The sequence below is a fragment of the Mesorhizobium sp. LMG 17147 genome (assembly GCF_024297145.1).
Taxonomy (GTDB): Bacteria; Pseudomonadota; Alphaproteobacteria; order Rhizobiales; family Rhizobiaceae; genus Mesorhizobium.
This window is the reverse complement of sequence record NZ_JANCTC010000004.1, coordinates 224,723-336,228: the sequence shown is the minus strand read 5'-3', so window position 1 is coordinate 336,228 and position 111,506 is coordinate 224,723. Positions and strand designations below refer to the sequence as shown.

At 62.4% G+C, this 111,506-nt stretch carries 113 protein-coding genes, 2 tRNA genes and 2 pseudogenes (2 of these 117 running past the window's edge); 61 read left to right on the top strand and 56 right to left on the bottom strand.

What is annotated here, in order from left to right:
• The 6 genes from NMG46_RS11140 to NMG46_RS11115 form a co-directional block, all read left to right on the top strand.
• Positions 1-112, top strand: the end of a protein-coding gene (locus tag NMG46_RS11140; RefSeq protein WP_352467305.1) for a DUF982 domain-containing protein. It extends 182 nt beyond the left edge of the window; only the last 112 of its 294 coding nucleotides appear in the window; its start codon lies off the left edge, out of view; it ends in the stop codon at positions 110-112.
• A 28-nt stretch (positions 113-140) separates the two neighbouring features.
• Positions 141-380 carry a DUF2188 domain-containing protein gene (locus NMG46_RS11135; RefSeq protein WP_254817690.1) on the top strand — a complete coding sequence of 80 codons (240 nt, stop codon included), beginning with the start codon at positions 141-143 and terminating at the stop codon, positions 378-380.
• A 166-nt stretch (positions 381-546) separates the two neighbouring features.
• Entirely contained in the window at positions 547-1,632 is a 1,086-nt protein-coding gene (locus NMG46_RS11130; RefSeq protein WP_254817689.1) for an ABC transporter ATP-binding protein, read from the top strand.
• 33 nt (positions 1,633-1,665) lie between these two features.
• Entirely contained in the window at positions 1,666-2,991 is a 1,326-nt protein-coding gene (locus tag NMG46_RS11125) for an ABC transporter substrate-binding protein (protein ID WP_254817688.1), read from the top strand.
• A gap of 86 nt (positions 2,992-3,077) precedes the next feature.
• Entirely contained in the window at positions 3,078-4,028 is a 951-nt protein-coding gene (locus tag NMG46_RS11120; protein WP_254817687.1) for a carbohydrate ABC transporter permease, read from the top strand.
• Position 4,029: 1 nt separating this feature from the next.
• Positions 4,030-4,923, top strand: coding sequence for a carbohydrate ABC transporter permease (locus NMG46_RS11115; RefSeq protein WP_023674766.1), 894 nt, complete (start codon positions 4,030-4,032; stop codon positions 4,921-4,923).
• Positions 4,924-5,012: 89 nt separating this feature from the next.
• Here the strand turns inward: NMG46_RS11115 and NMG46_RS11110 are convergent, their stop codons facing one another.
• On the bottom strand, positions 5,013-5,999 hold the full coding sequence (locus NMG46_RS11110) for an alpha/beta fold hydrolase (protein ID WP_254817686.1): 987 nt from the start codon (positions 5,997-5,999) through the stop codon (positions 5,013-5,015).
• A gap of 149 nt (positions 6,000-6,148) precedes the next feature.
• On the opposite strand from NMG46_RS11110, the gene NMG46_RS11105 reads away from it, so the two are divergent.
• The 5 genes from NMG46_RS11105 to NMG46_RS11085 all read left to right on the top strand — a co-directional run bounded on the left by NMG46_RS11105 (position 6,149) and on the right by NMG46_RS11085 (position 13,532).
• Positions 6,149-6,898, top strand: coding sequence for a competence/damage-inducible protein A (locus NMG46_RS11105; protein ID WP_254817685.1), 750 nt, complete (start codon positions 6,149-6,151; stop codon positions 6,896-6,898).
• Positions 6,899-6,972: 74 nt separating this feature from the next.
• Complete coding sequence (locus NMG46_RS11100; protein ID WP_254817684.1) at positions 6,973-7,806, top strand: universal stress protein; 834 nt, start codon at positions 6,973-6,975, stop codon at positions 7,804-7,806.
• Positions 7,807-7,917: 111 nt separating this feature from the next.
• Positions 7,918-8,418, top strand: coding sequence for a xanthine phosphoribosyltransferase (gpt, locus tag NMG46_RS11095; RefSeq protein ID WP_254817683.1), 501 nt, complete (start codon positions 7,918-7,920; stop codon positions 8,416-8,418).
• 221 nt (positions 8,419-8,639) lie between these two features.
• Positions 8,640-9,128 carry an NUDIX hydrolase gene (locus NMG46_RS11090; RefSeq protein ID WP_254817682.1) on the top strand — a complete coding sequence of 163 codons (489 nt, stop codon included), beginning with the start codon at positions 8,640-8,642 and terminating at the stop codon, positions 9,126-9,128.
• A gap of 645 nt (positions 9,129-9,773) precedes the next feature.
• A complete protein-coding gene (locus tag NMG46_RS11085; protein ID WP_254817681.1) occupies positions 9,774-13,532 on the top strand; it encodes a vitamin B12-dependent ribonucleotide reductase in 3,759 nt (1,252 codons plus the stop codon).
• A gap of 127 nt (positions 13,533-13,659) precedes the next feature.
• Here NMG46_RS11085 and NMG46_RS11080 read toward each other — a convergent pair whose 3' ends face one another.
• Positions 13,660-14,670: an MBL fold metallo-hydrolase gene (locus NMG46_RS11080; protein WP_254817680.1), complete on the bottom strand. Its 1,011-nt coding sequence runs from the start codon at positions 14,668-14,670 to the stop codon at positions 13,660-13,662.
• Between the two features lie 355 nt (positions 14,671-15,025).
• Between NMG46_RS11080 and NMG46_RS11075 the strand changes: the two genes are divergently transcribed.
• The gene (locus NMG46_RS11075) at positions 15,026-15,226 is read left to right on the top strand and encodes a type II toxin-antitoxin system HicB family antitoxin (RefSeq protein WP_352477395.1); all 201 of its coding nucleotides are present in this window, start codon (positions 15,026-15,028) and stop codon (positions 15,224-15,226) included.
• A 174-nt stretch (positions 15,227-15,400) separates the two neighbouring features.
• Here the strand turns inward: NMG46_RS11075 and NMG46_RS11070 are convergent, their stop codons facing one another.
• Positions 15,401-16,420 (bottom strand): GH25 family lysozyme, encoded by a 1,020-nt coding sequence (locus NMG46_RS11070; protein WP_254817679.1) that lies wholly within the window; start codon positions 16,418-16,420, stop codon positions 15,401-15,403.
• A gap of 258 nt (positions 16,421-16,678) precedes the next feature.
• On the opposite strand from NMG46_RS11070, the gene NMG46_RS11065 reads away from it, so the two are divergent.
• The gene (locus NMG46_RS11065; RefSeq protein WP_254817678.1) at positions 16,679-17,593 is read left to right on the top strand and encodes a hypothetical protein; all 915 of its coding nucleotides are present in this window, start codon (positions 16,679-16,681) and stop codon (positions 17,591-17,593) included.
• 13 nt (positions 17,594-17,606) lie between these two features.
• Here NMG46_RS11065 and NMG46_RS11060 read toward each other — a convergent pair whose 3' ends face one another.
• From NMG46_RS11060 to NMG46_RS11040, 5 genes are all read right to left on the bottom strand, one after another.
• Positions 17,607-17,819 carry a hypothetical protein gene (locus NMG46_RS11060; RefSeq protein WP_023717422.1) on the bottom strand — a complete coding sequence of 71 codons (213 nt, stop codon included), beginning with the start codon at positions 17,817-17,819 and terminating at the stop codon, positions 17,607-17,609.
• Positions 17,820-17,937: 118 nt separating this feature from the next.
• Positions 17,938-18,336 (bottom strand): GFA family protein, encoded by a 399-nt coding sequence (locus tag NMG46_RS11055; protein WP_254817677.1) that lies wholly within the window; start codon positions 18,334-18,336, stop codon positions 17,938-17,940.
• Positions 18,337-18,531: 195 nt separating this feature from the next.
• Positions 18,532-19,488 carry an alpha/beta fold hydrolase gene (locus NMG46_RS11050; protein ID WP_254817676.1) on the bottom strand — a complete coding sequence of 319 codons (957 nt, stop codon included), beginning with the start codon at positions 19,486-19,488 and terminating at the stop codon, positions 18,532-18,534.
• A gap of 41 nt (positions 19,489-19,529) precedes the next feature.
• Entirely contained in the window at positions 19,530-20,015 is a 486-nt protein-coding gene (locus NMG46_RS11045; protein WP_254817675.1) for an SRPBCC family protein, read from the bottom strand.
• Positions 20,016-20,134: 119 nt separating this feature from the next.
• Positions 20,135-20,383: a ParB N-terminal domain-containing protein gene (locus NMG46_RS11040; protein ID WP_254817674.1), complete on the bottom strand. Its 249-nt coding sequence runs from the start codon at positions 20,381-20,383 to the stop codon at positions 20,135-20,137.
• A 156-nt stretch (positions 20,384-20,539) separates the two neighbouring features.
• Here NMG46_RS11040 and NMG46_RS11035 point away from each other — a divergent pair, with 156 nt between their 5' ends.
• Genes NMG46_RS11035 through NMG46_RS11015 form a run of 5 tightly spaced genes read left to right on the top strand, consistent with a single transcriptional unit; the run spans position 20,540 to position 26,039 of the window.
• On the top strand, positions 20,540-22,180 hold the full coding sequence (locus NMG46_RS11035; protein WP_254817673.1) for a ThuA domain-containing protein: 1,641 nt from the start codon (positions 20,540-20,542) through the stop codon (positions 22,178-22,180).
• A gap of 1 nt (position 22,181) precedes the next feature.
• Positions 22,182-23,549: an aspartate aminotransferase family protein gene (locus tag NMG46_RS11030; RefSeq protein ID WP_254817672.1), complete on the top strand. Its 1,368-nt coding sequence runs from the start codon at positions 22,182-22,184 to the stop codon at positions 23,547-23,549.
• A gap of 10 nt (positions 23,550-23,559) precedes the next feature.
• Entirely contained in the window at positions 23,560-24,489 is a 930-nt protein-coding gene (locus NMG46_RS11025; RefSeq protein ID WP_254817671.1) for a 3-keto-5-aminohexanoate cleavage protein, read from the top strand.
• A gap of 9 nt (positions 24,490-24,498) precedes the next feature.
• Positions 24,499-25,011, top strand: coding sequence for a GNAT family N-acetyltransferase (locus tag NMG46_RS11020; protein WP_254817670.1), 513 nt, complete (start codon positions 24,499-24,501; stop codon positions 25,009-25,011).
• The gene (locus NMG46_RS11015) at positions 25,008-26,039 is read left to right on the top strand and encodes a histone deacetylase family protein (RefSeq protein ID WP_254817669.1); all 1,032 of its coding nucleotides are present in this window, start codon (positions 25,008-25,010) and stop codon (positions 26,037-26,039) included. Before NMG46_RS11020 ends, NMG46_RS11015 begins: the two co-directional genes overlap by 4 nt.
• 18 nt (positions 26,040-26,057) lie before the next feature.
• Here NMG46_RS11015 and NMG46_RS11010 read toward each other — a convergent pair whose 3' ends face one another.
• Together NMG46_RS11010 and NMG46_RS11005 are read right to left on the bottom strand one after the other, a co-directional pair.
• Entirely contained in the window at positions 26,058-27,323 is a 1,266-nt protein-coding gene (locus NMG46_RS11010) for a cysteine desulfurase-like protein (RefSeq protein ID WP_254817668.1), read from the bottom strand.
• Positions 27,324-27,370: 47 nt separating this feature from the next.
• Complete coding sequence (locus NMG46_RS11005; protein WP_254817667.1) at positions 27,371-28,438, bottom strand: aldo/keto reductase; 1,068 nt, start codon at positions 28,436-28,438, stop codon at positions 27,371-27,373.
• 329 nt (positions 28,439-28,767) lie between these two features.
• Between NMG46_RS11005 and NMG46_RS11000 the strand changes: the two genes are divergently transcribed.
• A complete protein-coding gene (locus NMG46_RS11000) occupies positions 28,768-28,932 on the top strand; it encodes a hypothetical protein (protein ID WP_023674744.1) in 165 nt (54 codons plus the stop codon).
• Between the two features lie 51 nt (positions 28,933-28,983).
• On the opposite strand, the gene NMG46_RS10995 is transcribed toward NMG46_RS11000, so the two are convergent.
• Positions 28,984-29,490, bottom strand: a complete 507-nt coding sequence (locus tag NMG46_RS10995) for a DUF1993 family protein (protein ID WP_254817666.1) — start codon at positions 29,488-29,490, stop codon at positions 28,984-28,986.
• Positions 29,491-29,613: 123 nt separating this feature from the next.
• Here NMG46_RS10995 and NMG46_RS10990 point away from each other — a divergent pair, with 123 nt between their 5' ends.
• Positions 29,614-30,651 carry a DUF1176 domain-containing protein gene (locus NMG46_RS10990; protein ID WP_254817665.1) on the top strand — a complete coding sequence of 346 codons (1,038 nt, stop codon included), beginning with the start codon at positions 29,614-29,616 and terminating at the stop codon, positions 30,649-30,651.
• Here the strand turns inward: NMG46_RS10990 and NMG46_RS10985 are convergent.
• From NMG46_RS10985 to NMG46_RS10965, 5 genes are all read right to left on the bottom strand, one after another.
• Positions 30,648-31,505: a S9 family peptidase gene (locus NMG46_RS10985; RefSeq protein ID WP_254817664.1), complete on the bottom strand. Its 858-nt coding sequence runs from the start codon at positions 31,503-31,505 to the stop codon at positions 30,648-30,650. The genes NMG46_RS10990 and NMG46_RS10985 overlap by 4 nt on opposite strands.
• A 92-nt stretch (positions 31,506-31,597) precedes the next feature.
• Positions 31,598-33,208, bottom strand: a complete 1,611-nt coding sequence (locus NMG46_RS10980; protein WP_254817663.1) for a molybdopterin-binding/glycosyltransferase family 2 protein — start codon at positions 33,206-33,208, stop codon at positions 31,598-31,600.
• Positions 33,205-33,909 carry an XdhC family protein gene (locus NMG46_RS10975; RefSeq protein ID WP_254817662.1) on the bottom strand — a complete coding sequence of 235 codons (705 nt, stop codon included), beginning with the start codon at positions 33,907-33,909 and terminating at the stop codon, positions 33,205-33,207. The genes NMG46_RS10980 and NMG46_RS10975 overlap by 4 nt, the downstream gene beginning before the upstream one ends.
• Before the next feature lie 6 nt (positions 33,910-33,915).
• On the bottom strand, positions 33,916-34,254 hold the full coding sequence (locus NMG46_RS10970; RefSeq protein WP_254817661.1) for an XdhC family protein: 339 nt from the start codon (positions 34,252-34,254) through the stop codon (positions 33,916-33,918).
• Positions 34,255-34,478: 224 nt separating this feature from the next.
• A complete protein-coding gene (locus NMG46_RS10965; protein WP_254817660.1) occupies positions 34,479-34,973 on the bottom strand; it encodes a flavin reductase in 495 nt (164 codons plus the stop codon).
• Between the two features lie 180 nt (positions 34,974-35,153).
• Here NMG46_RS10965 and NMG46_RS10960 point away from each other — a divergent pair, with 180 nt between their 5' ends.
• Complete coding sequence (locus NMG46_RS10960; protein ID WP_254817659.1) at positions 35,154-36,227, top strand: branched-chain amino acid ABC transporter substrate-binding protein; 1,074 nt, start codon at positions 35,154-35,156, stop codon at positions 36,225-36,227.
• Between the two features lie 14 nt (positions 36,228-36,241).
• Positions 36,242-37,261, top strand: coding sequence for a P1 family peptidase (locus tag NMG46_RS10955; RefSeq protein ID WP_254817735.1), 1,020 nt, complete (start codon positions 36,242-36,244; stop codon positions 37,259-37,261).
• 45 nt (positions 37,262-37,306) lie between these two features.
• On the opposite strand, the gene NMG46_RS10950 is transcribed toward NMG46_RS10955, so the two are convergent.
• Complete coding sequence (locus NMG46_RS10950; protein ID WP_254817658.1) at positions 37,307-37,561, bottom strand: DUF2171 domain-containing protein; 255 nt, start codon at positions 37,559-37,561, stop codon at positions 37,307-37,309.
• A 245-nt stretch (positions 37,562-37,806) separates the two neighbouring features.
• Between NMG46_RS10950 and NMG46_RS10945 the strand changes: the two genes are divergently transcribed.
• From NMG46_RS10945 to NMG46_RS10930, 4 genes are read left to right on the top strand one after another with little or no spacing between them, the layout of a single operon-like run.
• Positions 37,807-38,532: a DUF2259 domain-containing protein gene (locus NMG46_RS10945; protein WP_254817657.1), complete on the top strand. Its 726-nt coding sequence runs from the start codon at positions 37,807-37,809 to the stop codon at positions 38,530-38,532.
• Between the two features lie 11 nt (positions 38,533-38,543).
• Positions 38,544-39,044, top strand: coding sequence for a hypothetical protein (locus tag NMG46_RS10940; RefSeq protein ID WP_254817656.1), 501 nt, complete (start codon positions 38,544-38,546; stop codon positions 39,042-39,044).
• A 59-nt stretch (positions 39,045-39,103) separates the two neighbouring features.
• Positions 39,104-40,411, top strand: coding sequence for an adenylosuccinate lyase (gene purB / locus NMG46_RS10935; protein WP_254817655.1), 1,308 nt, complete (start codon positions 39,104-39,106; stop codon positions 40,409-40,411).
• Positions 40,411-40,983: an alpha/beta hydrolase gene (locus NMG46_RS10930; RefSeq protein WP_254817654.1), complete on the top strand. Its 573-nt coding sequence runs from the start codon at positions 40,411-40,413 to the stop codon at positions 40,981-40,983. Before purB ends, NMG46_RS10930 begins: the two co-directional genes overlap by 1 nt.
• A 10-nt stretch (positions 40,984-40,993) precedes the next feature.
• Here NMG46_RS10930 and NMG46_RS10925 read toward each other — a convergent pair whose 3' ends face one another.
• On the bottom strand, positions 40,994-41,806 hold the full coding sequence (locus tag NMG46_RS10925; protein ID WP_254817653.1) for a VOC family protein: 813 nt from the start codon (positions 41,804-41,806) through the stop codon (positions 40,994-40,996).
• A gap of 271 nt (positions 41,807-42,077) precedes the next feature.
• Between NMG46_RS10925 and NMG46_RS10920 the strand changes: the two genes are divergently transcribed.
• Positions 42,078-42,626 (top strand): alpha/beta hydrolase, encoded by a 549-nt coding sequence (locus tag NMG46_RS10920; protein WP_254817734.1) that lies wholly within the window; start codon positions 42,078-42,080, stop codon positions 42,624-42,626.
• On the opposite strand, the gene NMG46_RS10915 is transcribed toward NMG46_RS10920, so the two are convergent.
• Positions 42,623-43,396, bottom strand: a complete 774-nt coding sequence (locus tag NMG46_RS10915) for an HpcH/HpaI aldolase/citrate lyase family protein (RefSeq protein WP_254817652.1) — start codon at positions 43,394-43,396, stop codon at positions 42,623-42,625. The two genes, NMG46_RS10920 and NMG46_RS10915, sit on opposite strands and share 4 nt — an antisense overlap.
• Positions 43,397-43,514: 118 nt before the next feature.
• On the bottom strand, positions 43,515-43,835 hold the full coding sequence (locus NMG46_RS10910) for a DUF1476 domain-containing protein (RefSeq protein ID WP_254817651.1): 321 nt from the start codon (positions 43,833-43,835) through the stop codon (positions 43,515-43,517).
• A gap of 269 nt (positions 43,836-44,104) precedes the next feature.
• On the opposite strand from NMG46_RS10910, the gene purC reads away from it, so the two are divergent.
• From purC to NMG46_RS10880, 6 genes are read left to right on the top strand one after another with little or no spacing between them, the layout of a single operon-like run.
• The gene (purC, locus tag NMG46_RS10905; protein ID WP_023674725.1) at positions 44,105-44,899 is read left to right on the top strand and encodes a phosphoribosylaminoimidazolesuccinocarboxamide synthase; all 795 of its coding nucleotides are present in this window, start codon (positions 44,105-44,107) and stop codon (positions 44,897-44,899) included.
• A gap of 40 nt (positions 44,900-44,939) precedes the next feature.
• Entirely contained in the window at positions 44,940-45,182 is a 243-nt protein-coding gene (purS, locus tag NMG46_RS10900; RefSeq protein WP_254817733.1) for a phosphoribosylformylglycinamidine synthase subunit PurS, read from the top strand.
• Between the two features lies 1 nt (position 45,183).
• Positions 45,184-45,852 (top strand): phosphoribosylformylglycinamidine synthase subunit PurQ, encoded by a 669-nt coding sequence (gene purQ, locus NMG46_RS10895; RefSeq protein ID WP_023674723.1) that lies wholly within the window; start codon positions 45,184-45,186, stop codon positions 45,850-45,852.
• A gap of 31 nt (positions 45,853-45,883) precedes the next feature.
• Positions 45,884-46,549 carry a glutathione S-transferase family protein gene (locus NMG46_RS10890; protein WP_254817650.1) on the top strand — a complete coding sequence of 222 codons (666 nt, stop codon included), beginning with the start codon at positions 45,884-45,886 and terminating at the stop codon, positions 46,547-46,549.
• 2 nt (positions 46,550-46,551) lie between these two features.
• A complete protein-coding gene (locus tag NMG46_RS10885; protein ID WP_254817649.1) occupies positions 46,552-46,962 on the top strand; it encodes a hypothetical protein in 411 nt (136 codons plus the stop codon).
• A 4-nt stretch (positions 46,963-46,966) separates the two neighbouring features.
• The gene (locus NMG46_RS10880; protein WP_254817648.1) at positions 46,967-47,608 is read left to right on the top strand and encodes a Pr6Pr family membrane protein; all 642 of its coding nucleotides are present in this window, start codon (positions 46,967-46,969) and stop codon (positions 47,606-47,608) included.
• Between the two features lie 14 nt (positions 47,609-47,622).
• Here the strand turns inward: NMG46_RS10880 and NMG46_RS10875 are convergent, their stop codons facing one another.
• Positions 47,623-47,868, bottom strand: a complete 246-nt coding sequence (locus NMG46_RS10875) for a DUF1127 domain-containing protein (RefSeq protein ID WP_254817647.1) — start codon at positions 47,866-47,868, stop codon at positions 47,623-47,625.
• A gap of 92 nt (positions 47,869-47,960) precedes the next feature.
• Here NMG46_RS10875 and NMG46_RS10870 point away from each other — a divergent pair, with 92 nt between their 5' ends.
• The 3 genes from NMG46_RS10870 (at position 47,961) to NMG46_RS10860 (ending at position 52,077) form a co-directional block, all read left to right on the top strand.
• Positions 47,961-49,373: a PLP-dependent aminotransferase family protein gene (locus NMG46_RS10870; protein ID WP_254817646.1), complete on the top strand. Its 1,413-nt coding sequence runs from the start codon at positions 47,961-47,963 to the stop codon at positions 49,371-49,373.
• Positions 49,374-49,521: 148 nt separating this feature from the next.
• A complete protein-coding gene (gene purL, locus NMG46_RS10865) occupies positions 49,522-51,759 on the top strand; it encodes a phosphoribosylformylglycinamidine synthase subunit PurL (RefSeq protein ID WP_254817645.1) in 2,238 nt (745 codons plus the stop codon).
• An 84-nt stretch (positions 51,760-51,843) separates the two neighbouring features.
• The gene (locus NMG46_RS10860) at positions 51,844-52,077 is read left to right on the top strand and encodes a BolA/IbaG family iron-sulfur metabolism protein (protein WP_023674714.1); all 234 of its coding nucleotides are present in this window, start codon (positions 51,844-51,846) and stop codon (positions 52,075-52,077) included.
• A 12-nt stretch (positions 52,078-52,089) separates the two neighbouring features.
• On the opposite strand, the gene NMG46_RS10855 is transcribed toward NMG46_RS10860, so the two are convergent.
• Positions 52,090-52,896, bottom strand: coding sequence for a phosphodiester glycosidase family protein (locus tag NMG46_RS10855; RefSeq protein WP_254817644.1), 807 nt, complete (start codon positions 52,894-52,896; stop codon positions 52,090-52,092).
• 162 nt (positions 52,897-53,058) lie between these two features.
• Here NMG46_RS10855 and grxD point away from each other — a divergent pair, with 162 nt between their 5' ends.
• Positions 53,059-53,394 carry a Grx4 family monothiol glutaredoxin gene (gene grxD, locus NMG46_RS10850; protein WP_023674712.1) on the top strand — a complete coding sequence of 112 codons (336 nt, stop codon included), beginning with the start codon at positions 53,059-53,061 and terminating at the stop codon, positions 53,392-53,394.
• Positions 53,395-53,601: 207 nt separating this feature from the next.
• On the top strand, positions 53,602-54,801 hold the full coding sequence (locus tag NMG46_RS10845) for a multidrug effflux MFS transporter (RefSeq protein ID WP_254817732.1): 1,200 nt from the start codon (positions 53,602-53,604) through the stop codon (positions 54,799-54,801).
• Positions 54,802-54,819: 18 nt separating this feature from the next.
• Here the strand turns inward: NMG46_RS10845 and NMG46_RS10840 are convergent, their stop codons facing one another.
• The 4 genes from NMG46_RS10840 to rpsD all read right to left on the bottom strand — a co-directional run bounded on the left by NMG46_RS10840 (position 54,820) and on the right by rpsD (position 57,751).
• A complete protein-coding gene (locus NMG46_RS10840; protein WP_254817643.1) occupies positions 54,820-55,227 on the bottom strand; it encodes a TonB C-terminal domain-containing protein in 408 nt (135 codons plus the stop codon).
• A 49-nt stretch (positions 55,228-55,276) separates the two neighbouring features.
• The gene (locus tag NMG46_RS10835) at positions 55,277-56,104 is read right to left on the bottom strand and encodes an inositol monophosphatase family protein (protein ID WP_254817642.1); all 828 of its coding nucleotides are present in this window, start codon (positions 56,102-56,104) and stop codon (positions 55,277-55,279) included.
• Entirely contained in the window at positions 56,094-56,981 is an 888-nt protein-coding gene (gene ttcA / locus NMG46_RS10830) for a tRNA 2-thiocytidine(32) synthetase TtcA (RefSeq protein WP_254817641.1), read from the bottom strand. Before ttcA ends, NMG46_RS10835 begins: the two co-directional genes overlap by 11 nt.
• 152 nt (positions 56,982-57,133) lie before the next feature.
• On the bottom strand, positions 57,134-57,751 hold the full coding sequence (gene rpsD / locus NMG46_RS10825; RefSeq protein ID WP_254817640.1) for a 30S ribosomal protein S4: 618 nt from the start codon (positions 57,749-57,751) through the stop codon (positions 57,134-57,136).
• 380 nt (positions 57,752-58,131) lie between these two features.
• Here rpsD and NMG46_RS10820 point away from each other — a divergent pair, with 380 nt between their 5' ends.
• Positions 58,132-58,344 carry a hypothetical protein gene (locus NMG46_RS10820; RefSeq protein WP_023674706.1) on the top strand — a complete coding sequence of 71 codons (213 nt, stop codon included), beginning with the start codon at positions 58,132-58,134 and terminating at the stop codon, positions 58,342-58,344.
• A gap of 89 nt (positions 58,345-58,433) precedes the next feature.
• Here the strand turns inward: NMG46_RS10820 and NMG46_RS10815 are convergent, their stop codons facing one another.
• The 4 genes from NMG46_RS10815 to NMG46_RS10800 form a co-directional block, all read right to left on the bottom strand.
• Positions 58,434-58,622: a DUF3008 family protein gene (locus tag NMG46_RS10815; protein WP_023674705.1), complete on the bottom strand. Its 189-nt coding sequence runs from the start codon at positions 58,620-58,622 to the stop codon at positions 58,434-58,436.
• A 76-nt stretch (positions 58,623-58,698) separates the two neighbouring features.
• Positions 58,699-59,511 carry a glutamate racemase gene (gene murI, locus NMG46_RS10810; protein ID WP_254817731.1) on the bottom strand — a complete coding sequence of 271 codons (813 nt, stop codon included), beginning with the start codon at positions 59,509-59,511 and terminating at the stop codon, positions 58,699-58,701.
• A gap of 133 nt (positions 59,512-59,644) precedes the next feature.
• Complete coding sequence (locus NMG46_RS10805; protein ID WP_254817639.1) at positions 59,645-60,316, bottom strand: hypothetical protein; 672 nt, start codon at positions 60,314-60,316, stop codon at positions 59,645-59,647.
• 78 nt (positions 60,317-60,394) lie between these two features.
• Positions 60,395-61,261, bottom strand: a complete 867-nt coding sequence (locus tag NMG46_RS10800; protein WP_254817638.1) for an RNA methyltransferase — start codon at positions 61,259-61,261, stop codon at positions 60,395-60,397.
• Between the two features lie 206 nt (positions 61,262-61,467).
• Between NMG46_RS10800 and NMG46_RS10795 the strand changes: the two genes are divergently transcribed.
• Both NMG46_RS10795 and NMG46_RS10790 read left to right on the top strand, forming a co-directional pair.
• The gene (locus NMG46_RS10795; RefSeq protein WP_254817637.1) at positions 61,468-62,679 is read left to right on the top strand and encodes an NADP-dependent isocitrate dehydrogenase; all 1,212 of its coding nucleotides are present in this window, start codon (positions 61,468-61,470) and stop codon (positions 62,677-62,679) included.
• Positions 62,680-62,688: 9 nt separating this feature from the next.
• Entirely contained in the window at positions 62,689-63,315 is a 627-nt protein-coding gene (locus NMG46_RS10790) for a glutathione S-transferase family protein (protein WP_254817636.1), read from the top strand.
• Between the two features lie 277 nt (positions 63,316-63,592).
• On the opposite strand, the gene NMG46_RS10785 is transcribed toward NMG46_RS10790, so the two are convergent.
• The 3 genes from NMG46_RS10785 to recA form a co-directional block, all read right to left on the bottom strand.
• On the bottom strand, positions 63,593-64,372 hold the full coding sequence (locus tag NMG46_RS10785; RefSeq protein ID WP_254817635.1) for a PhzF family phenazine biosynthesis protein: 780 nt from the start codon (positions 64,370-64,372) through the stop codon (positions 63,593-63,595).
• Positions 64,373-64,430: 58 nt separating this feature from the next.
• Positions 64,431-67,097 carry an alanine--tRNA ligase gene (alaS, locus tag NMG46_RS10780; protein WP_254817634.1) on the bottom strand — a complete coding sequence of 889 codons (2,667 nt, stop codon included), beginning with the start codon at positions 67,095-67,097 and terminating at the stop codon, positions 64,431-64,433.
• Positions 67,098-67,358: 261 nt separating this feature from the next.
• A complete protein-coding gene (gene recA / locus NMG46_RS10775; protein WP_023674696.1) occupies positions 67,359-68,456 on the bottom strand; it encodes a recombinase RecA in 1,098 nt (365 codons plus the stop codon).
• Between the two features lie 277 nt (positions 68,457-68,733).
• On the opposite strand from recA, the gene NMG46_RS10770 reads away from it, so the two are divergent.
• The gene (locus NMG46_RS10770; RefSeq protein WP_254817633.1) at positions 68,734-69,666 is read left to right on the top strand and encodes a carbohydrate kinase family protein; all 933 of its coding nucleotides are present in this window, start codon (positions 68,734-68,736) and stop codon (positions 69,664-69,666) included.
• Positions 69,667-69,700: 34 nt separating this feature from the next.
• Here NMG46_RS10770 and NMG46_RS10765 read toward each other — a convergent pair whose 3' ends face one another.
• Positions 69,701-70,024, bottom strand: coding sequence for a TfoX/Sxy family protein (locus NMG46_RS10765; protein WP_254817632.1), 324 nt, complete (start codon positions 70,022-70,024; stop codon positions 69,701-69,703).
• A gap of 89 nt (positions 70,025-70,113) precedes the next feature.
• Here NMG46_RS10765 and NMG46_RS10760 point away from each other — a divergent pair, with 89 nt between their 5' ends.
• Positions 70,114-70,611 (top strand): GFA family protein, encoded by a 498-nt coding sequence (locus NMG46_RS10760; protein WP_254817631.1) that lies wholly within the window; start codon positions 70,114-70,116, stop codon positions 70,609-70,611.
• A 35-nt stretch (positions 70,612-70,646) separates the two neighbouring features.
• On the opposite strand, the gene sufA is transcribed toward NMG46_RS10760, so the two are convergent.
• The 8 genes from sufA to NMG46_RS10720 form a co-directional block, all read right to left on the bottom strand.
• Positions 70,647-71,027: a Fe-S cluster assembly scaffold SufA gene (sufA, locus tag NMG46_RS10755; protein WP_013895897.1), complete on the bottom strand. Its 381-nt coding sequence runs from the start codon at positions 71,025-71,027 to the stop codon at positions 70,647-70,649.
• Between the two features lie 110 nt (positions 71,028-71,137).
• Positions 71,138-71,533 (bottom strand): SUF system Fe-S cluster assembly protein, encoded by a 396-nt coding sequence (locus tag NMG46_RS10750; RefSeq protein ID WP_254817630.1) that lies wholly within the window; start codon positions 71,531-71,533, stop codon positions 71,138-71,140.
• 5 nt (positions 71,534-71,538) lie between these two features.
• On the bottom strand, positions 71,539-72,780 hold the full coding sequence (locus NMG46_RS10745) for a cysteine desulfurase (protein WP_254817730.1): 1,242 nt from the start codon (positions 72,778-72,780) through the stop codon (positions 71,539-71,541).
• A gap of 124 nt (positions 72,781-72,904) precedes the next feature.
• Positions 72,905-74,173 (bottom strand): Fe-S cluster assembly protein SufD, encoded by a 1,269-nt coding sequence (gene sufD, locus NMG46_RS10740; protein ID WP_254817629.1) that lies wholly within the window; start codon positions 74,171-74,173, stop codon positions 72,905-72,907.
• Between the two features lie 43 nt (positions 74,174-74,216).
• On the bottom strand, positions 74,217-74,972 hold the full coding sequence (sufC, locus tag NMG46_RS10735) for a Fe-S cluster assembly ATPase SufC (protein WP_254817628.1): 756 nt from the start codon (positions 74,970-74,972) through the stop codon (positions 74,217-74,219).
• A 55-nt stretch (positions 74,973-75,027) separates the two neighbouring features.
• Positions 75,028-75,414, bottom strand: coding sequence for a GIY-YIG nuclease family protein (locus tag NMG46_RS10730; protein WP_254817627.1), 387 nt, complete (start codon positions 75,412-75,414; stop codon positions 75,028-75,030).
• A 295-nt stretch (positions 75,415-75,709) separates the two neighbouring features.
• Positions 75,710-77,227: a Fe-S cluster assembly protein SufB gene (gene sufB, locus NMG46_RS10725; RefSeq protein ID WP_254817626.1), complete on the bottom strand. Its 1,518-nt coding sequence runs from the start codon at positions 77,225-77,227 to the stop codon at positions 75,710-75,712.
• A 187-nt stretch (positions 77,228-77,414) separates the two neighbouring features.
• Positions 77,415-78,590 carry a cysteine desulfurase family protein gene (locus NMG46_RS10720; protein WP_254817625.1) on the bottom strand — a complete coding sequence of 392 codons (1,176 nt, stop codon included), beginning with the start codon at positions 78,588-78,590 and terminating at the stop codon, positions 77,415-77,417.
• Between the two features lie 254 nt (positions 78,591-78,844).
• Here NMG46_RS10720 and NMG46_RS10715 point away from each other — a divergent pair, with 254 nt between their 5' ends.
• Together NMG46_RS10715 and NMG46_RS10710 are read left to right on the top strand one after the other, a co-directional pair.
• Positions 78,845-79,519 carry an alpha/beta hydrolase gene (locus NMG46_RS10715; RefSeq protein WP_023674683.1) on the top strand — a complete coding sequence of 225 codons (675 nt, stop codon included), beginning with the start codon at positions 78,845-78,847 and terminating at the stop codon, positions 79,517-79,519.
• A gap of 6 nt (positions 79,520-79,525) precedes the next feature.
• Positions 79,526-80,194, top strand: coding sequence for an FMN-binding negative transcriptional regulator (locus tag NMG46_RS10710; protein WP_254817624.1), 669 nt, complete (start codon positions 79,526-79,528; stop codon positions 80,192-80,194).
• A gap of 39 nt (positions 80,195-80,233) precedes the next feature.
• Here the strand turns inward: NMG46_RS10710 and NMG46_RS10705 are convergent, their stop codons facing one another.
• Both NMG46_RS10705 and NMG46_RS10700 read right to left on the bottom strand, forming a co-directional pair.
• On the bottom strand, positions 80,234-80,566 hold the full coding sequence (locus NMG46_RS10705; protein WP_254817623.1) for a lipid-A-disaccharide synthase N-terminal domain-containing protein: 333 nt from the start codon (positions 80,564-80,566) through the stop codon (positions 80,234-80,236).
• On the bottom strand, positions 80,559-81,287 hold the full coding sequence (locus NMG46_RS10700) for a glycosyltransferase family 2 protein (RefSeq protein ID WP_254817622.1): 729 nt from the start codon (positions 81,285-81,287) through the stop codon (positions 80,559-80,561). The genes NMG46_RS10705 and NMG46_RS10700 overlap by 8 nt, the downstream gene beginning before the upstream one ends.
• Positions 81,288-81,517: 230 nt before the next feature.
• Between NMG46_RS10700 and tyrS the strand changes: the two genes are divergently transcribed.
• A complete protein-coding gene (gene tyrS, locus NMG46_RS10695) occupies positions 81,518-82,771 on the top strand; it encodes a tyrosine--tRNA ligase (protein WP_254817621.1) in 1,254 nt (417 codons plus the stop codon).
• Between the two features lie 419 nt (positions 82,772-83,190).
• Here the strand turns inward: tyrS and NMG46_RS10690 are convergent, their stop codons facing one another.
• The gene (locus tag NMG46_RS10690; protein WP_254817620.1) at positions 83,191-83,898 is read right to left on the bottom strand and encodes an FMN-dependent NADH-azoreductase; all 708 of its coding nucleotides are present in this window, start codon (positions 83,896-83,898) and stop codon (positions 83,191-83,193) included.
• Positions 83,899-83,996: 98 nt separating this feature from the next.
• On the opposite strand from NMG46_RS10690, the gene NMG46_RS10685 reads away from it, so the two are divergent.
• Positions 83,997-84,860, top strand: coding sequence for a LysR family transcriptional regulator (locus NMG46_RS10685; RefSeq protein ID WP_254817619.1), 864 nt, complete (start codon positions 83,997-83,999; stop codon positions 84,858-84,860).
• Between the two features lie 263 nt (positions 84,861-85,123).
• Here the strand turns inward: NMG46_RS10685 and NMG46_RS10680 are convergent, their stop codons facing one another.
• Positions 85,124-88,501, bottom strand: coding sequence for a DUF3971 domain-containing protein (locus NMG46_RS10680; protein ID WP_254817618.1), 3,378 nt, complete (start codon positions 88,499-88,501; stop codon positions 85,124-85,126).
• Between the two features lie 96 nt (positions 88,502-88,597).
• On the opposite strand from NMG46_RS10680, the gene NMG46_RS10675 reads away from it, so the two are divergent.
• From NMG46_RS10675 to NMG46_RS10635, 9 genes and pseudogenes are all read left to right on the top strand, one after another.
• Complete coding sequence (locus NMG46_RS10675; RefSeq protein WP_254817617.1) at positions 88,598-89,065, top strand: peroxiredoxin; 468 nt, start codon at positions 88,598-88,600, stop codon at positions 89,063-89,065.
• A 138-nt stretch (positions 89,066-89,203) separates the two neighbouring features.
• Positions 89,204-90,496, top strand: a complete 1,293-nt coding sequence (locus NMG46_RS10670) for a M23 family metallopeptidase (protein ID WP_254817616.1) — start codon at positions 89,204-89,206, stop codon at positions 90,494-90,496.
• A gap of 17 nt (positions 90,497-90,513) precedes the next feature.
• Positions 90,514-90,915: pseudogene (locus NMG46_RS10665) on the top strand (ABC transporter permease); the annotation flags it as partial.
• A 121-nt stretch (positions 90,916-91,036) separates the two neighbouring features.
• Positions 91,037-92,203, top strand: a complete 1,167-nt coding sequence (locus NMG46_RS10660; protein WP_254817615.1) for an ROK family transcriptional regulator — start codon at positions 91,037-91,039, stop codon at positions 92,201-92,203.
• Entirely contained in the window at positions 92,200-92,964 is a 765-nt protein-coding gene (locus NMG46_RS10655) for an ATP-binding cassette domain-containing protein (protein WP_254817614.1), read from the top strand. Before NMG46_RS10660 ends, NMG46_RS10655 begins: the two co-directional genes overlap by 4 nt.
• Before the next feature lie 39 nt (positions 92,965-93,003).
• On the top strand, positions 93,004-94,044 hold the full coding sequence (locus NMG46_RS10650) for a sugar ABC transporter substrate-binding protein (RefSeq protein WP_254817613.1): 1,041 nt from the start codon (positions 93,004-93,006) through the stop codon (positions 94,042-94,044).
• Between the two features lie 161 nt (positions 94,045-94,205).
• Positions 94,206-95,201 carry an ABC transporter permease gene (locus NMG46_RS10645; RefSeq protein ID WP_254817612.1) on the top strand — a complete coding sequence of 332 codons (996 nt, stop codon included), beginning with the start codon at positions 94,206-94,208 and terminating at the stop codon, positions 95,199-95,201.
• Positions 95,198-95,968 (top strand): SDR family oxidoreductase, encoded by a 771-nt coding sequence (locus tag NMG46_RS10640; protein ID WP_254817611.1) that lies wholly within the window; start codon positions 95,198-95,200, stop codon positions 95,966-95,968. The genes NMG46_RS10645 and NMG46_RS10640 overlap by 4 nt, the downstream gene beginning before the upstream one ends.
• The gene (locus NMG46_RS10635) at positions 95,965-96,618 is read left to right on the top strand and encodes an N-acetyltransferase (protein ID WP_254817610.1); all 654 of its coding nucleotides are present in this window, start codon (positions 95,965-95,967) and stop codon (positions 96,616-96,618) included. Before NMG46_RS10640 ends, NMG46_RS10635 begins: the two co-directional genes overlap by 4 nt.
• A gap of 137 nt (positions 96,619-96,755) precedes the next feature.
• Here NMG46_RS10635 and NMG46_RS10630 read toward each other — a convergent pair whose 3' ends face one another.
• Together NMG46_RS10630 and NMG46_RS10625 are read right to left on the bottom strand one after the other, a co-directional pair.
• On the bottom strand, positions 96,756-97,082 hold the full coding sequence (locus tag NMG46_RS10630) for a hypothetical protein (protein ID WP_254817609.1): 327 nt from the start codon (positions 97,080-97,082) through the stop codon (positions 96,756-96,758).
• Positions 97,083-97,822: 740 nt separating this feature from the next.
• Positions 97,823-97,898: transfer RNA gene (locus NMG46_RS10625), tRNA-Val, on the bottom strand.
• Positions 97,899-98,115: 217 nt separating this feature from the next.
• On the opposite strand from NMG46_RS10625, the gene NMG46_RS10620 reads away from it, so the two are divergent.
• Positions 98,116-98,192: transfer RNA gene (locus tag NMG46_RS10620), tRNA-Asp, on the top strand.
• A gap of 233 nt (positions 98,193-98,425) precedes the next feature.
• On the opposite strand, the gene rbsK is transcribed toward NMG46_RS10620, so the two are convergent.
• From rbsK to NMG46_RS10605, 3 genes are read right to left on the bottom strand one after another with little or no spacing between them, the layout of a single operon-like run.
• Entirely contained in the window at positions 98,426-99,367 is a 942-nt protein-coding gene (gene rbsK, locus NMG46_RS10615; RefSeq protein WP_254817608.1) for a ribokinase, read from the bottom strand.
• Positions 99,368-99,371: 4 nt separating this feature from the next.
• The gene (locus NMG46_RS10610) at positions 99,372-99,824 is read right to left on the bottom strand and encodes an RbsD/FucU family protein (protein WP_254817607.1); all 453 of its coding nucleotides are present in this window, start codon (positions 99,822-99,824) and stop codon (positions 99,372-99,374) included.
• A gap of 31 nt (positions 99,825-99,855) precedes the next feature.
• Entirely contained in the window at positions 99,856-100,914 is a 1,059-nt protein-coding gene (locus NMG46_RS10605; RefSeq protein ID WP_254817606.1) for an ABC transporter ATP-binding protein, read from the bottom strand.
• A 294-nt stretch (positions 100,915-101,208) separates the two neighbouring features.
• On the opposite strand from NMG46_RS10605, the gene NMG46_RS10600 reads away from it, so the two are divergent.
• The 3 genes from NMG46_RS10600 (at position 101,209) to NMG46_RS10590 (ending at position 105,054) form a co-directional block, all read left to right on the top strand.
• Positions 101,209-102,873, top strand: coding sequence for an ABC transporter substrate-binding protein (locus NMG46_RS10600; RefSeq protein ID WP_254817605.1), 1,665 nt, complete (start codon positions 101,209-101,211; stop codon positions 102,871-102,873).
• 128 nt (positions 102,874-103,001) lie between these two features.
• On the top strand, positions 103,002-104,123 hold the full coding sequence (locus tag NMG46_RS10595; RefSeq protein WP_254817729.1) for a carbohydrate ABC transporter permease: 1,122 nt from the start codon (positions 103,002-103,004) through the stop codon (positions 104,121-104,123).
• Positions 104,124-104,136: 13 nt separating this feature from the next.
• Complete coding sequence (locus tag NMG46_RS10590) at positions 104,137-105,054, top strand: carbohydrate ABC transporter permease (protein WP_254817604.1); 918 nt, start codon at positions 104,137-104,139, stop codon at positions 105,052-105,054.
• Between the two features lie 71 nt (positions 105,055-105,125).
• Here the strand turns inward: NMG46_RS10590 and NMG46_RS10585 are convergent, their stop codons facing one another.
• Both NMG46_RS10585 and NMG46_RS10580 read right to left on the bottom strand, forming a co-directional pair.
• Complete coding sequence (locus tag NMG46_RS10585) at positions 105,126-105,869, bottom strand: creatininase family protein (protein ID WP_254817603.1); 744 nt, start codon at positions 105,867-105,869, stop codon at positions 105,126-105,128.
• A 5-nt stretch (positions 105,870-105,874) separates the two neighbouring features.
• Positions 105,875-106,439: pseudogene (locus tag NMG46_RS10580) on the bottom strand (SIS domain-containing protein).
• 183 nt (positions 106,440-106,622) lie between these two features.
• On the opposite strand from NMG46_RS10580, the gene NMG46_RS10575 reads away from it, so the two are divergent.
• Positions 106,623-107,645, top strand: a complete 1,023-nt coding sequence (locus tag NMG46_RS10575) for an aldo/keto reductase (RefSeq protein WP_254817602.1) — start codon at positions 106,623-106,625, stop codon at positions 107,643-107,645.
• Between the two features lie 73 nt (positions 107,646-107,718).
• On the opposite strand, the gene NMG46_RS10570 is transcribed toward NMG46_RS10575, so the two are convergent.
• The 3 genes from NMG46_RS10570 to clpX form a co-directional block, all read right to left on the bottom strand.
• Positions 107,719-107,991 carry an HU family DNA-binding protein gene (locus NMG46_RS10570; RefSeq protein WP_006201846.1) on the bottom strand — a complete coding sequence of 91 codons (273 nt, stop codon included), beginning with the start codon at positions 107,989-107,991 and terminating at the stop codon, positions 107,719-107,721.
• A 196-nt stretch (positions 107,992-108,187) separates the two neighbouring features.
• Positions 108,188-110,599: an endopeptidase La gene (gene lon / locus NMG46_RS10565; RefSeq protein WP_254817728.1), complete on the bottom strand. Its 2,412-nt coding sequence runs from the start codon at positions 110,597-110,599 to the stop codon at positions 108,188-108,190.
• Between the two features lie 281 nt (positions 110,600-110,880).
• On the bottom strand, positions 110,881-111,506 hold the 3' portion of the coding sequence (gene clpX / locus NMG46_RS10560) for an ATP-dependent Clp protease ATP-binding subunit ClpX (protein WP_006332719.1). Its footprint extends 649 nt past the window's final position; the window shows 626 of its 1,275 coding nt (coding positions 650-1,275); the start codon falls outside the window, past its right edge; it ends in the stop codon at positions 110,881-110,883.

The window sequence follows — 111,506 nt, the reverse complement described above, 5'->3', positions numbered from 1 at the left end:
TTCGACGGCGGATGCGCGCCGGGCACTGATCGAAGCCGCCAGGGAATCGGACGTGCTGGTCGCAGACGACAGGCTGCCAGACGACAGGCTGGCCGACGACAGGCTGCATTGAGGCAACGGGCTTTCAACCGGAGGGTTTCATGGCGAAACTGACCTACAAGATCGTCGAGCATGACGGAGGCTGGGCCTACAAGGTCGGCTCGACATTCTCCGAAACGTTCCCCACCCATCAGGATGCCTTGCGCGCCGCCGAGATCGCTTCGGCCGAACAGCAGGTCGCCGGCAACACCGACGGCATCCAGTACGAGGACGCCGACGGCAACTGGCACGACGAGCTCGCCGACGGCCGCGACCGGCCGCAGACCGAGGTTTCGGATTAGGGTGTGTCGATATCCCGGTGATGCCGGCGTGCTTTACAGGTCGGTTTGGTAGCGCTACCGTCTCACATCGCGCGCGTGACCGGGGAGGAGCCTGGGCGTCGCCGCGGGCCGGGCAGGAAAGCGGTTTCCTTCGAAGTCGTTGCAGGAATCAGTCGGGAGGAGATCGATGGCGTCTGTCGCAATCGGCGATGTCTACAAATCATTTGGGACCGTCGAGGTCCTGCACGGGGTCAGCGTCGATATAAACGACGGCGAGTTCGTCACGCTGGTCGGTCCTTCGGGTTGCGGAAAGTCGACCCTTCTCAGAATGATCGCCGGCCTGGAAAAGATCTCGCGCGGCCAGATCGCGATCGGCAAACGTGTCGTCAACAACGTTGCGCCAAAGGAGCGCGACGTCGCCATGGTCTTCCAGAACTATGCGCTCTACCCGCATATGACGGTTGCCGAGAACATGGCGTTCTCGCTGATGCTCAAGGGCGTTCCCAAGACGGAGAGCGATGCCGGCGTCCGGCGTGCGGCCGAGATCCTGGGGCTGGTGCCGCTGCTCGACCGTTATCCCCGCCAGCTTTCCGGCGGCCAGCGCCAACGCGTCGCCATGGGCCGGGCGATCGTGCGTGACCCGCAGGTTTTCCTGTTCGACGAGCCGCTGTCCAATCTCGATGCCAAGCTCCGGGTGCAGATGCGCGCCGAGATCAAGGAACTGCACCAGCGCCTGAAGACGACGACGGTCTACGTCACCCACGACCAGATCGAAGCGATGACCATGGCCGACAAGATCGTCGTCATGCATGACGGCATCGTCGAACAGATCGGGCCACCACTCGAGCTCTATGACCGGCCGAACAACCTCTTTGTCGCCAGCTTCATCGGGTCGCCCGCCATGAACATGCTCAGGGGCGAGATCGTAAGCGACGGCTCGCCGTCGTTTCGCGGCGCCGGAGGGATTTCGGTCCCGTTGGCCTCAGCACTTTCCATCGGCAATGGTGAGCCGGTCGTGCTGGGGATACGGCCCGAGCATTTACGGCTGTCCGACAATCAGGGCATTCCGGTCACCGTCGCGGTGGTCGAGCCGACAGGGTCCGAAGTGCAGCTCATCGGCCGAACCGCCGGCGGCGAGGAGATCGTCGCCAATTTCCGGGAACGGCATTCCTTCACGCCGGGCGAAACCATCAGGCTTACGGCCGAGCCTGGCCTCATCCATCTCTTTCACGGCAAAACCGGACAGCGGTTCGAAACACCCATCGGGCAGTAGGACGGCAAGGACAATAAGCAGGAGGAAGCGAACATGAAATTCACCAGACGTGACGTGATCCGCACCACCGCCGGCGCGGCGGCGGGAGCCTTGGGAAGCCGGTTCATCGGCTCTCCCGCGTTTGCTCAGGAGGGGTTGAAATACAAGCCCGAGGACGGCGCCAAGCTCAGGCTGCTGCGCTGGTCGCCTTTCGTGCAGGGCGACGAGGATCAATGGCTGGCCAATACCAAGCGCTTCACCGAAGCGACCGGCGTCGAGGTCCGCGTCGACAAGGAAAGCTGGGAGGACATTCGCCCCAAGGCGGCGGTCGCCGCCAATGTCGGCTCCGGCCCGGACCTGATGTTCGTCTGGTTCGACGACCCGCACCAATATCCCGACAAGCTGCACGATGTGACGGAACTAGGCGAATATCTCGGCTCGAAATATGGCGGCTGGCACGATGGACCGCACCAATATGCGACACGGCAAGGCAAGTTCCTCGGCCTGCCGCTGGCGACCATCGGCAATGCCATCGTCTATCGCGAAAGCTGGGTGAAGGAGGCCGGCTTCTCAGAATTTCCAAAGGACACGGCAGGCCTGCTCGAGCTCTGCAAGGCATTGCAGGCGAAGGGGCACCCGGCCGGCTTCACGCACGGCCACGGCGTCGGCGACGGCAACAACTACGCCCACTGGCTGCTGTGGAGCCATGGCGGCCAGATGGTCGACGAGAACAGCAAGGTGACGATCAACAGCCCCGAGACGCTGAAGGCGATCGAATACGCGCAGCAACTCTACAAGACCTTCATTCCGGGCACCGAAAGCTGGCTCGACGTCAACAACAACCGCGCCTTCCTGGCCGGCGAATTGAGTGTCATCGCCAACGGCATTTCGGCATACAACACGGCCAAGATCAACAAGGACAAGGATCCGAAGCTGGCTGAAATAGCCAAGGACATCCGCACCACCAACCTGCCGATCGGCCCGGTCGGAAAATCCGTCGAGCTGTTCCAGGTGACCACGGCCGTGATCTTCGACTACACGCCCTACCCCAACGCGGCCAAGGCCTACCTGCAGTTCATGTTCGAGGATCCGCAAATGTCGCAGTGGATCACGTCGTCGGCAGGCTATTGCTGCCAGACGCTCAAAGCCTTTGACAACAACCCGGTTTGGACGGCCGATCCGAACAATGCCGCTTACGCCAAGGCCTCGGCGACGCTGCGGCCCAACGGCTATGCCGGCCCGCTCGGTTATGCCTCGGCGGCGACCATGGCCGACTATGTGCTGGTCGACATGTTCGCCAAGGCGGTGACCGGCCAGGCGACGCCGCAAGAGGCGATGGAGGAGGCCGAAAAGCGCGCCAACCGCTACTATCGCGTTTGAGCCGGCTCGGCCGGGCAGCCATGCTGCCCGGCTTCGAATCGCGCATGGCCGCCCGGCCGTTTACGAAACCTTAGAGGAGCCGACCCATGGCCGTGACCTCCGCCGCCGTTCAGCCGCGTCCCTCGATCTTGTCTCGCATCCTGGCGACCTTGGCCGATAGCCGAAACGCGCTTGGCTTCGGCTTCATGCTGCCGGCGGCGGCACTGCTGCTGGTCTTCCTGACCTATCCGCTCGGGCTCGGCGTCTGGCTCGGCTTCACCGATGCCCGCATCGGCCGCCCCGGCATCTTCATCGGCATCGAGAATTACGAATATCTGTGGGACGACGCCGTCTTCTGGCTCTCCGTTTTCAACACCTTGCTTTATACGATCAGCGCCTCGATCCTGAAGTTCGTGCTCGGCCTCTGGCTGGCGCTTATCCTCAACCAGAACCTGCCGTTCAAGTCGTTCTTCCGCGCCATCGTCCTGCTGCCCTGGGTGGTGCCGACGGTGCTGTCGGCGATCGCCTTCTGGTGGATCTACGATTCGCAGTTCTCGATCCTGTCCTGGGCGCTGATGGAAATGGGCCTGATCGACCATCGCATCAATTTCCTCGGCGATCCCGAGAATGCGCGGGCTTCGGTCATCGCCGCCAATGTCTGGCGCGGCATTCCTTTCGTGGCGATAACGCTGCTTGCCGGCCTGCAGACGATTCCGCAGTCGCTCTACGAGGCCGCCACGCTCGACGGCGCCAGCCGCTGGCAATTGTTCCGTTACGTGACGCTGCCGCTGCTGACGCCGATCATCGCCATCACCATGACGTTTTCGGTGCTGTTCACCTTCACCGATTTCCAGCTGATCTACGTGCTGACGCGCGGCGGGCCGGTGAACGCCACGCATCTGATGGCGACGTTGTCGTTCCAGCGCGGCATTTCCGGAGGCCAGCTTGGCGAAGGCGCCGCGATCGCAGTCGCCATGATCCCGTTCCTGCTGGCGGCGATCCTGTTCAGCTATTTTGGCCTGCAGCGCCGCAAATGGCAGCAGGGCGGCGGAGATTGACATGACCGCGATCGAAACGAGCAAACGCCCGGAACTCGACGAAGGCGGCATGGGCTACCTGCAGAGTTTGCCGCGCCGGGTGGTGACGGTCTACCTGCCGCTGCTGATCTTCGTCATCGTGCTGCTGTTTCCGTTCTACTGGATGACGATCACGGCGGTTAAGCCCAATCTCGAGATGACCGACTACGCCAATTTCAATCCGTTCTGGGTGGTGCATCCGACGCTCGAGCATATCCGCTACCTGCTCTTCGAGACATCCTATCCGGGCTGGCTGCTCAACACGATCATCATCTCGACCGCCGCCACGTTCCTGTCGCTGCTGGCTGCGGTGTTCGCTGCCTATGCGATCGAACGCTTGCGGTTCTCCGGGGCGCGGCAGGTCGGCCTCGCGGTGTTCCTGGCCTATCTCGTACCGCCTTCGATCCTGTTCATTCCGCTGTCGGTGATGGTGTTCAACCTTGGGCTTTACGACACGCCCTTCGCTCTCATCCTCACCTATCCGACCTTCCTGATCCCGTTCTGCACATGGCTGTTGATGGGTTATTTCCGCTCGATCCCGTTCGAGCTGGAAGAATGCGCGCTGATCGACGGGGCGAGCCGCTGGCAGATCCTCACCAAGATCGTGCTGCCGCTGTCGGTGCCGGGCCTGATTTCCGCCGGCATCTTCGCATTCACCCTGTCATGGAACGAGTTCATCTATGCCCTGACCTTCATCCAGTCGTCCGAAAACAAGACCGTGCCGGTCGGCGTGCTCACCGAGCTGGTGCGCTCGGACGTCTATGAATGGGGGGCGCTGATGGCGGGAGCGCTGATCGGTTCATTGCCGGTCGTGGTGCTCTATTCGTTCTTTGTCGAGCACTATGTTTCCTCGATGACCGGAGCCGTGAAGGAATAGCCGATATCCTGATTAGGTTCGGAGGTATTCCCGGCGGCCGGGATGCTCGGGGCGGCACCCTGCCGGCCGATACCGCGTCCGGGAGGGTGTCAGCTGCCGGTGTCGGACTTCGGCGCAAATGCGCGGTCGGCAATGCGTTCGATGAAAGCGACGACCCGTTTCGGCTCGACGAATTGCGGCATGTGGCCAAGCCCCTCGACCGGCTCGAAATCGAGCCCGCTGATCTTTTCCATCACCGGCCAGCCGTGGATACCGATGCCCAGCACGCGGTCGGAAGCACCAAACAGAATGCCGACCGGCATGGTGATCTCACCATAGCGTTTCTCGATGCGGCCAAGGTCATGCGCGATCGCCACGACATCGGTCGATGTTGCGTAGAAATGGCTTGGCCTCAGCCCGCACCAGCCGCCGCCCTCGACCATATAGTCGGCCGGCGCCGTCTGTGGCGCGAAGATGAAGGCCAGCGTGCGTTCTGCATATTTGAGAGCCGCCGGGATCGCCATCGTATGAGCCATGATCCGGCGCCGCAGCGGCGAGTTGATGTATAGCGGGCCGAACTTCTCGCGCGCGTCCGGCTCCATATGGGTCAGCGGCGCCAGCAAGGCGATGCCGGAAATCGCCTCGGGATGCTCGACAGCCAGCGTCAGTGCGATGGCGCCGCCCAGCGAATGGCCGACGACCAGAGGCTTCTCCAGCCCAAGCGCCTCGATAAAGCGCCGCACGATCTCGGCCTGCTCGGGCAGCCGCCCGCTGGCGCCCCTGGCCCGCACCGAATAACCGGAACCCGGACGGTCGAACGCGATCAGCCGATAGTTCGGGCCGAAAATTCCGAACAGCGTGTGGCGGAAATGATGAAGCTGCGCGCCGAGGCCGTGCAGGAAGACGATCGGCCGCCCCTCGCCCGTCTCGACATAATGAATGCGGTTGCCGTCGATCTCGATGAATTTCCCGCTGGCCGGCACCAGCCTTTCGGCTTTCGCCGCGATCCGCCGTGTCGCCAGCAGAGGATAGGCTGCCACGACGAGCGCCAGCAGAACCAGCGCGCCGGGCAGCCATGGAAGAATCGGTACCGGCATGTCTTGCTCAAGGCTCCAAACCCGCACGCAGCATCACCCGCCGAAGGGTCCACTGCAAGGGAGGTGGCACAGGTGGATCCGTCGTTTGGCGGCATTGCCGCCGGCCGCCCGCCGCGCTATCTCAGGCGACCCGTTTGCCGGAGCCTGCCATGACCGAAATCGTCACCGCCGCCATGCTCGTCATCGGCGACGAGATTCTGTCCGGCCGCACCAAGGACAAGAACATCGGCCACCTCGCCGATATCATGACGGCGACCGGCATCGATCTGAAGGAAGTGCGCATCGTTCCGGACGAGGAAGACGAGATCGTCGCTGCGGTGAATGCGCTGCGCACCCGCTACACCTATGTCTTCACGACCGGCGGCATCGGCCCGACGCATGACGACATCACCGCCGATTCGGTTGCCAAGGCCTTTGGTGTGCCATGCGAATACGACGCCAGGGCCTACGCCCTGCTGGAGGCAAGCTATGCCGCCCGCGGCATCGAATACACGGAAGCGCGCAAGCGCATGGCGCGGATGCCGCGCGGGGCAGACCACATCGACAACCCAGTGTCGGTTGCGCCGGGCTTTCGCATCGGCAATGTCCATGTCATGGCCGGCGTGCCGGCGATTTTCCAGGCGATGCTCGACAATGTCGTGCCGACGTTGCGGGCCGGCACCAAAATGCTGTCGGCCACCGTGGAATGTCCGTTCGGCGAAGGCCTGATCGGGGGGCCGCTGGGCGACATCCAGAAGGCGCATCCGGACACGATCATCGGCTCCTATCCGAAATATGGCGACGGCAAATTCTGGACGGAACTGGTGGTGCGCGCCCGCAGCCAGCAGGCGCTGGACTCCGCACGCGCCGACGTAGAGGCTATGGTGGCGGGTTTAATCAAGGCAAACAAGGCGGGCTGATCGGCGTGACGGAACCAAGCATCGCGCAGTGACGTTTGTCACGATGGGATCGCCGTAAGGAGTGAGGGACTGCCATGCGATTCAAGACCATCGTCGCCATACTGCAGAACGAACAGGACGCCGAGCGCGTGCTCGACTGCGCGATCCCGCTGGCCAGCCGGTTCCAGAGCCATCTGATCGGCATCCATGCCGAGGCGCTGCCCGTGCCCTACACCTCGGCCACCGGCTTTCCGGACACCGAATTCCTGCAGGTTTCGGCCGACATGAACCGGGAGCGCGCCGAGAAGTTGCAGGCCGCCTTTTACAAGCGCATCGAGAATTCCGGCCTGTCGTTCGAATGGCGCAGCCTCGAGAGTTTTTCCGGCGACAGCGCGCTGACCGGCATCTCGACCGTTCGCACCGCGGACCTGATCATCGCCGCGCAGCGCGAATCGGGCAGCGACCCGAGCGCCGACGTCGACACGCTGGTCTACGATGCCGGCCGGCCGGTGCTGGTGGTGCCGCATTCGGGTCCGCTGGTGACCAGCTTCAAGCATGTGCTGCTCGCCTGGAACGGCAGCAAGGAAGCCGCGCGTGCGGCCTTCGATGCCCTGCCCTTCGTCATCGAGGCTGAGAAGACGGACATCGTCGTCATCGACCCGCCGGATACGCTCGACGAGGCGCCGGAAACGGCCGGCGCAGAGATCGCCGCCTCGCTGTCCAGGCACGGCGCGACCGTCAGCGTCTCGGTGCTGAGGTCCGGCGGCGCCTCGGTCGACGACATCATCCAGACCAGGGTCGCCGAAACGGGTGCGGACCTGCTCGTGCTCGGCGCCTACAGCCATTCCTGGCTGCGCCAGCTGCTGTTCGGCGGGGTCACGCGGACGGTGCTGCGCACCGCACCGGTGGCGGCTTTCCTGTCGCGGTAGCTTCACAGGGATAGCTTTCCACTCCCCTTGCCAAGCCCAAGCCTTTCCAGTTAATTCCGCGCGCATTCCATAGTGTCTGCGCGCGATGCGCGCTTTGCGGAGTGCGCGAAGATGTCCCTGCCCGAAAAAGCCTTCCCGGTCTCCTGGGACCAGTTTCACCGCGATGCGCGCGCGCTCGCCTGGCGGCTTGCCGGCGCCAACAAGGAGCAATGGAAGGCGATCGTCTGCATCACGCGCGGCGGCCTGGTTCCGGCCGCCATTATTTCGCGCGAGCTCGGCATCCGCATCATCGAGACGGTCTGCGTCGCGTCCTACCACGACTACACCAGCCAGGGGCAGTTGCAGGTGCTGAAGGAGGTCACGCCGGCGCTGCTCGCCGATGACGGGGCCGGCGTGCTGATCATCGACGACCTTACCGACACCGGCAAGACGGCAGGCATAGTGCGCGCGATGATGCCCAAGGCGCATTTCGCCACCGTCTACGCCAAGCCGAAAGGCAGGCCGCTGGTCGACACTTTCGTTACCGAGGTCAGCCAGGACACCTGGATCTATTTTCCCTGGGACATGGGCTTCACCTACCAGAAGCCGATCGCCGACGACCACGCCGGCTGATTCGCGGCACCGCCGCTTATTGCAACCAGCCCGCCCAAGGCACCATCCGCAGCCGAGAAATGCCGGCGTGATGCTCGCGCGGCCGCCCCATTTGGGCGAGACCGGCGCAAATCGGCAGAATTTCGCTGGCCCATGAAACATTTTTTACTTTTATTGCTTATAATTAGCCGTAAGATTCATGAGACGGCAAATGATTCTGGAAGCTGGGGCAAGCTTCTCCGATGTTGACGAGGCCAACGACGCACAACCATCTGGCCGAAAGGGTCCAGCGACTCTTCGGCGCGGTGCCGTCGCGCCTGCAGGTTGCAGCGTTGCCCTGGCGCGATAGCGGGGACGGCGTCGAAATCATGCTGATCACCAGCCGCGATACCGGCCGCTGGGTGCTTCCCAAAGGCTGGCCGGAAGCGAAGGAGCCGCTTTGCGAAGCGGCGGCGCGCGAAGCCGGCGAGGAGGCCGGGCTGCGCGGCACGATCTCGCATCACGAGGCCGGCCGCTATTTCTACGCCAAGGTGCTGGATTCCGGCGAGGAAGTGCCGTGCGAGGTTCTGGTGTTCCCGCTGCAGGTCGACAAGGTCGCCGACCGGTGGAAGGAAAAGCGGGCACGCACCCGCAAGTGGGTCAGCGCCGCCGAGGCTGTGGGCATGGTGCATGAACCGGACCTTCGCCAGATCATCGCCCATTTCTGCGCCGATCCACGCCGGTTCTCCTGAGCCCGGGCGGCGCATAGCCGCGGTCAGGTGCCGCGAACGCCATCGCCGAAGCACCTCCGCGCGGCGCCGAACCTTCCTCGCGGCGCTCCGCTTCTATCCCCGTTATCCACATGTGTGACACACAAGATGTTGGGGTCATAAAAGCTACGCAAACGAATCCTTGACGGCGCAAAACGAGTCGCCTTTTATAGGCCATGCGCTCCTGTTGAGAGCGCGACCGGAAAAGTTTCGAGGCCGGTCTTTTTCCCGGAATATGTGCGTTTTGATCCGCATTCTCGCCTGTTTACGAGGCCGGCGAAGGCGTGGGATTTTGAAGCCTTGGGGGGCGAAAGGGAGGATTGTCGGGCTTGAATAAATTGTCTGTTAACACTATATTTAGTGTTTGCAGATAGGTTCGACGCTAGATAGTGTGAATTTCCCTCGACCGAGGGTATTACAAAAAGTTTTCAGTTTTGAGGGACTCACAGGGTCCGTGAGCGCGTCGGACAGCGGCCTCGCAAGAGGTCCGACCGGCAGGGCGGCGGAGACTGTGACGATGAGAGCCGGGGTTTTCGAACGCCGGCAGACGGCGGCCATGCGTGTTTCGTCAAGAGGGCAGAAATCCTCTGGGAAAAGCGCTATATGTAGACAAAAGGGACCGGACCAATGCGCATCGAGCGTCGTTTCACCAAGCCAGGGCAATCAGCCTACGCGGAGATCGAATTCCGCAAGGCGCTTTCCGAGATCAAGAATCCGGATGGCTCGGTGGTGTTCCGCTTGGACAACATCGACGTGCCGGCGCAGTTCTCCCAGGTTGCCGCCGATATCCTGGCGCAGAAATATTTCCGCAAAGCCGGCGTGCCCGCACGGCTGAAGAAGGTCGAAGAGACGCAAGTTCCCTCCTTCCTGTGGCGCTCCGTCGCCGACGAGGCTGAACTGGCCAAGCTGCCGGAAGCCGAGCGCTACGGTTCCGAGACCGACGCCCGCCAGGTCTTCGACCGGCTTGCCGGCACCTGGACCTATTGGGGCTGGAAGGGCGGCTACTTCAAGTCGGAGGAAGACGCGCGCGCCTTCCGCGACGAGCTCGCCTATATGCTGGCCACCCAGCGCGTCGCGCCGAATTCGCCGCAATGGTTCAACACCGGCCTGCACTGGGCCTATGGCATCGACGGTCCGAGCCAGGGCCATTTCTATGTCGACCCATTCACCGGCAAGCTGACCAAGTCGAAGTCTTCCTACGAGCATCCGCAACCGCATGCCTGCTTCATTCAGGGCGTGCAGGACGACCTCGTCAACGAGGGCGGCATCATGGATTTGTGGGTGCGTGAGGCGCGCCTGTTCAAATATGGCTCCGGCACCGGCTCGAACTTCTCGTTCCTGCGCGGCGAAGGCGAAAAGCTGTCGGGCGGCGGCCGCTCGTCGGGGCTGATGAGCTTCCTCAAGATCGGCGACCGCGCGGCGGGCGCCATCAAGTCGGGCGGCACGACGCGCCGCGCCGCGAAAATGGTCATCGTCGACGCCGACCACCCCGATATCGAGGAGTTCATCGACTGGAAGGTCAACGAGGAGCAGAAGGTCGCCTCGCTGGTCACCGGCTCGAAGATCGTCAAGAAGCATCTCGAAGCGATCATGAAGGCCTGCATCAACTGCGAAGGCAATGGCGACGATTGCTTCGATCCGGCGGTCAACACCGCGCTGAAGCGCGAGATCAAGGCGGCCAAGAAGGACGCGGTGCCGGAGAACTACATCTATCGCGTCATCCAGTTTGCCAAGCAGGGCTACACCTCGATGTCGTTCAAGACCTACGACACCGACTGGGATTCGGACGCCTATCTCACCGTTTCCGGCCAGAATTCCAACAATTCGGTGTCGCTGAAGGACGATTTCCTGCGCGCCGTCGAGCAGGACGGCGACTGGCATCTCACCGCCCGCAAGGACGGCAAGGTGCTGAAGACGCTGAAGGCGCGCGATCTCTGGGAAAAGATCGGCTATGCCGCCTGGGCGTCGGCCGATCCGGGCCTGCATTTCAACACGACGATGAACGACTGGCACACCTGCGCCTCGGCCGGTGCGATCCGGGCGTCCAACCCGTGCTCGGAATACATGTTCCTCGACGACACCGCCTGCAATCTGGCCTCGATCAACCTACTGCCCTATCGCAACGCCGACGGCACCATCGACATCGCTGCCTACGAGCACACGGTGCGGCTGTGGACCATGGTGCTTGAAATCTCCGTCATGATGGCGCAGTTCCCGTCGAAGGAGATCGCCAAGCTTTCCTACGAGTACCGTACGCTCGGCCTCGGCTACGCCAATATCGGCGGCCTGCTGATGACCTCGGGCATTCCTTACGATTCCGACGAGGGCCGCGCCATTTGCGCCGCCCTCACCGCGATCATGACCGGCACCGCCTATGCCACTTCGGCTGAAATGGCCGCCGAGCTCGGCGCCTTCCCCGACTACGACCGCAATGCGCAGAACATGCTGCGTGTCATGCGCAACCACCGCCGCGCGGCCTATGGCGAAAGGGACGGCTACGAGAAGCTTGCCGTCAACCCGGTGCCGCTGGTCGCCTCGGATCTCAAGCAGCAGGAGCTTGCCGACCATGCCAAGGCCGCCTGGGACCGCGCCATCGAGCTTGGCGAGGAGCATGGCTACCGCAACGCGCAGGCAACGGTGATCGCACCGACCGGCACGATCGGCCTGGTGATGGATTGCGACACCACCGGCATCGAGCCCGACTTCGCGCTGGTGAAATTCAAGAAGCTGGCCGGCGGCGGCTATTTCAAGATCATCAATCGCGCCGTGCCGGAAGCGTTGCGCACGCTTGGCTATTCCGAGAGCCAGATCGCCGAGATCGAGGCCTATGCGGTCGGCCACGGCAATCTCAACCAGGCGCCGGGCATCAATCCCGGCTCGCTCAAGGCAAAAGGCTTTACCGACGAAAAGATCGCCGCACTCAATGCGGCATTGAAGTCGGCCTTCGACATCAAGTTCGTCTTCAATCAGTGGACGCTGGGTGCCGACTGGGTGAAGGAGACGTTCGGCTTCACCGACGAGCAGCTCAATGATTTCTCGTTCGAAATGCTGCCGGCGCTGGGTTTCTCGAAGAAGGACATCGAGGCCGCCAACATCCATGTCTGCGGAGCGATGACGCTGGAAGGCGCGCCGTTCCTGAAGGCCGAACACCTGCCTGTGTTCGACTGCGCCAGCCCGTGCGGCAAGATCGGCAAGCGTTCGCTGTCGATCAACAGCCACATCATGATGATGGCAGCGGCACAGCCCTTCATTTCCGGCGCCATTTCCAAGACCATCAACATGCCGAACGACGCGACGGTGGAAGACGCCAAGGGCGCCTACATGCTGTCGTGGAAGCTGGCGCTGAAGGCCAACGCGCTCTATCGCGACGGCTCGAAGCTGTCGCAGCCGCTCAACGCCTCGCTGCTCGCCGACGGCGAGGAGGACGAGGACGAAGCGGTCGAGCAGCTGATCGCGGCACCGGCCGCGCAGCGCGCCGTGCAGGTGACCGAGAAGATCGTCGAGCGCGTCGTCGAGCGTCTCTACCGCGACCGCGAGAAACTGCCGAACCGCCGCAAGGGCTATACCCAGAAGGCGGTCGTCGGCGGCCACAAGGTCTATCTCAGGACCGGCGAATTCGATGACGGCCGCCTCGGCGAGATCTTCATCGACATGCACAAGGAAGGTGCCGCCTTCCGGGCGATGATGAACAACTTCGCCATCGCCATCTCGCTCGGCCTGCAATATGGCGTGCCGCTCGAGGAATTCGTCGAAGCCTTCACCTTCACCAAATTCGAGCCGGCTGGCATGGTGCAGGGTAACGACGCCATCAAGAACGCCACGTCGATCCTCGACTACGTGTTCCGCGAACTTGCCGTCTCCTACCTCGGCCGCCACGACCTCGCCCATGTCGACCAGTCGGATTTCGACAAGACCGCACTCGGACGCGGCATCAACGAAGGCAAGGCGACGCCCTTCTCCAAGGGGCTGACCCGCGGTGCCTCGCCGGTCAAGCTGGTGTCGGGCATGAGTGCCGAGCCCAAGGGCTTTGCGGGCTCCGGAACTCCAGTCCGTACCGCCCCGACCGCCTTCTCCGGCTCCAACGTGCTGACGCTGAAGCCGGCCAGTGACGAGGCTATTGCCTACAAGCGCGACTACGAGGAGCGCGCCAGGGAACTGGTCGAGGACATCGTCCACGCGGAAGCCTCCGACCCGACGGAGCTGTTCACCGACGAGGCCGCGAAAGAAGCAGCCGAAGCCAAAGCGCTCGCCGCCAACCGACGCCAGCAATCATTGATGCAGGGCTACACCGGCAACGAATGCTCGGAATGCCATAACTTCACGATGGTGCGGAACGGGACTTGCGAGAAGTGCGACACTTGCGGGGCTACGAGCGGATGTAGCTGAGATAGCTGATAGGCAAGTTCATCGCTTGGAGGTGGGTAGACGGCAACCCACCTCTAACGGCCAAAGCTCGCGACGTTGCTCGTGCGGTCGTTCAAACGCTGTGCTCGGCCCTAACCCAATACGCGGGTCAGTAGTCCCAGACAGCCGGCACGCAACGAAAGACATCGCCGTCCACCGCCACATGGCAGATAGACGGGAACGGCAGGTGAGTGGCCACCAGCGGCTCGCGGGTCGCCGCCAGCTCCCGCAAAAGATTGATCCGGACGCGGGCCGCCTCCTCGGGGTCGTGTTCGAAGCCGTTGTGCCAGTCGGGTTGGTCGAACCCGACCTGGAACACGGCGTCGCCGGCGAACGTCAGCCGATCGCCGCCGGACGCTAGGCGGACCACGCTGTGCCCGGGGGTGTGGCCGCCGGTGAGCGTGACGACCACCCCCGGCGCCACCTCATGCTCCGTCTCAAACGGCCGCAACTGGCTGTGGTAGTCGTTCACGAACCGCTTGGCCGCCCGCCGCAGCGCATCCGGGAACCCCGTTGGCATGGAGACGCGGGAGAAATCGGGCGACTCCCAGAACTTGAGCTCGGCGGCCGCCACGTGAATCCGCAGATCCGGACGCAGCCGGTCCTTCACCCCGTCGATGAGGAGCCCGCCAATGTGGTCCATGTGCATATGGGTCAGCACCACGTCGGTGACGGATGCGAGATCGATGCCGGCGGCCTCCAGTCGCGAGACCAACCGCCCGGCCCTCGGCAAGTGCAAGTCCGGGTCCATCCCCAGCCCGGCGTCCACGAGTATGGTCCGGTCGCCGCTGCGTACGACGACCACGTTCAGCGGCCACTCGAGCACGTCCGGCGGCAGGAACATGTCGTCCAGCCAGGCCGCCCGGAGGGCCGGGTCGACGTTATATGCCATAACCGGCGCTGGTATCGGCAGCACTCCATCGCTGACCACCAGCACGTCGATGTCGCCGACCTGCAGCGCGTAGCGCGACGGAACCAATTCGGGCTCCGGTCTACCGTTGCTGTGCTTGGCGTTCAGGCTGTCGGCGCAGTGCTGGATCGAGGGGTGTGAAATGTTGTCCAAGCTCATGTTTGTCTCCTGCTGACCAGTCGTGCGGGTTTTTGTTTCTGCCTGCGACATGATGCGCTCCTGTTTTGCGTGATCGAGACGTGTGGGTCACAAGCCACGTCGGGGACCCTATGGGGAAGCGTGTCGGCTATCGAGCTACACCTGAGGATGGGTCAGCCTGTGCTCTCAGTGGACCGCAGCGAGGATTTGGTGGTGAAGAGGCCGGCATGAGGGAGTAGACGCTCTCGCCCACCGAACCGCGCCCCGCGCTCAGCGTTGACTCGAAGCCGTCCTCAATATCCGTGACGATGTGCTCATTAGAGCAGGAAAGATCTCAGGAGGAGCTGCTGTTCAACTACGTCGGTGTAGATGATCGGCCGCTAGCCATAATGACATTTCCAACCGAAGAGGTCGCGCAATGCGTTACGTGGCAGTCATCGAAAAGCCGGAAACAATTTTTCCGCTTAGCTGCCGGACCTACCCGGCTGCATTGCGATCGGTGCTCGAGGTGGAAAAACCGAAATTCGCGACGCAATACGCTTTCACATCGAAGGCCTCGCGCGCCGATGGACTGGATGTGCCCAAAGGTGTCAGCCTGGCGGAATATGCGGAATATATTGAGGCGTAAAAGCTGCGCCTCCCCTTCTCCCCTTGCGGGAGAAGGTGGCCGAGCGAAGCTCGGTCGGATGACGGGTGCTCCAGCTTGGCACCGACGGCGATCCGTCCAACACCCCTCATCCGGCTCGGCGCTGCGCGCCGATCCACCTTCTCCCACAAGAAGGGGAGAAGGCAAGAGCTGCCGCTACTCCGCCTCCGCTACCATCTGCCGGCCGCCAACCCAGTCGCGCCATGCCCGCTCATCGCCGTGGAAGACATTGAGGTCGATGCGGCCTCTCACGCCGTGCGACAGGCCGGAGCCGGAATATTGCCAGAACAGCCATTTGCGGCCGGGATAGACCTTGGACGGGTGGGCGGCCACGGCGCGCAGCCAGAATGGATAATCGGGGAAGGCGCCGCGCAGATTGTCGCGGTAGAAGTCGGGCGCGGTGTAGATGATCGGCCGCTGGCCGTAGTGGCGCTCGAGCTTGTCCATGAACACTTGCATCTTTTCCAGCACCTTTTGCCGCGATGGGCGCCGCTTGCAGCTGGATTCGCCGTTCCACTCGACGTCGATCACCGGCGGCAGCGCGCCCTCGACCCTCGGCACGTTGCGGATGAACCAGTCGGCCTGCTCGCCGGCGGTGCGGCACCAGTAGAAGAAGTGATAGGCGCCGCGCTTCAAGCCGGCGGCGTCGGCATTGCGCCAGTTCCTGGTAAACATCGGGTCGATATGATCGCCGCCGTCAGTCGCCTTGATGTAGGCGAAGTTGGCGCCCTGGGCGCGCAGCTTTTGCCAGTTCACATTGCCCTGCCAGCGCGAAACGTCGACGCCATGGACGGCAAGGCGCCTCGGCGAGGAGGACTTACCGAAATTGATCGGCTTGGCGTCGCGAAAACCATAGCGCGTGACCGGCTCGGCAAGCATCGCCGGTGCTGCGCGTGTCAGCCGCTTCGGCGGCGACATCAGCGCGATGACCTCGGCCGGCGGTTCGACGTCCTGATCGGGTACGCCCATCGCGACCGGCTGTTCGTCCTGCTCCTGTTCGGCAAAAGCGGGCGCAGCATCAGTTTTCGCCACGGATGCCACCGGCGCGGGTGGCCGCACAACCGAGCTGGTGGTCTCGCTGGACGGCACCTGCAGCGCATCGACGCCGGAGGTCGACGTACAGCCGGCAAGGCACAGCGCTGCGATCGAAAAGATGACGACGCCTGATATACGCATCTGGACCTGTACGCAAAACACAACAGACCGAAGGCAGGACAACGCCGCCGGACAAACCAAGCTGGATTCCTAACAAGAAACTACCAACAAAGTTTGAATCGAATTATTAGGGGGTTTGCATCGGGACGTTCGCCCGGACGGGGTGCGCTATCCCCAACGTTCGACCACGTGGCTGCCTCGCAATCCCGCTTGACAACTCACTGCATGAGATTAGTCTCCACTAATCTTACGGTGTAAGGCCATACTTGGGAGGAAGTCATGCAGCCCGCCGCCCTGTCAGAATTGCAGCACGTAGCCCCGCCCGAGCGACGCTCGCCCGCCATCGGCATCGACGAGATATCTGGCGATCTCAGCCGCGTTATCGAACGCGCCGAGGTCAATGCCTGGCTCGATCTCTATCGCGCCGCCCCGGCAGACTTTGCCGCAAGGCAAGGCCTTGCCGTCGCCGAAGATGGCGATCTCGTCTGGACCACCTGCACGACGATCCCGTTCATCCATTTCAACTGCGTCAAGAATCTCGGTGTCGATAGCGCTGCCACCGAGAGCCGGCTCGACGCGCTTCTGGCGCATTATCGCGAGGCCGGTATTCTGCGGCCCTGGTTCTACACCAATCCGCATACCAAGCCCGCGACGCTCAGTTGCTGGCTCGAGGCACGCGGCCTGCAGCGTCAGGGCGGTTGGGAACGCATCTTTCGCGACGCCACGCCATTGCCAACGGAGCCGCTTTTCCCGTCGAAGGATGTCTCGGTCGAGCGGGTGACGTCGGCAACGGCAAGGGAATGGGCTGGGTTCATCGACAGCCAATATCGGTTGCCGACCTCACCATGGTTGCTAGCGCTGGCCGGCCGACGCGGCTGGCATCATTACATGCTGCGGCGGGACGGCGCGGTGGCGGCGGTGCGCTCGATGTTCATCGGTGCCGACGGCATGGCCTGGAGCGGCATCGACGCGCCGGTGCCCGGCATCATGGCGCCGAGCTTCGACCTCGATGCAACGCTCGGCGAAGCGATGGTGCGCGACGGACTTGCGGCCGGTGCAAAACTGTTCGTGGCCGACATCGAGGCGCCGCAGTCCGAACGCGACGGGCCGGCGTATCGCAACTATGCGCGCCTCGGCTTCAGGCTGGCTTATTTCCGCAGCCATTACAGCTATTTGCCGGCAAATTCCGGCTGACAGCTTCACGACCCTAGCCGCACAGCCACAGCTTGTGGCAGGTCGTGGCCATCAGGTGGGCCGGCGGTACAAAACGATCGTTGACCGCCACATCATCGTCCGCCCGGCGGACCTTTTCCTCGAGCAGCGTGCGAAGTTCTGCCGGCTGCACGCGGTCGCGCTCCATCACCAGCTTGATCATCGGATCACTCAAGAGCTCGTCCAGGGTGTTGATGCTGTCGTTCATTCCGTCGCCTCCTCGACTGCCGCCCGCACGCAATAGATAGGCAGCAATGATGGCCCGCCAATGACGCTTTGCCGGCTATCTCGTGTCGCTTTGGATTAAATTTTATCCAGACTTCACCTCAAGCCGGAGGTGGCGCGCCTTCATATTGCGGCAGGCCGTCGTCGATCTGGACCCAGGGCTGCTTCGAGGCGGTCCAGATGTGCATCTCAGGCCTGAACACCGAAGGATCATCGAGCGAGCCGGTCGTGATGCCGATGATGCCGGCGGAATCGCGCCGGGAAAACATCGTCGTGCCGCAACGCGGGCAAAAGCCACGCTTGAGATCGGGCGAGGAATTCACCGTCGCCACCGGTCCGTCGACCGTCACATCGTCGATGCGGAACAGCACGCGCGCGTTGAAGGCGGCACCCAGTGCCTTCTGGCAGAGCCGGCAATGGCAGACGCGCTCATTGATCGGTGTCGCCTCGGCATGGTAGCGCACCGCACCGCACAAACACCCGCCCTGATATCTTGCCATCGCCCATGTCCCTTCCCTGCGAGGATAGACGATACCTATCGATAGGCGTGGCACCGTCAATTGAAAAGCTTTGATGGCGTTATCTAAAGCTGTGATCCGGCCGATGGGCGATCGGCTGGATGCGCCGCGCCAAGGCCTCATCAACGAAATGCCGGCCATCTCGCGGGAGACGGCCGGCAGACAATTGACTGGACGTCAGTTCGTTTCGTTGACGACCTCATCCCAAGTCTTGACCTTGGTCTCGCCATTGAGGAACGGCAGCGTGGCAGCTGTCAGTTCCGGCGCGAAGAACACGTCGTAGTGGGTGCGGTTCGGCAGGATCGCCAGGCGGTTTTGCGACAGGTTCTCGCGCATCCAGCCGGCGTCCTTCAACCCGCCGCCAAGCATCTGGTAGAACTTGATCTCGTGCTCGGGCCGGTACATGTCACTGTCGCCGAACACCAGCATGACCGGCATTTTCAGCTTCGGCACGTCGGCAGAATAATCGTAGTCCTTGCGCATATAGGCGCCGAGCTGGTCGAGCAGTTTCGGAAAATCCTCCGGATGCGGCGCGACCGCGACGTAGGATTTGTACATCGGCGTGTCCTTCATCATGTCGGCCATCGCTGCGCCGACTTGTGCCTGCTGGCCACGCATCTCGGCATAGAAGCCGTCCGCAGCGTAGCCGGTCGAGACCAGGACGAGCCGGCGCACCACGTCGGGATGCTGCACGGCCATGCGGAAGGCGACGCCCCCACCCAGCGAATAACCCATGACGTCGACCTTGTCGTAGCCGAGCGCCTTGACGATCGCCGCCATGTCGTCGCCCATCGCCTCCAAGCTGAGCGGCCGGTCGCCGAGCGCGGTGCGGCCATGGCCCTGTAGGTCGACCCCGATGACGGTGCGGTTTTCGGTAAGCTTCGGCAGGATCGGCGCGAACATGTCGGTTGTGCCGAGACCGCCATGCAGCAGAAGCAGTGGCTCGCCCTTGCCATAGACGGCGTAATAATAGTTCAGGCCGTTGATCGGCAGCAGGCCGGACTTTTGCGGCTTCGGCAGTGTTGCGGTTGCGGTCGTCATGGCGGGCTTGGCCTCCTCTGCGTTGATGGCGCCCGGCGCGGCAAAGAGCGCGGCGGCCGAGGCGAAAATGGCAATAAATATCGATCTGGACATATCAGTCTCCCTCTCTCGTTTGCATCAAAGTCGCTTGTGCATCAAAGTAGCTTGGCGACCTCCTCGAGCTGTTCGGCGCACTGGCCCCAGCCGTCGTGAAAACCCATTTTCTCGTGCTGTTCGCGGTCGGCGACCGACCAATGCGCAACCCGGGCGATGTAGCGGGTCTTGCCCTCGCCCTCGTCGTCGAAGGTCAGCACGACCGTCATGAACGGCTTTTCGGACGGCTCCCACGCCCTGGCATAGGCATCGGTGAAGACGAGCCTTTTGCCTGGTACGACTTCGAGGAAGATGCCTGGATTCGGGAACTCCTTGCCCTCGGGATCGGCCATGACGACAAGGGTGGAGCCACCGGTCCGCACATCCATTTCGGCGCGCGGCGTCGTCCACGGCTTCGGCGAGAACCATTGCGTCAGCAGCTTCGGCTCGGTCCAGCAGCGATAGACGTTCTCGCGCGGCGCATCGATGATGCGGGCGAGAACCAGCTCGCGGTCGGAGTTGGGGGCGATGTCGAGCTTGGTGGTCATGGCGTTCCTCACACGTCGGTTTGGCTTTCGTGTCTAGGACGAACCGACAAGACGCAAGCCGACACGGCCCGCGAAAAAATCCGCGGGACCGGAGATTCGAGCGACGGAACCGAGTGGCTTCAGTGGCGCTTGGCTTGCACCAGATAGGCGTCGATCTCGGTCTCGCCGAGCCACTTGGCCGCTTCCAGCCGATGCAGGCCTTCGACCAAGACGTGGCGCTTGCCGTCATGGCGCACCTGGATCGGCATCTTCATGCCGTTTTCCAGAATGTCCTCGGCCAGATGGCGGACGGTTTCAGGATGCAGCGTCTTCTTGCGCGCGGTCGGCACGTAGATGTCGTCGACCCTGACCTTTTGCACTCTCAGCATATCGGCTCCCGTGGCGGACAACGCCGCCCTTTGTGAGATAGTCTGTTTGGCCGGCAAGGCCAAGGGAGCAGCCCGGCAATGGCTGGCCCGATCGTTTCCAATTGACGCTTGGCCGGCGGATGGCCGAAATGGCGGCCTTCGACCTTAGCGGTGTCCATGAACCATCTGCCGACCGAGTTTCCCGATTTCGGACTGACGCCGGAGCAGCGACGCCAGGCGGTGCGCAGCCATTACTGGGAATGGCCCGGTATGGATGGCGGGCGCGGCGAAATCTGGTGCTACAGCGACCGTTTTTCCTATCGCCCCGGCGAGATGGTGGCGCTGCATGTCAGTTCGACGGCCGCCGGTTTCGGCATCGCGATCATCCGCGACGGCGGCGCGGAAACGACAATGTTCGAAAGGACCGGGATTGCGGCGCGGTGGCAAGATACGCCGGATCAATGTTCGGTCGAAGGCTGCGGCTGGCAGGCGTCGTTCGAGTTTCGCATCGGCGACGACTGGCCATCCGGCGCCTATCGCGTCACGCTTGAAGCGGACGGTCGCGACGGCAAGCCGATCCGCTGTCATCACCTTTTCATCGTCTCGCCGCAGCCCGGCAAGAAACCCGGCCGCGTGCTGCAGGTCGCGGCCACCGGCACCTGGCTCGCCTACAACACATGGGGCGGTTCCAACCATTACGAAGGCATCACCGGGCCGGCCCGCGACCAGTATGCACGAATGGTGTCGACGCAGCGGCCTTGGTGCCGCGGCTTCGTCGTGCTGCCCAAGGATGCGCCGCGCGTGCCGCTCGAAGTCGCGGTGCCGCCGAAAACCGTGCCGCGCTATCCGCACATGGAATGGGCCTTTGCCACCGGCCATTCGAAGAAATACGCCTCAGCCGGCTGGGCAAGCTACGACAGCCATTTCTTCCGCTTCGCTGAGCGTTCCGGCTACGCCGTCGATCTCGCCAGCCAGCACGATCTGCATTTTTCGCCCGACATTCTCGACGGCTATGACTGCGTCGTCTTCGTCGGCCACGACGAATATTGGACCTGGGAAATGCGCGATGCGGTCGACACCTATGTCGAGCGCGGCGGTCATGCGGCGCGCTTTGCCGGCAACTTCATGTGGCAGACCAGGCTGGAGGACGAAGGCCGCCGGCAGGTCTGCTACAAATACCGCGCCCGCGCCGAGGACCCGGCCTATCGCGGCGGCGATATAAGGCGCGCCACCAATTCCTGGGAAGCGCCGGAAATCGGCCGGCCGGGTGCGGCGACCTTCGGCCTCAACGCGACAAGAGGCGTCTATGCCGGCTGGGGCGGCTGCGCGCCGCGCGGTGTGCGCGGCTTTCCGGTCTACCGGCCGGAGCATTGGGCCTTTGCCGGTACCGGCATCTACTATGGCGACCTGCTCGGCGCCGACAGCCATGTCTATGGCTATGAGGTCGATGGGCTCGATTTCGAGATCCGCGGCGGCCTGCCCTACCCGACGTCCGACAGCGGCGCACCGGACGGCCTGCAGGTGCTCGCGGTCGGCATGGCGGCCCAGGTCGAGGAAAGCGCCGACATCCCGTTCGAGGACCAGTTCCTCGGCGACGAGGACGGCCGCTTCACCGCCGAAACGCTGTTCGGCGAGGCAAGCGACGCCAATCTGGACAAGGTCAAACGCGGCAACGGCATGATCGTCAACTTCCCGCGCGGCGAAGGCGAGGTGTTTCACGCCGGAAGCTGCGAATGGGTTACCGGCCTGCTAAGGCAGGATGCGATGGTCGAGCGTGTTACCAGAAATGTCCTCGACCGCTATCTCGGAAAGTCATGACATGCTGAAGTCCCCTGCCCCGGAAGCCCGCGAAGCCTCGCATCTGTTTTATCTGTCCAGCCTGCGCCGGCCGCTGATCGACCGCGCCGAAGGCATCTACATGTGGACGCAGGATGGCCGCCGCTTCATCGACGGATCGAGCGGCCCGATGGTCGCCAATATCGGCCACTCCAATCGCAACGTGCTCGACGCGATGAAACGGCAGATGGACCGCGCCACCTTTGCCTACCGCCTGCATTTCGAGAACGAACCGGCAGAGGAGCTCGCGCGGCAACTGGCGGCCAAACTCCCCGAGGGCCTGGACCGCATCTTTTTCGTCTCCGGCGGCTCGGAGGCAACGGAATCCTGCGTCAAGCTGGCGCGGCAATGGGCGGTCGCCATCGGCCAGCCCAGCCGCTGGAAAGTGATCACGCGCTTTCCGTCCTATCATGGCGGCACGCTCGGCGCGCTCGCCGTCACCGGCGACGATGCGCTGGCCGAAACTTTTGCGCCGATGATGCAGGTCATGCCGACGGTGCCGGCGCCTGCCGCCTGGCGCGACCGCGACAATCTTTCGATGGAACAGCGCGGCACCTGCTACGCCGACATGCTGGAGGAAAAGATCCTCGCCGAGGGACCGCAGAGCGTGCTCGCCTTCATCATGGAGCCGGTCGGCGGCGCTGCCACGGCAGCATTGGTGGCGCCCGACAGCTATTATCCGCGCATCCGCGAGATCTGCGATCGCTACGGCATCCTGCTCATCCATGACGAAGTGATGAGCGGTGCCGGCCGCACCGGAAAATTCCTTGGCGGCGACCACTGGAACTGCAAACCAGACATCGTCGCGCTGTCGAAAGGGCTGGGCTCGGGCTACGCGCCGCTCGGCGCGCTGGCGGCACCGATGCGGCTGGTGCAGCCATTGCTCGCGTCGGGCGGCTTCCAGCACGGCCATACCTATGCCGGCAATCCGCTCGCCTGCGCCGCCGGGCTCGCCGTGCTCGGCGAGATGGACCGTCTCGGCCTGATCGCCAACGCGGCTTTCATGGGCGAGCTATTGATGGACGAGCTGAAGGGATTGGCGAAGCGGTTTCCGTTCATCGCCGACGTCCGCGGCAAGGGCCTGCTCACCGGTGCCGAAATGGTCGCCGATCCGGACACGCTGAGGCCGATCGAGCCGGCGAAAAAGGCCACTCAGCGCCTGCTCGACCTCGCCTATGAGCGCGGCCTGATCATCTACGGACGCAAGGTCAAGGGCGGTGTCGACGGCGACAATTTCATGGTCGCGCCGCCGATGATCGTCACCGCCGCGCAGATCGGCGAGATCATATCCATCATCGGTGACGCGCTCGAGGTGCTGGCCGGCGAGCTCGACCTGCCGGTCGAAGGCTGAGGAACGAACCATGGCACCGCGCAAAGTCATCATCACCTGCGCCGTCACCGGGTCGGTGCACACCCCGTCGATGTCGCCGCATCTGCCAGTGACGCCGGACCAGATCGCCGCAGACGCAATCGCCGCCGCCGAGGCCGGCGCTTCGATCCTGCATCTTCATGCCCGCGACCCTAAGGATGGGCGGCCGACCGCCGACCCCGAGGTGTTCATGCAGTTCCTGCCCCGCATCAAGCAGGCGACTGATGCGGTGATCAACATCACCACCGGCGGATCGTCGCTGATGACGCTCGACCAGCGGCTGGCCGCGCCGCTCAGGGCCGAGCCGGAAATGTGTTCGCTCAATATGGGTTCGATGAACTTTGCGCTGTTCCCGATGCTCGAGCGGCCGCGGGAATGGCAGCACGAATGGGAGCCGAAACTGCTCGAGGCCACCCGCGACACGATCTTCAAAAACACCTTTGCCGACATGGAGACGGTGCTCGAGAAGCTCGGGCGCGGTTGCGGCACGCGCTTCGAATTCGAGTGCTACGATGTCGGCCATCTCTATTCGCTGGCGCATTTTCGCGATCGTCGGCTGGTGTCTGGACCTTTGTTCATCCAGTTTGTTTTGGGCATCCTTGGCGGCATCGGCGCCGATCCAGAAAACCTGATCCACATGAAGCGCATCGCCGACAAACTGTTCGGCGACAGCTACCAATTTTCGGTGCTGGCCGCCGGACGCCACCAGATGCCGATGGTCTCGATTGCGGCGGCGATGGGCGGCAATGTCCGCGTCGGGCTGGAGGACAGCCTCTACGACGGGCGCCAACTCGCCAAGTCCAATGCCGACCAGGTGCGCCGCATCCGCAGCGTGCTCGACGGATTGTCGCTGGACGTCGCGACGCCGGCCGAGGCGCGGCAGATGCTGGCGCTCAAGGGCGGCGACCGCGTGGCGTTCTGAGATGCGGCCGTGACCAACCCACCGTCAAGAGACATTGTCATCCGGCCCGGCCGGGTGGAGGACGTCGAAACCATCCACGCCGCGCTCATACGGCTCGGCGCGCATGTCGGCGCACATCAGGAGATCACCTCGACATCTCGGGATCTCCGCACCTATGGCTTTGGCGAGAAGCCTGCCTTCTCGACCCTGATTGCCGAGGTCGGCGGCGAGTTTGCCGGGCTTTGCCTGCATTTTCCAATCTTCTCGACATGGATGGGCCGGCCCGGTGTCTATGTGCAGGATCTCTATGTCGAGGACCGTTTTCGCGGCCGCGGGATCGGCGAGCGCCTGCTGCGCCGGGTCGCGGCGCAATGCCGGAAGGACGGCGGCGTCTATCTCAAGCTGTCTGTCGATACCGACAACGAGACCGCCAAGGCTTTTTACGAACGGTTGGGCATTGCCTGGTCCAGCTACGAGCAGGTGCAGAAGATCGTCGGCGACGCCTTTTTCGCCTTCGCCGATGCACCGGAGGAGCCAACATGAAAGCCTTCTATGCCGAAGAACAGAAGCGCCACGACCCGAAGGCGTTCCTCTCCAGCGGCGCGCCGCAGCCCAATCCGGAAAAGCCGGAACGGGTCGAGCGATTGTTGGCCGGCGCAAGGGCTGCCGGCTGCACGATCGAACGGCCGCGGGATCACGGACTCTGCCCGATTGCTGCGGTACATACGCCGGAATATCTCGATTTCCTTCACCATATCTTCGCGCGCTGGCAGCGCATCGAGGGCGCCTCGGCCGAGGTCATCCCCAACATCCACCCGATCGCGCGGAACGGCTCCTATCCGGCCTCGGCGGTCGGCCAAGCCGGCTACCACATGGCCGACACAGCCTGCCCGATCTCCGGCGAGACGTGGCAGAGCGCGCTTTGGAGCGCCTGGAGCGCGGTTGAAACCGCCGAGGCGGTGATGTCGGGGGCGCCGGCCGCCTATGCGCTGTGCCGGCCGCCCGGCCATCACGCCTTTGCCGACGTCGCCGGCGGCTTCTGCTTCATCAACAATTCGGCGGTCGCCGCACAGGTTCTGCGCAAGCAGGCGGCGCGGGTGGCGATCCTCGACGTCGACCTGCATCACGGCAACGGCACGCAAGGCATCTTCTATGCCCGGCCGGACGTGCTCACCGTGTCGCTGCATGCCGACCCGGTGCGGTTCTATCCGTTTTTCTGGGGCTATGCCGACGAGCGCGGCGAAGGCGCCGGCCTCGGCTACAATCTCAACCTGCCGCTGCCGCGCAAATCCGGCGATGCGGCTTTCCTCGAAGCACTGGCGGCAGCGTTCCAGCGCATCAACGCCTTCTCGCCCGATGCGCTTGTGGTCGCGCTGGGGCTAGACGCCTTCGAAGGTGATCCGTTCGGCGGGCTGTCGGTGAGCACGCCTGGTTTTTCGCGCATTGGCGAGGCGATCGCCCGGCTCGGCCTGCCAACGGTCATCGTCCAGGAAGGCGGTTATCTCTGCGATGAGCTCGGCGACAATCTCACCGCCTTCCTCACCGGTTTTGGCCGCGCCCACAAGCGATGATCCGTCCGCGTGGCCCGCTCAGGATCGCTCCTGCCTCAGCATGGCGACGACGCGGTGCACGCTCTCCAGCGTCTCGTCGATCTCGGCTGCAGTGTTGTAATGAGCGATGCCGATGCGCACCACGCCCTGCTCGGCCGGAATGCCGAGCTGGTGGACGATCTCCCAGGCGTAGTTGTGGCCGGACCACAGGAAGATATTTTCCGCATTCATCTGCCGCACGATCGTCTCCGGCACTATGCCTTCGACAGTGAACGACACCGTCGGCACACGCTCATTGATCCGCTTCGGATCGGTGATGCCGTGGATGGTCAGGCCGGCAATATCCGACAGACCGTCGATCAACTGTTGCGTCAGCGGGTTCTCGTAAGCGATTGAGACTTCGAAGGCCTTGGCGATTTTCCGCCGACGCGACCCTTGCGCGCCAGCTGCCGCTCCCAACTCGGCAAAATAATCGACAGCCGCCGACAGGCCGGCCATCAATTCAATTTGCGGCGTGCCGAGCTCGAAGCGCTCCGGCAAGGCATTGGACGAGCAACGGCATTTATACGGCTTAAGCGCATCGATAACGTCCAGCCTGCCCCACAAAATTCCCATATGCGGGCCGAAGAACTTGTAAGCCGAGCAGATCAGGAAATCGCAGCCGAGCTTTTGGACGTCGATCAGACCATGCGGCGCGAACTGGACGGCATCGATGTAGACCAACGCACCAGCCCGCCTGGCGATGCCGGTCAACGCCTTCACCCGGTTGATCGACCCGGTGAGATTGCTGGCGTAGTTGAGCGCGACGAGCCGCGTCCTCTCGGAAAGCAGTGCGGCCAGCGCCGCCTCCTCGATCTGCCAGCTCTGCTGGTCGAAAGGCAGCCAGCGCACGACAAGGCCAAGGTCTTCAGCCAGTTGCAGCCAGGGCGAGACGTTGCCCTCATGGTCCATGCGGGTGAGGATGATCTCGTCCCCGGGCTTCATCGTGCGGCCAAGCGTTCGCGACATGTGGTAGGTCAATGTCGTCATGTTGGCACCGATGACAATTTCCTGCGGGCTCGCAGCGCCGAGAAAATCCGCCATCGCCAGATGGGCCTCGTCGACAATGTCCTGTGCCGCAATGGTGGTCTCGAAGAAGCCGCCGAGGTTGGCATTGGTAGTCAGCAAGCAACGCGATATTGCGTCCCCCACCGTCTGCGGGACCTGCGTGCCGGCAGGATTGTCGAGATAGATGCGCTGGCGGCCCTTGTCGGTCAGCGACAAAGCCGGAAATTTCGCGCGCACCGCGTCGATCCGGAAGCCCATGGCTGTTCCCCTCTCCTTATGACGATCGGACAACCACGCCCGACGCATCAAGGGCACGGATTGCCGACGCGCTGATGGATCGCATCAACGGCCTTCTGCATCTCCTCGGTCCAGACCACGTCGGCGGAAGAGAGCGCCATTTCGAGTTGCGAAATGGTGGTGGCGCCGATGATGTTCGAGGTGACCAAGGGCCGGTTCGAGACATAGGCATTGGCAAACAGCGCCGGCTCCATGCCGAAGGTGCACGCCAACCGGTTGTATTCGAGCTGCACCTCGGCAGCATTCGGCGTCTCGTAGCGCTGGCCGCGGTTGAACAACTGCGAGCGCGAGCCCTGCGGCCGCGCGCCATGATCGTATTTGCCGGTCAAATAGCCTTGCGCCAGCGGCGAATAGGCAAGCAGCGACACCTGCTCGCGCTCGCAGACTTCGGCAAGGTTCACCTCGAAAGTGCGATTGACGAAATTATAGGCGTTCTGCAGCGAGGCGACGCGCGGGCCGAGGCCCTTGTCGGCTTCGGCAATGAAACGCATGACGCCCCAGGAATTCTCGTTCGACAGGCCGAAATGGCGGATCTTGCCGGCCTTGACCAGTTCATCGAATACGGCAAGCGTCTCGGCGATCGGCGTCTCGCCTTCCGGCACGCCGGCGGCATCGGAGCGTCGCGGTAAGGTGCCGATGCGGTTCGGATTGGCGCCCCACGGCACGTCGCGTTCCGGCCAATGGATCTGATATAGGTCGATGTAATCGGTGTTGAGCCTGGCGAGTGACTTATCAATAGCGTCGAAGATATCGGCGCGCACCAGTTTAGACGGGCGGTCGCCGCGAAACCAAGTGTTGGCGGTGCGACCAACTACCTTCGAGGCGATGATCACTTGGTCCCGATTGCGCTTCTCCTTCATCCAATTGCCAATGATTGTCTCGGTACGGCCTTGTGTCTCCGCCTTGGGCGGGATCGGATAGAGTTCGGCGGTGTCGATGAAATTGACGCCGCGAGCAAACGCCAGATCCATCTGGGCGTGACCCTCCGCCTCGGTGTTCTGCTGGCCCCAAGTCATCGATCCGAGGCAGATTTGCGACACGAAAAGATCGGTCTGGCCGAGACGGCGTTTGTGCATGGAGTTTCTCCGGCGGGAATTTTGCGCGGCTGCGCGAGGAGGAAGCAATAGCATACAGGAAAGCGCCGCCCGCTTCCAAGCCCACCGACGGCAGGCCAGGCGACTTTCCAGGATGCCGGCGAACGGAGTTTTTCGCTGCGTCTAACAAAAAACCGGCCAAGTGCCGGGACTGAGGCCTACGCCCGAAGCACCGCCGAAGTTTCGCCGGAACAGCCGAATTATGTCAAAAAAGATCAGGGCAGCATGGCTGCCATGCGAATGCTGCACTGCACAATTGTCATGATCTGCCTATATTGACGGCCGTGGAGGTTGAATAAGGGGCTTGAATCATGGGATTCTTCACTGAAATGTTCGCCCGTCCGCGTCCGCGGGAACAGCTGCGTTATCGTGCGGCACTGGCGCTGCTCCATTCGATGAGCAATGCCGATCGCGCCGATATCGGCGTCAAGCCGGCCGATTTCCCGCGCATCGCCCGGGAAATGTCCCTGCGCTAAACAGCGCGCCGTGAGATATCCCGCCGCAGCGGGATATCCCACAAGCTGATCTCAACGCAATCCGAGGAAGATCGACTTGCCCAATGGCACGCCGTTGTGGCGCAGGATGTCGTAGGCGGTGGTCAGGTGGAAGTAGAAATTGGGCATGGCGGCATGCAGCAGATACTGCATTCCCGGCATCGAAACCTCGCGCCCCGCAAGCCGCAGTTCGACCATCCTGTCATCTGAACCATCGAATTCGGCCGCCGAAAATGTCGCGAGATAGTCGAGCGTCTTGGTAAGGCGGGCCTGCAGATCAACGAAGCTCGTCTCATTATCCTCGTATTTTGGCACCTCACGCCCGGCAAGCCGCGATGGCGCGCCCTTGGCGTGATCGGTGGCAATCTGTACCTGCCTGGTCAGCGCAAACATGTCCGGCGCCAGCCTCGCCGTCAGATACACCTGCGGATCGATCTTGCGATCAGCCGCATTTTGCTCGGCAATGTTCAGCACATTGGCCAGTGACTTCAGCCTCGCCGAAAATACCGGCACGGATGCTTCATACATTGATATGGTCACAAGAAATCTCCACGGGGCCCTACTGCCTATGGCGAGAGGTAGCGCTTTCGCACGCGATTGTTCAAGCGTCACCACGTCGCCGCAATAGATATGATAGGATTTTTTATCGAGTGGAGGTTCCCGATGAGACGCGCCCTTTTTGCAGCGACCGCCTTTATCTCTGTTGCCGTTGCCGGCCAATCGGCGCTCGCCGCAGACGCGCCTTATATCGACGACAGGTCGAATGCCGAAGCGGTGATCCGGTCGCTTTATAATGCCATCAGCCGGCACGAATTCGCGCGCGCCTGGGACTATTTCGGCGACACCAAGCCGGCCAAGGATTTCAATTCCTTCGTCAAAGGCTATGACGGCACCGACACGGTCGAAGTCAAAACCGGTGGCGTATCCGAAGACGGGGCTGCCGGCAGCATCTACTACAGCGTTCCGGTCGCCATCCGCGCGACGGCCAAGGACGGCAGCGAAAATGTCTTTGCCGGCTGCTATACGCTGCGCCAGATCAACGCCTCGATCCAGGAACCGCCATTTCGCTCGATCTTCATCGACAACGGTGCGCTGAAACCCTCAAAGGCCGATTTCGAGGATGCCGTGCCGGCAAGCTGCGGCGAAGGACCGCCGCCGCCGAAGAAGGACGCAGCGCTTGAGCAGGCCAACAAGGCGTTTGCCGCGACTTATGGCGACCAGTGCGACAAGGATCTTTTGGCGCAGAAGCCGGACATCTTCTCGATCCACTATAAGGACAAGGATGCGGCTGCCAGCGATCCCGAAAGCGAAACGCGGCTTTTCCATTTCGCCTGCTCGGCCGCGGCCTACAACGAAAACTCGATCTATTACATGAGCGACGACGTGCTTGGCGTAAGACAATTGCAGTTCGCCGAACCTGAAATGGACATCCGCTACGAGAACAATGACAGCGACGGCAAATTGCTGGGCATGACCATAGTTGGCTTCCAGACCTCCGGCTGGGCAACCAATTCCGATTACGACGAAGAGACCAAGACGATCACCACCTTCAACAAATGGCGTGGCATCGGCGATGCCTCTTCGTCGGGGACCTATCTGTTTCGCAACGGCGATTTTTCCCTGGTCCAGTACGACGTCGACGCGTCTTATGACGGCGAGGAAAATCCGCAGACGGTCGTCGACTACAATACCGCGCCTTAAGGGGCCTTCGACAACATCCAGTTGAGCGTGCCGCGCCAGTCGGTCATGCGGATGGGCGTGCCGTGCGTGCCGGTCTCGAAGCGGACGAAGCGTGTGGGATAGCTCTTCGATTTGGTCAGGATGGAGCGGAAGAAGGCTTCCTGTTTCTCGATTGGAAACACCGGGTCCTTGCTGCCTTGGCCGAAGAAGACCGGCACACGACGCTTGAAGGCGGGGCTTGAGAAGAAACTCTCGTCCCATAGCGAGCCGAGCAGCAGCAGCCCGTCGATGCGCCGGCCGGTATCATTGCGGGCGGCCAGCTTCCAGCATAATGAGCCGCCCATCGAGCCGCAGGCGACGAAGATTTTTGCGCTCGGCGATTGTTCGGCATAGTGGTCGATCAGCGCGGCGATCTGGGCGGCACCTGTGTCGCCGAAATCGGAAAAGTCCGGCGATAGATAGAGACCGCCGTTGCCCGCCATCAGGTTCTTGATGCGATTGAAATTACCGCCGAAGGTAAAGTCGTCGGTGCCCTGCTTACGGCTGCCGCCCTGCCCGTGCAGATAAAGCACGATGATGCTGGCGCCCCCGGTCTTGCCGACGGCAATGTGGCGGACATCGCCGGCGTCGGTCTTCAGCAAGAGATCCTGCTGCACCTTGCGCACGCCGGTTTCGGTGTATTGCGCGTGCACACGACGCTCAGGCACTTCGTCACGAGCGTTGATGTCGCGCAGCTCACGATAATCGACCACCGTATAGGCGCCGTTGCTCTCGGACGAGAGTGTGACCGGATAGGCGAACAGATCGTCCTTGAAGGGTTTGAGTTCGAGAGCGTTGGCATAGGCGACACAAAAGAGCTGCAAAAGAATCGCCATCGGCAGGGCCGGGAGGCCAGAGGGGGGCAAGCGGAACCGGAAGCAGGAACGAAAGGCCATCCCTCAGCCATGCGTTTTTCGGCTTCGGTTTGTCAATCCTGCAGCACGCCGCCGGCGCCCTCCAGCGCCTCGCGCGTGTCGACATCGATCGCTGCCCCTTCGCCGATCTCGACATCGATGACGTCGAGCCCTTCGGCCTCGACCAGATGGCGGGCGCCGGTATCGCCTTGGAGGTGAGCGATCGCGGCAAACAGCGAACGCGGCAGCAGCACCGGATTGCCGCGCCGCCCAGCGTGCGAGGCCCGCACCACCGATCGGCCTTCGGACCTGCGGAACGCCTCGATCAGCCTGTCGAGGTCGGCCGAGGCGACGCCGGGCATATCGCCGAGGACAATCATGGCGGCGGCGGCGTCGCCGGAAATCTTGGCGATGCCGGCCTTTAGCGACGAAGACAGACCCTCGGCGAAATCCGGATTGTCGGCGAAGGTCACATCGAGGCCAGACAGTGCACTGCGCACGCGCTCGCTCTGGTGGCCGGTGACGACGATGGTGGCCGCGGCTTTCGAACCGACCGCGCGTTCGGCGGTGCGGCGGACCAGAGGCTTGCCATCGAACAGTGCCAAGAGCTTGTTCGGCCCGCCCATCCGGCTGGAGCGGCCGGCGGCCAGAAGCACAATCTCGACCTTTGGTTCGGCTTTGGCCGGCAAAGGCTCGCGCGGTTGCGGCCGCGTCGGAATTTCCATCAACAGCCCGCCGACACCCATGCCGGCAATATCCCTGGCGGTCACGTCGAGACCGGCTATCAGCCGGTCGAGCACCCAGTCGAAGCCGTTCTCCTTGGGACTGCGGGCGCAGCCCGGCGCACCGATGATGCGCTTGCCGCCGAGTGTGCCGAGCACCAGCAGATTGCCGGGATCGACCGGCATACCGGCGCGAATGACAGTGCCGCCCGCCCTTTCGATCGCAGCAGGAACGACGTCGCCGAAATCGGCCATCGCCGAAGCGCCGAAGATCACCACCATATCGTTGTCGCGGATCAGCGAGGCCGCAGCCTCGGCGACGGGGATAATTTCATGCAGCGTTCGACGCTCCGCCGTCAACCTGCCTCCCGAACGCGCCAGGCGTGCTTCGGTGACGCGCAGCGTTTTGTCGAGCACGCTGGGTTTGATGCCGGGCAGCACCGTCTGGATGACGCCGACGCGCACCGGCTGATAGGCGTTGACCGCAAAGATCTCGCCGCCCGCGCAGATCCTTGCCACCGCATCGACCAAAGCGGAGGCGACCGCAAACGGAATGATCTTCACCGTTGCTACCATCTGACCTTTTTCGACCGGCGCATGCTGCGCGAGCGTGGCGATGGTGATCGTCGGATCGACGGCGTTGATGGCGTCGATCATCGCCGCGTCGACAGTGAACATGCCGGCAGCCTGCGCGTGGAGGTTGACCCTACCTGTCGCGGCAGGCTTCGCCTCGATGTTGCGATGGATCATACATGCGGCGATCTTTTCAGCGGCGACGTCCTCGCTGAGATCATCGGGCGCCAACACCGCCGCGACGACCTCGGAAATGCCAGCGGCCTTCAACAGGGACACATCCCCGGCGCTTAACCGGTGCGCCTTGCGGAAGCGGCGCTCTCCGGCTGTAGTGGCGTGCGCAAGCACTGCCCCTTCGGCCGCATCGATCGCAACGGGACCAAATTTCACGCGACTGCGCCTTTGGATTCGAGGCCGCGGGAGCGAAAGGCATGGATCGCTTGCGCCAACACCGCGACGGCTATCTCGGCCGGGCTGGCAGCTCCAATGTCGAGGCCGATCGGGGCATGAATGCGGGCGATCTGGTCGGCTGTCGCCCCCGAAGCCAGCAGGCGTTCCACACGTTTGGCGTGGGTCTTGCGGCTGCCGAGCGCGCCGACATAAAAGCAGTCGGCGTCGAGCGCCGCCTTCAACGCGAAATCGTCGATCTTCGGATCGTGGGTGAGAGCAGCCAGCGCCGTATAGTTATCGAGCGGCTGACGCGTCAGCACAACCTGTGGCCATTCGGCATGCAGCGCGATATCGGGAAAACGATCGGGCGTGGCAAAGGCCGTGCGCGGATCGATGATCTCGACAGGATAGCCGGCGATCCTGGCCATCGGTGCCAGCGCCTGGCTGATGTGGACGGCGCCGATCACCACCAGGCGCGGCTGCGGCAGATGTGCGTTGAGGAAGAACGTGCGCCCCTCAGCTTCGACCGAACCGGAATTGCCCGTGCGAAAAGCCTTGGCGACGGCCGCCCCGAGTTCGCCGGCTACCCGGTCTCCCTCGCGCACGACACGGTCGCGGCCGTCGCCGAGATCGGTGACCAGGATTGCCGCGCGGCGGGCGCGGCGTTCGGCGTTGAGTGTCTTTAGCGCATAGGGATCCATTCGAGATCAACCCAATCTTTCTACATAGACCTTGATGCGGCCGCCGCATGACAGGCCGACTTGCCAGGCGGTCTCGTCTGCGACGCCGAATTCGAGCATTTTGGCCTTGCCGCTATCGATAACCTCGACCGCCTCGGCGACTACGGCGCCTTCGACGCAGCCGCCCGAGACGGAGCCGTGGAAATTGCCTTCGGCGTCGATGACCAGGTGGCTGCCGACCGGGCGCGGCGCGGAGCCCCAGGTCTCGACCACGGTGGCAATGGCGACATCCTTGCCGTCCTTCATCCAGCCCTCCGCGATGATTAGCGGGTCGCGAGCCTCATCGAGATAGATGCTGCGTTCCATGATTCCTCCTTGGGAGACATGTGGTTACGCGACGCGCTTCACGCCAGCCTCGATCCGCCGGCGCGGGTCGACCAAACCCATAAAAACAGCACGGTTGCCAGCGACGGTCCGCCACATAATCCGCACGGGTCAACAGATCGAGCGTCTCGTCGATCATCCGCGGCGCCGGACGCGGTTTTCCACTCGGTCATTCTGTCTCCGCGGGCGCGGCCATCTGAAAGCCTCTACAAAGCGTGGTAGCCGCGGTTGTGATAGATCAGCGGCCGCAAGTTATCGCCCATGCGCAAACCTGTAACCTTGCCAAAAAGCACACGGTGGGTGGCCAGATCCTTGGAGTCGATCAGTTCGCAGTCGAAGACGGCGAGCGCGCCCTTCAGCGTCGGCGCACCAGTCGAGATCACATCCCATTCGGCCAACGCGAAACGCTCCTCGACCGGCAGGCCGGTCATGCCGGAAAAGCCGATCGACAGCGGCTCCTGATCCGAAGCCAGCGTATTCAGGGCAAATTTGCCGTTTTCCACGAACGGCTCATTCTTGGGATTTTCGCGATTGAGGCAGACCAGGATGGTTGGCGGCGTGTCCGACACCGAGCAGGCCGCGATCACCGTCGCGCCGCGCCTGCCGGCGGGGCCATCGGTGGTGACTACATGCACATGACCGGCAAAATGGGCCATCGCGTCGCGGTAGGCCTGCGGCCCGATGTCATTCTTCTTCAGCACCGATGATTTTCCACTAGTCAGAACCAACCGTTATATATGGGGGGATATTGCAGCCCACAAGCGAAGTGCTTGACGTATATCCTGGATTCCCGTGTTGCGCCAAAGCTGGCCAGCCTTTAGGTCTTGACGGCATTGGCGCCGGCAGAACACGCGACCGGCGCGGAGGAATTCTTCGCTCGCATGCGACCTTGGACAACCACAATAGCGGTGCTGGCCTGGCTCTCGGTCGCCGGTAGTGCGAGCGCCGAGACGCTGCTGGTCGGCGTCGCGGCACCATTGTCGGGGCCGTCGGCGATCCTAGGCAAACAGATCGAGGCAGGCGCGACAATGGCGGCTGAAGCGAACGACGCCGAAATCACGACGATCGATGACGCCTGCACGGCCGATGGTGGCGCCGCCGCCGCGCGGGAGTTCACCGCGGCCAAGGTTAACGTCGTCATCGGGTTTTTGTGCACCGACGCAATCGAGGCGGCTCTGCCGATCCTCAAGGATGCCGGCATACCGGTGATCACAGTCGGCGTTCGCACGGAAAGCCTGACCGACCGGCGCGCCAAGACGGGATGGCCGATCTATCGTCTCGGGCCGCGCGGCGACGACGAGCGCAATGCCGTAGCTGCCATCCTCACCCGCCTATGGCAGACCGAGCTGTTCGCCATCGTCGACGACGGCACGATCTATGGCCGCGAAATGGCCGAGACGTTTCGGGCAGCCGCCGAGCAAGCGGCTCTGAAGCCGGTGTTCGTCGACACGTTCCGGCCGCAACTCGACAACCAGATCGGCCTGATCGGCCGACTTAAGAAAGCCGGCGCAACGCATGTCTTTGCCGGCGGCGACGGCGATGATGTCGCCATTATGGGCCGGGATGCTGGCCAGCTAAATACCGGCATGGTGTTTGCCGGCGGCGAAGCGTTGCGCGCGCCGCTCGGCGACGTGCCTTATGCCGTCGGCACGCTGATGATCGCGCCGCCCGAATGGGCCGATGTCGCCGACCCCAAGGTGCTGCAGAGCTTTGCCGGACAAAACATCGTGCCGGAAGGTTACACGCTGCCCGCCTATGCCGCGGTCGAGATCGCCAAGTCGGCTTCGGCATTGACGCAAAGCTCAGGCGAGAGACTGGCCAACGTGCTGACCGCGCATGACTTCACCACGGCGATCGGACCGATCCGCTTTGACGAAAAAGGTGACCTGACGCAAAATCCTTATCGAGCCTACCGTTTCGACGGCGGCCGTTTCGTGCCGGCGGAGAGCCAATGATGTCCAGCATGGGGATGTTCCGTACGGGTCCGCGCAATCTCATCACCGACGTCGCCGGCCTGCGTGTCGGCAATGCGGCGAATGCGAAGCTGAAATCCGGCGTGACCACCGTGATCTGCGACGAACCGGCCGTGGCCGGCGTGCAAATCCTGGGCGGTGCGCCAGGTACCCGCGAAACCGACCTGCTCGAGCCGCACAATTCGATCCACGCCATCCATGCCGTGGTGCTTTCGGGCGGCTCGGCTTTTGGCCTTGACGCCGCGTCGGGGGTGCAGGCGGCCTTGCGCGAAAGAGGCATCGGGGTCGAGGTCGGCGGCTTTCGGGTGCCGATCGTGCCGGCGGCGATCCTGTTCGACCTGCGCAATGGCGGTGACAAGGATTGGGGCCGGTATCCGCCTTACCGCGACCTTGGCTACGAAGCCGCGCAAGCCGCCGCGATCGACTTTGCGCTCGGCACTGCCGGCGCAGGTAGCGGGGCTTTGAGCTCCGGCTTGAAGGGCGGGCTCGGCTCGGCCTCGACAGTGCTGGACAGCGGCGTCACCATCGGCGCGCTCGCCGCTGTCAACCCGACGGGCTCGGTGACGGTCGCCGGGACCCGCCATTTCTGGGCGGCGCCGTTCGAGATCGGCGACGAGTTCGGCGGCTTAGGCTTTCCCCACCCGATGCCTGACGATGCCAGAAAGATCCTGCTGAAGTTCCGTGACAAGCATGCCGCAGAGCAGGCGGAAACCGGCGCCAACACGACCATCGCCGTGATCGCCACCGATGCGGTACTCACCAAGGCCGCCGCCAAACGCCTGGCGATATCAGCGCATGACGGCTTTGTCCGGGCCATTTGGCCGACGCACACGCCCGCAGACGGCGATCTGGTCTTCGCGCTGGCAACAGGCAAGAGCGGCATCGAGCTCAGGCCCAACGATGCGATCGATCTCTACGCCGCGGCCGGCGCCACGATGGCGCGCGCCATCAGCCGCGGCGTCTTTGCCGCGACGCCGGCCGAGGGCGATCTGTTCCCGGTCTGGTCGTCGCGCTGACCGCGCCGCTTATTCGGATTTGCCGTAACCGGACTGGACTTATGATCAAGTGGGGTCGGATTTTTCTTCCTCGAACGTGACCGCAACGTCGGAGTTTGCCGACAGCCGCACCTTTTGGCCCTCGACCTCGGCGACAAGGCTGAGAGGAATGAAGTGGTGATGACCCCTGTGAGCGCCCTCACCGCTGTCGCGCTTGGTCAGCTTGATGCGATCTCCGTCAACCTTGTCGACAGTACCGACATGGACCCCGTCGGCGCCGATCACTTCCATACGTTCGCGAATCTTGGCTGCATCTGTCATGGGGGTCTCCCTTATAGCGCCGCGCGCCCTTTTGAACGCGCAAAGGACGCTCTAAACATTTTGACTCAATGTGCCGTGCCTTCCGAATCGATCCTGATTTTCGGAAGGCACGATGCGGTGAAGCTGCCGACAATAACAAACGACAGCCGGATTGGATGCATCGACTTTGTGTTTCAGTCAGCACGATCTTTTGACGGCATCGTGATAGGAATTTAACGGCGTCGACCGCCTGAATGGAATTCCCCATGCGAAATCTTGCTCTGTTTGCCGTCTGCCTGCTTGCCCAGCTTGCAACTTTGGCCGCCGCCCACGCAGGCGATGTCGCCGAGCTTGAGATCCTCGGCTTCAGCCGCGATGGCGGGGTCTTTGCCTTCGAGGAATACGGCGTCCAGGACGGATCGGGATTTCCCTATGCAAACCGCTATTATATCGACACGGCCGACGACAGTTTCCTGAAGGGCTCGCCGATCCGTGTCCGGCTCGACGACGAGAATGCCGCGGTGGACGCGGCGCGGCTGCAGGCCCGGCAAAAGGGCGAAGCGATCGTCAGTCAGGCGGAACTGAAGGCAAATCGCGGCATCACCGCCGGCTTCAACCCGGTGACCGAGCTTTCTGCCGATCCCTTCCGCATGGTGGTCAATCCGCGCCCGATCTTTTCGCCGGTCGACGAGCCGCTCGAATTCCGGCTCGACCAGATCGGCATGAATGACACCGAGCGCTGCCAGAGCCAGGGCGAGATCAATGGCTTTCGCCTGCTGCGCATCGAGGCGAAGGACGGCGGTCAGACGAGCATTATTCACGAGGACAAATCGATCCCGCAAAGCAGAGGCTGTCCGAATGGCTACCAGATCGGCGCGGTTCAGACATTTTCACTGGATAGCCTCAGCGCCTATGCCGTGCTGATCGCAGTGCGCCAATACGGGTTCGAGGGGCCGGACTATCGCTGGATCGCGGTAACCGGTCGCCTGTGACGTTCCCCGCCATGCGCTATCGCGCCCTGTATCGTCTCCGCCGCGCTCTGCCGTCGCTGCGCACGGCATTTGCCGGTGCCTTGCTGTGGGCCATGGCGATGGGCGCCAGCGCGCTGCTCAATCTGCTGCAGTACGATTGGGAGACCCCGGCAAAGATCCGCTTCGTCTCGCTGCTTTATGCAGCCGGCGGTGCGCTCGCTTTCCCGATTGGGCTGTTCCTGGCGCGGCTCGTCTCGCTCGGACGCCACTGGGAGATCGCCCTCGCCGCCGCCTTCGTCTGCCTTCTCGCAGCGACGATTGTCGTCACCGGCGGCCTCTTTGGGCTGCAATACCGCTCCTACTATGTCCAATGGCATGCGCCCGCGTTCACCATCACCTGGGTTTTCCAGTTCGTGTTCACGATGTTGACGGCACTCTACCAGTTCGTCGTCCTTGGCATCCGGCTGTATTTTCCGCTCGGTTTCATTGCGCTCGCTGTCGCCAGTGTCTGGTTTGCGCGCCAGCAACGTTGAGCATTTTGCCTGCCTCTGTTAGGACGCGGGCAAATGCTCTCGCAAGTCAGGACCGACTGATGATCCCTCGCTACTCCCGGCCGGAAATGGTGGCCATCTGGTCGCCCGAAACCCGGTTCCGCATCTGGTTCGAGATCGAGGCCTACGCCTGCGACGCATTGGCCGAGCTCGGCGTTATCCCGAAGCAGGCCGCCAAGACCATCTGGGAGAAAGGCGGGGCGGCGAAATTCGATGTCGAAGCCATCGACGAGATCGAGCGCGTCACCAAGCATGACGTCATCGCCTTTCTCACCCATCTTGCCGAATTCGTCGGGCCGGATGCCCGCTTCATCCACCAGGGCATGACATCCTCCGACGTTCTCGATACCTGTTTTGCCGTGCAGCTCACCCGTGCCAGCGACATCCTGCTGGCCGACATTGACGGGCTGCTTGCGGCGCTCAAGCGCCGCGCCTTCGAGCACAAGGACACGATCACAATCGGCCGCAGCCATGGCATCCATGCCGAGCCGACCACCTTCGGCGTCAAGCTGGCGCAGGCCTATGCCGAATTCTCGCGTTGCCGCGAGAGGCTGGTGCACGCACGCGAGGACATCGCCACCTGCGCCATCTCCGGTGCGGTCGGCACCTTTGCCAATATCGACCCATATGTCGAAGAATACGTGGCCAAGAAACTCGGACTGAAGCCGGAGCCGGTGTCGACGCAGGTGATCCCGCGCGACCGCCACGCGATGTTCTTCGCCACGCTCGGCGTGATCGCCTCGTCGATCGAGCGGCTGGCGATCGAGGTGCGCCATCTGCAACGCACAGAGGTACTCGAAGCAGAAGAGTACTTTTCACCCGGCCAGAAGGGTTCGTCGGCGATGCCGCACAAGCGCAACCCGGTGCTGACCGAGAACCTAACCGGCCTTGCCCGCATGGTGCGCTCGTTCGCATTGCCGGCAATGGAGAATGTGGCGCTGTGGCACGAGCGCGACATCTCGCATTCCTCCGTCGAGCGCATGATCGGGCCCGACGCGACGGTGACGCTCGATTTCGCGCTCTCACGGCTGACCAGCGTTGTCGACAAACTGCTCGTCTACCCCGACAACATGCTGAAGAACATGAACAAATTCCGTGGCCTTGTGCATTCGCAGCGCGTGCTGCTGGCGCTGACGCAAGCTGGCGTTTCGCGCGAGGACGCCTACGGGCTGGTGCAGCGCAACGCCATGAAGGTGTGGGAGCAAGGCGCTGATTTTCTTGAGGAACTTTTGGCCGACAAGGACGTTGTCGCAGCCTTGCCCGAGGCCGAGATCCGCGAGAAATTCGACTTGGGCTATCATACCAAGCACGTCGATACGATCTTTAGCCGAGTGTTTGGAGAGGCCTGATGATTTCGTCAGCCGGAGATTTCGATTTCCTTGCCCTGCCCGGGCGCGGCAACTCCGGGCCAGATCATTGGATGTCGCATTGGTGCCGGGTGTTCCCCAATTCGAGCCGCGTGCTGCAGGCCGAGTGGGACCGGCCTAAGCCTGGGGACTGGATCGGCCAGGTGGATGCCGCGGTGGCCGCCGCACCGCGCCGCGTCGTGCTACTTGCGCATTCGCTGGCGGTGGCGACGGCGGTGAAGTGGGCTGCTAGTGCCAGTCAAAGCCAACTCGACAAGGTCGCGGCGGCATTCCTGGTTGCCGCGACCAATGTCGAGGATACCGATCCCTCATTCGACGCGGTGCGCCCGTTCGCGCCGATGCCGCTGAAGCGCCTGCCCTTCCCGGCATTGGTGGTGGCGAGCCGCAGCGATCCGCGCGTCACTTTCGACAAGGCGACCGCTTTTGCCGCAGCCTGGGGCGCGGATATCGCCGATGCCGGCGATCTCGGCCATATGGGAAACGAGGCCGGCCTCGGCCTGTGGCCGGCGGGCCTGCTGATGCTTGGCCGCTTGCTTGAAAAGGCGAAGCTCTAGTCTAACCGAACTACGCCTTGCCGGGGACGGTCCTGATCACCGTGCCCCACGGATCCTCGCGGGTCGTTGCATCAGCCACATTGTCCGAACGCATCTCGACCCAGGCCAAGCCGGAGCGGGCGGGATCGCGGCGGCCGGCACCCGCGCTCTGCCACGCATTTGCGCCAATGTGGTGATGGTAGCCGCCGGACGACAAGAATACCGCCGCGCCACCGTATTTTGCCACGGTGTCGAAACCGAACTCCTGATGCCACCATGCTTCGGCTTCTTCCGGCCGGCCGACCCGCAGATGGACGTGGCCGATAATGCTGTTTTCCGGCGCGCCCTGCCAGCCGACGTCACCGGCCGGCACTTCGGCAATGACCGACGGAATGTTCAGCCGCTCCGTCGCCATCGCGATCTTGTCGCCATTCCATTTCCAATCCTGGGGGCGGCGGTCGGCATAGATCTCGATGCCGTTGCCTTCCGGGTCGGTAAGATAAAGCGCCTCGCTGACCAGATGATCGGACGCGCCCTCGATGCCAATCTTGCCCGCGATGGCGTGGTTGATCCAGCGGCCGAGATCGACCCGGCTAGGGAGCAGGAAGGCGGTGTGGAAAAGACCGGCGCTGCGCGGGTCATCGGGTTTCGCAGCCGGATCCGCTTCGATGTCGAGCAAAGGGCGATTGACTGCGCCGAGCGTAATCGTGCCGCCGGCGCGGCTCAGTTCCTGCAAACCGACGACTTTGCGATAGTAGGCAGCGAGATTTTCTGCATCGCGCGCCCGCAAGCCGACGCGGGCAACGCTGACCGGGGTCGTTGCGGCAAAAGGCAGTTCGCTCATCAAAGTGCTCCGTTCAGCCGGCGCTCGACAAGCTTCCAACGGAGGAACCCGGCGCCATCAATCATTCTACGCCGTGTCCGTGCCAAAATCTCGGAACAGCCATTCTTTCCTGGCGACAGATCGTCGATCGCTATCGTTCACACAAGAGCGCAAGAAGCGAACAAGGTGTTCACAATAGCGAGCAGACCGGGCTCATGAGAGGTGCGTTTGCATGTCGCTGTTGAGTTTATACCCGGTTGCACCCGACAGCGCCTCTCGCTACATGCGCGCCATGAAAGTCAGGGAAGCAGATATTCTCATCGTGCCGGGCTACACCAATTCCGGCCCCGATCATTGGCAGAGCCGCTGGCAGTCGAAACTATCGACAGCGCGCCGCGTCGAACAGACGGAATGGTCGAAGCCGGTGCGCGAGGATTGGACGGCCGGTGTCGCCAAGGCGGTTAACGAGGCGGAGCGGCCGGTCGTCATTGTCGCTCACTCGCTTGGCGTCGCCGCGGTCATGCAGGCATTGTCTCGGTTCGAGCGACCGGTCGCCGGCGCTTTCTTCGTGGCGCCGCCCGATGTCGCCAATCCAAAGATAAAGCCGAGGCACCTGATGACCTTCGGTCCCTATCCGCGCGATCCTCTGCCATTTCCCTCGGTTGTGATCGCCAGCCGCAACGACCCGTTCTGCGCCTTCGGCGTCGCCGAGGACATTGCCGCGGCCTGGGGCTCGCTGTTCATCGACGCCGGCGATGCCGGTCATCTCAACGCGGATTCCGGCTTCGGCCCCTGGCCCGAAGGTTCGATGACGTTCGCGAAATTCCTGACGGATCTCTAGGAAGCGATCGAATCCCTGACGCTGCTCAGCAGGGTCTTTGCCCCAAGCGAAATCAGCGAATGCTCCGAACCCATCGCCAGCAGCCGGTAGCCCATCGACACCACGCGACCGGCAATGGCCGGTTCCATCACATAGATAGCCGCATGCTTGCCGGCCTTGCGGGTGCGCTCGGCGATCGAGGCGACGGTCTCCATCATGCTCTCCAGCGTCGAGCTGACGGTGGTCCCCTTCGACCAGGCGATCGAGAAATCCGACGGGCCGAGGAAGATCCCGTCGATACCCGGCGTGTCGAGGATGCCGTCGAGTGCATCAAGCGCGGCGCGCGTTTCGACCATGGCGAACGCCATGGTGCGCTGGTTGCTGTCGCGCAGCCAGTCGGCATGATCGCCCTTGCCATGGCGCGGAAAGGCATAGGTGGGGCCCCAGGAGCGCTCGCCGAGCGGCGGGTATTTCATGGCGGCGGCAAACAGCCTTGCGTCCGCCACTGAATTCACCATCGGCGCAATCACAGCCTCGGCGCCGAAGTCGAGCGCGCGGCTGGCCATGTCGAAGCGGCCGACCGGGATGCGCACCAAAGCCGGCTTGTTGGCGGCCAGCACCGGCACAAGCCCGCGCAGCACACTGTCCTCGTGATGGCCACCATGCTGCATGTCGAGCGTAACCGCGTCGAATCCTTGTCTGGCCAGTATCTCGACCGTCAAAGCATCCGGCACGCCCGACCATGCGGTGAACAGTGTCTCGTCGGCCGCAAGGCGTGACTTCAGGGACATTGGCGATTTCCTCTTTGGTTGCAACAATTCAGCCGGAAATGACCGCAAAGGCAAAGAAAAACCGCCCGGTTGGGCCGAGCGGTCGATTGGTCCAGCATTCGATCGGTATCGAAAAGGGTCAGGTGTTCTTGATCTGCTCGATCGCCTGCGCCATCAATTCATCCATGGTGCGGCGGATCTGATGGTCCGACTGGTCAATGCCGGCCGCATCGAAATCCTTGCGTATCTTGCGGAAAACGTCGTGATCGCCGGCTTCCTCAATGTCGCTGACGACCACCTCCCTGGCATAAGCGTCGGCATCGGTACCTGACTTGCCGAGCTTTTCGGCAGCCCACAGGCCGAGCGCTCTGTTGCGGCGCGCCGCGGCCTTGAACCGAAGTTCCTCGTCGAATGCGAATTTGCGCTCAAAGCCCTCTTCGCGGTCTTTCATGCTGCTCATGGCATCCCTCCGTGAAATCCGATTCGTCGTGCCAATATGTGTTGCCGGAGCACAAACCAAAAGGGCGCCGGCCGGTCAATATGCTACATTGCTTGCTGCGCTGCGGCATTTCGGTCCCCGAAAGCGGTTGATTGAAAGGATTTGCCGATTGAGCAAACAGTGCGATTGGGATAGACACCGGCATTGAACCCCACCGTCGCCATCTTATTTAGGCAGACGGACAGGAACTGGTCGCTTGCCGCCTGCCCGCAAATCCAGAGAAAAATCAGATGAAAAATCGCCGCCGCATTTATGAAGGCAAGGCCAAGATCCTTTATGAGGGACCGGAGCCTGGCACGCTGATCCAGTTCTTCAAGGACGACGCTACCGCTTTCAACAAGAAGAAGCATGAAATCGTCGATGGCAAAGGCGTGCTCAACAACCGCATTTCCGAGCACATCTTCAATCATCTCAACCGGATGGGCATTCCGACCCACTTCATCCGCCGCCTCAACATGCGTGAGCAGTTGATCAAGGAAGTCGAGATCATCCCGCTCGAAGTGGTGGTGCGTAACGTCGCCGCCGGCTCGCTGGCCAAGCGTCTCGGCATCGAGGAAGGCACCGTGCTGCCGCGCTCGATCATCGAATTCTATTACAAGGCCGATGCGCTCGACGATCCGATGGTCTCGGAAGAGCACATCACCGCCTTCGGCTGGGCGAGCCCGCAGGAGATCGACGATGTCATGGCGCTGGCCATTCGCGTCAACGACTTCCTTTCCGGACTGTTCATGGGCGTCGGCATCCAGCTCGTCGATTTCAAAATCGAATGCGGCCGCCTGTTCGAAGGCGACATGATGCGCATCGTCGTCGCCGACGAGATTTCGCCGGATTCCTGCCGGCTGTGGGATGTGGCGACGCAGGACAAGCTCGACAAGGACCGCTTCCGCCGCGACATGGGCGGGCTGGTCGAAGCCTATCAGGAAGTTGCCCGCCGCCTCGGCATCATGAACGAGAACGAACCGCCGCGTCCGGCCGGGCCGGTGCTGGTCGCATCGACCGACGGTGTCAAAGGCAAGCCGCACTGACAGCTTGCCAGCTCAACAGATGAACAGGAGCATGTCCAGCGTGATCAAGGCCCGCATTACCGTAACTCTCAAGAACGGAGTGCTAGACCCACAAGGCAAGGCAATCGAGCATGCGCTGTCCGCAATGGGTTTCGGCGGCATCGGCCAGGTGCGGCAAGGCAAGGTTTTCGATGTCGAGCTTGCCGAGGGCGACAGGGCCAAGGCTGAGGCCGATTTGAAAGCCATGTGCGACAAGCTTCTGGCGAATACGGTGATCGAGAATTACGCGGTGGAGATCGCCTGAGGTGAAATCAGCCGTCGTCCTGCTCCCCGGCCTCAATCGCGACCGCGACATGATCGCGGCGCTGACCAAGATTTCCGGCACGCCGCCGGTCACCGTCTGGCAGACGGACACCGAAATTCCCGATGTCGACCTGATCGCCATTCCCGGCGGCTTTTCCTTTGGCGATTATCTGCGCTGCGGCGCCATTGCCGCGCGCATGCCGGTAATGCGGGCTGTCGCCGAAAAGGCAGCCAAGGGCGTCACGGTCATCGGCGTCTGCAATGGCTTCCAGATCCTGGTCGAGGCCGGCCTGCTGCCGGGCGCTTTGATGCGCAACACCTCGCTGAAATTCGTCTGCCGCCAGGTGAAGCTGCAGATCGCCAATGCCAACACGATGTTCACCCGCCGCTACCAGCCGGGCCAGATCATCCGCGCGCCGGTAGCGCACCATGACGGCAATTATTTTGCCGACGCCGAAACTTTGGCCCGCCTCGAAGGCGAAGGCCAGGTGGTGTTCCGCTATGCCGAAGGCACCAACCCCAACGGCTCGATCAACGACATTGCCGGCATCGTCAACGGCCGCGGCAACGTGCTCGGCCTGATGCCGCATCCCGAAAACCTGATCGAAGCGGCGCATGGCGGCAGCGACGGCCGGGCGCTGTTCGAAAGCGCCTTGGGCATCGCCGCTTGATGCCTTCAATTTTCCTCCTGGAGCGACGGTCATGAAACTCTATTCGCGGCCGTTGTCGCCCTATTCGTCGATCGTGCGGGCGCTGGCCTACATCAAGAACGTGCCGCTCAAGGTTATTGCACCGCCGCCTGGGTTTCCCATCCCCGAGGCATTTCGTGCCATCTCGCCGCTGAACCGGATTCCGGTGCTGATCACCGGCTCGGGCGAAACGATCGTCGAATCGGTGGTGATTGCCGAATATCTGGAGGAGCGCTTTCCCGAGCCAGCGCTGCTGCCCAAGGATTCGAAGGACCGGGCACTGGTGCGCATGTTCGCCCGCATCACCGACCTTGACGTGCTCGCCCCCACGATGAAGCTGTTCGAGCTCTATTTCGTACCGCAGCGCAACGAGGCCGAGATCAAGGCACAGTTCGCCCGACTGCATCACGGGCTTGCGGCAATCGAGGCCCGCATGGCGCATGGCCCGTTCGCGCTCGGCGACGACATCTCGTTCGCCGATGCCTGGCTGACGCCGACCCGCTTCGTCTTCAACAATTTCAGGGCGACGATCGACCGCGCCGACCTGCTTGATGCCTATCCGAAATTCGATGCCTATGAGCAAATCGCCTTGCAGCATCCGGCGCTGTCGCGCGTCTGGGGTGAGATGACAGACGGTCTGAAGATCTTTCTGTCCGAACTCGAGATGGGCGCCGCTTGACCATGCGATCGACACTAGCCCGCCTCGCCCTCGCCGCTTCCGCCGGTCTTGTACTCGCCTCCTGCCAGTCAGGCCCGAAGAGCACGCCAGCGCCGGCGGGCAAGAGCGCGTCACTGCTTGCCATGGAGCAGGTGGCAATAGCTGCCCACAAATGCTGGATCGCCAGCAAGGACCCTGCGTTCAAATTCTACCAGATGGCCAACGAACTGAATTCGTTCAGCGGCACGCCGCGCTTCCTGCTGGTGCCGGCCAAACACTATGGCGGAAAGCCGTTGCTGGTCGTGCAGGCGCAAGGCAATTCGAGCCGCGTCGACGTATTCGGCCCATTGATGGCGGAACCGCTCGGCGCCCGCATCGGCTCGGACATTGCCCGCTGGCAGACGGGCAATCCGGCCTGTGGCGCTGCTGCCTAGCTCAATGGATCGCTTGCTGCAGATCACCGGTCTGGTCGTCGGCCTGGCCGGGCTCGTCCTGCAGCTCTGCATCACCGTCCCGGCATCAATGGAAGCCGGCCGGGGTTTTGTCGGCTCGGTGGTCTTCTATTTCAGCTTCTTCACCATCCTGACCAACATCGGCGCGGTGCTCGTCCATGCCTCTTTGCTGTCGTCGACAGTTTATGCCTGGTTTCCGGCCTTTGCCGCCCCACGGATGCGGGCGGGCGTAGCCGTCGCTATAACTCTGGTCCTCATCGTTTATGCAACGGTCCTGGCGCAGCTTTGGCAGCCGCAAGGATTGTTCCTGCTCTGCGACGTTCTCCTGCATTATGTGACGCCGCTGCTGTTCGTGCTGTGGTGGGTTGTGGCGGGCGCCGACGGCTCGACGCGGTGGCGCGACATTTCCTGGTGGATGATCTATCCGCTCGCCTACCTGGCCTATGCGCTGCTGCGGGCGCCGATTGCCGGCGAAGTGCCCTACCCGTTCCTAGATCTCGCCAAGAACGGTTCGACCAGCGTCGCCGTCTCAACTCTGGCCATCACCGGGCTTTTTCTGATGCTGTGCATTGTGGCGGTACTTGTGGATCACCGCGTTTCACGGCTCAGGACGGCGAGCGTCCGCTGAAGCGCTCGAACGCATCAGTCCCAGAACGGCCTCAGACCTTCACGATGGGCATCGCAGCGCGAGATACCGATGTCCTTGAGCTGATCGTCGGTCATCTCGAGCAGGACCAGCCGACTGCGCCGGCGCTCCAGCAGACCGTCGATCCATCGGACGAATGACGTGACCACTTGCGCGATCCGGCGAACATAGGATCTCCGGCCCGACGAGCGGCTTCCGGTCAATTCAACTGCCGCGTAGCGGATTGTTTCTATTGTACCCATTGTCTTTCTGCCAAGATTGCAATTGTGCCTTCCGTGCGGCCCGCTTCATATGTATTGACTCCCATTTCGGTGCAATGTAAAAAATTGTCACCATGACAACTTGGCTTCCAGACCTGACCGCCCGCACCGGCCCGCTCTATCAGCGGCTTGCCGATTCCATCGAGACGGACATCGATCGCGGCCTGATCGGTGCAGGGGCAAAGCTGCCGCCGCAGCGCGACCTGGCATACGACATCGGCACGACCGTCGGCACGGTCGGCAGGGCCTATCAATTGCTGCGCGAGCGGGGATTGGTCAGCGGCGAGGTCGGCCGCGGAACCTATGTTATCGCTCAACAGTCGGAGAGCGCAAAGCCGGATTTCCTGGGGCCGGTCGAACAAGGCACACGCTATATGGATGCGCCCGGCGACAAGCTGCGCTTCGATAGCACGGCCGCACCGGATGTCGGCCAGGGTGCCATCGTCGCCGACGTGTTGACACGCACGGCGCAAGACCATCCGCATGAGATTTCAAGCTATACTCGTGATTTCCCGGACCGCTGGTTGGAAGCGGGCAGACGCTGGCTGTCGCGCAATTCCTATCGCCCGGCGGCGGATGCAATCGTTCCCACGCTCGGCACCCACGCCGCGGTGATGGCAACCATTGCGGGACTCACCGCCCCCGGCGACTATGTCGTCTTCGAGCACCTCACCTATTCGCAGATCTCCCGCAGTGCCGGCCTGATCGGTCGCCGGACCGCACTGGTGGCGGCTGACGACGAGGGCATAGATCCCCAGGATTTCGAGCGCGTCTGCGCACAAAAGCATCCGAAGATGATGTTTTTGATGCCGACGGCCAAGAACCCGACGCTGACAACGCTGTCGGCATCGCGCCGCGAGGCAATCGCGCATGTCGCCCGTCAATATAACGTCGTTCTGATTGAGGACGATCTTTATGGCGGACTGACCGACGACCCAACGCCTTTAATGGCCGAATATGCTCCCGAACGGACCATCGTTGCCGGCGGCCTGTCGAAATCGGTCGCGGCGGGTGTTCGCGGCGGTTGGCTCGCTTGCCCGCCGGCCTACCGTCACCGCATCCGGGTCGCCCATAAGATGATGACGGGCGGCCTGCCCTTTCTGCTGGCGGAGGTGGGCAGCCGGCTGGTGCTGTCCGGTCAGGCCGCCGAGATGCGCAAGCGCAGCATTGCCGAGATCGGTGCGCGCATCGCGATCGTGCGCGAGACACTCGACGGCTTCGACTTCAAGGCGCTAGACAACGTGCCGTTCGTCTGGCTCACTTTGCCCGACCCGTGGCTTTCCGGCACCTTCAAACAGGCTTGCCTCGAACATGGCGTGCTCATCGACGACGAGGATGAGTTCAAGGCAGGGCGTTCCGAACAGGCCTTTCACGGCGTGCGGTTTGGCATCTCGCAGCCGCGACAGCGGGACGATATCGCGCACGGCGTCGCGGTGATCCGGCGGCTTCTGGACGAGGGCCGCGCCGGCTACGACAGCTTTTCCTGAACCGGCTTGAAACCGGCGGGTCGAGTGGCGATCTTTCGCTACTTGCCGTCAGCTGTTGCTTTCCATCGTTTTAGTCATCCAACGGGGTGTATCGGCTGCAAAGCTTGCGATAAGACGGTACTCGATCCCAAGGACACAATTGCCGATCATGACCATTTCCAATTCCGTGCCGATCACTCCTGAACTCATTGCCGCGCATGGGCTGAAGCCCGACGAGTACCAGCGCATCCTCGACCTGGTCGGGCGCGAACCGAGCTTTACCGAACTTGGTATTTTTTCGGCGATGTGGAACGAGCATTGTTCCTACAAATCCTCGAAGAAGTGGCTGCGCACGCTGCCGACCACCGGGCCGCAAGTCATCCAGGGCCCGGGTGAGAATGCCGGTGTGGTCGACATCGGCGACGGCGACTGCGTCGTCTTCAAGATGGAGAGCCACAACCACCCCTCCTATATCGAGCCTTATCAGGGAGCTGCGACCGGCGTCGGCGGCATCCTGCGCGATGTCTTCACCATGGGCGCGCGGCCGATCGCGGCGATGAACGCGCTGCGCTTCGGCGCGCCGGACCATCCCAAAACAAGGCACCTCGTTGCCGGCGTCGTTTCCGGCGTCGGCGGCTATGGCAATTCCTTCGGCGTGCCGACGGTCGGCGGCGAGGTCAATTTCGACGCCCGCTACAATGGCAATATCCTGGTCAATGCGTTTGCCGCGGGCCTCGCGAAGACAGACGCAATCTTTCTGTCCGAGGCCAAGGGCGTCGGCCTGCCGGTCGTCTATCTCGGCGCCAAGACCGGGCGCGATGGTGTCGGCGGCGCCACCATGGCCTCGGCTGAGTTCGACGACAAGATCGACGAGAAGCGCCCCACCGTGCAGGTTGGCGATCCGTTCACCGAAAAATGCCTGCTCGAAGCCTGCCTCGAACTGATGGCGTCCGGCGCCGTTATCGCCATCCAGGATATGGGTGCCGCCGGCCTCACCTGCTCGGCCGTCGAAATGGGCGCCAAAGGCGACCTCGGCATCGAGCTCGATCTCGACAAGGTGCCAGTGCGTGAAGAGCGCATGAGCGCCTATGAGATGATGCTTTCGGAGAGCCAGGAGCGCATGCTGATGGTGCTGCGCCCCGAAAAGGAAAAACAGGCCGAGGCGATCTTCCACAAATGGGGCCTCGACTTTGCCATCGTCGGCAAGACCACCGACGATCTGCGCTTCCGCGTGCTGCACCAGGGCGATGAGGTCGCCAACCTGCCGATCAAGGATCTCGGCGACCAGGCGCCGGAATATGACCGTCCCTGGGTCGAACCGAAGAAGCCGGCGCCGCTGGCCGGCGATGCACCTCAAGCCGATGTGGCCGACGCACTGCTCAAGCTGCTGGGGGGACCGGACCTTTCCTCGCGCCGCTGGGTGTGGGAGCAGTACGACACGCTGATCCAGGGCAATTCCCTGCAGCTTCCCGGCGGCGACGCCGGTGTCGTGCGCGTCGATGGCCACCCGACCAAGGCGCTCGCCTTCTCCTCCGACGTGACGCCGCGCTATTGCGAGGCCGACCCTTACGAGGGCGGCAAGCAGGCCGTTGCCGAATGCTGGCGCAATCTTACCGCCACCGGCGCTCTGCCGCTCGCGGCCACCGACAACCTCAATTTCGGCAATCCGGAACGGCCGGAGATCATGGGCCAGCTGGTTGGTGCCGTGAAAGGCATCGGCGATGCCTGCCGGGCGCTTGGTTTCCCGATCGTCTCCGGCAACGTCTCCCTCTACAACGAGACCAACGGCCAAGGCATCTTGCCGACACCAACCATCGGCGGCGTCGGGCTGATTGCCGACTGGTCGAAAATGGTGCGGATCGGCTTTGCCGCCGAAGGCCAGATGATCGTGCTGGTCGGCGCGCCGACCATGTGGGGCACGCATCTTGGCCAGTCCGCCTATATGCGCGACATCCATGGCCGCGCCGACGGCCCGCCGCCGCCGGTCGATCTCGATCACGAGAAGCGGGTCGGCGACCATGTGCGGGCGCTGATCGGCTCCGGTGTCGTTAGTGCGGCGCATGACGTTTCCGACGGCGGCATCGCGGTGGCGCTGGCCGAGATGGCGATGGCCTCCGGCATCGGCGCGACCATTCCCGGCCTGATCGGTACGGATCCGATCCCCGTCTGGTTCGGCGAGGATCAGGGCCGCTACCTGCTGACGCTGTCGATCGATCCGCAGAGCGAGGAATGGGACGCCATTCGCGAACAACAAAGCAAACTCGGCATTTTTGCACCGTGGATCGGCTCGACCGGCGGCAGCGAATTGAAGCTGGGCGAGGCGCGTGCGATACCGGTCAGCGAATTGACCGCCGCCCACGAATCCTGGTTCCCTCGCTTCATGGCAAATGAGGTCGTGGACCCGTGATGTGATCAAGCGGGGCCGTTTCGGTGTGGTTCATCCGCCTTTTCGACCATATATGAGATCACGACCTGAACAAGGAATCCTCATATGGCAATGGACGCCCACGACATCGAACGGCTGATCAAGGAAGGCATTCCGGACGCCAAGGTGACCATTCGCGACCTGGCCGGCGACGGCGACCATTATGCGGCTGAGGTTGTGGCCGAAAGCTTTCGGGGGAAAAGCCGCGTCCAGCAGCACCAGATGGTCTATGACGCGCTGAAGGGCAACATGGGCGGCGTGCTGCACGCGCTTGCCCTGCAGACCAGCGTGCCGGACTGAGCTCTCTTGCAGTTACCGGCTCGCAAGCTTCTTACCGGTCACGGCAATGATCGGCCCGGCTGGATAGTTTCCACCCACAATCATCCGCTCGCCGTTCGACAGCGCCGAAACGGCCCCGTCGAAGAAAAGCGCGTTGGGACAATCGAGCGCGTCTCGAAACAGTCGGGCGAAGCTGCTGAGGCTGACCTCAGAGCGCGAGATCGCCAGCACGACAGTGTTTTCATCACGCACGCCGACGCCATTGCGGATATAGCGCGATGTGCCGTTTTGCTCGAAGCGGGGATGAAGCCGGCCGTCGATCACCAGCATCGGGCCGGATTGCGTGGCAAACATTACGTCCAGTCTGGTCGCAACATAGGCGCTTGTCTCGATGACCGCCGCCTTGCCATCCTTCCGGACCAGGAAGACGCCGTTCGGTTTCAGGAAGAAATTGCCTTCGCTGTCGGCGGCGTTGATCGGCGCCTTCTCCCGGCCGTCTTCGACGAGAAGGCCGACCGGCGTCAGGTCTTGGTGATACATGCCGGCGTTCATGGCGAGCAGCACCGGCCGGCCCTGATCCGCCATCGCCTTGTCGAATTTGTCCAGTGAACCGAAAGCCTTGCCGTCAATGCCTGCGTGGAACACACCGATGTCATAGCGGCGCAGATCGATTTCGCAGACGACATAGGCGACCGCCTCGAAGCTCGCGTCGCGGCACGGCGCCGGTAATTCACCGCCAACGACGAGAGGTGGCTGCCTCGGCGACTTAGCCCACCAGATCAAGGACAGTGCGGCGAACAGAACGGCGAGGACGAACCCGGCGAGATATCGTCTTTTCATCACGCCTCGGGACGAATGGTGGCCAACGGCTTGGCCCAAGATCAAATGTTCCTTTGCGCCATTTGCATGGCAAGGCGGCAAACATCTTGTTTCGCGCAACCCATGGGTTTATTTGAAGGGTAATGTTCGAGCCTGACTCCCACAGGCATGAAAGGGTATTCCATGAGCGGCATCAACGATTACATTGACAATGAAGTGAAGGGCAACGACGTCGTTCTCTTCATGAAGGGCACACCCGGCTTTCCGCAATGCGGATTTTCCGGCCAGGTCGTGCAGATCCTCGACTATATCGGCGCCGATTATAAGGGCGTCGATGTGCTGACGTCGGCCGAACTGCGGCAAGGCATCAAGGACTACTCCAACTGGCCAACCATCCCGCAGCTCTACGTCAAGGGCGAGTTCGTCGGCGGCTGCGACATCATCCGCGAGATGTTCCAGGCGGGCGAATTGCAGACCTTCCTCGTCGAAAAAGGCGTCAGCGTCAAAGGCGCCGCCTGACTTCTGTTTCTGCGTATGACCTTCCGACTGCGATTTTCGGGGGTCAAACGATAAGCGCCGGGGCAGCCCCCACCTTGGCAAAAAGTTCTGCCCGACATCGGGGCAATCAACGAATGGATGCGTCGGCCAGCCGGCGCATTTTCGTTGAGGATCGGACTGGCCGTGGATCAGCAAACACAAGCGCAGCAAAAGGCAAGCACCTTGCCCATTCCGCGCTGGGAATTCATTGCGCTGTGCGCGGCGCTGATGGCGCTCAATTCGCTGGCCATCGACATTATTTTGCCGGCGCTGCAGCAGATCGGCGCTTCGCTTGGCGTCGAAAATGAAAACCACCGGCAATATGTGGTCACCGCCTATATCCTTGGCTTTGGGGGCGGACAGCTGTTCTTCGGGCCGATCTCGGACCGTTTCGGGCGCCGCGCGCCTCTTGTCGCAGGGCTGGTGATCTACGTCGTGGCGGCCGGCGCTGCGGCAATCGCCCCGTCATTCGCCACGCTTCTGCTATGCCGGGCCGTGCAAGGCATCGGCGCGGCGGCGACGCGCGTCATTGCCGTCTCGATCGTGCGCGATACGTTCGACGGAAGGCGCATGGCCGAAGTCATGTCCTTGATCTTCATGGTGTTCATGGCCATTCCGGTGGTCGCGCCCGGTATCGGCCAGTTCATCATGCTGTTTGCGACCTGGCATGTGATCTTCGTCACCATGGCAGCCGGCGCGCTGATCGTGTCCGCCTGGTCGCTGCTGCGCCTGCCCGAGACATTACATCCCGAATATCGCCGGCCGCTGACGCTGTCCTCCATCATCGGCGGCTTCCGCATCGTTCTCACCAACCGCATCGCGCTCTGCTACGCCTTCGCCAGCACCTTCATCTTCGGCGCCATGTTCGGCTTCATCGCCTCGGCCCAGCAGATCTATGTCAGCGTGTTCAATGTCGGTGAGATGTTCCCGGTCATCTTCGCGGGGGTTGCCGGCGTGCTTGCGTTTTCGAACTACCTCAATTCGCGCCTCGTCGGTCGTATCGGCATGCGCCGCCTGTCGCAAAGCGCGCTGCTGCTGTTTCTGGCAATCAGCCTTGCCTGGCTGGTCGTTTCCATCGAAATGAAGATGCCGCTCTGGCTCTTCATTGCCTTCTTTGCCTGCGCCATGGTCCCGTTCGGCGCGCTCGGCGCGAACTTCAACGCGCTCGCTATGGAGCCGCTGGGGCACCTGGCCGGCACTGCGTCGTCGATCCTTGGGTTCATGCAGACATTTCTTGGCGGCATTCTCGGCACGCTGATCGGCCAAGCATTCAACGGCACGGTGACGCCGCTGGCCGCCGGGTTCTGCAGCGTGTCGGTGGCGGCGCTGCTGATGATCCTGCTGGCCGAGCGCGGCAGACTATTCCAGCCGCATAACCCGCCGGTTTAATGCACATTGCGCGTGCGCCTAGGATGCACCCTCACTGACCGCGGTGAAGCGAGGGAACAGCGTACGTCCTGCGATTGCTCCACCCATACTGTCGGAAACGGGCAGTGGAAGAGCCTTATCGAGCGCCTCGAGGACGGAAGCCACGAAGGCCCGGTTGAGCGGACCATCGTCCCCTAGATGGGAGAAAGTGGCGCGTGGCTTGCCAATAAGCGTGCCGTTTCGGCGAATTGAGAACTGCAGCGTCAGGGTCATGCCCGCGGTTCCGGGCGGCGGCTTCCAACAGGCGAAGATCGCGGAGAACATCTCGTCTATGGTGTCGACGGAGTCGGGACTGCGACATGCGCGTTCCCCAGCTCTTGCTTCATTGACACCGGCAACCAAGGCAAGGGCAAAGGCCGTTGCAACAATTGCGGACCGAGGTTTCATTCGAGATCTCCGGTTTCGCACAAGATTGGACACCTTTGGCAGCGAAGAGCTATTCTGCCCAGAGCTCGCGGCGCAGCTCCCGCCAGCTCTCCCGGTCCGGCGCGACCAGCAGGCCACCCCCGACATGCGACGGCAGATAGGCGCTGCCGTCGAAGCGCGCGGCATGGCCGCCGGCCTCTGCATGGATCAACACGCCGGCCAAGTGGTCCCAAGGCATCAGCTTGTTGTAGACGACGAAATGGCCGTGGCCGCTGGCCAGCAGGCGGTATTCGTGGGCGGCGCAGCGATAGTTGAACTGCGATAGCGACTTGGTCTGGTTGCGCGCCAAACGTGAGCGGTCCGGCTCGGGCACATAGTGCCATGAGACCGCACCGGTCATTTCCGACATCGGCGCCGGTTTGGCGACATGGACCTTTTCCAGATTGCCATGGGCATGGCGGATATGGCTGCCGGCGCCACTAACGCCGATCAGCCAATCCTTGCCGACGGGGTCGTGAATGATGCCGGCGACCGTCTCGCCCTTGACCACGACGCCAAGCATGACGCCGAACAGCGGCACGCCGGAGGCGAAGTTGAAGGTGCCGTCGACCGGGTCGATGACGAAGGCGAGTTCGGCATCGCCCAGACCGTCGAGCAGCGTCGGGTCGTCGGAGCAGGCCTCCTCGCCGACGATCATTGCGTGGGGATAACGCTGGCGCAGGCTGGCGGTGATGAGCCGTTCGGCATTGACGTCGGCCTCGGTGACGAGATCGGCGGCCGAGGTCTTGCGACGGACGTCGCCCTCGCTCAACCGGCGAAAGCGCGGCATGATCTCGGCGACGGCGGCTTCTGACAGAAGGTCGGCAAGCCAGTCGATCGCGCTATCTTCAAATGTCATCGGGACGCCTGGTGGTGAGGGTTTCGTTGAGGGCGGCGAAATCGAACAGTTTCCTGTCGAGCAGATGCGAACGCCGCACATTGGTCATGGCGCGGATCATCGTGTCCTTGCGGCCGGGCATTCGCTTCTCGATGTCGTCGAGCATCGCCTTCATGGCATTGCGCTGCAGACCTTCCTGGCTACCGCACAGATCGCACGGAATGATCGGGAATTTCATGGCGCCGGCGAATTTCTCGAGATCGACTTCCGCACAATAGGCGAGCGGCCGCAGCACCATGACATCGCCTTCGTCGTTGAGCAGCTTCGGCGGCATGGCGGCCAGGCGCCCGCCATGGAACAGGTTCATGAAGAAGGTTTCCAGTATGTCCTCGCGGTGGTGGCCGAGCACCAGCGCCGAGCAGCCCTCCTCGCGGGCAATGCGATAGAGATGGCCGCGCCGCAGCCGCGAGCACAGCGAGCAATAGGTGCTGCCCTCGGCCAGCTTGTCGGTCACCACCGAATAGGTGTCCTGATATTCGATGCGATGCGGAATGGCATAGCTGTCGAGATAATCGGGCAATATGTGTTTGGGAAAGTTCGGCTGGCCCTGGTCGAGATTGCAGGCCAACAGCTCGACCGGCAGCAGCCCGCGCCATTTGAGATCAAGCAGCACGGCAAGCAAGCCGTAGGAATCCTTGCCGCCCGACAGAGCGATCAGCCAACGGTCGCCGGGTCTCACCATGGCGAAATCGTCGATCGCCTGGCGGGCAAGCCGCAACAGCCGCTTGCGCAGCTTATTGAACTCGACGGAGGACGGCACATCGGCAAACAGCGGATGAAAGCCGCCTTCGGCGTCGGCGATCGGGTCAAGCGTTTTGGCGTCTGGCTGCATGTTCACGGCGCGTCGGCCCTAAAGTCCTGTTGCCGCCCGCAGTAGCGCATCGGATCGAAAATCGAAATCGATTTCCGACTCACGTCCCTGAAAAGGACGAAGAAAGAAAAGGCCGCCTGGAGGGGCGGCCTTCGGTTGTGTCGTGACGAACGCGCCGATCAGCGCGAATAGAATTCGACGACCAGATTCGGTTCCATCTGCACTGCAAACGGAACGTCAGCCAAGCCGGGGATGCGCGTGAAAGTCGCGGTCATCTTGTTGTGGTCGGCCTCGATGTAATCGGGCACGTCGCGCTCGGCCAGGCCCACCGATTCCAGCACGATGACCAGCTGCTTCGACTTCTCGCGCACTTCGATGACATCGCCCGGCTTGCAACGGTACGAGCCGATGTTGACGCGCTTGCCATTGACGTTGACGTGGCCGTGATTGACGAACTGGCGCGCCGCAAAGATGGTCGGCACGAATTTGGAGCGGTAGACGACGGCGTCGAGGCGCGATTCGAGCAGGCCGATCAGGTTCTCCGAGGTGTCGCCCTTGCGGCGGTCCGCCTCTTCATAGACCTTGCGGAACTGCTTCTCCGAAACGTCGCCATAGTGGCCCTTAAGCTTCTGCTTGGCGCGCAGCTGCAGGCCGAAATCGGAAAGCTTGCCCTTGCGGCGCTGGCCATGCTGGCCGGGGCCGTATTCACGCTTGTTGACCGGGGACTTCGGGCGGCCCCAGATGTTTTCGCCAAGACGGCGGTCGATCTTGTACTTCGCGGATTCGCGCTTGCTCATCGCATTCCCTTTCAAAACAACACACCCGGAACCTCATGGTCCGGGTGAAGGAAACGCGCCCTCCTCTGGCCTCCGTTTTCGAGACCTGACAGGATTTTCCACGCAACGCGACGGAAAACCCACGGGACACGTCATTTCAAACAAGACATAAGGAAAGTAACACCGGCTTCCCAAACGTCTTGCACACATAAAGAAAACCACCGGGCATTGCGGCCCGGTGTTGGTGGGCTGGTTAAACGGAGATTTAACCGCTGTCAAGCTTCTGGCTGGCGCGAATCGCCGAACCGGATAGTGTTACGGTTGTAGAACGTGCCGGATGTGGCGGGAGGTTGCGCCAGCGGCATCAGGAAGGGACTGAAGTCAGAGGAGCCGGAATTCGCATGAAGAAGTTCTTCCTTACGTTGGTGGGCGCCGCGGTGATGGCCGGCACGATGGCGGTCGCGCCCGAGCCGGCGCAGGCCCGGCATTGGCATGGGCACAGGCATCACCAGGTCTGCCGCATCGTGGTCAAGAAAAAGGTGGTGTGGCGCCACGGTCATCGCAAGGTTATCCGCTACAAAGTGCGGCGCTGCGGTTGGGGCTGGAACTGGTAATTTTCGCCCTCGCCCGTTGAGACTTCATGGCCCGCGGCTCAGCCGCGGGCTTTTATTGACCGGCATCCGCCGCCAGAATGGTCAGTCGATCAGTGTTTCGACTTCTTTTCCGGCAGGCCTTTGCGCTTGGTCTCGGCGAATTCCTCGAGCTGTTTTTCGCTCATGGATTTATACATTCCCTTCGACGCACCTTTGAGCGCGCCCTTCTTGGTCTCGCCGCGCTTGGCTGACAATGCCGCGCCGGCCGCTTTCTGCTGGGCTTTTGAGGTGGCTGGCATGATGGTTTCTCCCGTTTCCGATGAGAGGAAAACGCATTGTCTGGTGTGATGTTCCCAAAGCGAAAATTGCTTGCGGTCAGGATATCGCCAGGCCAAATCCCTGCATCAGCCGGCGCGTCGGAAAATCGGTGCTGTTCGAGGTGAAGAACGCAAGGTCGGCGCCTTCCGGCAGTGCCTCTCTGCGATAAGCGGCCTCGGTATCGGCAAGCAGCGACAGCGCGCGGCGTGCGATCGCCTCGGCCGGGTCGAGCCAGTCGACCGGCCAAGGTGCTGTCTTGCGCATGCGGTTGACCAAAAAAGGATAATGGGTGCAGGCAAGCACGACGATGTCGGTGCGCAGCCCGTCATGCTCAACGAAGCACGGCGCGATCTCGGCGCGCACGGCGTCCTCGTCGACAAAACCATCGCGCATATATGCTTCGGCCAATCCAGCCAGCCTGTCGCTGCCGACCAGGCGGACGTGGCATTTCTGCGCCCACTTGCTGATCAGGTCGCGCGTGTACTGGCGCTTGACGGTGCCGGGCGTCGCCAGCACCGAAACGAGGCCTGAGCGCGTGCGTTCCGCCGCCGGCTTGATGGCCGGCACGGTGCCGACGAAAGGGTGGCCGGGAAACCGCTCGCGCAACGCATCGATGACCAGTGTCGAGGCGGTGTTGCAGGCGATGACCGAAATGGCCGGCGAAAACCGTTCGAGCAGCCTGGCGAACAACTCCAGAATATGTGTTCTCAGCGCCGTTTCCTCCCAGGCGCCGAAGGGGAACGCCGCGTCGTCGGCGACATAGATGAAGCGGCGGTCAGGCATCAGGACGCGCGCCTCACGCAGCACGGTGAGGCCGCCAATGCCGGAATCGAACATCAGGATCGGACGGGCGCTCGACGGATCGGTCATGGTCATTGAGTCACTAAGGGCTGGGAATCACTAAAGGCTGGGGAATTACAAAACGAGATCACGAGAGAAGGCCGGCCTATGCATTTTGCTTCGGCCAATGATGCTTTGTCCCGGCCGCTTCTATGTGGAACCATCATGGCCTTGATGCGGCGAGACAGGTCACACAAGGCCCCGCTTGCCGAAGCCGCCGGCCCGCGGCCGGCCGGTTGCCGGAGATGCAGGTTGAGATGCAGCATGGTTCGACGGCACCGGCGCGGCGCGCATGGCGTAGGCTGGAGCCAGGGCCGTCACGCCCGCGGCTGACGCTGAACGGGGCGCCGCGGTGCGGCGCAGCGGCCCGGGCGGGTCGAAATCGTCGAAACTCAGGGATGATGCCATATCCGAAGAGCCACCGCCCGCCGGCTTGGCCGCCCAAGATAACGGCCCACAGCCCGACAAGAGCTAATCCCAGCAGGTTAAGGCCGGAATGCGAATCTTCGCCGTCGAATTTTACGACAAGAACAGTGCCGGCCTGCAGAATCGCAAACAGGGTCGAGAACACGATATACGACCAAAGGATCCAACCCGACCCTTGCGCGTCGCGGCTTCGACGCCAGGCGAAATTCGCGCGGAACAGAAAGATCACCAGCGAAGCGACGAGAACGGCCGCGGCCAGACCTTCCCTGGAAGGACCTGGTTTCGAATTGGCCAAGCCCTCGATGCCGATGGTCAGCACGACACACAGCACAAAGGTCACGATTTCCGCAACCAGCAGAGCCACGGAATAGAAGAAAAAGCGAAGACGACCGATATTTGAGCTAAACATCCGAGATCCATCGTTTCGAAAACCATGGATCAAACCAAATAAAATTCGGTTACTGGTAAGACAGCTGCATTTGCGCGCCTAGTCTTTGTCTTTCGCCCTCGCAGCGCGTGCCGCGGCCGCCGGGAGCCGCCTTGGATCGTCGCCGGGCGATCCGTCGCCGCGCGGCATGGCCGGCGAGAACCTATCCAGCGATGATATTATACCGCGCAGCACCTTGAGCTCCGGCTCGGCAAAACCGGGGCGGGTCAGCACCGCGCGCAAATTGTCGACCATCTTCGGCTTCTTCGCTGTCGGGCGGAAATAGCCGCGCGCCTCCAGTGCACCTTCCAGATACGCAAACAGGCCGTGCAATTCTTCCTTGGCAGCCGGCGGCATTTCAGGGCCGGAAAAGTTGGTCATGGTCTCGTGTTCCAGGCCGGACTTCATCCATTCATAGGACATCAGCAGGGCCGCCTGGGCGATGTTGAGCGAGGAGAAGGCTGGATCGACGGGGAAGGTGACGATCTCGTCGGCAAGGCCGACCTCGTCATTATAGAGGCCGAAGCGCTCGCGGCCGAACAGGATGCCGGTGCGCTGGCCGGCCCGCTGCCGCGCCCGCAGCGCCCTGCCCGCCTCGACCGGACCGCGCACCGGCTTGAAATTGTCGCGCGCGCGCGCCGTGGTGGCGAAGACGAAGTTCAAATCGCCGACCGCCGAGGCCAGGTCGTCGAACACCGTGACGGCATCGATGACGTGGTCGGCGCGGCTTGCGGCGGCACGCGCCTTGTCGCTCGGCCAGCCGTCGCGCGGATTGACGAGCCGCAGCTCGGCAAGCCCGAAATTGGCCATGGCGCGCGCAACCATGCCGATATTCTCGCCGAGCTGCGGCTCGACCAGGATGATCGCCGGTCCGGACGCAGGCGTTCCGGAGGCAAGAGGGGTGTCGGGATCCTGGGTAGCGGCCATGGTTGTCAGTGAACTGCTGTTTGCGACATTTCGCAGTCCCCTGCCACATTTGGCGGCGAAAATGAAGCTTTGGCAAGGAATGCCGGCACTACGGCGCGGTTCGCCGTTTGCGCGGCCAAAAAGCCTTTGATATACGGGCCGCATCCCAGGGCCGGCAGCCGTGCGGGCAAGGCCGTTCCGTTCCCCAAAAGCGAGGCATTCTTTCCATGGCGAAGATCAAGGTGGCGAACCCGGTCGTCGAACTCGACGGCGACGAGATGACCCGCATCATCTGGCAGTTCATCAAGGACAAGCTGATCCACCCTTATCTCGACCTCAAGCTCGAATATTACGACCTCGGCATAGAGCACCGCGACGCCACCAACGACCAGGTGACCATCGATTCGGCGAACGCCATCAAGAAATACGGCGTCGGCGTGAAATGCGCGACGATCACACCCGACGAGCAGCGCGTCGAGGAATTCAAGCTGAAGAAGATGTGGAAGTCGCCGAACGGCACCATCCGCAACATCCTCGGCGGCACCATCTTCCGCGAGCCGATCATCATGAAGAACGTGCCGCGGCTGGTGCCCGGCTGGACCAAGCCGATCATCGTCGGCCGCCACGCCTTCGGCGACCAGTACCGCGCCACCGACTTCCGCTTTCCCGGCAAGGGCAAGCTGACGATCAAATTCGTCGGCGAGGACGGCCAGGTGATCGAGCACGATGTGTTCGACGCACCCAGCGCCGGCGTCGCCATGGCCATGTACAATCTCGACGAATCTATCCGCGAATTCGCCCGCGCCTCGCTGAACTATGGCCTGCTGCGTAATTACCCCGTCTACCTCTCGACCAAGAACACAATCCTCAAGGCTTATGACGGCCGCTTCAAGGACATCTTCCAGGAGGTCTACGAGGCTGAGTTCGAAGCCGAATTCAAGGCGAAGAAGCTCTGGTACGAGCACCGGCTGATCGACGACATGGTGGCCTCCAGCCTGAAATGGTCGGGCGGCTATGTCTGGGCCTGCAAGAACTATGACGGCGACGTTCAGTCCGACACGGTGGCGCAAGGCTTCGGCTCGCTCGGCCTGATGACCTCGGTGCTGATGACGCCGGACGGCAAGACCGTCGAGGCGGAAGCCGCGCACGGCACCGTTACCCGCCACTATCGCCAGCACCAGAGGGGCGAGGAGACCTCGACCAATTCGATCGCCTCGATCTTCGCCTGGACGCGCGGCCTCGCGCATCGTGCCAAGCTCGACGACAATGCCGAACTGAAGCGCTTTGCCGAGACCCTGGAAAGGGTCTGCATCCAGACGGTCGAGTCCGGCTTCATGACAAAGGATCTGTCGCTGCTGATCGGTCCCGACCAGCCATGGCTTTCGACCACCGGCTTCCTCGACAAGATCGACGAGAATTTGCAGAAGGCGATGGCCTGAGCCCGCGACATGGGCAAGCCCGTCGTCTACGGCGCGGACTACAGCGTCTATGTGCGCATCGTGCGGCTGGTGCTCGAGGAAAAGGGCGTCGGCTACGAGCTGGTGCCCGTCGACGTCTTTGCCGCGGACGGCATTCCCGGCTGGTACTTCGAGCACCAGCCGTTCGGCCGCATCCCGGCCTTCGAACATGACGGCTTTCGCCTCTACGAGACCGGCGCGATTGCCCGTTATGTCGACGAAGCCTTTGACGGCCCGGCGCTGCAGCCGGTCGAAGCCCGGCCTCGAGCACGCATGAACCAGATCACCGGCATGCTCGATGCCTACGCCTACAGGGCCATGGTCTGGGATGTCGCGGTCGAGCGGCTGGAGAAAACGCCCCCCGACGAAGCTGTGATCGGCAACGGGTTGCGGCAGGCGAGAACGGCATTGCAGGCGCTGTCTTCGCTGAAGGCCGAAGGGCCTTGGCTGTTGGGGACGGACCTGACGCTGGCCGACCTGCACGCCGCGCCAATCATCAGCTATTTCGTCAAGGTCGCCGAGGGGCGAAAACTGCTGGCCGAGTCTGCCGATATCCAGGACTGGTATGCGCGCATCGCGGCGCGTGCGGGTTTTGCGAAGACCGAAAAGGCAGAGTGAGGAGACAAGCATTCGGCAATAGGCCTTCTGGTGATTAGCGAAAGCCGAAGTGACATCCAATCTCCCCCCTTGCGGGGGAGATGTCCGGCAGGACAGAGGGGGGTGTGAAGGATCTCTAACCTTCGACTGATCCTTTCCAATTGGGAGCGGCCTGAGAACGTGGCTCCGATTGGGCTGGCAGTCGGAGGGACAGCACCCCCCTCTGCCCTGCCGGGCATCTCCCCCGCAAGGGGGGAGATCGGCAGCTTCGCCGAAGGCGACCACTGCGAAATACCGCTCAATCGGGAAGGTAAATCTCCGCCTTCATGAAGGTCTTCGCACGGCCTGTGATCAGCACGCGATCTCCGGCCAGCTCGCATAGCAAATGCCCGCCGCGCTGCGAGCATTGGAATGCCGACACATGCGTCTTGCCGAGCTTTTCAGCCCAGTACGGCACCAATGTCGCATGAATGGAGCCAGTCACCGGGTCCTCGGGAATGCCAGCTCCGGGTACGAAATAACGCGAGACGAAATCATGGGCTCGCCCAGGCGCGGTAATGACCAGGCCGAGAGGATGAAAACGTCCGATCCTAAGCAGATCGGGAACGAAAGATCGCACGGTTGTCTCGTCGGCAAGCTCGACAAACAGGTTCTCGAAATTGCGGAAGCTCGCAGCCGGCCGCTGAGGCAATATCGCTTGCAGCGCCGAGTTCAGCTCGTCCTCGATGGGCTGCGGCGGAAAACACGGCAGATCGAGCTGATAGGCGCCTTCCCGTCGGGAAACCCGCAGCTCGCCCACCCGGGTGGCGAAGGCCATTTCGCCCTGACCACCGTATTCCGTAGTCAGCACATGGGCGGCCGCAAGTGTAGCATGGCCACAGAAGTCGACTTCATGAACCGGCGTGAACCAGCGCAAATCCCAACCCTCGCCACTCGGCCGCGCAAACGCGGTTTCAGCAAGATTGTTCTCGTTTGCGATGGCCTGCATCACGTCGTCCGATAGCCAGTCCTCCAAAATGAGAACGGCAGCAGGGTTGCCCTGGAAAGCCCGTTCGGCAAAAGCGTCGACTTGATACATGGTCAACGTTGCCACATCATCCCCGCTGCCACTTCGGCCTGGTCTTACTGGTGCAGATTCACGCAGCTTCCAGCGCCGCCTTCACCGCAGCGATCGCGTCTTCGGCCTTCGAGGCGTCCGGGCCGCCGGCCTGGGCCATATCGGGTCGCCCGCCGCCGCCCTGCCCGCCCAATGCCGCGGACGCGACGCGCACCAGATCGATGGCGCTGAAGCGGCCGGTCAGATCATCGGTAACGGCGACGACGACGCTCGCCTTGTTGTCCTCGCCGGCGCCGACAAAGACGACCACGCCGGAGCCGAGGGACTTCTTGCCGGCATCGGCCAGTGGTTTCAGATCCTTTGGCGAGACGCCCGATACCGCCTTGCCGAGAAAACCGACACCGGCAATCGTTTCGTTTTCCGCAGGCACGCCAGCTGGCGAGCGATCGCCCAGCGCCAGCTTCTTGCGCGCCTCTGTCAGCTCCTTTTCGAGCTTCTTGCGCTCGTCGAGCAGCGCCTCGACACGGGCCGGCACATCGGCCGCCGAAATCCTCAGCGCGGCGGCGGCCGCCTTCAGCCGCTTGTCCTGTTCGTCGAGATGCTTTCTGGCGGCCTCGCCGGTCAACGCCTCGATGCGGCGCACGCCGGCAGCGACCGCGCTGTCGGACACGATGCGCACCAGGCCGATATCGCCGGTCGCCCTGACATGCGTGCCGCCGCATAGCTCGACCGAATAAGGCCGGTTGGCCTTGGCGCCATGCAAGCCCGTGCCCATCGAAACGACGCGCACTTCATCGCCATACTTCTCGCCAAACAGCGCCATGGCGCCCTCGGCGATAGCGTCATCGACAGACATCAGTCGCGTGATCACCGGGCCGTTCTGAAGGACGATCTCGTTTGCCATGCGCTCGACCTCTTCGAGCTCGTCCGGCGAGATCGGCTTGTTGTGCGAAATGTCGAAGCGCAGACGCTCGGGCGCGACCAGCGAGCCCTTCTGCGCCACATGGGTACCCAGCACCTCGCGCAGCGCCTCATGGATCAGATGTGTGGCGGAATGGTTCGCGCGCAGCCTGGAGCGCCGCGCGTGGTCCACCTTCAGCTCGACGGTCGCGCCCGTCTTGACAGTGCCATTGGCCACCCCGCCGAGATGGACGAAAAGCCCATCGGCCTTCTTCTGGGTATCGGATATCTCGATCGAGAACCCGTCGCCCGAAATGACGCCGGTATCGCCCACCTGGCCACCGGACTCGCCATAGAACGGCGTCTGGTTGACAACCACGGCAACGGCGTCGCCTTTGCCGGCACTGTCGACGGTCTTGCCGTCCTTGACCAGCGCCTGGATAAGGCCTTCCGCCTGCTCGGTCTCATAACCCAGGAATTCGGTGGCGCCGGTCTCCTCACGCACCGCGAACCACACCGTCTCGGTTGCGGCCTCACCGGAACCAGCCCAGCTTTTGCGTGCCTCCGCCTTCTGCCGCTCCATTGCCTCGGTGAAGCCGGCAAGGTTGACCGAGATGTTGCGCCGGCGCAGCGCGTCCTGCGTCAGATCGAGCGGAAAGCCATAGGTGTCGTAGAGCTTGAACGCTGTCTCGCCATCCAGCATGTCGCCGGAGGCCAGCTTCTCCGTCGCCTCCGAAAGCAAGCTCAAGCCGCGCACCAGCGTCTTGCGGAAACGAGTTTCCTCAAGCTTCAGCATCTCGGTGATCATCTGTTCGCCGCGCACCAGTTCCGGGTAGGCTTGGCCCATCTCGCGGACCAGCGACGGCACCAGGCGCCACATCAGCGGATCGCGGGCGCCGAGCAACTGCGCGTGGCGCATGGCGCGGCGCATGATGCGACGAAGCACGTAGCCGCGTCCTTCGTTGGACGGCAGCACGCCGTCGGCGACCAGGAAGCAGGACGAACGCAAATGGTCGGCGATGGCCCGGAACGATGCGACGGTGTCCGCATCCGGACCTTTGCCCAGCGCCGACGATGCAGCGTCGATCAGGTGGCGGAACAGGTCGGTTTCGAAGACGCTTTCAACCCCTTGCAGGATGGAGGCCATGCGCTCGAGGCCCATGCCCGTGTCGATCGACGGACGCGGCAGGTCGACGCGCTGTTCCTTCGTCACCTGTTCATACTGCATGAACACCAGGTTCCAGAATTCGAGGAACCGGTCGCCATCCTCCTCGGGGCTGCCGGGGGGGCCGCCCCAGATATGCTCGCCACGGTCGATGAATATCTCCGAACATGGCCCGCAAGGCCCGGTGTCACCCATGGCCCAGAAGTTGTCCGAAGTCGCGATGCGGATGATGCGATCGTCCGAAAGGCCGGCGATCTTCTTCCAGTACGAGGCCGCCTCGTCGTCGGTGTGGTAGACGGTGACCAGCAGCTTGTCCTTCTTCAGCCCGAACTCCCTGGTGATCAGGTTCCAGGCAAGCTCTATGGCGCGCTCCTTGAAATAGTCGCCGAAGGAGAAATTGCCGAGCATCTCGAAGAAGGTCAGGTGGCGCGCGGTGTAGCCGACATTGTCGAGGTCGTTGTGCTTGCCGCCGGCGCGAACACTCTTCTGGGCAGTCGTGGCGCGTGAATAGGGCCGCTTCTCCAGACCGGTGAAAACGTTCTTGAACTGCACCATGCCGGCATTGGTGAACATCAGCGTCGGGTCGTTGCGCGGCACCAGCGGGCTTGACGCGACGACCTCGTGACCTTCCTTGCGAAAATAGTCGAGAAATGCCGACCGGATCTCGTTGACGCCACTCATGAAATACTGCCTTTTCGAGAGAACCGCCGGCTGCCGGCGGAAAATAGACATGGCCTTTTAGCGGTCGCACCGCAGCCTGTCCAGAAACACCAAATGGGCTCAAATTCCCGCTTTCACCAGCGCTTTGAAATGGCTTCTGCCCCGCTATCAAACGCGAACCGCCGGCACGGGGCCGGCGGTTCGAAACGCATCGATTACGCAAACTCAAAATCAAAACATCAAATCGAAACCCGGCTGAGGCTCCGTGAGGCGTCGCTTGCCCTACATCACCCCAGCGTCGTCCTCGAAACCGTCGTCGCTGCTTTCGGAGCCGCCGTTTTCAAGGAATTTCTCGGCGATCAGCCCGGCATTCTGTCGCAGCGCCAGCTCGATCTCGCGCGCCGTGTCGGGATTGTCGCGCAGGAACAGTTTTGCGTTTTCGCGGCCCTGGCCAAGACGCTGCGAATTGTAGGAGAACCAGGCGCCCGACTTTTCGACCACGCCGGCCTTGACACCGAGATCGACCAGCTCGCCGGTCTTGGAGACGCCCTCACCATACATGATGTCGAACTCGACCACCTTGAAGGGCGGCGCCAGCTTGTTCTTGACCACCTTGACGCGGGTCTGGTTGCCGACGACCTCGTCGCGATCCTTGACCGAGCCGATGCGGCGGATGTCGAGGCGAACCGAAGCATAGAATTTCAGCGCATTGCCGCCGGTCGTCGTCTCGGGCGACCCGAACATGACGCCGATCTTCATGCGGATCTGGTTGATGAAGATGACCATGGTGTTGGAGCGCGAGATCGAGGCGGTGAGCTTGCGCAGTGCCTGGCTCATCAGGCGCGCCTGCAGGCCGGGCAGCGAATCGCCCATCTCGCCTTCGATTTCCGCCCGCGGCGTCAGCGCCGCCACCGAATCGACCACCAGCACGTCGATGGCGCCGGAGCGCACCAGCGTGTCGCAGATCTCCAGCGCCTGCTCGCCGGTATCGGGCTGCGAGATCAACAGGTTTTCGAGATCGACGCCGAGCTTGCGGGCATAGACCGGGTCGAGCGCGTGCTCGGCATCGACGAAGGCGCAGATGCCGCCCTTCTTCTGGGCTTCGGCCACCGTGTGCAGCGCCAGCGTGGTCTTGCCCGAGCTTTCCGGCCCGTAGATCTCGACGATGCGGCCGCGCGGCAGGCCACCGACGCCAAGCGCGATGTCCAGCCCAAGCGAGCCGGTCGGCACCGTTTCGATCTCGACGACCTGCTCGTTTGCGCCGAGCCGCATGATCGAGCCCTTGCCGAAGGCACGCTCGATTTGCGACAGCGCCGCATCCAGAGCCTTTGATTTGTCCACCGCTTTGTCCTCTACAAGCCGCAAAGAATTCTGAGCCATGATACATCACCCCGTGGTCGTCAATGGAGGCCGGACAATCCCGCAACCCTTAAAAGAATGTACCTTGTTTGTTCTCATTTGTCAATGAGCGGCAAGGATTTGAAAAATAACGGATATCCATATTTGTTCTTTTTTTGTTTCGTAATTTTGCCTCCGGATGTATCCGGCCTCGGATGCGGCGCCGCTGCCGTCACCAACCGAATCGCACCCGCGATTGCAGGGCTCCGCCCAGCAACCTAGTCTCCTCCCGGGCAACAGCAAAGGGCATTTTGCCGGCATGATGAACTCCCCGACGATCCTGGCCGTGGGCGGCGCCTATATCGAGCGGCGCGGCCGGGTTGCCGGCGCCTTCGTGCCAGCCGCCTTGAACCCCGGCACAATGCGCGAGCATGTTGGCGGCGCCGTCTTCAACGCCTTGCGCTGGGCGGTGCGGCGCGGCGCCTCGGCCTCGCTGCTTTCGGTGCGCGGCGGCGATGCCCTTGGCGACACGGTTTTACGCGCCGTCACCGAGGCCGGCATTGCCGACCTGTCGGCGGTGTTCCTCGACCGGGCAACGCCAAGCCATACGATGCTGATCGATAGCGATGGCGGGCTGATCGCCGGCCTTACCGACATGGTGCTCTACGAGCTGGCGCTTCCCAAGCAAATCCGCCGCGCCAAGGTGCGCGAAGCTATCGGTTCGGCCGATGCGATCCTGTGCGACGCCAACCTGCCGTCGACCGCGCTGGAGCGGCTGGCGGCACTCGCCGCCGGCAAGCCGGTGTTTGCGCTTGCCGTCTCGCCCAACAGAGCGGCGCGGCTGGCGCCGGTGCTCGGACTTCTAGCGTTGGCCTTCATGAACCGGCACGAGGCCGGCGTGATCGCCGGCATTGACATCGATGCTGACGATCAAGGCGTCGTCGACGGGCTGAGGCGCGCCGGCCTGAAAGGTGGCGTGATCACCGCCGGCGACGGTCCGGTACTCGGTTTCGACCAAACCGGCGCATTTTCGATCCTGCCGCCGCCGCTGCAAAAGCTGACCGATGCCACAGGCGCGGGCGACGCATTGGCCGGCGCCACGATCGCTGCCCTGCTGCGTGGCCTGAAGCTGCGCGAAGCGTTGCGTGAAGGCGTCGCCGCCGCGGCGCTCGCCATCGAGAGCGCCGCCTTCACCAGTGCCAGCTTTGCCGAGGCGCTGGCGCTCGTGCCCGAGGCGCGGGACCTGGCATGAAGTGCGGCCCGGAATTGCCGAAGCATAACGCAGCTTATTTGCCGGCGCGCCGTCCTGCCTCGTAGGCGCGGCGTGCCCAGATCGCCATCTCATCCGGATCATCGAAGGCACTGTCGGGAACGCTCCAATAGGGCATCGACACCAGCTTGCCGTGCCGTGAGCCGGTATAGGTCCATTGCCGGCAGCCGGCCGCTTCGAATTCAGGCGCGCTTTCCGCGTCAGCCTTCAGCATCAATTCGTCACGGATGACGACGGCGACGATGACGCCGTCGAAATAGATGCCCTTGCCGCCGAACATCTTGCGGATGCTAACCGGGCCAAGGCCTTCGAAAAGCTCTTCGATGCGCTCATTGTCCATGCGGCGATCATGTCATCCGGATTTCCCCTTGTCATCGCCGCAACCGGCACCATCCTGACAAGTTCAAATCAATTTCGTCGGAGTTTCTCATGCCGCTTCTGCTCAAAGGGTCCTGCCGGTGCAATGCCGTGCGTTTCGAGGTGGAAAGCCACACGCCGGTGCCGTTCATGCTGTGCTACTGCTCGATCTGCCGCAAACAGCAGGGCGGTGGCGGTTTCGCCATCAATCTCGGCGCCGATTACAAGACGTTGAAAATCCAGGGCAAGCGCCATCTCGGCGTCTACCGCGCCGAGATCGAGGACGACGAGCACCCGCACCGCGAAACCTCGACGGGCGAGCGGAACTTCTGCACGAAATGCGGGACGGCGCTCTGGCTCTACGACCCCACCTGGCCGGAGCTGGTGCACCCCTTCGCCTCGGCGATCGACACAGACCTGCCAAAGCCGCCGGAGAAGGTGCATCTCATGCTGAAATACAAGGCGAACTGGGTCGAGCCGGAGATCGGCAAAGGGGACAAGGTCTTCGACGTCTACCCGGAAGAATCGATTGCCGACTGGCACAAACGAACAGGAATGTGGGTGGATTAGGTCCCTTCTCCCCGTGAACGGAGGAGAAGGAAAGATCAGGCGGAAGCGCGCGCTTCAGCCAAGGCCTTCAAATCGGCCGGCTTCAGTTCGACCGATTCGCCGCAGCCACAGGCCGAACTCTGGTTCGGGTTGTGGAAGGTGAAGCCGGTGCGCAGCGTCGTCTGCTCGAAATCCATCTCGGTGCCGAAAAGGAAAAGTGCTGCCTCCGGCGCGACATAGACGTGTGCGCCGTCGCGCTCGATATGGTCGTCCTTGGTGTTGGGTTCGGTCACCAGGTCGACCGTATATTCCATGCCGGCGCAGCCGCCCTTCTTGATGCCAAGGCGAATGCCATGCGCATTCTCGCGGGTCGCGACGATCTCGCGCACGCGGTCGGCGGCCTTTTCGGTCATCGTGATGACGGCGAAGCGTCCCATGTTTTCCTTCTCCATTGCGCGCAGGTTCAAGGCCTGCCGAATGATTCCTCACCTAAAATGGTGAAGTTTTGTACCCGGCGCAAGTGCGCCAGCCTCTGGCTGGTCGGATGCTAGTACCAGCCCACCGCCACCTGTGCCTCTTCCGACATGCGGTCGGGCGACCAGGGCGGGTCGAAGGTCATGTTGACCTCGACGCCGGAGACGCCTTCGACGGCGCCGACGGCATTTTCCACCCAACCCGGCATTTCGCCGGCCACCGGGCAGCCGGGTGCAGTCAGCGTCATGTCGATCTTGACCGAGCGGTCGTCCTCGATGTCGATCTTGTACACGAGGCCGAGCTCATAGATGTCGGCCGGGATTTCCGGGTCGTAGACCGTCTTCAGCGCCGAGACGATGTCGTCGGTCAGCCGCGCCAGTTCGTCGGCAGGAATCGTTGACCCGGAAACCGCCGCATTGGTGGTCGTATCCAGTGCCGTGCTTTCGGCGGTGTGGCTGGCATCATCCATAATCGTCACCCGAAGAACTTTCGCGCCTTCTCCAGCGCATCGGCCAAAGTGTCGACTTCGGCCCTGGTATTATACATGCCGAACGATGCCCTGCATGTGGATGTTACGCCGAAGCGTTTCAACAGCGGCTGGGCGCAATGCGTGCCGGCGCGGACCGCCACGCCCTGCCGGTCGATAACCATCGACACGTCATGGGCGTGGATGCCCTGCAGCTCGAACGAGATGATGGCGCCCTTGCCGGGCGCATCGCCGAAGATGCGCAGCGAGTTGATGGCGCGCAGCCGCTGATGCGCATAGTCCTTCAAATCGGCCTCGTGCGCTGCGATGCGCTCACGGCCGATCTTTTCCATGTATTCCAGCGCAGCACCAAGCCCGATCGCCTGCACGATCGGCGGCGTGCCGGCCTCGAAACGGTGCGGCGGGTCGTTGTAGGTGACGATGTCTTGCGTCACCTCCTCGATCATCTCGCCACCGCCCATGAACGGGCGCATGCGCTCCAGAATATCCTTCTTGCCGTAGAGCACGCCGATGCCCGACGGGCCATAGACCTTGTGGCCGGTGAAGACGAAGAAATCACAGTCGAGGTCCTGCACGTCGATCGGCATGTGCACGGCGCTCTGGCTGCCGTCGACCAGCACCGGAATGCCGCGGGCATGGGCAATGCGCACGATCTCCTTGATCGGCGTCACCGTGCCCAGCGCGTTCGACATATGGGTGATGGCAACCAGTTTTGTGCGGTCGGTCAGCCGCTTCTCGAATTCCTCGGTGTGGAAGACACCGAGATCGTCGACCGGCACCCAGACCAGTTTCGCGCCCTGCCGTTCGCGGATGAAATGCCACGGCACGATGTTGGAATGGTGCTCCATGATCGAGAGCACGATCTCGTCGCCTTCGCCGATATTGGGCATGCCGAAACCGTAGGCGACCGTGTTGATCGCCGCCGTGGTGTTCGAGGTGAAGACGATGTTGTCGGTGCTCGGTGCGTTGAGGAAACGGCGCACCGTCTCGCGCGCCTTCTCATAGGCGTCGGTCGCGGCATTGGACAGGAAATGCAGGCCGCGGTGGACGTTGGCATATTCCTGGGAATAGGCGTGCTGGATAGCGTCGAGCACGGCCTGCGGCTTCTGCGCCGAGGCGCCATTGTCGAGATAGACCAGCGGTTTGCCGTAGACTTGCCGCGACAGGATCGGGAAGTCGCGGCGGATCGCCTCGACGTCGTAAGGAATGTTTTCGACTTTCTGGTCCATCGTCTCGACCGTCATCCTTGGGCTTGTTCCGAGGATCTACTAGCCCTCGGATTTTGCCAGTTCCTGGTCCCACGCGGCAGATCCTCGGGACAAGCCCGAGGATGACGCCGGAATCTTAAGCCACTCACCCGTGCGCCACGAACCAGTTGTCGAGCCGTGCTTCCAGCGCCTCGACGATGGCCTCGTCGTCCAGTTCCTCGATCACTTCGGCGACGAAGGCTTTGACCAGCAGGCCGCGCGCGGTCTTCTCGTCGATGCCGCGCGCCATCAGATAGAACAGATGGCCGTGGTCGATCTCGGTGACGGTCGCGCCATGGCCGCAGACGACGTCGTCGGCGAAGATTTCAAGCTCCGGCTTGGTCGAGAACTCGCCGTCATCCGACAGAAGCAGCGTGTTGCAGGCCATCTTGGCGTTGGTCTTCTGCGCATATTGGTGGACATTGATGCGGCCCTGGAAAACGCCGCGCGCTCTGCCGGTCACCACGTTGCGGATGACTTCGGTCGAGGCGGTGTGCGGCACGGCATGGTCGAGCACCATGGTGACGTCGGAATGGGTGTCGCCGGCCAAAAGGTTGATGCCGCGCAGCGTGAATTCGGCGCCCTCGCCGGTCGTCTTCACAACGACCTCCTGGCGGACAAGCTTACCGCCGGCATTCATGACGAACAGCGTCAGTTTCGAATTTTTGCCGAGATGCGCCTTGAACTGGGCGAGATGCGTCGCCGTATCCGGCTGCTCCTGCACGACCAGCCATGTCACTTCGGCTCCCTCGCCAAGCACAAGCTGGCTGACCGAGCTGACCAGTGCCGCCCCCTCGCCCGTCTGGCGCTCGACGACGACAGCCTTGGCGCCGGTGCCGACGCGGACGGTCAGCCGCACATGCGACTGTCCGCCGGCCTGCAAATTCTGCAATTCGACCGGCTTATCCAGTTGAGCACCGTCGGCGATGTCGACGAAATAGCCGTCGGCGACAAAGGCGGTGTTGAGCGCGCCGATGGCGTCGTCGCTGCCATAAGACTCAAGCCCAGATGCTGCGCTGCCGTCAGTCAGCTTCTCCGACAGGCGCTGCACGGCAACGCCTTCGATATCGGGCAGTTTCATACTCGAAACGCCGTTCAGCACCGGCAAAACGCTGGAGCCCTCGACGATCGGCGCAATGGCTTTCGCGACCGCTGCCGGATCGAAGTCCGGCACCGAAATCAGCAGCCGGCGCAGGTCCGTATAGTGCCAGGATTCGATGCGCCGCGTCGGCAGGCCACTCTTGATCGCCTCGATGGCGTCGTCGCGCTTCAGCATGACCGCGCCGTCGCCGGGCAGCAGCGAGAGCCGCTCGCCAAAGGCGTCGATCAGCGCCGTTTCGGCCGGTGTCCGCTGGGGTGTCGTGTGCATATTCATCAGTATCGCCTTGTTTGGCTTGCCTTCCGGGCCTGCTGGCATCTCACGCGGCTTGCCCGATCACGCCGGCATAGCCATTGGCCTCGAGGTCGAGCGCCAGCGACTTGTCGCCCGACTTGATCACCTGTCCCCTGTAGAGCACGTGCACCGTATCGGGCACGATGTATTGGAGGAGGCGCTGGTAGTGGGTGATGACGACGATGGCGCGGTCCGGCGAGCGCAGCGTGTTGACGCCGTCCGCGACGATCTTCAGCGCGTCGATATCGAGGCCGGAATCGGTCTCGTCGAGGACGCAAAGCTTCGGCTCGAGAAGCTTCATCTGCAAGATCTCGGCGCGCTTCTTCTCGCCGCCGGAAAAGCCGACATTGAGCGGCCGCTTCAGCATCGCCATGTCCATGTTGAGCGAGGCGGCAGCTTCCTTCACGCGCTTCAGAAATTCCGGGATCTTCAGCGGTTCCTCGCCGCGCGCCTTGCGCTGCTCGTTCATCGCCACTTTCAGGAATTCCATCGTCGCCACGCCCGGTATCTCCATCGGGTACTGGAAGGCGAGAAAGATGCCGGCAGTTGCGCGCTCAGCCGGATCCATGTCGAGGATCGACTGGCCGTTGTAGAGGATGTCGCCCTCGGTGACCTCATAATCCTCGCGCCCGGCAAGGATATAGGACAGCGTCGATTTTCCCGAGCCGTTCGGCCCCATGATGGCGGCGACCTCACCGGCCTTCACCGAAAGATTCAGGCCGCGGATGATCTCGGTGCCGTCATCGACGATACGGGCATGGAGGTTTCTGATTTCAAGCATTCCATTCGTCCTATCCGTAGCCGTCTGCCCGGCTAAACTCGATTTAACAACTGCTTCAAGGCTTCGGCGCCCGACCGCAGTACTCAAACACCGCCGGCCTTTTAATTGTAGTTACCCACATCATCGTGCTCGGATGAGGCTGATAGACATTCTCAATCTCATCAATGCTCTCATACAAATCCAGCCAAGTCGGGTTTAGACCTTCAATCAGATTCGTCTTCCATTCGCGGAGATAGCGCTTCAAAGACTTTTCGCGCTGAATCGCGAGAACGATATTCGGGTGCCGCTCAAACCAAACCAGATTCTTTGCCTTGTATTTCGAGGTAAAACCCCGGTGCACATCATTACGGTGTTCCCACACTCGCGCATGCAAATCACTGGTTACGCCAGTGTAGATAACTCCACGCGGCTTATCGGACATCATGTAAACAAAGCCGGTCATTTTCCTGCTGACGACCTACGCAAGGCACCGCCATCCTTAAAATTTGTGCGGTCATCTTTGAACTTCGCGCCGACGTTACTGAGTTTCGCTCCGTCATCCTCGGGCTTGTCCCGAGGATCCGCTGTCCAACAGAGGTGTGGCGCGATCCGTATTGAGAGGCCGGTAGATCCTCGGGACAAGCCCGAGGATGACGGAGCGAAACTCAGTAACGTCGGCGCAAAGCCCGAGGATGACGGCGCCAAATCCGGAGATGATGGTGCCAAGCTCACAGATGACCACGCAAAGCCAGAGCTCATCACCCAACGCTCCCCTCGAGGCTGATGCCGATCAGCTTCTGCGCCTCGACGGCGAATTCCATCGGCAGCTGCTGGATGACGTCCTTGACGAAACCGTTGACGATCAGCGCGATCGCCTCTTCTTCCGGAATGCCACGCTGCATGACGTAGAATTTCTGATCCTCGGAAATCTTCGACGTCGTCGCCTCATGCTCGAACTGCGCGGTCGAATTCTTGGCTTCCATGTAGGGCACGGTGTGCGCGCCGCACTGGTCGCCGATCAAGAGCGAGTCACAGTTGGTGAAGTTGCGGGCGTTGGTCGCCTTGCGGTGCGCCGAGACCTGGCCGCGATAGGTATTCTGCGAGAAGCCGGCGGCAATGCCCTTGGAGATGATGCGGCTCGACGTGTTCTTGCCGAGATGGATCATCTTGGTGCCGCTGTCGACCTGCTGGTAGCCGTTCGACACCGCGATCGAATAGAACTCGCCGCTGGAATCGTCGCCGCGCAGGATGCAGCTCGGATATTTCCAGGTGATGGCCGAACCGGTCTCGACCTGCGTCCACGAAATCTTCGACCGATGGCCGCGGCAGTCGCCGCGCTTGGTGACGAAATTATAGATGCCGCCCTTGCCTTCGGCGTCGCCTGGATACCAGTTCTGCACCGTCGAATATTTGATCTCGGCATCGTCGAGCGCGATCAGTTCGACCACCGCGGCGTGAAGCTGGTTCTCGTCACGCTGCGGCGCCGTGCAGCCTTCGAGATAGGAGACGTAAGCCCCCTCCTCGGCGATGATCAGCGTGCGCTCGAACTGGCCGGTGTTCTTCTCGTTCATGCGGAAATAGGTCGACAATTCCATCGGGCAGCGCACGCCCTTGGGCACGAAGACGAACGAACCGTCGGTGAACACGGCTGAATTCAGCGTGGCGTAAAAATTGTCGGTGGTCGGCACCACCGAGCCGAGATATTTCTTCACCAGCTCCGGATGCTCGCGGATCGCTTCCGAGATCGAGCAGAAGATGACGCCGGCCTGCGCCAGTTCCTTCTTGAAAGTGGTCACGACCGAGACGGAATCGAACACCGCATCGACGGCGACGCGGCCGGACTTGTAGACGTTGTCGCTGGCTTCCTCGAGCTCCGAGGCATCGGTCTTCTGGACGCCGGCGAGGATTTCCTGTTCCCTGAGCGGAATGCCGAGCTTCTCATAGACCTTCAGCAGTTCGGGATCGACCTCGCTGAGCGAAGTCGGGCCGGGCGTGCTCTTGGGCGCCGCGTAATAATAGATGTCCTGGAAATCGATTTTGGGATAGTGGACGCGCGCCCATTTCGGCTCGTCCAGCGTCAGCCAGCGGCGATAGGCTTCCAGGCGCCATTCCAGCATCCAGGACGGCTCGTCCTTCTTCGCCGAAATGAAGCGGATAATGTCTTCACTCAGGCCCTTGGGGGCCTTGTCCATCGCGATTTCGGTCTGGAATCCGTATTTATACTGGTCGACATCGATCTTTCGAACTCGATCGATCGTCTCCTGCACAGCAGGCATCAGCGTTCTCCATCCACGCCGGGGTCAAGGCCCGGCAGTTTTCAAACTATGGCACCGCGAACGAGCACCCTTGGGCACCCGCGGCGGCGTAAGTTTCATATAGTGCGTTCATGCCGGAAATTCACCCGGCCAAATTCGAACGCACGGCTCTACCAGGCCACAAGGCCCAAATATTCCTTCGCCGCGCTCAGGCGGCCTTTTCCCTGTTCGCCTTTTCCCTACCGGCTTGCCGTGCAACGATCGTCGCCAGCGCCGCGCGAAACAGCTCGATATCCTCGGCGCTGGTCGCGTGGCCGATGGACACACGCAAGGCGCCAACGCTATCGCCGTAACCCATGGCTTTCAGCACGTGACTCGGCCCGACTTTGCCCGACGAACAGGCCGATCCGGCCGACAGCGCCACACCGGCAAGGTCGAAGGCGATCTGCGCCGTCTCGGCCTTGATGCCGATAGCGAAGAATGTGGTATTGGCAAGCCTTGCAGCGCCGGTCCCGAAGATTTCGGCGTCCGGAACAAGCTTTTTAACGATCGCCTCGATTTCGTCGCGACGCTGCCGCACCGCTTCGATCGTTTGCAAGCCGGCAGACGCTTCGCTAGCGGCCGCACCAAACCCGGCAATCGCCGCCAGGTTTTCGGTGCCGCCCCGATGGCCCTTTTCCTGGCCGCCGCCGCTGACCAGGGGTTTTGGCATCATCAGGTCCGACGCCGCGACAATGGCGCCGACGCCCTTGGGGCCGCCGATCTTGTGCGACGAGAGAATAAAATAGTCTGCGTAAGCCTCTGATATATCGAGCGGAATGCGGCCGGCTGCCTGCACGGCATCGACGACCAGGATGCCACCCGCCGCCTTGACGATTTCGGCGATGCGGCCGACCGGCTGGATTACGCCGGTTTCATTGTTGGCAGCGTGGATGGCCACCAGCGGCAAGCCTTCGGCCTTGTCATGCTGGGCGAGAGCCTCGGCCAAAACGTCGAGCCTGACGACGCCGCCGGCGTCGACGCCGATCCGTATCACCTGCGCCGCTGGGAAACGCCCGCCGTTCAGCAGGCAAGGATGATCGGCCTCGGACACATAGAGCCGGCTCATACGGACAGCACCGCGCCCCATCTGCCAGTCCGGCGTCAGCAGCGTCGAGGCCGCTTCCGTCGCGCCGGAGGTGAATACGACATGCTCGGCCCCGGCGTTGACCAGTCGCGCCACATTGCGCCTGGCATCCTCGATCAGCCGCCGCGCAGCGCGGCCCTCGGCATGGACGGAGGACGGGTTGGCGGCGACGTCGAGCGCGGCGACCACCGCCGCGCGCGCGGCGGCAAGCAGCGGCGCGCTGGCATTGTAGTCGAGATAGGCGCGTGCTCCGGCCATTTCCGTCCAACTGGTCCCTTCAAAAGCCGTTCCGCGAAGATAGCGCGTTATTTCCTTGAAATTGCAAGGCAAGACGTCCTATTTACGCGGCTTGCGGCGCGGGTGGCCGAGCCACAGTTTTGGCCGCCCAGTTTTGAACAATTCTAAACTAGCTTCTAGAAAGACGCTCGCCCTGCGTCAAGGCCTAGGGAAAACTGGGGCCAGAGGAAAAGTTGTTCCGGGCGCCGCGCAATTTATGCCAAGTGGAGTATTTCATGCCTGAGGTCATTTTCACCGGTCCGGCCGGCCGTCTGGAGGGTCGCTATCAGCCCTCGAAGGAAAAGAGCGCGCCGATTGCCATCGTCCTGCACCCGCACCCCCAGTTCGGCGGCACGATGAACAACAAGATCGTCTACGACCTCTTCTACATGTTCCAGAAGCGCAATTTCACCACGCTGCGCTTCAATTTCCGCGGCATCGGCCGCAGCCAGGGAGAGTTCGACCACGGCACCGGCGAGTTGTCCGACGCTGCGGCAGCGCTCGACTGGGTGCAGTCGCTGCATCCGGATTCCAAGAGTTGCTGGGTTGCCGGCTATTCGTTCGGCTCGTGGATCGGCATGCAGCTTCTCATGCGCCGGCCGGAGATCGAGGGCTTTATCTCGGTCGCGCCCCAGCCCAATACCTATGATTTCTCGTTCCTGGCGCCATGCCCGTCGTCCGGCCTGATCATCCACGGCGACGCCGACAAGGTCGCGCCGCCCAAGGACGTGCAGGGCCTGGTCGACAAGCTGCACACGCAAAAAGGCATTACCATCACCCAGAAGACCTTGCCCGGCGCCAACCATTTCTTTGCCAACCATGCGGAGCTTCTGATCGAGGAATGCGCGGACTACCTCGACCGCCGGCTGGCCGGGGAACTGTCCGACCCACGGCCGAAGCGGCTGAGATAGTCGGCGATGTACCAACCGCCCCACTTCCAGGAAACCCGGCAGGACGTCCTGCACGGGCTGATCCGGTCGCATCCGCTTGGCCTGCTGGTCTCGAACGGCGCCGAGGGGCCGATCGCCAACGCAATTCCCTTTCTTCTAGACGCGCCCTCCCTGCTCAACGCGGATGTGCCGCCGAACGGCAGGCTGCGCGCCCATCTGGCCAAGGCCAATCCGCAATGGCGGCTTTTGGCCGACAATCCCCTGGCGCCGGTGCTGGTCGTCTTCCAGGGCGCCGATGCCTATGTGACGCCGTCCTGGTATGAGACCAAGCGTGAAACCGGCAAGGTGGTACCGACCTGGAACTACGCCATCGTCCAGGTGCGCGGCATCGTCACGGTGATCGAAGACCAGGATTGGCTGGCCGAGCAGATTTCCGATCTGACGATGTCGCAGGAGGGCAGCCGCTCGGCGCCATGGGCGGTGACCGACGCGCCGGCACCCTTCATCCAGTCACAGATCAAGGGCATCGTCGGCCTGGAAATCGAAATCACCGAAATCAGCGGCAAGTGGAAAGTCAGCCAGAACCGCCCGGCCGCCGACCGCATCGGTGTCGCCGAGGGGCTCGAGAGCGAGACCGCCAACTCGGCCGACATGGTCCAGTTGGTAAGGTCCTACGGCGGGCTGGACGGCAAGTAATCTGGGTTGCTTGCTCGACCGGTTCAGGCGGTGGCGGGCTCAATCGACCTCGGTCATCGCCGCTTTGCGCTCGTTGGCGATCAGCCAGAGATTGCGGATATAGATCAACAGGCCCATGGCCTGGCCGGCGATGAACACCGGATCCTGACGCTGGATGGCGTAGATCAGCAGCAGGCCGCCGCCGAACAGCGAAAAGAACCAGAAGGCAATCGGCACGACGCTGCGCTTGGCTTTTTCCGACGCCACCCACTGCACCAGAAAGCGCATGGTGAAGAAGAACTGGGCGACGAAGCCGAGCAGCACCCAGGCATCGAATTGCTTGACGAAAACATCGTGAAGCCAGGTCGCCAATTCCTGAAGCACGTTACCCATGCCTGATTTCCTCTACTTTGGGCATTCTGCGGCGCCTGCGGCGCAGCCACCAGACGCCGGCAAGATCGAGCACGCCCTGAAGGCCGCGATCGAAGATGCCGTAGTTCGATTTGCCGTGACGGCGGGAGCGGTCGACGACGTCGCAATGGACGACGCGGTAGCCCTCCTGGATGACCAGCGCTGGAACAAAGCGATGGGTGCCGTCGAAGAAGGGCAATTTCCGCAAAATGTCGGTGTGAATCGCCTTGAGACCGCAGCCGGTATCCCGCGTCTCGTCGTGCAGGATGGCTTTTCTCAGCCCGTTGGCGAAACGCGACGCCAGTTGCTTGATCTTGCTGTCGCGGCGCTTCAGACGCTGTCCCTGCGCGGCCCCGACTTCGGGACCAGCCTGCCGCAGCGCGTCGATCAACACCGGGATGTAACCGGGGTCGTTCTGACCGTCGCCGTCAATGGTGGCAACGATATCGCCGCGCGCCGCCCAGGCGCCTGAGCGCACCGAGAGCGACTGTCCGGCGGATTTTTCATGCCTGAGATGGCGCAGCGGAAACCGGCGAAGCGCTGCTTCTGCGGCAAGCACCGAAGGCGTATCGTCTGTCGAGCCATCGTCGACGACAATGACTTCGAAGTCCCGCCCGGCCATGGCAATGCCTATCTCGTCGAGCAGAAGCGGCAGGTTCGCCGCCTCGTTCCGGCAAGGAATGACGATGGATATCTCCGGCATCTCGACTCTGTCACAGGATATGGCATTCGATCGATGCCGCGCGGTCCAGAGGAAGAGCCCCGCTGGCGCGGCGCCTCATTACGCCAGCCGAAACAATGACGCAAGCAGGCCGCACGCTATCCGCGCGGACACAAAACCGGATTCCACTTTTGCTGATCGCGCTTGAGTGCTAAACGCCGCCTTCATGCATAGCCGGGCCGCGTTCGGCCGGGAGCTCTTCGGGAAAGAAAATGTCCGCCTTCAAATCCGATTTCCTGCGCACCATGAGCGAGCGCGGTTTCATCCACCAGACCTCGGACGATGCCGGCCTCGACCAGCTTTTCGCCACGGAAACGGTGAGCGCCTATATCGGCTTCGACGCCACCGCGAGGAGCCTGCATGCCGGGTCGCTGATCCAGATCATGATGCTTTACTGGCTGCAGCAGACCGGCCACCGGCCGATCGCGCTGATGGGCGGCGGCACCTCGATGATTGGCGATCCGTCGTTCAAGGACGAGGCGCGCAAGCTTTTGACGCCGCAGGATATCGAGGACAATCTTGCCGGCATCCGCCGCAACTTCACGCCTTACCTCAAATTCGGCAGCGGCCCGAACGACGCCGTCATGATCGACAATGCCGACTGGCTGATGGATATCAACTACGTCAATTTCCTGCGCGATGTCGGCCGGCATTTTTCGGTCAACCGCATGCTGGCCTTCGATTCAGTCAAGCTCCGGCTGGATCGCGAGCAGTCGCTATCGTTCCTCGAATTCAATTACATGATCCTGCAGGCCTACGACTTCGTCGAGCTCTACAAGCGCCTCGGTTGCCGGCTGCAGATGGGCGGCTCCGACCAGTGGGGCAACATCGTCAACGGTATCGATCTCGGCCATCGCATGGAAGGCGCGCAGCTCTATGCGCTGACGACGCCGCTGCTCACCACCTCGTCCGGCGCCAAGATGGGCAAGTCCGCCTCGGGCGCGGTCTGGCTCGATGCGGAGATGTTGAGCCCGTACGAGTTCTGGCAATATTGGCGCAACACCGAGGATGCCGATGTCGGCCGTTTCCTCAAGCTCTACACGACCTTGCCGCTCGCCGAGGTCGCGCGCCTCGAACGGCTCGGCGGCTCGGAGATCAACGAAGCCAAGAAGATCCTCGCCACCGAAATCACCGCCATGCTGCATGGCCGCGCGGCGGCAGCGGAGGCCCGCGAAACGGCGCGCAAGACGTTCGAAGAAGGAGCGCTCGCCGAAACACTGCCAACAGTCGAGGTGGGCCGGGCCGATCTTGAAGCCGGCGTCGGCATATTGTCGCTGTTCGTCACCGCCGGGCTGGCTGCGTCCAACGGCGAGGCACGGCGGCATATCCAGGGCGGCGCCATGCGCCTGAACGATCAGCCCGTGTCAGACGATCGCAGGATGGTGACGCTGCAGGATCTGGGGCCGGAAAACGTCGCAAAGCTGTCGCTTGGCAAGAAGAAGCACGTTCTGGTGCGGCCGGTCTGACCAGGGCCCGCCCTTCTGTTAGATCTTTTCCGAAACCGGTTTCATCTTGCGGCGCTGGACCTTAGGTTCGGAATCACGGCCGAGAGCTCCCGAGAATGGCCGAGATGCCATTCGTCTCATCGATCGGAAGGAGCAGGTAGCGCAAATTGCGGACGTTCTGCGGCGCTTCGATGAACGTCTTGTTCGGGGCCGGAAGCGGACCGCCTGCTCGTAGAAGCGAGATTTACACAAGCTGACATTAAGTTCCGCGCGAGCAGCCTCCTGATCTGATCCAAAACGGTCCTTGCCGGGACTGATCCATTGCCTGAAGGCGGACGTAGGTAGAATCGGTGCGCCTGCCCCGGCTTAGGCGACGTTGCGGACGTCCGTTCTCCAAAGTTGTTACGCCGGGTGGACGGGGATGCACGTGCAAGCTGGGGTCAGAACGGGTTATCAACGCGCTTGTCCGCAGCAAGCGCTTCATAATCATGCATCGCCTCTGTTGTGCGTGACAGGAGGTCTTCCGCCAGCCGCGACGCGGCCTCTCGCGCATCCTGGCGAGCCGCATGATCAATGTCAGATCCAAAGAGGGTCTTCTGGATGATTAGACTGCGGACATCTTCGATACCGATGAAGCGCAACCACGCTTCTATATAAGGTTTTTGAAAGTCGAAGCGCTGCGCCGGAGTGATGGATTGCGACGCATAGTCGAGACCTCGCGCATAGACGACCACTGCGATCTTATCCCTGAGCAGTCCTCCGAACCCGTGTTCAGGATCGAACGAGAAAAGGATATCCTTCTGCGATACCAGGTCGATGAAGTGCTTGAGCTTGTAGGGAATGCTGAAATTCCACAGAGGCGTCGACAGCAGGACAATATCCGCCCAGTGCAGTTGTTGCGCCAACTCTTGCAATGTGGCCCATGCCTGCTGTTGAGAATGGGTAAGCGGCGTGCCGCTGAGCCCCGCATATTTGGCCAACATCGCGTCCTCACCGAAATCTGGGAGGTCGACATCCCATAGGTCGAGCGTTGAAATCTCCAAGTCGGATCGCCGAGCACGATAGCTTTGAACAAAGGCGTCGGCGACCTCACGCGAGGCGGAACGCTCTTTGCGGGGCGAGGAAACGATATGCAGTAGCCTGGTCATGGATCACCCTTGCTCATTGTGACGAACCACATTGCGTCATATTTCAATTCGATATAGAAATTGAGATTATCGACGATATTCATCATGGATCAGAATATATGTTGGAATTGGTCCTGCTCAGGACGTTCGTCGCCGTGTTCGACGAAGGCGGCTTCAGTCGGGCAGGAGCGCGACTGAACCTTACGCAGTCGGCCGTCAGTGGGCACCTGCGCCGTCTCGAGGAGCAGGTCGGAAAGCCGTTACTCAACAGGACGACGCGCTCGCTGGAGATGACACCCGATGGCGAGCGCCTGCTCGCCTATGCCCGGGCGATGCTCGCCCTTAACCGGGATGCTTTGGCCGATCTGGCGCAGGCACCCTTTCACGGCAGGGTTCGCGTCGGCCTCTCGGAAGACTTCGCACAGGTCCCCATCCTTCGCGCCTTGCAGGCATTCGGCGCTGATCGCCCCGGATTGCAGGTCGAGGTGCAAGTCGGGATTCCGAGTGCGCTCCTCTCGAAGATGAAGGAGGGCAACATCGAACTGGTGCTCGGATCACAATGTGAGGGTGAGGAGATGGGGCGCCTCCTGTGGCGCGAGCCTCTTGTTTGGGCATGGGCGGATCATACCGGCGTGAATCTTCCGGACCCGCTGCCGTTGGCGGTGTTGCCGGAACCTTGCCCCTACAGGGAAGTTGCTCTTGAACGGCTTGCCAAGGCCGGGATCAGCCAGCGCACGGTGATGATCTGCGCAAGCAACTCCAGCCTGAGGGCGGCTGCCATCTCAGGCTTTGCTGTAGCGCCGATGATCGCCAGTCAGCTGAGAAACGGCCTGGTCAGGGTACCCGAAAGCTACGGTCTGCCAGAGTTACCAGAAGCGGAGTTCAGGCTATTTGCCGCATCGAACGGCGATACCTCCGTCCTCGAAGAACTGGCGGAGGCCATCATGAATGCCGTTCCTCGAAGGCACGCTGGCGAGGAGTGATCCTGAACTCGCACCGACGTCTGCTTTATGGCTAGTTCCGAATGTCCAGAAATGGCGCAACTGCGACCTCCATCATGGTCACCAACTATGTCTGCTGTCAGGCAATGGTAACAGTCACCTCAATGGCCGAGATTGCGGCGCAAAGCGGCCATTTAAGCCCGGGCTGACGTCAGTCGCCTTTGGATCATGGGCGTGAAATCGCGGGCGGACGAGCGGCCGCTTGAGATCAAAACTCGGTCGCTCGAGGTAATTGGGTTTTGACCTCACCGATACTCGAAGATCGACCTGAAAATCCCGGGCGCTATCACCGATAGCGGATTGACCTCCAGGTTAGGCTTGTTGGCGTTGCCCTTGAGCCTGTAGGTGACGCCGATCAGGCCGCGGTCGCGGCCGTTGCCGAGCAGCGCACCGATCAGCGGCAGTTCGCCGAAGATGCGGTTTACGCCGTACGCCGGCATGAACGTGCCGGTCATATCCATGTTGTTGTTCTGGTCGTAGAGCGTGCCCTGGAAGGTGGTGCCGATGCGCGAGCCGCGCAGCACGCCGTTGCGCAGCTTCAGATAGCCACTGCCCTTGTCGATCTCGCTGAAGCCGCGCTCGAATTTCACCCTCGACGTGTCGAGATTGCCTTTGACCGCCTCGTTGAGGCTGCGGCTGTCGCCAGCCGGCGTCGTCGACACGATCGAGGCGAGCTTCGGCTCATTGACGACAACGAAATTCCTGGCGTCGACCTGGCCTTTCATCGGCCCGTCGGCAGCCCCGGTGAGCGCCAGCGTGATCGAGCCGCCTTCCATGTGCTCGTAGATGTTGAGGAAGCGCAGTATGGCGCCGGCGTCGGCCGACTTCATGTTGAGCGTTCGCAGGCCGCCGCCGGTGGTGTTGCTGACGGTGATCGCGGCTCCCGAACTTGCGGTGGCGCTTACCTTGAGCCCGTTCACTCTGGAGCCGGCGGCGCTGTAGTCGAGCTTCAGATTCGACAGCACCTCGTCGTGGAAGCCGGTCAGGGAGCTGACGTCGGCGCTGACCGAGATCGCATCGACGCCGCTGGTCTTGGTCGCGGTATCGACATCGGACGTGAATTGCTTGATCAGCGAGCGTGCGTCCAACGCGCTGCCGCTGACCTCGACCGCATAGGTCTTGCCCGACCGCTTCACCGAGACGGCGACGTCGTCGCCCCTGTTCAACGTGACCTTGCTGAACCGGGCCGAGGACAAGGCGCCGTTAATCAGCACGGCGCTGCCGTCGATGGAGAAGGTCTTGCCGTCGAGTTCGAAATTGGACAGCGTCGTGGTGTCGCCGGTCTTCGCCATGGCGAAGACGACCTTGGCGGGAATGCCGGGGCCCTTGCTCCAGCCGGCCCAGGGAATGTCCAGCCTGGCATTGGTCAGGTCGGCCGACACGTTCTGGTTGCCGGCGCCGCTCTTGTCGATCGCCACCTTGATGGTTCCGGAAAGCAGCGTCGACAGGCCAGGCATGGCGATGGCGCGCGTCTTGTCGTCGAGCACCAGCGCTACTTTACGACTGCGCGGCGGGCCGCCATCCCTCAGCGGCTCAACCAGGTCGAGCTCGGCCGGAATCCCGTTGAGCAGTGCCTTGGCCGAGATCACCGCCCGGTCGGGCGCGACCGTGATCGAGCCGTCGGCATGGCTGACCGTCTGGCCCTCGAACGGCTTGGCCAGCGACAGGTCCTTGTAGTCGAGCGCCACCAGCCAATCGAGTTTGGACGAGTCGACACCGGACTGCAGCGGAATATCAGCCTTGACGTGGCCGGTCACCGTGCCGGACAGGTCGTCCGGCAGCAGGCCGACATGGCGCATGGCGTTGATTGGGTCAAACGATGCCAGTTCGGCGATTGCCGGCGCCTCGCCGGCGACATCGATGTCGAGCGCGCCGATCACCGGCGGATGGTTCGCCGCCTTGACGGTGAGCGTGCCATTGCTTGCCGCCACGGTGCGGCCGCTCGGCATATAGACGCTGCCCGACGACAACGCGACGTCGACGTCGTTGCCGTGGAAGCCGACGACGCCGACGGCATCGCGGATCGGCGGAATGCGGCCGGCCGTATCGAAGCGCGATCCTTCGACCTGGAACCGGCCGAACACTTCATCGGCGGAAAGCGGCACGCCGTTGCCGAGCCGTCCGGGTACGACCTGGAACTGCAGGCTGCCATCGACGACGCGGCCGCCGAACAGGTTCTTAAGCACCCACAGCCTGGCATTGCGCGCCGAAAACCACGGCCATAATTGCTTGACGTGCGAGACCGGCATGTCGTGGACATTGAGCGCCACCGATATGCCCGGCGCCTGGTTGGCGACAAATGAAACCGAAGCCGTGCCCAGCACTTCGCTGCCCGGTGCGGACCGGACGCCGATCTGCTCGGCGATCAGCTTTTGGCTCGTCGGCTGGTAGACGCCGGCAATACGGGCGATGAAGCTGAGCGCCGGCTCCGGCGAATCCGAAGGCGCCAGGGTCGAACCGTCGCTGGTCAGGTCGTAACGATAGGATGGCTCCTCGCCGGCTGTGCCGGTAGCCGGCTTCGGCCCGATCGAACCGGCGAAATCGAAGGTCGAGCGGCCGGTTTTCACCAGCAAACTGTCGACCTGGATCTTGTTCGACCCGGCGACGAGCGTCGCATCGAGATCGATATCGGCCGGAAGCAGGCCGCGCGAACCGAGATCGAGCACCGATCCGGTCAGCGACAGGGCAGCGGTCAGCCGCGAACCGTTGTCGCCGGTCCCTTCCGATCCCGCCAGCTTCAAGGCGATCGCACCCAATTTGCCACCTGCTGACGCAGCGTCGGCGTCCGCTGCCTGGATGCTGGCGTCCAGCATGGTGATGCGTCGCGTCGCCGGATCGCGGGTGGCGGAAGCGGCGATGGTGAGCGCCCTGCCGTCGACATCCGCGTCGGATGAAAACTCCATGCTTCCCGGTCCCGATTGCGAGACTGAGGCGTCGGCGATGGTGACCGACTCGACCGATCCGGTCTCGGGCAGTGCCAGCTCGACGTTGCGCAGATCGATCTGGCGCATCGAATCCTCGCGCACCGCATCAAGCGCACGGTTGAGGTTGGCGAAGACGGCGGCGGAAAGTTTTTCCGGATCGATGAGGCCGTCCTGGTTGCGCAGCTCCGCCGTCCAGTCACCGCCGGACGGCATTGCCGCCATGACGATGTGCGCGTCGGAAATCCGGGCGCTGGTCAGCCGCACCTCGCCCGAAAGCAACGGGATCAGCCGGATGCCAAAGCGGACCCGGCCGGCGTCGGCCATCGGTGTTCCGTCGGCGGTCTTGAGGCTGACGTCGCTGACCTGCAGCGCAATGAAGCTCGACCCGTCAAGCGTCAGCCGGGCCGGTCCGACGGCAACGTCGACATCGAAGCCTGCCAATTTCTCGATTGCCGTTTCGGCTTCCGCGCGAAGCCGCTCCGAGCCGAAGCCGGACACGCCGATCGCGTAGACGCCGGCGGCAGCCAGCAGCACAAGGGCGACGAGGCCGGCAAACAGCCGCGCCATCAAACGGACGCCGCGACCGATCGACGCCTGGCCGAGCGGCGGGACGCGGCACGCGGACGGAAAGGTTCCCAGGTCGGTGATCTCGTCACGCCTGAACCTGATCTTCTCGTGCTGCGGTAGCTCCTGATCCACGCAATCTTCCGTTGAAACGAATTCGATCGTGGACGAATCCCCGCTCGACATTATATCGGTGCAGCCTGGCGCGTAACTTCAAACAAGGGCATCGGTATGGCTGACCTCGACGTGGGCGATGTTGCGCCGCAATTCGATCTTCCGCGCGACGGCGGCGGTTCACTCAGCCTCGCCGCATTGCTGGGAAAACCCATCGTACTCTATTTCTACCCACAGGACGACACCACAAGCTGCACCAACGAGGCGATCGGCTTTTCGCAGTTGAAGCCAGAGTTCGAAAAGGCCGGTGCTGTCGTCGTCGGGCTCTCGCCGGACAGCGCCAAGAAACACGACAAATTCAAGGCGAAGTACGATCTGAGTGTCGATCTTGTCGCCGACGAAGAGCGCAAAGTGATCGAGGCTTACCATTTGTGGGTGGAAAAGAAGCTCTACGGCCGCACCTATATGGGCGTCGAGCGGGCGACGTTCCTGATCGGCCGCGACGGGCGCATCGCCAGGATCTGGCGCAACGTCCGCGTCAAGGGGCACGCCGAAGAGGTGCTGAACGCGGTTCGCGCTCTTTGAGAGCTGCGCCAGGCCGCCGCAATGCGATACCCGTTTTGCGCGAAGACCTTTGCCTGTCGTTCGATCCGGCAAAACTTTGTTAACCCTAATAATGTGTAATCAGGCTCGTCGTTGGTGTCGTAACGAAAGCTTGGTCCCGTGAACGTAGCCAGTCAGTCAGCGGTCTTCGGCAGACGCAAAGAGCCCCACACGGTCATCATCGCCCGGGGCGACCAGATAAGGCATTTCACCATACGCCCGTGGCTTGCGGCATTTTGCGGCTCGGCGCTAGCGGCGATCGTCATTGGCTACCTGCTGGCGACCTCTTATCTGGTGCTGCGCGACGATCTGATCGGCGCCACGACGGCGCGGCAGGCGCGCATGCAGCAGGCCTACGAAGACCGCATCTCGGCACTGCGCAGCCAGGTCGATCGCATCACCAGCCGCCAGCTACTCGATCAGCAGCTGATGGAAACCAAGGTCAGCGAGCTGCTGGAACGGCAGAGCCAGCTCAGCCTGCGTCACGGCCGCCTCGGGCCGATCCTCGAACGAGCCGAAAACGAGGTCGCAACGCCGCCCGTGCCGACGGCAAAGCCGGACGAACATGCCGCCGCGACCGGCAGCATCCAGCCGATGGGCTATTCCGTCGCCAGCCTTGCCGCCCCCCTTGCCGCTTCTGTGGGCGTTGACGACACCAGGCCGTTCTCACTGTGGTCGACCCGCGCCGATCCGCTGCCGAGCGAAAGCGCGGCCGACCGGGCGGACAAGCTCTTCGTTTCGATCAACAACTCGCTGAAGGCCATCGAGAGCCAGCAGCTCACCCGCATCGCCACACTTGCCGACAATGCCTACAAAAGCGCCGACGCGATCTCGCAGGCGCTTGAGGCCGCCGGCCTGCCCGTCGATAGCGAATTCGAAAAGAGCGACGTCGGTGGCCCGCTGATACCACTCCACAGCTCGTTGGTCTTCGACAGCAAGGTCAAGGAGTTGGACGAGGCTCTTGACGCGCTGGACCATCTTAAAAAGGAAGCGCGGCGGCTGCCGCTCGCCAACCCCGCGCCTGGCCATAGCGTCACCAGCCCGTTCGGCGTGCGCACCGACCCCATCCTCGGCACGGCCGCCTTGCATTCCGGCATGGATTTCAGGGCGCCGGTCGGTATGCAGGCCAAGGTCACGGCAGCCGGCGTGGTCGTCAAGGCCGGCTGGAACGGCGGCTACGGCCGCATGATCGAGGTCGACCACGGCAACGGTTTTGTGACGCGTTACGGGCATCTCAGCGAAATCGACGTCGCCGTTGGACAGAAGCTCGATGCCGGAGACATCATCGGCAAGACCGGCAACAGCGGCCGCTCAACCGGCCCGCATCTGCATTACGAGGTCCGCCACAACGGCGAGGCAATCGATCCCCTGCGGTTTCTGACCGTCGGCAAGAAGGTCGAGCGGTACCTCTAGGGAGCCGGGCTGCTCCCTTCGGGCTCGGCATGACGCCGAAGATCGTGATCGCGGCGGTGATCTGCTTCTTCCCGACGCTGGTCAACATGATCCGCGGGCTGGACTCGGCCAGCGACAACGAGCACGAACTGTTCCGGGTGCTGTCGGCCACGCGCTGGGAGATCTTGTGGAGCCTGCGCCTGCCAAGAGCATTGCCGATGCTGTTCTCCTCGTTACGAATCGCTTCGGCCACGGCCGTGATCGGAGCCATCGTCGGCGAGTGGATCGGGTCGGATAAGGGCCTCGGCGCGCTCATCATCCAGGCGACCTTCAACTATCAATCGGATCGGCTCTATGCGGCGATCGTGCTGTCGTCGTCCTTGTCAATCGCGATCTTCGCAATCGTGGTTCTGCTGGAGCGCCGTGCCATCCGCTATTGACCATGCCTCTGAGCGGCCATCCGCCAGGTTCGCTCTGCACGGGCTGTCAATTTTATTTTTGAATTCCATTTGACTGAATAAATCTTCAGTGCCAGTCTAGCCTCTCTCGGGGGCACAAGGCATGGCACTGCGGGGAACCAATCAGGAGTTCGGGCGGCCGTATAATCGGCGCATCGTGCTCGAATCCATCCGCCTTCACGGACCGATTGCCCGCGGCGACATTGCAAGACGCGTCGGGCTCACCGTGCAGACGGTGTCGACCATCGTTCGCGAGCTGGAAGAGCACGGTTACGTGTTGTCGCTGCGCGAAGAGCCCAAGGGGCGCGGCCTGCCACCGGCGACGCTGCGCATCAATCCGGAAGGCGGCTATGCCGTCGGCATCCACGTCACCCCGCTGGGCATCAATGCCGCCCTGATCAACCTAAGCGGCGATGTTATCGAGAGCACCTACCGTGAAGCGCCAAATGCAACGCCCGACCACGCGTTCGAGCTGATCGGCGCCATGGTGCTCGAATTGACGGCATTGCGGCCCGGTGGCCGCGTTCTCGGCATCGGCATGGCGCTGCCCGGACCGTTCGGCGTGGAGTCCATGAGCTTTGTGGGGCCGACGACCATGACCGGCTGGAAGGATGTGGCGCTGCGCGAGCGGCTGGCCGCCTCAACCGGGCTGCCGGCCTTTTTCGAAACCGACATGGCGGCGGCGGCTATCGGCGAGCGCCTCTACGGCCTCGGGACGGCATATTCCGAATATTATTATCTCTATTTCGGTGTCGGCCTCGGCGGCGTCATGGTGCATGATGGGGCCGCATTGCGCGGCGCCTGGGGAAATGCCGGCGAGATCGGCCACATTCCCGCTGTGCCGGGCGGCGAGCCGTGCCCGTGCGGCAATCGCGGCTGCCTCGAACGGTATCTCTCGCTCGAGGCGCTGCGGCGCCGCAAAATCGCCGACGCCGAGTGGGTGAGCGAGATTGCGCCGATCTTTCGCAACGCCGTCACCATCATCGAAAACCTGTTCGACCCCGAAACCATCATCCTCGGCGGGCTGGCGTCCACCGACCTGCTCGAAAGGCTTGCCGGCGCGGCCGCGCACCTGCCCAATTCGGTCTCGGCGCGAAGCGATCGCACGACGCCCCGCGTCAGCGTCGCACGCGGCGGCCAGCATGCGGTGTTGCGCGGCGCCGCCGCACTTGCCGTTTCGGGGGTGCTTTCGCCGCGCTTCGGCCAGATCTTCACCGCCGAACGCGAACGCGGTCGGGATCTCTTGCATAACAAGGGGATCGCGGCATGAGTGAACCGCTGCTGGTGCTCGACAACGTCGCCAAGAATTACGGCGCCATCGAAGCGCTGAAAGGCATCAGCTTTTCGATCGGCAAGGGCGAAGTGGTGGCGCTTCTGGGCGACAACGGCGCCGGCAAATCGACGCTGGTCAAGATCATTGCCGGCGGCCTCGAGCCGACCTCCGGCCGCATGCTGTTCGAAGGCAAGGAATTCCTGGCCAAATCTCCCGCCGAGGCCAAGGCCGCTGGGATCGAGACGGTCTACCAGGACCTGTCGCTTTGCACCAACGTCGACGTGGTCGCCAATTTCTTCATGGGCCGCGAGATCACCAGGAAGGTTCTCGGCATTCCGGTACTCGACGAGCGCGCGATGGAGCAGGTGGTACAAAGGGCACTGGCCAGCGCCGGCACCCGCATTCCCTCGCTTCGCACCAATGTCGAGCATCTTTCCGGCGGCCAGCGGCAGGCCATCGAGCTCAATCGGTTCGTGCATTTTGGCGGCAAGCTGGTGCTTCTCGACGAGCCGTTCGCGGCGCTCGGCGTCGAGCAGACGCGGCGCGGCCTCGACATGATCCGCCAGGTGGCGAGCCAGGGCATCGGCGTCGTCATCATCACCCATATCATGCAACAGGCCTTCCAGGTCGCCGACCGGATCGTGGTGATCCGGCAAGGTGTCGTGGCTGGCGACGTCGCACGCAACAAAACAAGTCCCGACGCGGTGATCAACATGATCACCGGAGAGACGCTCGCCGGTGCCGGACCGGCGAACTGAGGGACAAATGAGGGGTCCGGCGCAAGAGGAGCGAACGACATGAAGAAAATACTTCTTTCCGTCTTCGGTATCCTGGCACTGGCCTTTGCCACGCTCACGCCGGCATTCGCTCAGTCGAAGGGCACCGTCTACTACATGGTGCCGACATTGCTCGATGAGTTCCAGACCGGCTCGGTGAGCGCGCTGGAACTGTTCCTGAAGCAGGTCGGTTACGAGATGAAGACGCTGAACGCCGACAACAAGACCGACGCGCAGCAATCGCAGATGAACGACGTCATCGCGCTGAAGCCGGCGGCGATCATCCTTGCCGCCGTCGATTTCAATGCGCTGAAGCCGTCGGTCGAGGCGGCCCGTGCCGCCGGCATCCCGGTCGTCGAGTTCGACCGCCAGATAACCTCGACCCCGTCCGACTTCACCTCGGTGGCCGGAACCGTCGAGATCGGCTACGTCGCCGCCGATCAGGCGCAAAAGCTCCTGACTGCGAAAAACGGCTCGGTGAAGGGCAAGATCCTGCAAGTGCTCGGCGATCCGGGCGACCCCTACACGCTCGACATCCAGAAGGGTTTCGAGGAGAAGATGAAGGCGTTCCCGGACGTCAAGATCATCTCGCTGCCGGCCATGCAATGGGAGGCCAGTAACGCGGGCACCATCGTTGCCGACCAGATGCTCGCCAACCCCGACATCGACCTGATCTTCAGCCACGCCGCGCATCTTTCGGTCGCCGCCGTCGCCTCGCTCGAGGCCGCCGGCAAGAAACCGGGCGACGTCATGCTGATGAGCTCTAACGGCGCTCCGGTCGGCCTCGACCTGATCCGCAAGGGCTGGCTCAATGTCGAAGTCGAGCAGCCGCTCTACGCCCAGGCCGCGGCGGTCGCGATGTTCATGGACAAGGTGGTCAACAAGCAGGAGATCAAGCCAGGCGAATATGACGTGCTTGGCCTGAAATCAACCCTGACCAAGGAAGCGTGGGGGCCGAACATCAAGATCCCCGGCGCTGCGATCACCAAGGAAAACGTCGATAACCCGGCCTTCTGGGGCAACATGAAGCCGCCGACCGAAACCATAAAGCCGGTCGAATAGCGAACTCACCAGAAGCTCCGGGCCATGCCGGCCCGGAGCCCAGCCCTGCAGCCGCGGTGCGTTCGAACGGACGCGCACGGGAATGCTGCAGCAATTTTCAACCGCGCCTGATAGTCCGAAACCCGAATGGTTTTCGGGGTCGGCGCCAACCGGATCCTGAGATGAACCCCCGCACGCGCCAAACCCTCGAGTTCATCCTCGACAATCTCGTCTGGTTCATGCTGGTCTTCGTGCTGGTGGTCTTTTCCATCCTTATCCCGAACTATTTTCAGCTCGGCATTTTCGCGAACATCATCGAGGCGTCGAGCGTGCTCGGCGTCATGTCGATCGGCTTGGCGCTGGTCATCATCGCCGGCCATATGGACCTGTCTGTCGAGTCGGTGGCGGCGCTCAGCGCCATGGCGGTCGGCATTCTGTTCTGCTCGTCGGGCATCGGCCTTGGCATCCAGTTGCAGCCGCAATGGCTGATGGTTCCGGTTTCGCTGCTCATCGCCCTTGCCGTCGGCGGCCTCATCGGCGTCATCAACGGCTACCTGGTGGTGAAGGTGAAGATGAGTGCCTTCATCATCACGCTGGCCTCCTACATCTGGGTGCGCGGCCTGGTGCTGGTCATTTCCGGCGGCCGGTCGGCACAGGACCTTGCGCCGGCAATCCGCTGGTTCGCCATCCAGCGCCTGGGCGGCCTGCCGCTGACCGCCTGGATCGCCATCGCCTGTTTCATCGTCTTCTCGCTGATTATGGCCAAGACGCCCTTCGGCCGGCACCTGGTCATGATCGGCGGCAACGAGACTGCGACCTTTCGCGCCGGCATCCGCGTCAACCGCAACCTGGTCATAGCCTTCGTTCTCGCCGGCGCCATTGCCGGTCTTGCTGGCTGGCTGCTGGCAATCCGCACCTCCGGCGCAACCGCCAATCTCGGCGTCGGCCTGTTGTTCAATGCCTTCGCCGCGGTCGTCATCGGCGGCGTTAGCCTGAAGGGCGGCGTCGGCACCTTGCCCGGCGTCTATGCCGGCGTGCTGCTGCTCTCGGCCATCAACACGGCGATAAATTTGATGGGCCTGCCGGCCAACTTCACCCAGGTGATCCACGGCCTGCTGGTGCTCGCCGCCGTGCTGCTCGACGCATTCAAGCAGACCATTCGCCAGAGGCTGGCATGACCGGCCGTCTGGAAGACAAGGTCGCGCTGGTCGTCGGAAGCGCACGCGGGATCGGCAAGGCGATCGCACAGCGCTTTGCCGAGGAGGGCGCGAAGCTGGTCCTGGCCGATACCGAGGTTGAGGCCGGGCAAGCGACTGCGGACGAGCTTGGCGCCGCCTTCATTCGCACCGACATCTCGCAGATGGCCGATGCCGAGGCTGCTGTTGCACTGGCGCTCGACCGTCACGGCCGGCTCGACATCATGGTGCAGAATGCCGGAATCTATCCTTGGCAATTGCTGGAAAACACGAGTCCCGACGATTGGGACCGGGTCATGGCGGTGAACTTGCGTGGCAGCTTCATCGCCGCACGCGCGGCGCTGGTGCCGATGAAGGCACAGCATTTTGGCCGCATGCTGTTCACCTCCTCCATCACCGGCCCGCACGTCACCAGCCCCGGTCATGGCCACTATTCGGCGACCAAGGCCGGTATCAACGGCCTCATCCGTTCGGCGGCTCTCGAATTCTCGGGGTACGGCATTACCGTGAACGGCGTCGAGCCCGGCAACATCCTTACCGAAGGCATAGAGCAGCATCGCGGTGCGGCCTTCATCAAGAACATGGAAGACGCCATCCCGCTCGGCCGTCTCGGCAGCCCACGCGACGTGGCCAATGCCTTCCTGTTCCTGGCCTCGGATGACGCCGGCTACATCACCGGCACGACCATCATCGTCGACGGCGGGCAGCTTTTGCCCGAGGGCAAGGATTTCCGGCTGCTGCCGCCATGATCATCGATTTCGGCGGCGGTTTCTTCCTGCGCCGGGCGACCGCCGCCGATCATCCGGCACTTGCGATGATCTGTCTCAAGACCGGCGATGCTGGCAAGGACGCCAGCGGCCGACAGGACGACCCGGACCTGCTCGGCCTGCTCTACACCATTCCCTACCAGGCCCTCGAACCCGATCTGGCCTTTATTATCGATAGCCCGAGAGGTGCGGCCGGCTATCTGCTTGGCGCAGCCGAAACAGCCGCTTTCAATGCCAGCCTGGCATCAGACTGGTACCCGGAGCTGCAGCGGCGCGTTGCAGACCCGGGACCCGACAGCTCGCGCTGGCGCGGCAGCGATTGGGCGCGGCACCGGGTCCATCATCCCGATTTCGCTGTTTCGCCTGCGCTGGCCGCCTACCCGTCGCATGGCCATATCGACCTGTTGCCGCAAGCGCGCGGGAAAGGCATCGGCAGGCGCGCGATGGCCTTCCTCGAGCAGCGCCTTGCCGCGAGCGGCTCGACCGGCATTCACCTCGAAGTCATGCCGGAGAACGATGGTGCGCTGAAGTTCTATAAGGCGATTGGATTTGAGGTGGTGCAGGACGCTGATTCGAAGCGTTGTGTTTATGTGGCGAAACTGATTGCTCACGCTCCGGTGATTGCAGGCTGATCTGCGACAAGCCAATCGCCCAAGTTACAAAGAACCGGGAGGCCGATGGAAGTACAATGCTGCCGTTCTGCAGCAGCCAGTTGCCCCGTGTGAACACCTTTGCAGCGGGAACGAAGAGTGTGTTGGCGGAGCGGCTACTAGTTCACTGTGGGCGGCAGGGGAACATTCGCGACCGTTTCCCCCGCCACGATCGAGAACACATAAAGCAGATAGATCGCTAACACCAACAGCGCGAGGAATGAGCCGCTGGCCAAGATTCCCGCAATCGTGGCGCGGCGATACGGTTCGCCTTTTTCCTTCTTGAAGGTGTCTTCTGCGCTACGGGTTGTCTCCACAACCCGTTCGCCCGGAAGCCGGTTTCCTTCGGCCTCCTTAGATATCTTGTCGGCGAGATCTCCTGCGATCACCGCATCATCCGGAAGATGACTCGCAAGCCATCCAGGAATATTTTCGCGCCCACCCATGCCCATGTGCAGTAAGATTTTAGCTTTCTTTTGTGCTCCCTTAAATTACTGTAAGCTTTAACTTTCGGCAATCGTTTGCCACCCAAGGAGCCAGCAGATCAGACTTAGGTCCCATGGGAAAGACAAGTTCGATCAGACCAAAGTCCTACTGTTTATGCGCCCACCCCGGACTGTGAAGCGTTTGGGAGCGGAGATACCGCAACAACCACGAAACCACTAGTTGCGTCGACCGCTGGTTTGTTTGCCGGGACAACTCAGTATCGAAGGGTCCATCTGCACTCCGGGCGGACCTTAGCGTCGACAGACCACGTGCCTGTTAGCCAATCTCGATACCATCACTCTCGAGAGGCCTGCCCTGGCTCTGCGACCTCTTCACCAGTGAATGTGACGCCTCGATCAGCCGACGCGACAGGGCGATCGTGTAGCGAAGCTCTTCAATCAGCGCGGTTCCGTGTTCAGTGGCCTGACGAGCACGTGCTACCTGGTTATTGTCGGGCTTCCGAGGGAATTCTTTCACGCTCCGACCTCCAAACCATGCCAACATTATCGCGAAGACCAGTGCCTGGCAACGAAGAAGCCCGCCGCGTCTTTCCGATGCGGCGGGGCGATCAAGCAGAAATGATAAGGGATGCCAGATAGTTGCGTCTACCGACCGCCAGTTGGACGATTTTCTGACAGCGCAGGCGTGTGAACCGGACATTGCAAAAAGACAATGCCTGAATGAACACGTCGATGGAAAGTGGTGGGCGATGACGGGCTCGAACCGCCGACATCTTCGGTGTAAACGAAGCGCTCTACCAACTGAGCTAATCGCCCGCTCCGGGCCGGACCTTTAAGCAGTTAGGGCCGGCTTCGCAAGGACAAATGAACGGCCAGTGGCTTGGCCGGGAGCCGGCTTCGGCAACAAAGTTCGGCTTGTCAAAAAACCTTCTCCTGTTTGCTGTTATGCTGTCCGGGTCCGCTTGACACCCGGTGGCTTACCCCTTATCCACCGCCCCAACGACGAACACGGCTGACACGTGCTCGTCCATGCGCGGGTGTAGCTCAGTTGGTTAGAGTGCCGGCCTGTCACGCCGGAGGTCGCGGGTTCGAGCCCCGTCACTCGCGCCATTTCTCCTTAGGGCCACGTGCCCTTGATGTCGGGGAAATGTCGACGTTGATTTGTCAAAAATCATCTTCTTTCGTGACCCAGTCCAGGTCCATTCCTTCAATTCTGGCATTGATCCTCATCCATCGACCTGCCCGCCTGTTTGTGGTCAAGCCAGAAGACAATAGCTTCCCGGACAAGAGCCGGGTCTTACCCATTCGCTCCCGCTCACAGTCTCATCCCGCAGCGCCGGGCTTCACCCCTTGGCGAGCAGTGCCTCGACTTCCTGCAGCGTCGGCATGGACGGCGCGGTGCCCGGGCGCGTGACCGAGATGCCGGCGACGGCGCAGGCGAAGCGCACCGCCTGCAGGGGTTCGATCCCGCTCGACAGCGCGGCGGCCAGGCCGCCATTGAAGGCGTCGCCCGCGCCGGTGGTCTCGATGACCGGGCCGGCGGCGACCGCGGCGACATGCTCGGAACGGTCGGCCGTGTGCAGCAGCGCGCCCTTTTCGCCGAGCGTCACAATGACCGCGCCAACGCCTTTCCCCAGCAGACTGTCGGCGGCACGGCGGGCATCGTCGATGGAGGACACCTTGATGCCGGTCAGTTCCTCGGCCTCAGTCTCGTTCGGCGTCACATAGTCGCAAAGTGTATAGATGCGGTCCGGAAGCTTGGCCGCCGGCGCCGGGTTGAGAATGGTGGTCACCCCTGCCCCGCGCGCGATCTCCAGCGCCCGCATCGCCGCCTCGATCGGCTGCTCAAGCTGGGTGACGAAGACGCCGGCCGCGCGGATCAGGCCGGCATTTGCCTCGATATCGGCGGGCGAGATCAGCATCGCCGCACCGGGGCTGACGATGATCGCGTTGTTGCCGCTCGTCTCCTCGATGAAGATATAGGCGGCACCGGTGTAGCTTTCCGGCGTGTCGATGACGGCGCTCTTCACGCCGGCATGCGACCAGGTCTGTCTCGCCATATCGGCAAAGGGATCGACGCCGAGGCGGGTCAGGAAGGTGACATCGGCGCCGAGCCGGCCGGCTGCCACCGCCTGGTTCGAGCCCTTGCCGCCGGGGCCGAGCGTGAAGGACGTGCCCAGGATCGTCTCGCCCATCCGCGGCTGGCGGGCGGCGCGGTAGGCCGTGTCGGCGACGAAGACGCCCAATATGACAACCGGCTTCATGACGATCGGTTTCGCCGGCATGCCCCTACTCCGCATCCGGTGGCACGACGCCCTTGCGGAAGGCAAAACAGCCATAGAAGCGGCGCTCGCCGGTCTGGATGACGCAATAGGCCTTCTTGGCGCGTTCGTAGAAGGCGTAGCGCTCGACCGAGATCATCGGCCAGGCCTTGCCCTCGGCGGCATCGATCTCTTTTTGCACTTCCTGCTGCACGGCGGGAATGTCGTCCGGCTTGCCGACGATCTCCATGCGCGCGGCCGCGTCGTCGACGAAGGTGTCCAGCGGATAGAGCGAAAGCACCGCCTTGACCACGTCGGGCGCCGACGCATCGATGCGCAGCAACCGGCCAAGCACGGTCTGGCGCGCCACCGAATCGGACGGGAAATTGGTGTCGGCGATAATCAGATCGTCGCCGTGGCCCATCGCCCGCAGCGCCTGCAGCACATCGGCATTGAGCAGGGGATTGATTCCTTTGAGCATGGTATTCCTCGCGAAGTTTGCTGCGGCGAAATCAGAGACGCTTGCCGGTCTCTGCGTCGAAGAGATGCACCTGGTCGAGCCGCGGTTTCAGGTGCAGTGTGTCGCCCGGCTTGAAGTCGTGGCGCTCACGGAACAGCGCCACCATCTCGCCTTCGCCGAAGCGCAGGAACACCAAAGTCTCGGAACCAGTCGGCTCGACCACCGAAATCTTAGCCGGAACACCATCTGGATGGATTTCGAGATGCTCGGGCCGCACGCCGTAGACGACATTGCGGCCATCTTCCACGGCACTCTTGGCAGCAATCGGGAACGGCGTCCCGGCGATCTCGACGACGGGCTTGTCGCCCTTGCGCACGACGCCCTTGAGCAGGTTCATCGAGGGCGAGCCGATGAAGCCGGCGACAAACAGGTTGGCCGGCCGGTCGAACAATTCCAGCGGCGCGCCGACCTGCTCGATGCGACCGTCGCGCATCACCACGATCTTGTCGGCCATGGTCATGGCCTCGATCTGGTCGTGGGTGACGTAGATGGTGGTGGTCTTCAGTCGTTGGTGCAGTTCCTTGATCTCCGTGCGCATCTGGACACGCAGCTTGGCATCGAGATTGGAGAGCGGCTCGTCGAACAGGAACACCTGCGGGTTGCGCACGATGGCGCGGCCCATGGCGACGCGCTGGCGCTGGCCGCCCGAGAGCTGGCGCGGATAGCGCTTGAGGTAGGGATTGAGGTCGAGGATGTCGGCGGCCCGTTTGACCCGCTCAGTGACCACCGCCGGGTCGGTTTTGCGCAGCTTGAGAGCAAAGGCCATATTCTGCTCGACCGTCTTGTGCGGATAGAGCGCGTAGTTCTGGAACACCATGGCAATGTCGCGCTTGGCCGGCGGCAAATGGTTGACGACACGCTCGCCGATGGCGATGGTGCCGCCGGAGACTGTCTCCAGCCCCGCTACCATCCTCAGCAACGTGGATTTGCCGCAGCCGGAAGGCCCGACCAGCACCACGAACTGCCCGTCGGCGATGTCGACGCTCACATCGTGCAGAACCTTGACGGTTCCGAACGCCTTGGCCACATTGCGGATCGCGACTTGAGCCATCATTCCCCCTTTGGTTGCCGTGAAGCTAAACAACGCAAACGGCGAGGGCAAGTCGGTCTCTTATAGATAAAAAACCCATTCACGTTGACACCGCACTTCGTTGTGCGAATAGTGACAGTGTCCGGCTTATGACCCTGTTCCGGGCGCACCGGTACGCTTGTCCGGTACTGAATGCCAAGCGTCGCGGGAGGGAGAATTCGGGCCGCTATTTACGGGAGTCGCTGTCGTTGGGGAACATAATCGGCGCTCCATCATCTGAACCAAATTCACGATTGACCTTCTGGGAGGAACGAGATGAAAGTCAGCCTTTATAACCAACTTGTCCGCGCCGGGGCCACCCGCCGCGACGTGCTGAAGGGAGCGGCCAGCATGGCCGCCATCGCCGCGGCGTCTGGCGCCGGGCTTGGCGCACTGACGCGCCCGGCCGCGGCCGCCGATGACCTGCGCGCGCAGATCCTGCAGATTCCGGGCGTCGGCAAGGGTCAGCCGACCGATGCCGATTTCCAGCAGGTCGGCGAGCTTTGCCTGGGAGCCACCAAGGCCAATGTCAAGGAAGGCGAATTCGCCGGCGTCGAACTCACCTTCATGGGCCTTAACAACCAGAACCTGCACAATGTGCTGTTTCGCGGCTTCCTGAAGCCGTGGGAGACCTATACCGGCGCCAAGATCAACTGGATCGACCTGGCGCAGGCTGACTACAATCCGCGTCTGCAGCAGGCGATCGCTACCAACACTATCGACTTCGACATTGTCGAAATGGGCGCACCGTTCGAAGGCGACGTCTGCGGCAAGGGCCTGACTTCGGAGATGCCCGACTGGGTCAGGACGCAGATCGACATGGACGACCTGGTGGCCTATCTGAAACCCCCCGTCGGCACATGGAACGGCAAGCAGTATCGTGTGACCGTCGACGGCGACGCGCATAATTTCAACTACCGCACCGATGTGTTCGCCGATGCCGATCTCGCCAAGGCCTGGAAGGATGGGGGCGGCGAAGGCGAATGGGGCGTGCCGAAGACCTGGCAGCAAGTGCAGGCGGTTACCAAGTTCCTCAAGGGCAAGCAGGTGAACGGCCAGGACGTCTATGGCTATCTCGATGCGCCCAAGCCCTGGGGCGGTTTCGGCTTCTACTTCCTCGGCAGCCGCGCCAGCGCTTACGCCAAACATCCCGACGACAAAGCTTGGCTATTCGATCCGGACACCATGAAACCGCGCGTCAACAACCCGGCCTGGGTCCGCGCGATCCAGGACGTGATCGATGCATTGCCTTCCGAACCGCAAGATCAGATCAATGCCGACCCGAACCAGACCTGTTTCTCTCAATTCCTCGGCGGCACCGGGTCGATGCTGGTTTGGTGGGGAGACGCTGGCTCGAACGTCAAAACCAACGACTCGTCGGTCGTAGGGGACGTCACCGGCTTCTCGATCCTGCCGGGCTCGGACGATGTCTACAACTCCAAGACCGGCCAGTGGGACAAGCTCGCCAGCGGCCCGAACCATGCGCCGAACTGCGCCTATCTCGGCTGGGGCGTCTACGTCATGGCGCGCGTCGACAGCGACGAAAAGAAGAAGAAGGCCGCCTGGTCCGCCGCCGCTCATCTCGGCGGCAAGGACCTGTCGCTCTGGTGCGCGGCCTATCCGTCGGGTTTCCAGCCCTACCGCAACTCGCATTTCAACATTCCGGAATGGGTGGCGGCGGGCTACGACGAAGCGTTCATAAGCTCATATCTCAAGTCGGAAGCCGACAGCTACAACCATCCGAACGCGGCGATCGAGCCGCGTATCCCCGGCATCTTCCAGTACTACAGCGCCGCCGAGGACATTTTGGCCAACACCTTTGCCGGCAAGATGAAGGCGCAGGAAGGCGCCGACGCCATCGCAGCCGCTTGGGAGAAGATCACCGACCAGATTGGCCGCGACAACCAGATCAAGCTCTACAAGGCCTCGCTCGGCATGTAGGCTGAGATCGTGAAACTTGGTCCGGCAGCGCAAAGCCGCCGGACCTCCGCTTGACCGACTTGGCCTCGACCGGCTCGGCCGGTCATAGAGCCTCCTGTGAACGGGCAAGACGCGTGGCTGACCGGACCCTGGCTGACCAGACTTTGTCGACAAGTGAATGGCCGGCAGGCGCCGTGCCATCCGACCTGATATCGCGGAGCCGCAAACGGCTTGGCTGGGCGCTGATGGCTGCTGCGACGCTCGGCCTTCTGGCGGTGATCGCGCTGCAAATCCTTTACAAGAGCGATGTCGACACCATCGGCTTCGAGACCTGGCGGCCGGTCGTTTACGCTTATGTGCTGTGGGGTGTCGCACTCGGCATCGGCCAGGTGCTGACGCGCGGCGAGGACGGCCAGCGCGCGCTGTTCCTGCTGCCGGCGCTGCTGTTTACCATTGCCATGGTGATCTTCCCGACGCTGTTCGGCTTCTACATCGCGCTGACCGATTGGAACCTCAGTTCTTTCAGCGGCCGGAAGTTCAACGGGCTCGACAATTTCTGGCAGATGCTGAACGACGCCTATTATCGCAACGCGCTGTTCAACATGGTGCTCTACGTGCTGGCGGTGTTCGTCGAATATGTCATCGCCTTCGGCCTGGCGTTGCTGCTCAACGCGCAGATTAGGGCACGAAAATTCTTCCGCGTCGTCTTCCTGCTGCCGTTGATGCTGTCGCCGGTGGCGGTGTCGTGGATGATCGGAAAGTCGTTGATGGAATACCGCTTCGGGCCGGCCGCGACGCTGGCGCGCCATATCGGCTGGGAAAACCCGGCCTTCTTCTCCAACCCGATCACCGCCCGCATCTCGATCATGGTGCTCGACGCCTGGACCTTCATCCCGTTCATGATGATCATGCTGCTCGCCGGCCTGCAGGCGATGTCGCGCGAAGTGCTCGAGGCGGCGCGTGTCGATGGCGCCACCCCATGGCAGACCTTCTGGCAGGTCACCTTCCCGCTGATGCTGCCGGTGTCGGTGACGGCAGTCATCCTGCGCATCATCTTCAAGCTGAAGCTCGCCGATATCATCATCACCGTCACCTCCGGCGGCCCGGGCGGCGCTACCGATTCAGTGTCGAGCTTCATCTACCGCGAATATCGCGATCGATCGAATGTCGGCTACGGCACGATGCTGGCGATGGCCTATTTGATCATCATCATTGTGTTCGTGACCTGGCTGCTGAAATTCGCCAGCCGCTTCGTGCGCAACGTCAACTGATCGGGCCGGCAAGATGAGCGTTCAGACCACGGACTATGCCGCTTCCGAAATTCGCTCGCCGGCGAGCTTCGTCGCCAATCGCGTCTTCATCTACGGCGCGCTCATCTTCTGGGCCTTCATCTGCCTGTTCCCGATCTATTGGACGATAACCACTTCGTTCAAGACCGCGGTCGACGTCACCCAAGGCCATCTGATTCCGTTCGTCGACTTCCAGCCCGACTGGAAAGGCTGGCGGTCACTCGGCCTCTCTCCGGACTCGATCTTTCGGACGTCGACGGTTCGCGACGAATTTATCAAGCGCTTCATGAATTCGGTCATCACTTCGGTCGGCGCCTCGAGCCTGGCGATCGTCATTGGCAGCCTCGCCGCCTACGGGCTGACCCGCTATCGTTACAAGTTCGCCTGGTTCAGGAACGCGGACATCTCCTTCTTCTTCCTGTCGCAGCTGATCCTGCCGCCGGTGGTACTGGCCTTGCCCTTTCTCGTGCTCTACCGGGAAGTCGGCCTGCTCGACACACGCGTCGGGCTGATCCTGCTCTACACGCTGATGGTGCTGCCGATCGTCATCTGGATCATGCGCGACCAGTTCAATTCCATTCCCGTAGAACTGGAGGAGGCAGCACTCGTCGACGGCCTGTCGATCTGGGGCGCTTTCGTGCGCATCGTCATGCCAATCGCGCTGCCGGGCATGGTCGCGGCCTTCATCCTTGCAATGGTGCTGTGCTGGAACGAGTATTTCTTCGCCGCGCTTCTGACCTCGACCGACGCCAAAACCATCCCGGTGATGGTGGCGAGCCAGACCGGCTCACAAGGCATCAACTGGTGGTCGATGGCAGCGCTTGCCACCGCGGCCATCACACCGCTCGCCGTTATCGGCATCGCGCTCGAGCGTTACCTGATCATGGGCATGACGGCGGGCGCGGTGAAATAACTGCGCCAGCCTTCCCTTCTTCCACAACAAGGGCACAACAAGGGCACAACAGGGGGAGAGGGAAAACCGCGCTAACCCGAAAGGGTTGCCCGCAAATGATCGAGGATCATGGCGATCCCTTTTTGCCCCAATTCGGCCGAGGCTTCGGAAGCACTTGCTGTGTACCAGCCGGTGTTGTCGGCGAAGCGGTCGGCATCGACCGCTTCCGGGCACAAGGCCAGCATCAGCGACGTCTCGCCGATGCCGGCATGGTCAAACGGGTATTGGGTGTGCATTGAAGCCGGCATCAGCGGATGCACCTGCACCCAGTTGAAGAAATTGCTGCCCTCGGCGTGCTCGGCATAATAGTCGGCCATTGCCGCAGAGCCCCACCAGCCTTCGCCACGTTCTTTCTCCAGGAAGCGGAAGATCGCCTGCCGGCCGGCGGCCTTGAAGGCGAGATCGGTTGGCATGCCGGCAGCAAAATTTTCGGTCTGGTGGTGAATGATGGCGTGGATGTTGCGGAAGCCGATACGCAGCAGGCTGTAGAACAATTCTTCCGCAAATGGCGCCAGCACATTGCCGCCGACCTGCACCGAACCACTGCCCTCCGGTGCTGCAACCGCATAGCTCGCCGCGCCGTAATAGAAGGGCGGCAGAATGACGATCTCGGCTTCTTTTTCGAACAGTTCCAGGCTCTTGATCACCGCCAGCGTGTCCATGCCGACGGCCATGTGCTCGCCATGATATTCAAGCACACCGAGCGGCAACACGACCGGCCGGTTCTCGACGATCGCCTTGCGGATCTGGTGCGGCAGCATCAATTCGTACCGCATGACAACTACTCCATATTGGTGTGGCGGGCGCGCATCGCTTCAGGCGAGACGCCGGTCAGGTCCCGGAGCTTCAGCACCATCACTTCGAAGAGAACGAACAGCGCGCCTTCGAAGACCGAGCCCATCGGCAGCACGGACGTCTTTTCCGGGCCCTGGTCGTCGGCCATGGTCTGAGCCGGGATAAGCAGTGTGAGGTCGGCCAGCTTTGCGGCAGTGCTGTCGGCTTGCGCGGTGAGCAGCAGGACTGTGGCATCGGCCTCGCGCGCTACCCGCATCAAAGTCAGCACCGTCGAGGTCTCGCCCGGGCCGGAACTGGCGAGGAAGACATCGCCCGCGCCCAGCGGCGGCGTCGTCATATCGCCGACAACCGAAACCGGCAGCCCGAGGTGATAGAGCCGCATGGCAACCCTTGACCTGCAGCGCCTCGCGGCCGCAGCCATAGGTGACGATCTTTCTCGCGCCCTCCAAGATGGCGCAAGCGGCGTCGATGCGGCTTTCGTCGATACGTTCCAGGACGGTACCAAGCTCGTTCAGCGCAATCCCAAACAGGTTTTCGCCGGCGTCCCTCATGACATTTGCACCAGCTTGCAGTTGCCGGAGAACCACTTGAATATGTCAGTCACATCTGCCCCGAACAGCTTGTTTTCATTCATGCTATCACCGCGAAAATCGGTGTCCAACGACACGCAGTGCTTTTGATGTGCCACAGCCGTGATAGTGTCACGGCAAATCGCAAATGAGGAACGACAGTATATGAAGACACGGCATTTCGACCGCATCGGCAATGGCGGCATCACCTTCACCGAGCTCGGCTTCGGCACCGCGCCGCTCGGCAATCTCTACCGCGCCGTCTCCGACGAGGATGCCAATGCCACGCTGGAGGCGGCATGGCGGGTCGGCTGCCGCTACTTCGACACCGCGCCGCTTTATGGGCTAGGCCTAGCCGAAACGCGGCTCAATCCGTTCCTGCGTTCGAAGAAGCGCGACGACTACGTGCTGTCCAGCAAAGTCGGACGCATCATGCGCGCCTGTCCGCCGGATCAGCGCACCGGCATCGGCAAATTCTTCGACACCCCTTCGCGCCGCGAGGTCTACGACTATAGCTATGACGGTATCATGCGCTCCTTCGAGGCCTCGCTGGAACGGCTCGGTGTCGACCGCATCGACATCCTCTTCGTGCACGATGTCGACATCTTCACGCATGGCAGCAAGGAAGCCTCGGACCAGCGCATCCAGGAATTCATGAGTTCCGGCTACTATGGATTGCTGGCATTGCGCGATCAGGGCGTGATCAAGGCGTTCGGCGGCGGCATCAACGAGTGGCAGGTTGCCCAGACGCTGGCCGAGCGCGGCGATTTCGATCTGTTCCTGCTTGCCGGGCGCTACACGCTGCTGGAGCAGGAGGCGCTGCAGTCTTTCCTGCCGCTATGCCAGCAACGCGGCATCGGCATCGTTCTCGGCGGGCCTTACAATTCCGGCATCCTGGCAACCGGGCCGAAGCCCGGCGCCTACTACAACTATTCGGAGGCGCCGCAGGACATCATCGACCGCGTCACCCGTATCGAGGCCGTCTGCAAGCGCCACGGCGCGCGCCTGATCGAGGCGGCGCTGCAGTTCCCGCTGCTGCATCCTTCCGTCGTCTCGGTAATCCCCGGCGGGCAGCGGCCTGGCGAAGTCGAAAGCAATCGCTCGCTGCTCGACGCGAAGCTGCCATCGGCGCTGTGGGCCGATCTCAAGAAAGAAGGCTTGATGCGCGCGGACGCGCCGACGGCATAGCGCCGCCTTTTCCAACAGAAAAGAAAAACCGGATATGCCGGTTCTTCTTTTCTCTGAAAGATTAAGGAGGCGCTTAGTTGACCGCGTCCTTGAGGCCCTTGCCGGCCGAGAACTTCGGCACGGTGCGCGCCGGGATCTTCACTTCCGCACCGGTCTGCGGATTGCGGCCGGTCGACGCGGCGCGTTTTGACACGGTGAAATTTCCGAAGCCGACAAGCCGGACATCGCCGCCCTTTTTCAGTTCGCCGGTGATGACGGAAAACACCGCATCAACCGCCGACTGCGCGTCACCCTTCGAAATACTCGCGGCATCGGCGACAGCGGATACCAGTTCGTTCTTGTTCATAAAAATTCCCTTCCATGAGAAAACCGGAACACACGACTCATCCGGCAGGAAACGGACTTTAGAAAGAAGCGCCCCGGCAACCAAGTCGAAAAGCGCCAAGAAAGTTGAAAAAAGCCCGGAAATCTGCGGTTCTTCACATGAAAAAGCCGGGCTCAAGGCCCGGCTCTCTCTTTGTGCATTGCAACTTTAGCAAGCGCTAATGCGCCAGCGATTTACCAGCTTCGTCTGCGACATCGACCACGGCCGGCGCATTAACGGGTTCGACCCACTGGATCGGTTCCGGCATACGCACCAGCGCATGGCGCAACACTTCACCGACGCGTGAGACCGGAATGATTTCCATGCCGCTCTTCACGTTTTCCGGAATCTCCGCCAGATCCTTGGCGTTCTCTTCCGGGATCAGCACCTTCTTGATGCCGCCGCGCAGTGCGGCAAGCAGCTTTTCCTTAAGGCCGCCGATCGGCAGCACCCTGCCGCGCAGCGTGATCTCGCCGGTCATCGCCACATCGGCCCTGACCGGGATACCGGTCAGCACCGAGACGATTGCCGTCGCCATCGCCACGCCAGCCGACGGTCCGTCCTTCGGGGTTGCGCCCTCCGGCACGTGGACGTGGATATCGCGCTTATCGAACAGCGGCGGCTCGACGCCGAAATCGATGGCCCGCGAGCGGACGTAAGAGGCCGCCGCCGAGATCGATTCCTTCATCACATCGCGCAGATTGCCGGTCACGGTCATGCGCCCCTTGCCGGGCATCATGACGCCTTCCACCGTCAACAGCTCGCCGCCGACTTCCGTCCAGGCGAGCCCGGTGACCACGCCGACCTGATCGTCGCTCTCGACCTGGCCGAAGCGGAAGCGCGGAACACCAAGGTAATCGGCAAGATTGTCCGCCGTGATGTTGATCGTCTTCTTCTTCGTCTTCAGGATCTCGGTCACCGCCTTGCGCCCGAGCTTCATCAGCTCGCGCTCCAGGCTCCTGACGCCCGCTTCACGGGTGTAGGTCTGGATGATGCCGCGGATCGCGTCCTCGCCGACGGAGAACTCCTTCGGCTGCAACGCGTGGTCGCGGATCACCTTGGGCATCAGGTGACGCTTGGCGATTTCGATCTTCTCGTCCTCGGTATAACCGGCGATACGGATGATCTCCATGCGGTCCATCAAGGGCGCAGGGATGTTCAGCGTGTTCGCCGTCGTCACGAACATCACGCTCGACAGGTCGTATTCGACCTCGAGGTAATGGTCCATGAACGTCGAGTTCTGCTCGGGATCGAGCACCTCGAGCAAAGCCGATGACGGATCGCCGCGGAAATCCTGGCCCATCTTGTCGATCTCGTCGAGCAGGAAGAGCGGATTGGATTTCTTCGCCTTCTTCATCGACTGGATGACCTTGCCGGGCATCGAGCCGATGTAGGTGCGCCGGTGACCGCGGATCTCGGCCTCGTCGCGCACGCCGCCCAGCGCCATGCGGATGAACTCGCGACCGGTCGCCTTGGCGATCGACTTGCCGAGCGAGGTCTTGCCGACACCGGGAGGTCCGACGAGGCACAGGATCGGCCCCTTCAGCTTCTTCTGGCGGCTCTGCACGGCGAGGTATTCGACGATGCGGTCCTTGACCTTGTCGAGGCCGAAATGATCCGTATCGAGCACGTTCTGGGCAAAGGCCAGATCCTGCTTGACCTTGGAGTTCCTGCCCCACGGGATCGACAGCAGCCAGTCGAGATAGTTGCGCACCACGGTCGATTCAGCCGACATCGGCGACATCGTCCGCAGCTTCTTCAGTTCGGCTTCCGCCTTTTCGCGGGCCTCCTTGGAAAGCTTGGTCTTCTTGATACGCGCCTCGATCTCGGCGGCCTCGTCGCGGCCGTCCTCGCCCTCGCCGAGCTCCTTCTGGATCGCCTTCATCTGCTCGTTGAGGTAGTATTCGCGCTGTGTCTTCTCCATCTGGCGCTTGACGCGCGAGCGGATGCGCTTCTCGACCTGCAGCACCGAGATTTCGGCTTCCATGAACCCCATCGCCTTTTCCAGCCGTTCCTTGACGGACAGCGTGGCGAGCATTTCCTGCTTCTCGGGGATCTTGATGGCAAGATGCGAAGCGACCGTGTCGGCGAGCTTGGAATAGTCGTCGATCTGGCTGGCGGCACCCACCACTTCGGGCGAGATCTTCTTGTTCAGCTTGACGTAGTTCTCGAAGTCGGTGACCACCGAACGCGCCAGCGCCTCGACCTCGACCTCTTCCTCATCCGGTTCGACCAGCGCCGCAGCACGGGCTTCATGGAAGTCGGGACGGTCGGTGAACGCGACGATCTTCGCGCGCGAGGCACCTTCGACCAGCACCTTCACGGTGCCGTCCGGCAGTTTCAGCAATTGCAGCACATTGGCGAGCGTGCCGATGTCAAAGATCGCATCGGGCTCCGGATCGTCGTCGGCGGCATTCATCTGGGTCGCGAGCAGGATCTGTCTTTCCTGACCCATCACTTCTTCCAGCGCCTTGATCGACTTTTCACGCCCGACAAAGAGCGGAACGATCATGTGCGGGAACACCACGATGTCGCGCAGTGGGAGGACTGCGAAGACGCCGTCGCTGGGAGCCTTGGATAATTTGGCCATTGTCCAACCTTTCATGTCGCGGCCGCCAATCGGCCAACCGCGAATCTCATATTAACGACCGGGGATCGTTCCGCCTACCACCGTTTGTGACGGGAGTTTTACAGCACAGAATTCGGCACCACGGCCTTCTGCCATTAGTTGGAGGCACTGAGAGTAAAGATCAAGGGTCAACACGGTCCGTACCTCCAATCCGCACCCAGCACGCGGCGCCGTACGCGGTGTGCGACAGCAAAACGGCGCCCCGCGGCGCCGTTTCAGGAAAAATCCATTGCCGGCTCACGTCAGGCGCTAACGTTGCCCTTCTTCTCCTTCTGCTCGGAATAGATGTAGAGCGGCCTGGCGTTGCCTGACACCACCTCTTCCGAAATAACCACTTCGCGCACGCCTTCCAGTGCTGGCAGCTCGAACATGGTGTCGAGCAGGATCGCTTCCATGATCGAACGCAGGCCGCGTGCGCCGGTCTTGCGCTCGATGGCGCGCTTGGCGATGGCCGAGAGCGCGTTCTCGTGGAAGGTCAGGTCGACATTTTCCATCTCGAACAGCCGCTGATACTGCTTGACCAGCGCGTTCTTCGGCTCGGTCAGGATCTGGATCAGTGCCGGCTCGTCGAGATCCTCCAGCGTCGCCAAGACAGGCAGACGGCCGACGAACTCGGGAATGAGGCCAAACTTCAAGAGGTCCTCAGGCTCGACCAGGCGGAAAACATCGCCGGTGCGGCGATCCTCGGGCGAAGCGACGATAGCGCCGAAACCGATCGAGGTCTTCCTGCCGCGATCCGAGATGATCTTGTCCAGCCCGGCGAAAGCGCCGCCGCAGATAAATAGGATGTTGGCGGTGTCGACCTGCAGAAATTCCTGCTGCGGATGCTTCCTACCGCCCTGCGGCGGCACGGACGCGACGGTGCCTT

Excerpts from the sequence above, each read along its gene's own strand:
- NMG46_RS11135 (WP_254817690.1), top strand. The coding sequence starts at position 141 with ATGGCGAAACTGACCTACAAGATCGTCGAGCATGACGGAGGCTGGGCC.
- NMG46_RS11130 (WP_254817689.1), top strand. The coding sequence starts at position 547 with ATGGCGTCTGTCGCAATCGGCGATGTCTACAAATCATTTGGGACCGTC.
- NMG46_RS11125 (WP_254817688.1), top strand. The coding sequence starts at position 1,666 with ATGAAATTCACCAGACGTGACGTGATCCGCACCACCGCCGGCGCGGCG.
- NMG46_RS11120 (WP_254817687.1), top strand. The coding sequence starts at position 3,078 with ATGGCCGTGACCTCCGCCGCCGTTCAGCCGCGTCCCTCGATCTTGTCT.
- NMG46_RS11115 (WP_023674766.1), top strand. The coding sequence starts at position 4,030 with ATGACCGCGATCGAAACGAGCAAACGCCCGGAACTCGACGAAGGCGGC.
- NMG46_RS11110 (WP_254817686.1), bottom strand. The coding sequence starts at position 5,999 with ATGCCGGTACCGATTCTTCCATGGCTGCCCGGCGCGCTGGTTCTGCTG.
- NMG46_RS11105 (WP_254817685.1), top strand. The coding sequence starts at position 6,149 with ATGACCGAAATCGTCACCGCCGCCATGCTCGTCATCGGCGACGAGATT.
- NMG46_RS11100 (WP_254817684.1), top strand. The coding sequence starts at position 6,973 with ATGCGATTCAAGACCATCGTCGCCATACTGCAGAACGAACAGGACGCC.
- gpt (WP_254817683.1), top strand. The coding sequence starts at position 7,918 with ATGTCCCTGCCCGAAAAAGCCTTCCCGGTCTCCTGGGACCAGTTTCAC.
- NMG46_RS11090 (WP_254817682.1), top strand. The coding sequence starts at position 8,640 with ATGTTGACGAGGCCAACGACGCACAACCATCTGGCCGAAAGGGTCCAG.
- NMG46_RS11085 (WP_254817681.1), top strand. The coding sequence starts at position 9,774 with ATGCGCATCGAGCGTCGTTTCACCAAGCCAGGGCAATCAGCCTACGCG.
- NMG46_RS11080 (WP_254817680.1), bottom strand. The coding sequence starts at position 14,670 with ATGTCGCAGGCAGAAACAAAAACCCGCACGACTGGTCAGCAGGAGACA.
- NMG46_RS11070 (WP_254817679.1), bottom strand. The coding sequence starts at position 16,420 with ATGCGTATATCAGGCGTCGTCATCTTTTCGATCGCAGCGCTGTGCCTT.
- NMG46_RS11065 (WP_254817678.1), top strand. The coding sequence starts at position 16,679 with ATGCAGCCCGCCGCCCTGTCAGAATTGCAGCACGTAGCCCCGCCCGAG.
- NMG46_RS11060 (WP_023717422.1), bottom strand. The coding sequence starts at position 17,819 with ATGAACGACAGCATCAACACCCTGGACGAGCTCTTGAGTGATCCGATG.
- NMG46_RS11055 (WP_254817677.1), bottom strand. The coding sequence starts at position 18,336 with ATGGCAAGATATCAGGGCGGGTGTTTGTGCGGTGCGGTGCGCTACCAT.
- NMG46_RS11050 (WP_254817676.1), bottom strand. The coding sequence starts at position 19,488 with ATGTCCAGATCGATATTTATTGCCATTTTCGCCTCGGCCGCCGCGCTC.
- NMG46_RS11045 (WP_254817675.1), bottom strand. The coding sequence starts at position 20,015 with ATGACCACCAAGCTCGACATCGCCCCCAACTCCGACCGCGAGCTGGTT.
- NMG46_RS11040 (WP_254817674.1), bottom strand. The coding sequence starts at position 20,383 with ATGCTGAGAGTGCAAAAGGTCAGGGTCGACGACATCTACGTGCCGACC.
- NMG46_RS11035 (WP_254817673.1), top strand. The coding sequence starts at position 20,540 with ATGAACCATCTGCCGACCGAGTTTCCCGATTTCGGACTGACGCCGGAG.
- NMG46_RS11030 (WP_254817672.1), top strand. The coding sequence starts at position 22,182 with ATGCTGAAGTCCCCTGCCCCGGAAGCCCGCGAAGCCTCGCATCTGTTT.
- NMG46_RS11025 (WP_254817671.1), top strand. The coding sequence starts at position 23,560 with ATGGCACCGCGCAAAGTCATCATCACCTGCGCCGTCACCGGGTCGGTG.
- NMG46_RS11015 (WP_254817669.1), top strand. The coding sequence starts at position 25,008 with ATGAAAGCCTTCTATGCCGAAGAACAGAAGCGCCACGACCCGAAGGCG.
- NMG46_RS11010 (WP_254817668.1), bottom strand. The coding sequence starts at position 27,323 with ATGGGCTTCCGGATCGACGCGGTGCGCGCGAAATTTCCGGCTTTGTCG.
- NMG46_RS11005 (WP_254817667.1), bottom strand. The coding sequence starts at position 28,438 with ATGCACAAACGCCGTCTCGGCCAGACCGATCTTTTCGTGTCGCAAATC.
- NMG46_RS11000 (WP_023674744.1), top strand. The coding sequence starts at position 28,768 with ATGGGATTCTTCACTGAAATGTTCGCCCGTCCGCGTCCGCGGGAACAG.
- NMG46_RS10990 (WP_254817665.1), top strand. The coding sequence starts at position 29,614 with ATGAGACGCGCCCTTTTTGCAGCGACCGCCTTTATCTCTGTTGCCGTT.
- NMG46_RS10985 (WP_254817664.1), bottom strand. The coding sequence starts at position 31,505 with ATGGCGATTCTTTTGCAGCTCTTTTGTGTCGCCTATGCCAACGCTCTC.
- NMG46_RS10975 (WP_254817662.1), bottom strand. The coding sequence starts at position 33,909 with ATGGATCCCTATGCGCTAAAGACACTCAACGCCGAACGCCGCGCCCGC.
- NMG46_RS10970 (WP_254817661.1), bottom strand. The coding sequence starts at position 34,254 with ATGGAACGCAGCATCTATCTCGATGAGGCTCGCGACCCGCTAATCATC.
- NMG46_RS10960 (WP_254817659.1), top strand. The coding sequence starts at position 35,154 with ATGCGACCTTGGACAACCACAATAGCGGTGCTGGCCTGGCTCTCGGTC.
- NMG46_RS10955 (WP_254817735.1), top strand. The coding sequence starts at position 36,242 with ATGTTCCGTACGGGTCCGCGCAATCTCATCACCGACGTCGCCGGCCTG.
- NMG46_RS10950 (WP_254817658.1), bottom strand. The coding sequence starts at position 37,561 with ATGACAGATGCAGCCAAGATTCGCGAACGTATGGAAGTGATCGGCGCC.
- NMG46_RS10945 (WP_254817657.1), top strand. The coding sequence starts at position 37,807 with ATGCGAAATCTTGCTCTGTTTGCCGTCTGCCTGCTTGCCCAGCTTGCA.
- NMG46_RS10940 (WP_254817656.1), top strand. The coding sequence starts at position 38,544 with ATGCGCTATCGCGCCCTGTATCGTCTCCGCCGCGCTCTGCCGTCGCTG.
- purB (WP_254817655.1), top strand. The coding sequence starts at position 39,104 with ATGATCCCTCGCTACTCCCGGCCGGAAATGGTGGCCATCTGGTCGCCC.
- NMG46_RS10930 (WP_254817654.1), top strand. The coding sequence starts at position 40,411 with ATGATTTCGTCAGCCGGAGATTTCGATTTCCTTGCCCTGCCCGGGCGC.
- NMG46_RS10925 (WP_254817653.1), bottom strand. The coding sequence starts at position 41,806 with ATGAGCGAACTGCCTTTTGCCGCAACGACCCCGGTCAGCGTTGCCCGC.
- NMG46_RS10920 (WP_254817734.1), top strand. The coding sequence starts at position 42,078 with ATGAAAGTCAGGGAAGCAGATATTCTCATCGTGCCGGGCTACACCAAT.
- NMG46_RS10915 (WP_254817652.1), bottom strand. The coding sequence starts at position 43,396 with ATGTCCCTGAAGTCACGCCTTGCGGCCGACGAGACACTGTTCACCGCA.
- NMG46_RS10910 (WP_254817651.1), bottom strand. The coding sequence starts at position 43,835 with ATGAGCAGCATGAAAGACCGCGAAGAGGGCTTTGAGCGCAAATTCGCA.
- purC (WP_023674725.1), top strand. The coding sequence starts at position 44,105 with ATGAAAAATCGCCGCCGCATTTATGAAGGCAAGGCCAAGATCCTTTAT.
- NMG46_RS10890 (WP_254817650.1), top strand. The coding sequence starts at position 45,884 with ATGAAACTCTATTCGCGGCCGTTGTCGCCCTATTCGTCGATCGTGCGG.
- NMG46_RS10885 (WP_254817649.1), top strand. The coding sequence starts at position 46,552 with ATGCGATCGACACTAGCCCGCCTCGCCCTCGCCGCTTCCGCCGGTCTT.
- NMG46_RS10880 (WP_254817648.1), top strand. The coding sequence starts at position 46,967 with ATGGATCGCTTGCTGCAGATCACCGGTCTGGTCGTCGGCCTGGCCGGG.
- NMG46_RS10875 (WP_254817647.1), bottom strand. The coding sequence starts at position 47,868 with ATGGGTACAATAGAAACAATCCGCTACGCGGCAGTTGAATTGACCGGA.
- NMG46_RS10870 (WP_254817646.1), top strand. The coding sequence starts at position 47,961 with ATGACAACTTGGCTTCCAGACCTGACCGCCCGCACCGGCCCGCTCTAT.
- purL (WP_254817645.1), top strand. The coding sequence starts at position 49,522 with ATGACCATTTCCAATTCCGTGCCGATCACTCCTGAACTCATTGCCGCG.
- NMG46_RS10860 (WP_023674714.1), top strand. The coding sequence starts at position 51,844 with ATGGCAATGGACGCCCACGACATCGAACGGCTGATCAAGGAAGGCATT.
- NMG46_RS10855 (WP_254817644.1), bottom strand. The coding sequence starts at position 52,896 with ATGAAAAGACGATATCTCGCCGGGTTCGTCCTCGCCGTTCTGTTCGCC.
- grxD (WP_023674712.1), top strand. The coding sequence starts at position 53,059 with ATGAGCGGCATCAACGATTACATTGACAATGAAGTGAAGGGCAACGAC.
- NMG46_RS10840 (WP_254817643.1), bottom strand. The coding sequence starts at position 55,227 with ATGAAACCTCGGTCCGCAATTGTTGCAACGGCCTTTGCCCTTGCCTTG.
- NMG46_RS10835 (WP_254817642.1), bottom strand. The coding sequence starts at position 56,104 with ATGACATTTGAAGATAGCGCGATCGACTGGCTTGCCGACCTTCTGTCA.
- rpsD (WP_254817640.1), bottom strand. The coding sequence starts at position 57,751 with ATGAGCAAGCGCGAATCCGCGAAGTACAAGATCGACCGCCGTCTTGGC.
- NMG46_RS10820 (WP_023674706.1), top strand. The coding sequence starts at position 58,132 with ATGAAGAAGTTCTTCCTTACGTTGGTGGGCGCCGCGGTGATGGCCGGC.
- NMG46_RS10815 (WP_023674705.1), bottom strand. The coding sequence starts at position 58,622 with ATGCCAGCCACCTCAAAAGCCCAGCAGAAAGCGGCCGGCGCGGCATTG.
- murI (WP_254817731.1), bottom strand. The coding sequence starts at position 59,511 with ATGACCGATCCGTCGAGCGCCCGTCCGATCCTGATGTTCGATTCCGGC.
- NMG46_RS10805 (WP_254817639.1), bottom strand. The coding sequence starts at position 60,316 with ATGTTTAGCTCAAATATCGGTCGTCTTCGCTTTTTCTTCTATTCCGTG.
- NMG46_RS10800 (WP_254817638.1), bottom strand. The coding sequence starts at position 61,261 with ATGGCCGCTACCCAGGATCCCGACACCCCTCTTGCCTCCGGAACGCCT.
- NMG46_RS10795 (WP_254817637.1), top strand. The coding sequence starts at position 61,468 with ATGGCGAAGATCAAGGTGGCGAACCCGGTCGTCGAACTCGACGGCGAC.
- NMG46_RS10790 (WP_254817636.1), top strand. The coding sequence starts at position 62,689 with ATGGGCAAGCCCGTCGTCTACGGCGCGGACTACAGCGTCTATGTGCGC.
- NMG46_RS10785 (WP_254817635.1), bottom strand. The coding sequence starts at position 64,372 with ATGTATCAAGTCGACGCTTTTGCCGAACGGGCTTTCCAGGGCAACCCT.
- alaS (WP_254817634.1), bottom strand. The coding sequence starts at position 67,097 with ATGAGTGGCGTCAACGAGATCCGGTCGGCATTTCTCGACTATTTTCGC.
- recA (WP_023674696.1), bottom strand. The coding sequence starts at position 68,456 with ATGGCTCAGAATTCTTTGCGGCTTGTAGAGGACAAAGCGGTGGACAAA.
- NMG46_RS10770 (WP_254817633.1), top strand. The coding sequence starts at position 68,734 with ATGATGAACTCCCCGACGATCCTGGCCGTGGGCGGCGCCTATATCGAG.
- NMG46_RS10765 (WP_254817632.1), bottom strand. The coding sequence starts at position 70,024 with ATGGACAATGAGCGCATCGAAGAGCTTTTCGAAGGCCTTGGCCCGGTT.
- NMG46_RS10760 (WP_254817631.1), top strand. The coding sequence starts at position 70,114 with ATGCCGCTTCTGCTCAAAGGGTCCTGCCGGTGCAATGCCGTGCGTTTC.
- sufA (WP_013895897.1), bottom strand. The coding sequence starts at position 71,027 with ATGGGACGCTTCGCCGTCATCACGATGACCGAAAAGGCCGCCGACCGC.
- NMG46_RS10750 (WP_254817630.1), bottom strand. The coding sequence starts at position 71,533 with ATGGATGATGCCAGCCACACCGCCGAAAGCACGGCACTGGATACGACC.
- NMG46_RS10745 (WP_254817730.1), bottom strand. The coding sequence starts at position 72,780 with ATGGACCAGAAAGTCGAAAACATTCCTTACGACGTCGAGGCGATCCGC.
- sufD (WP_254817629.1), bottom strand. The coding sequence starts at position 74,173 with ATGAATATGCACACGACACCCCAGCGGACACCGGCCGAAACGGCGCTG.
- sufC (WP_254817628.1), bottom strand. The coding sequence starts at position 74,972 with ATGCTTGAAATCAGAAACCTCCATGCCCGTATCGTCGATGACGGCACC.
- NMG46_RS10730 (WP_254817627.1), bottom strand. The coding sequence starts at position 75,414 with ATGACCGGCTTTGTTTACATGATGTCCGATAAGCCGCGTGGAGTTATC.
- sufB (WP_254817626.1), bottom strand. The coding sequence starts at position 77,227 with ATGCCTGCTGTGCAGGAGACGATCGATCGAGTTCGAAAGATCGATGTC.
- NMG46_RS10720 (WP_254817625.1), bottom strand. The coding sequence starts at position 78,590 with ATGGCCGGAGCACGCGCCTATCTCGACTACAATGCCAGCGCGCCGCTG.
- NMG46_RS10715 (WP_023674683.1), top strand. The coding sequence starts at position 78,845 with ATGCCTGAGGTCATTTTCACCGGTCCGGCCGGCCGTCTGGAGGGTCGC.
- NMG46_RS10710 (WP_254817624.1), top strand. The coding sequence starts at position 79,526 with ATGTACCAACCGCCCCACTTCCAGGAAACCCGGCAGGACGTCCTGCAC.
- NMG46_RS10705 (WP_254817623.1), bottom strand. The coding sequence starts at position 80,566 with ATGGGTAACGTGCTTCAGGAATTGGCGACCTGGCTTCACGATGTTTTC.
- NMG46_RS10700 (WP_254817622.1), bottom strand. The coding sequence starts at position 81,287 with ATGCCGGAGATATCCATCGTCATTCCTTGCCGGAACGAGGCGGCGAAC.
- tyrS (WP_254817621.1), top strand. The coding sequence starts at position 81,518 with ATGTCCGCCTTCAAATCCGATTTCCTGCGCACCATGAGCGAGCGCGGT.
- NMG46_RS10690 (WP_254817620.1), bottom strand. The coding sequence starts at position 83,898 with ATGACCAGGCTACTGCATATCGTTTCCTCGCCCCGCAAAGAGCGTTCC.
- NMG46_RS10685 (WP_254817619.1), top strand. The coding sequence starts at position 83,997 with ATGTTGGAATTGGTCCTGCTCAGGACGTTCGTCGCCGTGTTCGACGAA.
- NMG46_RS10675 (WP_254817617.1), top strand. The coding sequence starts at position 88,598 with ATGGCTGACCTCGACGTGGGCGATGTTGCGCCGCAATTCGATCTTCCG.
- NMG46_RS10660 (WP_254817615.1), top strand. The coding sequence starts at position 91,037 with ATGGCACTGCGGGGAACCAATCAGGAGTTCGGGCGGCCGTATAATCGG.
- NMG46_RS10655 (WP_254817614.1), top strand. The coding sequence starts at position 92,200 with ATGAGTGAACCGCTGCTGGTGCTCGACAACGTCGCCAAGAATTACGGC.
- NMG46_RS10650 (WP_254817613.1), top strand. The coding sequence starts at position 93,004 with ATGAAGAAAATACTTCTTTCCGTCTTCGGTATCCTGGCACTGGCCTTT.
- NMG46_RS10645 (WP_254817612.1), top strand. The coding sequence starts at position 94,206 with ATGAACCCCCGCACGCGCCAAACCCTCGAGTTCATCCTCGACAATCTC.
- NMG46_RS10640 (WP_254817611.1), top strand. The coding sequence starts at position 95,198 with ATGACCGGCCGTCTGGAAGACAAGGTCGCGCTGGTCGTCGGAAGCGCA.
- NMG46_RS10635 (WP_254817610.1), top strand. The coding sequence starts at position 95,965 with ATGATCATCGATTTCGGCGGCGGTTTCTTCCTGCGCCGGGCGACCGCC.
- NMG46_RS10630 (WP_254817609.1), bottom strand. The coding sequence starts at position 97,082 with ATGGGTGGGCGCGAAAATATTCCTGGATGGCTTGCGAGTCATCTTCCG.
- rbsK (WP_254817608.1), bottom strand. The coding sequence starts at position 99,367 with ATGCCGGCGAAACCGATCGTCATGAAGCCGGTTGTCATATTGGGCGTC.
- NMG46_RS10610 (WP_254817607.1), bottom strand. The coding sequence starts at position 99,824 with ATGCTCAAAGGAATCAATCCCCTGCTCAATGCCGATGTGCTGCAGGCG.
- NMG46_RS10605 (WP_254817606.1), bottom strand. The coding sequence starts at position 100,914 with ATGGCTCAAGTCGCGATCCGCAATGTGGCCAAGGCGTTCGGAACCGTC.
- NMG46_RS10600 (WP_254817605.1), top strand. The coding sequence starts at position 101,209 with ATGAAAGTCAGCCTTTATAACCAACTTGTCCGCGCCGGGGCCACCCGC.
- NMG46_RS10590 (WP_254817604.1), top strand. The coding sequence starts at position 104,137 with ATGAGCGTTCAGACCACGGACTATGCCGCTTCCGAAATTCGCTCGCCG.
- NMG46_RS10585 (WP_254817603.1), bottom strand. The coding sequence starts at position 105,869 with ATGCGGTACGAATTGATGCTGCCGCACCAGATCCGCAAGGCGATCGTC.
- NMG46_RS10575 (WP_254817602.1), top strand. The coding sequence starts at position 106,623 with ATGAAGACACGGCATTTCGACCGCATCGGCAATGGCGGCATCACCTTC.
- NMG46_RS10570 (WP_006201846.1), bottom strand. The coding sequence starts at position 107,991 with ATGAACAAGAACGAACTGGTATCCGCTGTCGCCGATGCCGCGAGTATT.
- lon (WP_254817728.1), bottom strand. The coding sequence starts at position 110,599 with ATGGCCAAATTATCCAAGGCTCCCAGCGACGGCGTCTTCGCAGTCCTC.